The following is a 115,343-nucleotide window of genomic DNA, read 5'->3' as shown; positions in this document are numbered from 1 at the left end:
AGGGGACCGACGACCACATCTTCGCGATCGTCCCGTCGCAGCAGGAGGGCATCACCTTCCACGACGACTGGGACAACATCGGCCAGCGGCTCACCGAATCCGGCAGCGTGACGATCTCCGGGGTCCGGGTGCCGTGGGAGTCGGCGGCCGGGTACGTCGACCGCCGGTTCCGGCCGCTGGTCTACAACACCCTCAACGTCCCGGCCATCCAGCTCGTCTTCGCCAACTTCTACCTCGGCATCGCGCAGGGCGCGCTGGAGACCGCGCTCGCCTACACGCGCGAGCACACCCGCGCCTGGCCGTACGGCGGCGACGACAAGCAGGCCGCGTCGGAGGAGTGGTACATCCTCGAGGGCTACGGCGACCTGCAGGCCAAGCTGTGGGCGGCGGAGGCCCTGGTGGACAAGGCGGGCACCGCGATCTCCCGCGTGCTGCACGCCCCGCGCGAAGAGCTGACGCCCGAAGCGCGCGGCGAGGTGGCGGTGCTCATCGCCGCCGCGAAACAGCGGGCGGTGGACACCGGCCTGGAGATCGGGACGAAGATCTTCGAGCTGACCGGGGCCCGGGCGAGCGCGTCGAAGTACGGCCTGGACCGGTTCTGGCGCAACCTGCGGACGCACTCGCTGCACGACCCGCTGCCCTACAAGCGCCGCGAGGTGGGGGCGTACGCCCTGCTCGGCGAGTACCCGACGCCGACCTGGTACACCTGAGGTCACGCCGGGACGAGCCGGCCGGACACCGCGCCGGCCTCGAGCGCCCGGAGGGCGAGCGTGGCCGGCAGCACGTCGTGGACAACGGCGTCCACCTCGCCGCGGCCCACGGCGGCCAGCAGTCCGGCGGCCACCGTGCCGGCGCTGAACGTGGCGAACGACAGCGACTTCGGCGATTGTGGTGAACCGCCGGCCGGGCGGCGGTTCACCGATCAACGGGTGGCGAGCCGCTCCGGCGTGAGCACGGCTTCGGCGACCGCCAGCAGGGTGGCTACCGGATCGTCGCCGAGGGGGTGGACGCCGACCTGGTCGGCGCCCGCGTCGAGGTGGGCGCCCAGACCCGTGGCGACGGCGGCCGCGGTGCCGTGCGCGACGAGCGCGTCGATCAGGCGGTCACTGCCGGCGTCGGCGAGGTCCTCGGCGGTGTAGCCCAGCCGCCGGAGGTTGCGCGCGTAGTTCGTCACGCCCAGCGCGGTTCCGGGTGGCGCGGACCGGGCGATCGCCCGCGCCCGCCCGGGGTCGGGTTCGACCAGGGCGAAGTGGCCCGGCAGCACCAGCTTGCCCGCGCCGAGGGCCGCCCGGGCCCGCCGGGTGTGCTCGGCGGTGGTCATGCCCGGGACGGTCCCGGCGGTGCGCTCGCCGGCCAGCCCCAGCATCCGCGGCCCGAGCGCGGCCAGCACGATCCGCCCGGCGGGCACGCCGCCCCGGGCCAGAGCGTCCAGATAGGACACCAGCGTGCGGTACGGGGACGTGTATTCCGCGTGCACTTCGCGGTGCCCGATCCCCACGCCGAGCAGGAACCGGCCGGGGTGGCGCGCCTCGATCCGCCGGTAGGAGGCGGCCACGGTGACCGCGTCGGCGGTCCACGCGTTCACCACGCTCGTCCCGACCACCAGCCGCGTGGTGGCGTCGAGCAGCTCGTCGGCGAGCTCCAGCCCGGCCGGGGGCGAGGCGTCCAGCCAGAGCGTGCCGTAGCCGGCGCGTTCGAGGGCGACGGCCCGGTCCGGGGTCACTTGGTGGTCGCGCAGGTGGGCGCCGAGCAGTCCGAGATCCATGCGGCGAGTGCACCAGTCCCGCCCCGCGGGAACCAGCCCCGAAGGGCACGGGCAGCGATACCGTGGCGGCATCGTCGCAGCAGGGGAGGCGGGCCGGTGGAACTGCGGGCGTTGCGGTACTTCGTCACGGTCGCGGAGGAGCTGCACTTCGGCCGGGCCGCCGAGCGGCTGCACATAGCCCAGCCGGCGGTCAGCAGGCAGATCGCCCGGCTGGAACGCGAACTGGGCGTCCGGCTGTTCGACCGCTCGCCGCGCCGGGTCCGGCTCACCGACGCCGGGCGGCGCGTGCTCGGCACGGCGCGGGAGGCGCTCGCCGCCGCCGACCGGGTCCGGGCCTCGGCGCGGGCGGGCGTGATGCGCATCGGGACGGGCACCGGGCAGTTCGCCGCCCGGCTGGAGCGGGGGATCGACGCACTGCGCGAGCGGGCCCCCGGCTTCGACGTCGTGCTCGTCGACCTGCCGCTGACCGCGCGCCTGAACGCCGTGCGGCAGGGTGACGCAGACCTGGCGCTGGCCAGGGGAGTGCGGGCGGCACCGGGGCTCCGGGTGCTCCCGGCCTGGTCGGAGCCGTTGTTCGCGGTCGTGTCGGCGCGGCACCCCGCCGCCGGCCGCACCGCCGTCGGCGTCGGCGAGCTGGCCGGTGACGAGCTGCGGATCCCGGCGGGCGAAGCGGCCGTCCTGCGGGAAGCCGGGATCGAGGCGCGCCCGGGGCGCCCGGCGGGACCGGCCCGGGACACCGTCGTCGAGGTCGGATCGGATCCGCGCAGCTGGACCGTGCTGCCCGCGGACCAGGTGGCTGAGATCCGCTCGGCCCGGGTGCGGGCGATCCCCCTGACGCCGCCGCTGACGATCACCGGCAGCGTCGTCGTGCCGCTCGGCCTGCCGTGTTCCTGCGCCGCCGCCCACCTCGCCGCCTTCGGGGGCTGACCCGTCGCGACTAAGTGGGACGCTGTCCCGTATGGTCAACCGGGACAGCGTCCCACTTAAGGAGCTCTTCATGTCGATCACCTACGTGCTGGTCCACGGCGCCTGGCACACCGGGCAGGCCTGGGCGCGGGTCGTGCCGCGGCTGGCGGCGAGCGGGCGGCCGGTGTTCACCCCGACGCTCACCGGCTACGGCGAGACGAAGCACCTGCTGACCCCCGAGGTCGGGCTCCGCACGCACACCGCCGACGTCGTGCGGCTGCTGGTGGAGGCGGACCTGCACGACGTCGTCCTGGTCGGGCACAGCTACGCCGGCCTGGTCATCTCCGCGGTGGCCAACGAGGTGCCGGAGCGGATCGCGCGGCTGGTGTTCCTCGACGCGATGGTGCCGGTGCACGGGGAGAACGGGTTCGACGTCATGCCGATCCCCCGCAGCATGCTCGGCACCGGCTGGCGGGTCCCGCCGCTGCCCGAGCTGCCCGCGCCCTTCGGCCTGTTCGGCGTCACTGAGCCCGGCGACATCGCGTGGCTGCGGACCATGCTGTCCGACCAGTCGGCCCGGTGCCTCGAAGAGCCGGTCGCCCTGGACAACCCGGCCGCCGCCGCGATCCCGCGCACGCACATCCACTGCACCGTGAAGCCGGACGGGTTCGACCGGCGCCCGGTGCCCCCGCGGCAGCCGAACGGCGAACCCGCGGACGTGCGGGAGCTGGCCGCCGGGCACGACTGCATGATCACCGCGCCGGACGAGCTGGCCGGGCTGCTGCTGGACGTCGGGGAGCCGGTGGGGGCCGGTAGCATGCGGTCGTGAGCGAAGCCCGGACGGCGGCAGGCAAAGCGCCGCAGCGCGCCGACGCGCGGCGCAACGCCGGGAACGTCCTCGAGGCCGCGGCCGCGGTGTTCGTGACCTCCGGCGTCGAAGCGCCGATCCGGGAGATCGCCGCCCGGGCCGGGGTGGGCACGGCGACCATCTACCGCCACTACCCGACCCGGGCCGACCTGATCCTCGCGGTGTACCGGCTGCAGGTCGAAGCCCTCGCCGAAGCCGGTCCCGCCCTGCTCGCCGGCGAGCCGGGACCGCACCGGGCGCTGGTGAAGTGGATCGACCGGTTCGTCGACTTCGTCATCACCAAGCAGGGCCTGGCGTCGGTGCTGCAGTCCGACGAACCCTGCTACGACCCGCTGCACACCTACTTCCTCGAACGCCTCGGCCCGGTGTGCACCCAGCTGCTGGACGCGGCCGCGGCGGCCGGCGAGATCGTCCCGGGCCAGGACGCCTACGAGCTGATGCGCGGGGTCGGCAGCCTCTGCGCCGGCGCCGGGACCGCCGCCCGCTACGACGCACGTCACCTGGTGAAGCTCCTGGTCAACGGCCTGCGTCGCACCTAGGTCCGGTCTCGGGCGCCCGGCCGGGCTCGATCCACTGGTGTGGTCCGAACCCGGCCGCGCCGACTCGGCGGATCTCACAACCGCTGGAGCAGGAAACGCTGGTTGGTGGCCCCGGTCACCGTCCACTGCGAAATGCGGGCGCCGTCGGCCGTCGAAGCGCTCCACACGTCCATGGCGAGGCCGCTGGCGCGGTTGACCAGGCTCACCACGCCGCCGCCCTGGTCGGTCACCTGCCACTGCTGGGTCGTCGCGCCGGTGTCCGGTTGCTGGGTGATGTCCGCCCCGGTGGCGGTGGAGGCGACCTGGAGCACCAGGCCGCTGATGCGCGACCGGATGCGGTGGTAGCCGCCGTCGGAGGGCAGGAAGTCGAACTGCTGGTTGAGCCCGCTGGTGGCCGTCCACTGGATCAGGGCCGCGCCGGCCGCGGTCGAGCCGCCGTTGATGTCGGCCGATTTGCCGCTGTGCTGCGCGACGAGCCGGTAGTTCACCCCGGGTTCCACCACCGGCGGCGGCCCGCCGAGGGCGGTGGCGCGGTAGGTGTGGCCCGCCTGGCCGATGAAACGGACCAGGTCGGCCTCGACGGACACCGGCTGCACCGGGGTGCCGCTCGTGGTGTCGAGCACTTCGTAGGTCGCGGCGAACAGCCGGCTGCGGACCTTGACCTCGCCGTCGCGGTCCGGCGTGATGGTCAGCTCCGTCGCCGCGCCGCTGCTCCAGGCCGCCCCGACCGTGTAGCCGCCGCGGCCGCGCAGGCCCGTGACGCGGCCGGACGGCCAGGCGGGCGGCAGCGCCGGCAGCACGTGCAGCTCGCCGTTGTGGCTGTGCAGCAGCAGTTCCGCGATGCCGGACGTCGCGCCGAAGTTGCCGTCGATCTGGAACGGCGGGTGCAGGTCGAACATGTTGGGCGCCAAGCGGTCCGTGCGCACCAGGAGCCGGAGCAGGTCGTGCGCCTTGGCGCCCTCCTCCATCCGGGCCCAGTAGTTGATCTTCCAGGCCAGTGACCAGCCGGTGCCGTCGTCGCCGCGCAGTTCCAGGGTCCGGCGGGCCGCGGTGAACAGCTGGGGCGTGCCGCGCTTGCTGATCTGGTTGCTCGGGTACAGCCCGTACAGGTGCGAGATGTGCCGGTGGGTCCGCTCGGTCTCCACCCAGTCGTAGAGCCATTCCTGGATGTTCCCGCGCGAGCCGACCTTCATCGGCGCCAGCCGCTGGCGCGCCGCCCTGACCTGGTCGGCGAAGGCGGCGTCCACGCCCAGCACCTGGCACGCGCCGGCGCAGCCGTCGAACAGGTCGCGCAGGATCTGCATGTCCATCGTCGGCCCCGCGCACACGGACGCGTTCGTGTGGTGGTTCAGCTCGGGCGAGTTCGACGGGTTGGTGACCAGGTAGCCCAGCGACGGTTCGGTCACCAGGGTGTCGAGGAAGAACTGGGCGGCGCCCTTCAGCAGCGGGTAGCGGGCGCGCAGGAAGGCGACGTCGCCGGTGAACCGGTAGTGGTCCCAGATCATGGTGGCGAGCCAGGCCCCGCCGGTCTGCCACATGCCGGCCTGCGCGAAGTCCACAATGGAGGATCCGCGCCACCCGTCGGTGTTGTGGTGGGTGACCCAGCCGCGGGCGCCGTACTCCACCTGCGCGGTGCGGGCCCCGGTGACCGCGAGGTCGGAGATCATGGCGAACACCGGTTCGTAGCACTCGGCCAGGTTGGTGACGTCGGCCGGCCAGTAGTTCATCGGCAGGTTGGCGTTGAGCGTGTACTTCGACTCCCACGACGGGTTCAGCTGGTCGTTCCAGATGCCCTGCAGGTTGGCCGGCTGGGTGCCCGGCCGCGACGAGGAGATCAGCAGGTAGCGGCCGAACTGGAAGAGCAGGGCCGCGAACTGCGGGTCGTTGACGCTGTTGTGCTGGGCGATCCGGACGTCGGTCGGCTGGTCGGCCGCCGAGGTCCGGCCGAGGTCGAGGGTGGTCCGCCCGAACAGCTTCTGGTAGTCGGCCACGTGCCGGCTGCGCAGGGTGTCGTAGGAGAGCGCCTGGGCGGCGGCCAGTCTCGACCGCGCGATGCCCTGGTAGTCCCCGTTCACCGTGCGGTAGTCGACGTAACTGGTGCCGACCGAGATGAACAGCGTCACGGCGTTGGCGCCGGACACCCGCAGCGTGCCGCCGGAGCTGCTGGTGGTCCCGCCTTCGGTGGTCGCGCTGACCAGGGCGAGGAACCGGACCGAACCGGCGATGCCCCGGCTGTCGCTCGAAACGCCGTCGAGCGCGATGGTGGTGCCGTTCGGGCTGGACGCCGACGCCCGCTGCGGGGTGCCCAGCGACGCCGAGAACGAGATCGAGCCGGGTGTCTCGGCCGTCAGCCGCAGGACGATCACCTGGTCCACGGCGCTGGCGAACGCTTCACGCCGGTACCGCACGTTGTTCGCGACGTAGGTGGCGACCGTCGTGGCGGTGGTCAGGTCGAGCCACCGCTGGTACGACGACGCCCCGCTCCCGCCGGCCAGCGCGAGGCTCAGGGTGCCGACGGGCTGGTACGGCTGCTGCGCGGCGGGGGAGCCGAGCATCTTCTGGTCGATCAGGGACTGCGCCTGCGTCCACTGGTTCGAGAACACCAGCTGGCGGATCTGCGCCAGCGCCGCCGCGCCCTGGGTGTTGCTGTAGTCGTGCGGGCCGCCCGCCCAGACCGTGTCCTCGTTGAGCTGCAGGCGTTCGGTGTCGGTGTTGCCGAACACCATGGCGCCCAGCCTGCCGTTGCCGATCGGCAGCGCACGCAGCCATTCGGTGCCGGCCGGCTTGTCGTACCAGAGCGCGAGGTCGTTCACCGCGCGGACGTCCGCGGGCGCGGCGGAGGCGACCCGTGCGGTCGCCGTCCACGCGAGGGGCACCAGCGCGGCCCCCAGCCGCATCGCCTGCCGTCGGGTCAGGTCGGGCATGTCGTTCTCCGATCTCAGGCGCGCTGGAGCTGGAACCGCTGGTTGGCACCGCCGGAGGCGGCGTACTGGGAGATCCGGGCCCCGTCGGCGGTCGAGGCACCCCAGACGTCCATGGCGAGGCCGCTGGCCCGGTTGACCAGACTCACCGCGCCGCCGCCCTGGTCGGTGACGCGCCACTGCTGGGCCGTCGCGCCGGTGTCCGGCTGCTGCGTGATGTCCGCGCCGGCGGCGGTGCTCGCGACCTGCAGGACCAGGCCGCTGTGCCGGGCCCGGATCCGGTAGTACCCGTCGGTGGTGGCCAGGAAGTCGAACTGCTGGTTCGCCGCGGTGTGCGGGGCCCACTGGATCAACGCGGCACCCGCCGCGGTGGACGCCCCGTTGATGTCCGCCGCCTTGCCGCTGTGCGCGGCCACGAGGGAGTAGTTCACGCCGACCTGCACCGGCGGGGCGGGCGGATCGGGGTCGCCACTGCCGAACTGGCTGAAGAACTTCCAGATCTCGGTCTTCGTCCAGCTCCGCGCGCCGCTTTCGCAGCCGGTGCAGCCGTCCACCGGGCCCTGCTGGTGACCGCCGTCGAACGGGGCCCAGACCACCGGGTAACCGGTGCGGCAGCCCGAATAGACGGTGAGGTAGTGGGTTTTGCTGCCCGCGGCGGGCTCGGGAGCGTTCTGCGGGGTGCAGCCGTTGTTCCGGACGAAGGTGTCCCGCAGGCCGCGGCCGGCGCCGATGTTGTCCGACACGCCGTGGATCCCGAGGTAGGCGATCGGCTGGGTGCCGCCGCTGCACCCGCTGATCGCGCCGGGGGCGGCGATCGCCGCGACGGCGCGGAAGACCGTCGCCCTGGCGCACGCGAGCGCGTAGCTCATCGCGCCGCCGTAGCTGAAGCCCACCGAGAACAGCTGCGTCGTGTCGACGCAGAGGTCGTTCTCGATCAGCCGGACCATGTCGTCGGTGAAGGTCACGTCTTCGCCGCCGGAATTGCCCCAGCCGTTGTTGAGGCCCTGCGGCGCCACGAAGATCGTGGAGTTGCCGGACTGGGACTGCATGCCGTAATAGGCCCAGGCGTAACCGTCGGTGCCGCCCGAGGCGACCTGCTCGGCGGTGCCGCCGAGCCAGTGGAAGCCGAAGGCCAGCCGGTGCGGAGTGCTGTTGTCGTAGGTGTCGGGGATCTTCAGGATGAAGCTGCGGCTCTTGCCGTTGCTCTGGATCGTCCGTTTACCGCTGGTGAGCGTGGGGTTCTTGCCGCACCCGGCACTCGGCGTGGCGGCCGCGGTGGTCACCGGGGCCGCGGCGGCGGCCGGGGGAGCGCCGCCGACGGCCAGCACGAGCAGCGCGGTGGTCACGAGAGTGCGGAACGGTGATCGGTGCCCGGGCATGCGAACCCTCCGGCCGACGGGAAATCCTCGAGACGGCTGCTCGAGGATATTGGCGTTGTAGCACGGATTTCGAAGGGGCGTCCAGCGCAACTGAAACTTTCAGTTCCGGCCCGCGGCTCCGGAAATGAATTTGTTGAATTTCCGCGAAACCATTCCCGGCGGGGCTGGGAGGCGGCCGGTTCGCCGGTCGCCCGTCCTCGCGGAAGTTCGCGGTCGGGAGTGGGGTGACAGAAATGCTTGTTAGCGCTAACATCGTCGCGCGTTCCCTGTCCACTGACGAACGGAGAACCCGGTGCCCTCCTCCATCAGCCGCCGGCGACTGCTGCAAGCCGCCGGAGCCACCGCCATCGCCTCCGCGGCCGGATCCGCCGTCGGCTGGGCGCCCGCCGCTTCGGCGGCCGCCGCGGCGACCGGGCCGGTCCGCCCCGACGCGGGAGTGTCCGCGTACCCCTTCGAACTCGGCCAGGTGCGCCTGACCGCGAGCCGGTGGCTGGACAACCAGAACCGGACGCAGAACTACCTGCGGTTCGTCGACGTCAACCGGCTGCTGTACGTCTTCCGGGCCAACCACCGGCTGTCCACGAACGGCGCGGCCGCCAACGGGGGCTGGGACGCGCCGAGCTTCCCGTTCCGCAGCCACATGCAAGGGCACTTCCTGACCGCGTGGGCCCAGCTGTGGGCCGTCGCCGGGGACACCACGTGCCGGGACAAGGCCACGACCATGGTGGCCGAACTCGCCAAGTGCCAGGCGAACAACGGCGCCGCCGGATTCGCCGCCGGGTACCTGTCCGGATTCCCGGAGTCCGACTTCGACAACCTCGAAGCCGGGCGGTTGTCGAACGGGAACGTGCCCTACTACTGCGTCCACAAGACCATGGCCGGCCTGCTCGACGTGTGGCGCTACCTCGACAGCACCCAGGCCCGCGACGTGCTGCTGAACCTGGCGGCGTGGGTCGACCGGCGCACCGCCCGGCTCTCCTACAGCCAGATGCAGTCGGTGCTGAACACCGAGTTCGGCGGGATGAACGCGGTGCTGACCGACCTCTACCAGTACACCGGCGACGCCCGGTGGCTGACCGTCGCGCAGCGGTTCGACCACGCCGCCGTGTTCGACCCCCTGGCCGCCAACCGGGACCAGCTCAACGGGCTGCACGCCAACACGCAGGTCCCCAAGTGGATCGGGGCCGCCCGCGAGTACAAGGCGACCGGCACCACCCGGTACCGCGACATCGCCACCAACGCGTGGAACATCACCGTCGGCGCGCACACCTACGCCATCGGCGGCAACAGCCAGGCCGAACACTTCCGCGCGCCCAACGCCATCGCCGGGTACCTCAACCAGGACACCTGCGAGAGCTGCAACACCTACAACATGCTCAAGCTGACCCGGGAACTGATCGCCCTGTACCCGGACCGCGCCGACCTGGCCGACTACTACGAGCGGGCGCTGCTCAACCAGATGATCGGCCAGCAGAACCCGGCCGACAGCCACGGGCACATCACCTACTTCAGCTCGCTCAACCCGGGCGGCCGCCGCGGCCTCGGCCCGGCCTGGGGCGGTGGCACGTGGAGCACCGACTACAACTCGTTCTGGTGCTGCCAGGGCACCGGGCTGGAAACCCAGACGAAGCTGGCGGACTCGATCTACTTCTACAGCGACACCACGCTGATCGTGAACCTGTTCCTGCCCTCGGTGCTCACCTGGACCCAGCGCGGGATCACCGTCACCCAGACGACGTCCTATCCGGCCAGTGACACCACCACGCTGACCGTGACCGGCAGCGTCAGCGGGACCTGGGCGATGCGCATCCGCATCCCGGCCTGGGCCGCCGGGGCGACCATCAGCGTCAACGGTGTCGCGCAGAACGTCACCACGACACCCGGCAGCTACGCCACCCTGTCGCGGTCCTGGGCCTCCGGCGACACGGTCACGGTCCGGCTGCCGATGAAGGTCGCGCTGAAGGCGGCCAACGACAACGCGAACGTCGCGGCGGTCACCTACGGCCCGGTGGTCCTGGCCGGCAACTACGGCAGCAGCACGCTGAGCGCCCTGCCGTCGCTGAACGCGGCCTCGGTCACCCGGACCAGCAGCAGCGCGCTCACCTTCAGCGCGACCGCGAACGGTTCCGCGGTCAGCCTCGTCCCCTTCTACGACGCCCAGGGCTTCAACTACACGGTCTACTGGAACACCAGCGGTTCCGGCGGGACGACCTACCGGCTGGTCAACGCGGGCACCGGGCTGGTGCTGGGCATCGAGAACATGTCCACCGCCGACGGCGGCCGCGCGCTCCAGTGGTCGGACAGCGGCACCGCGGACCACAACTGGGAACTGATCACCGACGGCAGCGCCGTCCGGTTCCGCAACGCCAACAGCGGCAAGGTGCTCGGTGTCCAGGACATGTCGACGGCGGACAACGCCCGCGTCCTGCAGTGGTCGGACAACGGCACCGCCGACCACCGCTGGACGTTGGTCGACCAGGGCGACGGGACGTCGAAGATCCGCAACGTCAACAGCGGGAAGCTGCTGACCATCGAGAACGGTTCCACCTCGGCCGGGGCCTACGCCTTGCAGGGCCCCGACAACGGCGCGGCGGCCAACCGGTGGCGCCTCGTGCGCAACGGCTGACCCGGACACCGGCCGGCGTCGCGGTGCGGCGCCGGCCGGTCATCAGCCGGGATCGCGGTCGGCGTAGGTGACGGTGATGTTTTTGTAGCCCAGCGACTGCAGCAATCCGGTCAGCATCGTCCGGGTGTTCCGCTCGGCGTCGGCCACCAGCGAGCTCTTCGCGGCCGCGGCCTGGATCTGCTTCTGGGCGAGCTCGTACAGCGCCTGCTGCGAGTTGGGGTTCCCGCCGAGGAACTCGTTGATCCGGGTGAAGAGGCCCTGCTGCCGGGCGTACACATGGGACTCGTGCACGTCCAGCGTCGCCGGCTCCAGTTGCGCGTGTCCCAGCCTGATCGAGGCGGACTGGCGGTCTTCGGAGACCTGGACCGCGTCCCCCTTCAGCCCCGAGAAGTCCACGTACGCGTTGTCCGTGCCGACTCCGATGAACAGGGTGTCGCTGCCCACGAGGAACTTGGGCAGGGCGGAGCTGGTGCTGATGTCGACGACCACCTGGAACGAGCCGCTGGCCGCCTCGTAGCGGGAGAGCTCCACGATCGACTGCAGCAGCACCGGGCCGGAGTGCTCTTCGGTCTGCTGGGCGAACGGGTTGCGCCATTGGGGCAACAGGTGCACCGCCGAAGCGACGAGGACCGCGGCGACGAGAACCACCACGGCCACGGCCAACGCGACGAGCCGTTTGCCCCAAGCACCCATACCGGCAGGAATACCCACGCGGTGGCGCGCTCAACCGAGCGGTGCGGTGCCGGCCCGGGCGGGCTGGTTCACTTCCGGCGCCGGCCGCCGGCCGTCGCGGGCGCGCCCCGGTGGCTCAAGATTCCTTCCACGCCGCGGAGGAACGTGGCGCAGATCGGCGCCGGGTCGGTGAGGCAGCCCGCGGCCATGGCGCCGTCGCGGAGCATGACGAAGTGCTGCGCCGCCGGCTCCGGGTCGGGTTCGCCCGTCGCGGCGAGCAGCTCCGTGACGGTGTCCAGGAACCACTGCCGGTGCGCGAGGACGGCCCGGTGCACCGGGTGGGCGGGGTCCGGGTATTCCGCGGCGGCGTTGAGGAACGCGCAGCCCCGGAACCCGGGGGAGGAGATGCCGTCGGCGATCGTCGCGGCCACCGCCCGGACGGCGTCGCCGGGCGAGCCGCCCGCCGAACCCGACCGCGCGGCCGCCACCTGGGTGCGGATGAGCTGGTCCGCTTCGGTCAGGTACGCGACCAGGAGGTCGTCCTTGCTGGGGAAGTGCCGGTAGAGCGTGGCCCGGGTGACGCCCGCGTCGGCGATGACCCGGTCGATGCCGACCGAGTGCAGGCCTTCGGTGTAGAACAGCCGGCTCGCCGAGCTCAGCAGCCGTGCTCGTGCTTCGGACACCGACGTCCACCTCCCGGATCGCTCGTGCCGAGCCTAGCAGATAGAACGGTCGGTCTTGACGGCGATGCCGGGGCGCTGCCATAGTCGCCAACGAGACAGATCGTTCTATCTACCCAGGAGAGTCCATGACCACGAACACCGCTCCGGCCGCCGGCCTCGCGGAACCCCTGCGCCGGCTCTACTTCGTCCGGTTCGCGTTCGCCCTCGTCTGGGCGGGCCTGCTCTTCGCGACGGCGTCGAGTCTCGGTCCGGTCAGCATCGCGTTGCTGGTGCTGTACCCGCTGTTCGACGTGCTCGCCGCCGTGCTCGACGCGCGTTCGGCGAAGACGGGCAGGCCGATCGCGGCGCTCTACGCGAACGTCGCGATCAGCCTGCTCGCCGCCGGCGGCCTGGCCGTCGCCGCCTCGTCCGGGATCCCCGGGGTGCTGCGGGTGTGGGGCACCTGGGCGATCGTGGCCGGCGTGGTCCAGCTCGTCGTCGGCGTCGCCCGGCGTGGCCTCGGCGGCCAGTGGCCGATGATCCTCAGTGGCGCGATCTCCGTCGTGGCCGGTACTTCGTTCCTCCTGCAGGCCACAAAGGACGGTGCGTCACTGACGGCACTGGCCGGGTACGCCACGCTGGGCGGCGTCTTCTTCCTCGTCTCCGCGCTGCGGCTGGGCCGGCAGCGTGGGGTTCAGCCGCAGTAGATCCCGTTGAGCGCCGGCTGCAGGAACGGCGGCGGGGTGCCCCCGTTGTAGGTCGCGTTGTAGCCGAGCGTGGTGGTCTCGCCCGAGCTCAGGCTGCCGTTCCACGACGCGTTGGTCACCTTGACGGTGTCGCCGGTGTCGCTCCAGGTCCCGTTCCAACCCTGGGTGACGGTCACCCCGGGGGCGGAGAACGTCAGCGTCCAGCCGCTGATGATCGCGCCGTCGTTCTCGATGACGATCTCGCCGGTGTAGCCGGTCGGCCAGCTGCTGACCACCCGGTGCGTGACCTTGCAGCCGCCGGTCGGCTGCGGGGTCGTGGTGGTGGTCGGCGTGGTCGGCGTGGTGGGGGTCGTCGGCGTCGTCGGTGTGGTCGGCGTCGTCGGGGTGGTGGTCTGGATCGGCCCGGCCGCGATGGCCAGGTCGTAGGCCCGCTGCGGCACGAACTGGCCGGCCGTGGCGATGCAGCCGTCCGCCTCGCCCGGCGGCTTGACCCACAGGAACGCGTCGATCTGGGCGTCGCCGGTCTGGTTGGTGCTCGGGGTGCCGATCGCGCGGCCGCCGGGGTCGCACCATTCGCTGCCCTGCGGGCCGTTGCCGTTGCGGCTCGTGTCGATCACGGCCTTCAGCCGCGAATCACCCAGCTGGTTGAGGATCGCCTTGTCGTAAGCGACCTCGTCGGAGGTCGAGCGGTAGTTGGAGACGTTGGTGGAGATGCCGTCGGCGCTGTTGGAGATGTCGGCGGCCCGCAGCCGCGAGGCGGCGTCGGCGGGGGAGAGCCAGGCGGAGTGCCCGATGTCGAAGTACACCTTCGCCTGCGAGGAGCCGGCCTTCAGCTTCTTGCCCGCGTACGCCATCGACGCCGTGGTCTGGCGCTGCTGGTCGCTGTTCTGGCAGTTCGTCATCTGCGGGAGCACGTCGGGTTCGAGCACGATGGCCGCGGGCCGGCCCGCCAAGCCGGCCGCCACCTGGTCGATCCAGGCCCGGTAGGCGTCGTGGGACGGCGCCCCGCCGCTGCTCGCGCCGCCGCAGTCGCGGTTGGGGATGTCGTAGACGACCATGATCGGGATCTTGCCCGCGGCGGCCGCGGCGCTGGTGTAGGCGTCCACTTCGCCGCGCACGGTGGACGTGTTCGTGGTGGTGAACCACCGCGCCTGCGGTACCGCGGCGATGCGGTCGCGGATGACCGCGGCGCGGGAGTCGCCGGGGTTCGCCGCGACCCACTTGGCCGCGTTGGTGCCGGGGTCGGCGTAGTAGGCCGAGGCGGCGGCTGCCGCGCCGGCCCACGTGGTCGTGGCCACGACGCCGGTCACGGCCACCGCGGCGAGGCCACCGGCGGCCACTGTCCTGCTGCGCATGCACATTCTCCTTCGAACGACGAGGTGGCGCCGGAACCGGCCACTGGGAGCGCTCCCAGCAATCGGTGACTGTAGCCCGGGACGGCGGCCCGGGAAAGGGGCTCCGGGTGTTCTGCCCGCTCGCCGTTCCGAAACTTACATTCGCGCGGAGGACGGGCGCGCGGCCGCGAAAGGCCCGTGAACTGCGGTGATCGTCGTCCGGTGCGACGGCGATCGCGTTGTTTCGTAAAGTGCGGCGGTAGCTTCGCGGCGGCAGTTGTTCGGTGGCCAGCGTGCTGTTAGCGTTAACGCCCAGCGTGTTCGCCGTCGACGAAGATGGGGTTCTCCCGCGCGGTTTCCCCCTTCGCTGATCGACCGATTGTTTCGCCGGCAGGCCCGAGAGTTTCGCCGGGCGCCGCCTTCGTCGGAAGTGAGGAACCATGCTCCGGAGCGCGAGAACCGCGGCCGCCGCGATCGCCGCGGCCGTCCTGGCCGTGGCGGGCGGTGTCGTCGCCGCGGCGCCGGCCCAGGCCGCCACCTCGATCACGATCAACGGCGGTTCGGGCGGCCGCACGTTCGACGGCGTCGGCGCGGTCAGCGGCGGCGGGGGCAACAGCCGCCTGCTGATCGACTACCCCGAGCCGCAGCGCGGCCAGATCCTCGACTACCTGTTCAAGCCGGGCTACGGGGCCGCCCTGCAGATCCTCAAGGTGGAGATGGGCGGCGACACCAACTCCACCAGTGGCGCGGAGCCCAGTCACGCCCACTTCCGCGGCGACCTCGACTGCAACCGCGGGTACGAGTGGTGGATCATGGAACAGGCGAAACTGCGCAACCCCGGCATCAAGCTGGTGGGCCTGCCCTGGGGTGCGCCGGGCTGGATCGGCAACGGCACGTTCTTCTCCAACGACCTCACGGACTACTACCTGTCGTGGCTGGGGTGCGCCAAGCAGCACGGGCTGACCATCGACTACCTCACGAGCGTCCAGAACGAGAAGCAGTGGAGCGCCGACTGGACCGTCACCCTCCGCAACGCGCTCAACGCCAACGGGTACAGCGCGATCAAGGTCATCTCCGGTGACTCGTGGCCGGGCGACTGGGGCCCCGCGAGCGCCATCTCGACGAACACGGCCTACCGCAACGCGACCGACGTGCTGAGCGCCCACTACACCTGCGGCTACCTCAGCGCGCAGACCTCCTGCAGTGTCCCGGCGAACGTCACGAACACCGGGAAGACGTTGTGGTCCAGCGAAAACGGCTCCCAGGACTACAACGACGGCGCCAAGCCGCTGGCCCGCGGGATCAACCGCGTCTACCTCGACGGCAAGATGACCGCCTACCTCAACTGGGACCTGATCGCCGCCGTCACGCCGAACATCCCGTGGCCGACCGTGGGGCTGATCCTCGCCAACCAGCCGTGGTCTGGCTACTACGCGGTCGGCAAGGACTCCTGGGCGCTGGCGCACACGACGCAGTTCACCGCGCCCGGCTGGAAGTACCTCGACGCCTCCAGCGGCTACCTCGGCGGCAACCGCGGCAACGGCAGCTACGTTTCGCTGAAGTCGCCGAACAACACCGACTACAGCACGATCATCGAGACGATGGACGCCACGTCGGCCCAGACGCTGAACCTCAACGTCACCGGGGGCCTGTCCGCCGGCCAGGTGCACGTGTGGGCGACCAACCTCAACTCGAACAACCCGGCCGACCACTTCGTGCACAGCACCGACATCACGCCGTCCGGCGGGGCCTACTCCCTGACCGTCCAGCCCGGCTACCTCTACTCGATCACGACCACCACCGGACAGGGCAAGGGCACGGCCACGAGCCCGCCGCAGGGTTCGCTGAACCTGCCCTACAGCGACGACTTCGAGGCGTACGCGAAGGGCAAGGAAGCCAAGTACCTGATGGACATGGAAGGCGCCTTCGAGACCTCGGCCTGCGGCGCCGGGCGCGCGGGCACCTGCGTGCGCCAGTCCGCGACGCAGAAGACGATCCCCTGGAAGAAGTTCGTCGATCCCTACGCGCTACTGGGCAACGTGGCCTGGAGCAACTACACGCTCAGCACGGACGTGCTGCTGGAGAAGTCCGGGTACGTCGAGCTGCTCGGCCGGGCCGGCTCGCAGGACACGGGCAACCAGGGCGCCCTGAACGCGTACTACTTCCGGGTGAGTGACAACGGCGCCTGGTCGATCCGGCGCAACAACACCAGCCAGCAGAACACGACCCTGCGCACCGGCACGACGACCGCGCTCGGCACCGGCAGCTGGCACAAGCTGTCGCTGGGTTTCTCCGGCAGCACCATCACCGCCTCCGTCGACGGCACCGTGGTCGGCACGGTCACCGACAGCACGTTCCCGGCCGGCCAGGTCGGCATCGGCACGAGCGTGGGGGAGACCGCGCAGTTCGACAACCTCAGCGTCGCGGGCTCGGGCGGCGGGTCGACGTCGGTGCTGCGCAACACCGGGGCCGGCCGCTGCCTCGACGTCCCGAACGTGTCCCAGACCAACGGCACCCAGGTGACGCTGTGGGACTGCAACGGCGGGAGCAACCAGCAGTGGACGCTCACGTCGGGCAAGCAGATCCAGGTGTACGGCAGCAAGTGCCTCGACGCGGAGGGAGCGGCGACCACGGCGGGCACCCGGGCGATCATCTGGGACTGCACCGGCGGCACCAACCAGCAGTGGAACGCCGCCGCCGACGGGACGATCACCGGTGTCCAATCAGGACTGTGCCTGACCCCGAACGGGACCGGCAACAGCACGCCGGTGACGTTGCAGGCCTGCACCGGCGGCACCAGCCAGAAGTGGACGCGGAGCTAGCCGCATCCCGTCCGGACGGAGGAACGGGCCGATGAACGTACGCTGGAAGAGGATGTGGCCGGCCGTGGTGATCGCCGCCGGCGCGGTGACCGGCACGGCGACGGCGTCACCGGCCGCCGCGGAAGGGCCGTGCGACATCTACGCGGCGGGCGGTACGCCGTGCGTCGCCGCGCACGCGACCACCCGGGCGCTGTACGGCACGTACAGCGGTTCGCTCTACCAAGTGCGGCGCGCTTCGGACAACACGACGCGGGACATCGGTGTCCTGAGCGCCGGCGGCGTCGCGAACGCCGCGGCGCAGGACTCGTTCTGCGCCGGCACGTCCTGCCTGATCACGGTCATCTACGACCAGTCCGGCCGCGGCAACCACCTGACCCAGGCCCCGCCGGGCGGTTTCTCCGGCCCGGCGCCCGGCGGGTACGACAACCTGGCCAACGCGGCGTCCGCGCCGACCACCGTCGGCGGCCAGAGGGCGTACGGCGTGTTCGTGGCGCCGGGTACGGGTTACCGCAACAACAACGCCACCGGCACGGCGACCGGTGACCAGCCGGAGGGCATGTACGCGATCTTCGACGGTACGCACTACAACGGCGGCTGTTGCTTCGACTACGGCAACGCCGAACGCAACAGCCGGGACAACGGCAACGGCACGATGGAAGCCATCTACTTCGGCAACATCAAGGTCTGGGGTTATGGAGCCGGGAACGGGCCGTGGATCATGGCCGACCTCGAGAACGGCCTGTTCTCCGGCGTCAACCAGCGCTACAACGCCAACGACCCGAGCATCAGCCACCGGTACCTGACGGCGATCATCAAGGGCGGCCCGAACCGGTGGGCCATCCGCGGCGGCAACGCCCAGTCCGGCGGCGTGTCGACGTTCTACGACGGCGTGCGGCCCAACGTGGCCGGCTACAACCCGATGCGCAAGGAAGGCGCCATCATCCTCGGCACCGGCGGGGACAACAGCATCGGCTCGGCCGGCACGTTCTACGAAGGCGTCATGACCTCCGGCTACCCGTCGGACGCCACGGAGAACGCGGTGCAGGCGAACATCGTCGCGGCCGGGTACGGCACCGGCGGCGGCAACACCGGCACCGGGCCGGTGCGCGCCGTCGGTGCGGGCAAGTGCCTGTCCGGCGCCGCCCAGAACACGCAGCTGCAGATCGCCGGCTGCAGCGGTCAGCCGAACCAGACCTGGACGCGCACGTCGGACGGCAGGCTGACCGCCACCTTCGGTGGGGCGACGCTGTGCCTGGACGCGTCCGGCCAGGGCACGAGCGCGGGCACGAAGGTGGTGACCTGGCCGTGCAACGGACAGGGCAACCAGCAGTGGACCGTCAACTCCAACGGCACGATCACCGGTGTCCAATCCGGACTCTGCCTGGACGTCACCGGCGCTTCCACGGCCGAGGGCGCGCCGGTCGAGCTGTGGACCTGCAACGGCGGCAGCAACCAGCAGTGGGCCGTGGGCTGACCCCCGTCCCGGAACGAATCGAGGGCTTTCGATGATCACCGGTGCTCCTCGGCGGCGTCTCCGGACCGCTGCCACCCTCCTCGCGGCGGCCGGCCTGACGGCGACCGCGCTGGTGCTCTCGCCCGGCGTCGCCGGGGCGGCGAGCACGCTCGGGGCCGCGGCCGCGCAGACCGGCCGGTACTTCGGCGCCGCCATCTCGACGAGCCACCTGGGCGAGGCGGCGTACGTGAACACGTGGACCACGGAGTTCAACGGCGTCACGCCGGAGAACGAGATGAAGTGGGACACGGTCGAGCCCAACCGCAACCAGTTCAACTTCGCGCCCGCCGACCGGATCGTCAGCCAGGCGAAGGCCCAGGGCATGAAGATCCGCGGGCACACGCTGGTGTGGTACCAGCAGCTGGCCCCCTGGGTCGGCGGGCTGGACGCGAACAACCTGCGCTCGGCGATGCTGAACCACATCAGCCAGGTGGCCGGGCACTGGAAGGGCCAGGTGATCGCCTGGGACGTGGTCAACGAGGCGTTCGAGGAGAACGGCACCCGCCGGCAGGCGACCTTCCAGCAGAAGCTCGGCGACGGCTACATCGAGGACGCGTTCCGCGCGGCCCGCACGGCCGATCCGGGCGCGAAGCTCTGCTACAACGACTACAACACCGACGGCGTCAACGCGAAGAGCACCGGGATCTACAACATGGTCCGGGACTTCAAGAGCCGGGGCGTGCCGATCGACTGCGTGGGCTTCCAGAGCCACCTGTCCGCGAGCTCGAACCTGAGCAGCTACCAGGCCAACCTCCAGCGCTTCGCCGACCTCGGGGTCGACGTCCAGATCACCGAGCTGGACGTCGGCGGCTCGGGGACCGGCCAGGCGAACGTGTACCGGCAGGTGACCCAGGCGTGCCGGGCGGTGACCCGGTGCACCGGCATCACGGTCTGGGGCGTCACGGACAAGTATTCGTGGCGGTCCGGCGACACCCCGCTGCTGTTCGACGGCAACTACGGCAAGAAGCAGGCCTACACCGCCGTCCTCGACGCGCTCGGCGGCGACGACCCGGATCCCGGCGGGGACACCGGCCCGGTGCGCGCCACGGCCTCGAACCGGTGCCTCGACGTCCCGGGCTCGGCGACCACGGCCGGCACCCAGGCGCAGATCTGGGACTGCCACAGCGGGGCGAACCAGCAGTGGACCCGCGGCAGCGCGGGCGAGCTGAGCGTCTATTCCGGCGGGACGAAACGCTGCCTGGACACCGCGGGCGGGGCCACCGCCGCCGGCACGGCGGCGGTCATCGCGAACTGCGGCGGCGGGAACAGCCAGAGGTGGACCTTCACCGGAACCGGAACCGTCACGAACGGCCAGTCGGGACTGTGCCTGGACGTGAACGGCGCGGCGACCGCCAACGGCACCAAGGTGATCATCTGGACCTGCAACGGCGGAGCCAACCAGCGGTGGGCGGTGGGTTAGGCCCGGTGCGCCGCCGCGGACGTGCCGGCGTTCGCGGCGTACCGCTCGGGTCCCGGAGTGGCCCGGTACCGGTCGTGGGAGGCGCCGGTGCCGGACGCCGATGCGCCTGGTGACCGAGTTCGCGGCCGCCGAGGGAAGGGACGCCCGGCCGGTTCCGGTACGTCGTGGACTTCCGCGTCGGCGGGCTGCTTCCCGGGTGGCCGAGGTCCGCGGGCGGGCCGGCGAGGTGAACATCCTCGTCTGCCGGCCCGACCTGCTGGTGCGGGACCTGGCCGCAAGCGTGGCCTTCGGCGCGGACGTGCCGGCGTTCGCGGCCGCCGGGGAAGAAACGCCCGGCAGGCCCGGTTCCTCGCCGAGCCGCCACCGTTCGCGCGCCCGTCGGGCACGAGATGCGCCTGCCCGGCCCGGACGCGCACCAGGGATTCAGGCGTCGAGGTCGGCCAGATCCAGCACGAACCGGTAGCGGACGTCGTTGCGGGAAAGCCGGTCCAGGACCTCGTTGACCTGGGCCGACGGGACCACCTCGACGTCCGCGGCCACGCCGTGGCGCGCGCAGAACTCGAGCATCGCCGCGGTCTCCGTCCGGCCGCCGCTGCCCGCCGAGGTCAGTTTCTTGCGGCCCACCAGCAGGTCCATCGCCTCGACCGTGAGCGAGCCGAGGTGGCCGACCTGGCTGAGGGTGCCGTCCAGGGCGACCAGCCGCAGGTACGGGCCGAGGTCGTGGGGCACCGCGATGGTGTCGAGGACGACGTCGAACCGGTCGCGGGCCGCCGCGAGCTGCTGGGGATCCGTCGACAGCAGCAGGTCACGCGCGCCGAGCCGCTTCGCGTCGGCGGCCTTGGCGGCGGACCGGCTGATGACCGTCGTCTCGGCGCCGAGGGCGACCGCCAGCTTGACCGCCAGGTGGCCCAGGCCGCCGAGCCCGGCCACCGCCACCCGGGTGCCGGGTCCGGCGCCGAGCGCGCGCAGCGGTTCCCAGACCGTGATGCCCGCGCACAGCAGCGGTGCCGCGGCCGCCGGGTCGAGCCCCTCGGGCAGCCGGTAGGCGAAGTCCTCGCGGACGACGTACTCGCGGGAGAACGCGCCCAAGGTGGGGGAGCCGTCGTGGCGGTCGGTGCCCCCGTAGGTGAGCGTGGGGAACTCGGCGCAGAAGTTCTCCTGGCCGCGGCGGCACATCGCGCACGTCCCGCAGGAGTCGACGATGTTGCCGACCGCCACCGGGTCGCCGGGCGCGAACCGCGTCACCGCGGGCCCGGTCGCGGTGACGACGCCGGTGAACTCGTGGCCCGGCACCAGGGCCGTGTCCCGCGGAGAGTGCGGCGCGTGCAGGTCGGTGTGGCAGACCCCGCAGTACTCGACGCGGACCGCGAGGTCGTCGTCGCGCAGGTCGCGGCGGTGGAGGGTGGCGCGCCGGAGGGCCGGGTCGTCCGGGCCGGCCAGCCAGCCGGAGGTGGTTCGCATCGTGGCTCCTCGAAAAACAGAACAGTCGGTTTGTTTCTCCGACGGTAGCGCGCTCGGGCGACCAAAGCAAACCGACTGTTCTGTTGTAGGCTGGTGGGCATGGCCGACAAGCTGACCTCCCGCGGAGCCGCGACGAAGCAGCGCATCGTGGACGCGGCGACCGAGGAGTTCGCCCGGTACGGCATCGCCGGCGCCCGCGTCGAACGCATCGTCGAGGCGGCCCGGACCAACCGGGCCCAGCTGTACGCCTACTTCGGCAGCAAGGACGGCCTGTTCGACGCGATCTTCCACGCTTCGTTGGAGCGGATCGTCAACGTGGTCCCGATCGACGGCACCGACCTCCCGGGCTGGGCGGTCCGGCTGTACGACGAGTACCTGCGCCGCCCGGACCTGATCCGGCTGGCCACCTGGACCCGCCTCGAGCGCCGCCCGGCCGGCCACCTGGTGGCCGACGCCGACCGGCTCGACGACACCAAGCTCCGCGCCATCGCCGACGCGCAGGCCGCGGGCCTGGTCCGGGCGGGCGACCCGTTCGACCTGATGGCGATGGTGATCGCGATGTCCATGGCGTGGTCACCGGTCAGCAACGTCTACGCCGCCACGGCCGCGGAGCCGCCCGAGGCCCACAACCGGCGGCGGGCGCTGCTGCGGGAGTGCGTGCGCGGAGCCATCGCGCCGGTGGGTGGCTGAGCAGGCGCGCCGCTGTATCGCGTCGCTCCTTGATCGCTTTCCGCGTCGGCCGCGGGGAAGGTAGATCGCTCGGCGTGCGCGGCGCCATCACCCCGGCGGGTGCCTGAGCAAGGCGGCCCGCCACCGCATCGCGGCGCTCATCGACCGCCCTCCGCCCGGCCGCGGCAAAAGAAACCGCTCGGCGTGCGCGGGGCCCTTGGCTATCGTGCACGCCATGGGGAACGCCGACGGGCCACTGGCGGGCCGGGTCGCGATCGTGACCGGCGTCAGCCGCCGGGCCGGGATCGGGTTCGCCGTCGCCGGGGAGCTCCTCGCGGCCGGTGCCTCCGTGCTCGTGCACTCGTGGTCCCCGCACGACGCGGAACAGCCGTGGGGTGCCGATCCGGCCGGTGCGGCGGGGATCGTGGACCTGCTCGGCGGCGAAGGGCCGCGGCTGCGGCACCTCGCCGCCGACTTCGCCGATCCGCGGGCACCCGGGCTGGTGGTCGCCGCCGCGGTGGCGGCGTTCGGCGCGGTCGACGTCGTGGTCGCCAACCACGCCCGCAGCTCGGGGCAGAGCCTCGCCGAAGTGACCGCCGCCGAGCTGGATCTGTGCTGGGCCGTGAACGCGCGGGCGAGCGTGCTGCTGGCCCAGGCCTTCGCCGCCGCGCACGACGACGCCCGCTCCGGCGGGCGGATCATCCTGTTCACCTCCGGGCAGCACCTGGCGCCGATGAGCCGGGAAATCCCGTACGCGGTCAGCAAGGGCGCCATCCACCAGATGACGCTCACCCTGTCCGACGCCCTGGCCGACCGCGGGATCACGGTCAACACGATCAACCCCGGCCCGGTCGACACCGGGTGGGCCGATCCGGACCTCACCGCACGCGTCGGCCGGGCCCTGCCCGCCGGGCGGTGGGGCCGCCCGGCCGACGTGGCCCGGCTGGTCCGCTGGCTGGCCTCCGGCGACAGCCAGTGGATCACCGGCCAGGTGATCGACGCCGAGGGCGGGTTCCGCCGCTGGGTCATGTGACGCCGGCGGCGGCACGTGGTGCTGATCCCGAAAATCCACGATCGCGGTCCGGGGCGGGCAAGGCCTCCGCCGTGGAGGTGATCACCACCGGAGGCCGCCGACGAGTGGGCGGTTCGCACCTCTCGTCCGGGCGGGACCGCTCCTAGAGTCACTCGCGACCAGCAGCCACCCGACCGGAAGAGGCGCCATGGACGGGCTGATGCAGCCGCGGCCGCTCACCCTCGCCCACATCCTGGAGCGTGCGGAGCGGCTCTACGCGCACAAGGAAGTCGTCACCGCCGGGGGCGAGCGGCTGACCTACGCCGAGGTGGCCGACGGGACCCGGCGGCTCGCCACCGCGCTTGACGGCCTCGGCGTCCCGGCCGGGGCGCGGGTCGCGACCTTCGCGAGCAACCACCGCCGGCACCTCGAGCTCTACCTGGCCGTACCGGTCACGAAACGGGTGCTGCACCCGATCAACATCCGGCTCCCGGCCGCGCACCTCGAGTACATCGTCGAGCACGCCGAGGACGACGTCGTGTTCGTCGATCGCGCGCTGCTGCCGCGGATCTGGCCGAGTGCCGCCCGCCTGCCGCGGGTGCGCCACTGGATCGTGCTCCCGGACGACAGCGACGAGCCGATCCCGGCGGACCCCCGCGTGCTGGCCTACGACGACCTGGTTTCCGCGGCCGCGCCCTTCACCGGCTCGTTCGAGGACACCTTCACGCTCGCGGACGAGCACCTCGCGTCCGGGCTCTGCTACACGTCCGGGACGACCGGGCCGCCCAAGGGCGTGCTCTACAGCCACCGCTCGACCGTCCTGCACTGCCTGGGCACCCTGGCCGCGGGCCTGATCGGCCTCGCCGAAAGCGACGTCGTGCTGCCGATCGTGCCGATGTTCCACGCCAACGCCTGGGGCCTGCCCTACGGCGCCATGATGACGGGCGCCTCCCTGGTCCTGCCCGGCCCGTCCGCGGACCCGGACCACCTGCTGCGGCTGATGGCGGCCGAGCGGGTCACGGTCGCCGGGGCCGTCCCCACGGTCTGGACGAGCCTGGCGCCCCGCCTGCGGGCCCACGACCTGAGCGCCACCCGGTTCCTGCTCGGCGGCGGATCGGCCGTCCCGCCGGCGCTGTCGGAGACCTACCGCGCCGCGATCGGCGTGCCCATCACGCATTCCTGGGGGATGACCGAGGTCAGCCCGGTGGGCGCGATCGGCGGCACGCGCACCCAGCACCGGGACGCCTCCGCGGCGGACCAGGTGGCGGTGCGGGCCGCCCAGGGCCAGCCGCTGCCGCTGGTGAACGTGCGGATCGTCGACGTCGAGACCGGCCGGGAACTGCCCCGCGACGGTGCCGCCGTCGGCGAGCTGCAGGTCGCCGGCCCGTGGGTCGCGGGCGGCTACTACCGGGTGGGTGCCGACGGCAGCTTCACCGCCGACGGCTGGCTGCGCACCGGCGACCTGGCCACCATCGACGCCCACGGCTACCTGCGGCTGGTGGACCGGATGAAGGACCTGATCAAGTCCGGCGGCGAGTGGATCTCCTCGGTGGAGCTCGAGGGTGCGATCACCGCGCACCCCGACGTCGTCGAAGCCGCGGTGATCGGCCGCCCGGACCCGCGGTGGATGGAACGTCCGGTCGCCTACGTCGTGCTGCGCGAAGGCAGCGAGACCACGGCGGAGGAGCTCTTGGCGCACCTCACGCCGATGGTGGCGAAGTGGTGGCTGCCCGACGAGTTCGTCTTCGTGCCCGCCCTGCCGAAGACGGGCACCGGCAAGATCTCGAAGAGCGCCCTGCGCGACTCGGTGCGGGTCGGCTGAGCCTCAGGACGTGCTCGCCCGCAGCCGGTGCAGCCGGAGCCCGAGCTGCAGCTCCAGGTCGTTCTCCTGGCGCCAGCCGGAGCCGAGGACCGTGCCGGCCCGGTCCAGGCGTTTGAGCAGGGTGTTGACGTGCAGGTGCAGCGCGCGGGCCGTCGCCGCGACGTTGGCGCGGTGGCCGTAGTACGCGCTGAGCGTGCCGACCAGGTCGGTGCCGCGCCGCCGGTCGTACTCGAGGAGGGCACCGATCGAACCGGCGAGGAACCGGTCGAGCTCGCCGGCCCGCTCGGCGTCGAACACCATGGCGTACAAGGCGTATTGCCGGGTGGTGGCGCCGCCGTCGGTGTGCCCGAGCGCGCGCAGCACCGCACCGCAGCGCCCGGCCAGGGAGTGGGCCCGTGCCCAGTCGTGGCCGGCCGCCCGTTCCGCGACGACGATGACGGGACCGCCCAGCGCCCGCCGCAGTCGCGTGTGGACGTCCGCGACGGTCGCCTCGTCGTCGGCGCCGGGGAGGATCATCGTGGCCCGGCCGAGGTGTTCGCCGGCCAGCCCGGCGCGCTCGCGGGCGATGTCGTGCAGGTGCCGCGTGAGGTCGGCCGGCGCCACCGCGGGGGAGTCCGCGACGAGCACCAGGTCCAGGCGGTCGACGTCGATGCCGCGGGCCCGGGCCCGGGCCCGCTGGGCCGGGCCGATGCCGGGACTGCCGACCATGAGCTCGGTCAGCAGCTCCCCGCTCAGCCGTTCGCCTGCCTCGGCCACGGCCTGCTCCTTGAGGATGAGCAGCCCGAGGATGTGCGTGGCGCGCTCGAGGGTCCGCAGGTCCGTGTCGTCGCCGGTGCCCGACGGCCGGCTCCACACGAGCGCGCCGAGGTAGCTGTCGCCCGCCTGGACCGCCGCCACGCTGCGGTCCGTCCCGCCGGGACCGGACGACGTCGTGCAGCGGCCGGTGCGGCGGGCGTCCTCGACGGCGGCGGCCAGCTCCGTCCCGGGTGGACTGCCGGTCCGGCCGAGGAGCGTCACGCTGCCGCCGAGCTGCTCGGCGAGGTGCGCCGCGACGTCGGCCGGGGTGCCGCCGCCCAGCACGACACCGGTCAGGGCTTCGTGGATCGCCTGCGCCCGCTCGATCTTCCGGTACGCGACCCGCAGTTCCCGCAGGGCCGTCCGGCTTTCCTCGTAGAGCCGGGCGTTGTCGAGGGCGACCGCGGCGTGATCGGCGAACGCGTTGAGCAGCGCGATCTCCTCGGCCTGGAAGGACCGTTCCGAGCGGTCCGCGGCGAACAGCGCGCCGACGGCTTCGCCGCGGATGACCAGCGGCACGCCGAGCAGCGCGACGAGCTCCTCGGTGACGACCAGGCGGTCGAAGTCCGGGTCGTGCCGGATGAGCGTCGAGGTCGCGTAGTCGCGCACCCAGTGCGGGCTCTTGGTGGCCAGCACCTTGCCGCCGAGCCCCACCGTGGCCGGGATGGTCGCCGCCAGGAACTCGGCGGAGATCGTGCCTTCCGACGCGCGGGCCGACAGCCGGCCGTCCGCGCCGACCAGCGAGAGGTAGGTGAAGTCGGTGCCGATCAGGTCGTGGGCGTGGTGGACGATCGACCGCAGCACCTCGTCGAGCTCGCCCAGGGCGGTGAGCGACTTGACGGTGGCGTACAACGACGCGAGCTCGCGCTGCCGGCGCGGTTCCGCCGCACTGGTCACGGGGGGCGCCCTCCTCGGCATCGGGTGGGCGAAAGACCCACCGCTGCGGCGGGAGGAGTGGGTGGTCCACACCTCAACCGGCAGCGTAACGGCGACTTAACATCTCCGCCATCACTTGCCGGCGCACCTCGACGAAGGCGGCACGCATGGCCATTCCGCTCACCCAACCCGAAGGGCAGTCCGGCACCGGCGTGCCCGCGACCCCGCGCCGGGCCTTCCGCAAGCTGCTGGCGGCCGGGCTGATCGGCAGTTCCATCGAGTGGTACGACTTCTTCCTCTACGGCACCGCGGCCGCGCTGGTGTTCCCCAAGGTGTTCTTCCCGCACGCCTCGGCGCTGACCGGCACCCTGCTGGCCTTCAGCACGTTCTGGGCCGGGTTCGTGGCCCGCCCGGTCGGCGGCGTGCTCGCCGGGCACCTCGGGGACAAGTACGGCCGCAAGCCGGTGGTCGTCGCCTGCCTGGCGATCATGGGCGCGGCGACGTTCCTGATCGGCTGCCTGCCCAGCGCGGCGAGCGTCGGCGCGCTCGCCCCGACGCTGCTGGTCGTCCTGCGGTTCGTCCAGGGCCTCGCGGCCGGCGGGCAGTGGGGCGGCATCGTCCTGCTGCTGACCGAATCCGCCAGTCCCAAGCGGCGCGGCTTCGCCGGCACCTTCGGCCAGACCAGCGTGCCGGTGGCGGTGATCCTGTCCAACCTCATCTTCGTGGCGGCCAGCGGCCTGATGCCGGACGCGGCCTTCCTCAGCTGGGGCTGGCGCATCCCGTTCCTGCTCAGCGTCGTGATGTTCGGCGTGGTGCTCTACATCCAGGCCAAGGTGGAGGACACCCCGGAGTTCCGGCAGCTGCGGGAGGCCGTGGCGGACCGGGAAGGCCCGGTGGTCCGGGCGCCGCTGGCCCAGGTCCTGCGCAGCAGGTGGCGGACCATCCTGCTCGGCTGCGGCCTGCTATCGGCCACCAACAGTCTGTTCTACGTCAGCATCTCCGGGCTGCTGAGCTACGGCACCGGCACGCTCAAGCTCCAGCGCGACTCGCTGCTCGCGGTAGTGCTGCTCAGTTCCGCGGCGATGCTCGCGACGATCCCGTGGTCCGGGCACCTCTCGGACAAGGTGGGCCGCCGCCCGCTGATCCTGATCGGCGGGCTGGGCGTCGCGGTCTGGGCGTTCCCGTACTTCGGGCTCGTCGGCACCGCGTCGCTGCCGCTGATCTTCGTCGCGGTGGCGGTGGGGTTCGTGTTCCAGTGCCTCACCTACGGCCCGATCGCCAGTTTCCTCGGCGAGCTCTTCGCTCCCAACGTGCGCTACTCGGGGGCGTCACTGGCCTACCAGCTTTCCGCGATCATCGTCAGCGGTGGCACCCCCTTCCTGATGACCGCGCTGATCGCGGAGGCCGGGAGCACGTGGCCGGTCGCCGTCTACATCACGGCGATGGGGCTGATCACCTTCGCCAGCGCGTGGTTCCTGCCCGAGACGAACCCACCGGAGGTCCGGGCCGATCCGCACGCCGTCCCGGGCGCGCACCTGCACCAGGCGGCCGCGCGATGAGGAAGACCGTGGTGGCGGCCACCGTGCTCCTGGCGGCGAGTGTTCCCGGGCCCGCTTTCGCGTCCCCCGCGACGCCGGAGTGCGCCGTGCTCGCCGGGCTGCGGATTCCGGCGTCGGTCATCAGCCTGCCGACGAGCGGCGGCCTGGTCACGGCTTCCGTCGTGAGCGGGGAGTCCTGCCGGGTCGACGCCGACCTGTACCCGGTCGATCCGGCCGCGCCCGCCATCAAGCTGCGCGTCGCCCTGCCCCGCGCGTGGAACCACAAGGCGCTGATGTTCGGCGGCGGCGGGTACAACGGGACCATCCCCGACGTGGCGGCGAACGTGCCCTTCGGCCCCGCCGACCGGCCGACGCCGCTGGCCCGGGGGTACGCGACCTTCGCGAGCGACTCCGGCCACCAGCAGAACCCCGCACGCCCGCCGTCCCTGGACGGCTCGTTCGGCGTCAACGACGAGGCTTTGATCAACTTCGCCGCCGGTGACGCGCTCAAGAAGACACGGGACGCGAGCCTGTTCCTCATCCGGCGCGCGTACGCGGCGACGCCCACCGAAGTCTTCTTCGCCGGCGGATCGACCGGCGGCCGCGAGGCGCTGGTCGTCGCCCAGCGGTGGCCGTCCGCGTTCGACGGCGTGATCTCCGCGTACCCCGCGTGGAACAACCTCGCCGAGATCCTGGACCTCGGGTACCTGACCCAGGTTCTGTCGCGCCCGGGTGCGTTCCCCGGGCCCGCGAAGCAGACGCTCCTCTACGACAGCGTCATCAAGGCGTGCGACGGATCGGACGGTGTCGTCGACAGGGTCGTCTCGAATTTGGGCTGCCGCTTCGATCCGCGCGTGCTGCGCTGCCCGGGCGGGGCCGACACCGGCCCGGCGTGCCTGTCGGACGCCCAGATCGGGGCGGTGACGGCCATGTCGTCGCCGTTCCGGTGGCCGTACCGGATCGCCAGCGGCGAGACCCGGTACCCCGGCTTCCCGTTCCTCTCGGGCGCGGACATGCGGACACCGTTCCTCGGCTTCGGCACCACCGCGCCGTCCGATCCGATGCCGGTGACCAGCGGCTACGGCATGCAGTACTGGGACCAGTGGGTCAAGTACTTCCTGACCCGGGACCCGGGGCAGAACGCGCTGGACATCGATCCCCGGCACCCCGGCAAGTGGCTCGCCCGGATCAGCGCGCTGTCGAAGGTCGAGGACCGCAACAACGCGGACCTGCGCCCGTTCGCCCGCGCGGGCGGCAAGCTGATCCTGCTGCACGGCGCCGCGGACGAGCTGGTCTCGCCGTACTCGACGAGCGACTACTACGAGCGGGTGCGCAGTGTGGTGGGTCCGCACGCGACCGACGGGTTCCTGCGGTACTACGTCGTGCCCGGGGCCAACCACGCCAACTTCGGGACGCCGGCGTTCGCGGCGAGCTGGGATTCGCTCACGGCGCTGGAACGGTGGGTCGCCACCGGCCGCGCGCCGGTGAACCAGGTCGTCACCGACCTGGCCCACCAGCGCACGCGGCCGCTGTGCGCCTACCCGGGCTGGCCCCGGTACCGCTCGGGTGATCCGGACAGCGCCGCGAGTTTCTCCTGCGCTCGCTGAAGTTCCGGCTCGTCGTGAGGGGCAAGGGGGGCTGACCCTCCTTGCCCCTCACGACGGCGTGCCCCTCGGTCAGCCGATGGCCACGGAGAAGATGTGCATCGCGGCCGTGCCCATGTTCGCTCCGTCGCTGATGTCCGGCAGGGTCAGGTACTGCACCGTCTTCCCCGGCTGCAGCGGGATCGGGGCGTAGTAGAGGCTCACCCGCTGGTCCAGCCGCCCGTTGCTGTTGTTGAGGTAGGGCAGCGTGGTGAGGATGTCGCCGCCGGTCGCCGCGTTCGACCACCAGTCCGCGAAACTCACCGAGTGGGACTCGGTCGTCCCGTCGGTGTAGGTGACCGTCGCCGTCCCGCTCGGGCTGCCGTAGTCGCCGGCGCCGATCAGGCCCAGCGTGGTCCCGGAGCCCGAGATCGCGATCGTCTGGCCGCCGGCCGAGCTGCCCGCGACCACGTTGTCCGGGCTGCCGGGCTGGGCGTCCGGCCAGGTGAACGTCAGCCCGTTGTGGGTGAACGTGGCCCCCGGCGTCAGGCTGGGCGTCGCCGCGGCCAGTGCCTGCGCGGAGAAGCTCGCGTTGCCGCCGTCGAAGTTGCCGGCTCCCGGAGTGGCGTCGTCGCTGATGCCCACGTTGTTGCGGGCCGCGGCCAACGACGGGTACGGCGGGTGCGGCAGCAGCACGGTGGTCGCGTCCACCGAGGCGCCCCGCCCGTTGGCGGAGGTGAAGGTGGCCTGCGCCGACACGTCGAACTTGCCGGGTTGCGCCGCGGCCGGGACACCGATCTCCCAGGTGGTGCGCACGGTCTGCCCGGCGGGCACGGTGGCGAAGGCCGACGGCGAGGTGGCCCGCACGGTCCAGCCGGCGGGCACGCCGATCGTCATGGCCACGTCCCGCAGCGGCCGGGCGCCGGCCGGGTTCGGCAGCGTCGTGGTGGCGGTGTACGTCTTGCCCGCCTCGACCCGCTCCGGAGCGCTGAGCGAGAACGGCTGCTCGACCACCACCGGCGTGGTCCCGGTGACGCCGTCGACCGTGACGCTGATCGTCGCGACGCCGGGGGCCACCATGGTCACCTTGCCGCCGCGGCTCACCTGGGCCACCCGCGGATCACTGCTGTGGTAACCGATCCGGGCCCGCGAGAGGTCGACGAACGACTGGTCGTCGTGCACCGCTTCGACGACGTGGTCGGCCGGGACGTGCTGAGCGGCCTGGGCGGTGTCGTCGGCGATCCACGGGTTCTTCGCGGTGAGGTCGAGGCTCTGCCCCGGCGCGAACACGACCTGACCCGGCTGCACGGTCACGTACTTCGTCTTCGGCGTGAGGGCTCCGGTGACGGCCACCGCGGCGGTGCCGGCGAGGTGAGCCGAGTCGGCGCCCACGCCGAACCGGTACTGGCCGGGGTACACGACTTCGCGGCGCTTCCCCTCGTCCCAGAAGGACAGCTCGCTGATCCGCACCGGGATGGCGATGTGCTGGGTCCGGCCGGGCGCCAGCACGTCGGTCTTCTTGAAGCCGGCCAGGCGGTGCCGCGGCAGTTCCACCCCCGGCACGCTGAACGCCGTGGCCGCGTACAGCTGCGCGACGGTGGCACCCGGCGTGCTGCCGGTGTTCGTGACGTCCACGTGCACCGTCACCTGCCCGTTGGCGTCGACGGCCCTCGTGTCCGCGTGGACGCGGGAGTAGGTGAACTTCGCGTACGAGAGGCCGTAGCCGAAGGGGTACGCCGGCGTGCCGGTGAAGTACTGGTACGTGCGGCCGAGCCCGCCGGTCTGCGACGGCGTCAGCCCGTAGTTCTTCATCGCGGGCAGCTGCGAGTCGTCGGCGTACCAGGTGAAGTTCAGGTGCCCGCTCGGGTTCTGCCTGCCGAACAGCACGTCGGCCAGCGCGGTGCCCTGGCTTTCGCCGTTGTACGAGCTGAACACGATGCCCGGGATGCCTTCGGCGTGGCCGAGGGAAACGGCGCCGCCCGCCTGGACGGCCAGCGCGGTCCGCGGGTTACCGACGGCCTTGACCTGGTCGATCAGCGAGTCGTAGTTGCCCGGCATGGCGATGGTGGTGCGGTCGCGGCCTTCGGTGGCCACGTTCCCGTCGGTGCCGGCGAACACCACGACCAGGCCGGCCGTCTTGATCGCGGCCAGGGTTTCCGCCGAGCAGCTCGCCGCCGTCGTCGTGCCGGTGGACGTGCCGCAGGCGTCGAAGGTGACCGTGGCGGCCGGGTTGGCCGCCTTGACCGCGGCGGTGATGCCCTGCACCGCGTTCACCTGCAGCGCGGGTTCGCCGGAGTAGCCGCCGAGGGTGACCTTGCCCGCGAGGTCGCCGACGACGACCACGCTGCCGAGCTTCGCCGGGTCGGCGGGCAGCAGCGGCGCGGCGGTGCCGGGCACCGCGTCGTTCTTCAGCAGCACCAGCGAGTTCGCGGCGACCTTGGCGGCCAGCGCCTGGTGCTCGGCGCTCTGGATCACGTCCTTGGTGATCTTCGTGTACGCGACCCGGTCGGCCGGGTCGAATTCGCCGGTTTGCATGCGCGTGGTGAAGACGTGCACCAGCGCGTTGTCGAGCACGCCTTCGGAGAGCACCCCGGCCTTGATGGCCTCCTGGATGTTGGCGACGGTGGCTTCCGAACCGGTGCAGTTGAGCTGGGTGCCCGCCCGCAGCGCGTACGCCTGGCCGCCCGCGGCACCGGAGACCTTCTGGCCGGTGGCGGTGTTGGTCCACTGCGTCGCCGCGCCGGCGGTGGTGGTGGTCCAGCCCGGCGGCGCCCAGTTGTGGCTGCCCGGGGCGTAGACGTCGCCGACCGCGCCGCAGTCGGACGTGGTGTAGCCGTCGAAACCGTACGTGCGCTGGGCGATGGCGTTCGCCGTGTACGTGTCGGCCGGCGCCGGCGTGCCGTTGATCGCGTTGTACGACGTCATCAGGCCGGCCACGTGCGCGTCCTGGATCAGGTGCCGGAACTGCCGGGTGTAGTAGTCGCGGATGTTGGTCTCGGTCGTGTCCGAGGAGTCCGCGTGCCGGTCGTTCTCGACGTCGTTGAGCGCGTAGTGCTTGGCGGTGGCCGCGACCTTGAGGTACGGCGTGGCCGGGCGGCCGGACGCGGTCTGGCCCTGGTAGCCGTTGACGAACGCGCCGGCCATCTTCGCGACCAGGTACGGGTCCTCGCCGAAGCCTTCGTCGGTGCGGCCCCAGCGCGGGTCGCGGTCGAGGTTCACCGTCGGCGCCCAGTAGGTCAGGGAGCCGTAATTGTTCTTGTCCGGGCCGATGTTGTTCTGCGCGACACCCCAGAGCGACTTGTCCAGCATGCCGCGGGCCTCGTCGGAGATCGCCGTGGTCTCCTGGTGGATCAGGTCCGGGTCCCAGGACATCGTGCTCGCGAGGTTCGTCGGGAAGCTCGTGGCGTGCACCCCGCCGGTGGCGGTGCCGTCGTCGGTGTTCGCGCCGAGCGTGTTGAGGCCGTGCTGGCCTTCGCTCCAGTACGTGTACTGCTGCACGCCGAGGCGTGGGATGGCGGGCGCGCTGTTGGTGCGCAGCTGCAGCACCTTCTCGGGCAGCGTCATGCGGGCGACGAGGTCGGCCGCCCGTTCGGCGAAACTGTAGTGGGTGTCGCGGTAGACCGGCAGGGTGCCGGGCTGGGCGGGGGCCGCCGACGCGGCCGGCACGAGCGTGGCTGCGGTGATCGTGACGGCGAGCAGGGGAGCGGCGGTGAGCCGTACCCGTCGCCGTCCAGGGGAGCGCAAGGACATCGGATCTCCGTCGCAGAAGGTCGATGGGCCGGGTGTTCCGGTGCGTGGCCGGCCGCGGGAACCGCCGGTTCGCAGGCTGGTCCGTCACCATCGTTCGCAGGGGGATCCGGTTCTGGCAAGCACGTCACCACCGGTCCGGCGTCGCCGCTGGCCGGAGCCGGGCCGAGCCTGAAACTTTCACCGGCCTCCCGGGGTGGGCTGGGGCGACGGCCACCCCGGTCACGGCCGCCGGTGGATCGTGATCGAGTGGCCGACGTCGTCGACCGGGACGCTGGTGCGGAGCAAGGCCGCCAGCCGGTCGCCGGCCTTGGCGATCGACGAGTCCGACACGACCAGCAGCCCGTGGACCTCGCTCGGCGGCACCGCCAGCGGATCGGCGGCCTCGATGCCGTAGGCGGACGGCACGCCGCTGCCCTTGTAGACCAGCCACACCCGTTCGCCCGGGTAGCGCTGCCGCAGCCGGCCGGCCAGGCGGGCGAGGTCCTGGCCCCAGTCGACGTTCGAGTCGTGCAGCTGCCGGTGGGTCCGCGCCGGGCCACCGAAGGCCTCGTTCGAGTACGGCAGGTAGTACGGGAACGTCCGCAGTGAGCTGACCGCCACCCAAGCGACCATGCCCGCCACGAAGACGGACGCCCACCGGCGGCGGACGGTGACCACCGCGGCCGCCGCGATCGCCAGGAACATCGGGACGAACAGCGCGTAGCGGACACCCAGGTCGCGGCTGCCGGTCATCGCCGCGGCGAGCAGCACCGCCGCGGGGAGCAGGACGTAGAGCGCCGCCGGACGCACGCGGGAGGCCATCGCGGCGACCCCGGCCGCCCAGAGGGCCAGCGCGCCCAGCGGGGTCTTCACCAGCAACGCGGCCGGCAGGTAGTACCACAGCGCGCCGACGTGCGGCTCGCCGAACAGGAACGTGGTCCACACCTGGTCCTCGAAGCCGAACTGGACGCGCATCCCGTCGAGGTACGGCTCGGGCAGCGGCAGCAGGCCGGCCGCCGACCGCAGGCCGCCGACGGGTGGCAGGCCCGGTGGCGGCACCCAGCGCAGCCGCGGATCGATCACCAGATAGGAAGCCCACACCACGGCGACGGCGATCAGCGCGACACCCAGGGCCGCCGCGGCGCCGGTGCCGAGGACGCGAAGCGTCCGTTGTGGACTGTCGATGCCCCTGGCCTGCCGGACGGACAGCACGACCAGCACCAGCACCACCGGCACCGCGGCCAGAGCGCTCATCTTCGTGGCCACCGCCGCCCCCAGTGCCAGTCCGGCCAGGGGCAGGTAGCGCCCGGGACGTCGCCGGGCGCGCCACAGCAGCCACGCCGACGTCACCAGGAAACCGGCCACCGGAACGTCCAAAGTGGCCAGAGACCCGTGGGCGACGAGGTCGGGGGAAAAGGCGTACAGCGCCAGTGCCACCACCCCGCCGGCCGGGCCGGTCAGGTCGCGGGCGAACGCGAAGACCACCAGCCCGAACAGCAGCGTCAGCACGATCACCGGCACCCGGGCCAGCAGCATCAGCCGTCCCGGGTCGTGGCCCGTCTCGTACAGCACGGACCGGCCCAGCGCCGCCTGGTCGCCGGCGAAACCGGGGCTGACGTGCACGTCCGCGAAGGCCAGGCCGGTCGCGACGAGCAGCTTGCCCAGCGGCGGGTGCTCGGGGTTGTAGCGCAGGCTGTGGTGCTCCAGGGAGAAGATCGCCGCCCCGACGTACACCGGCTCGTCGATGGTCGGGCTCTGCTCGGTGGCCGCCGTGAGCATCGCGATCGCCATCTCGGCGAGCAGCGCGGCCACGGCGAACGCGAGCGGCCACCGCCGCCACCGGCCGGGAGCCCGCCCGCCGGCCGGCGGCGGCACGTCCTCCCGGGCCGCCGCGGTGATCACTTCCCCAGGACGCCCGGCGGCGGCGATGGTTGTGCCCGGAGACGGCCGCGCCCGGTGCCGGTGGTTCGAAAGTCGATCGAAACTTTTTGCGCAGCGCTCCGGCGGCGTGTTGTTCTGCTGGGCAAGGGGAACTCACGAAGGAGATCACGGATGGCGGAAAGTTCGTCGGGCCTGCGGCGCAGGCGCTGGTGGCGGTCGGCGACCACTCGAGTGCTGGCGGGAGTGGCGACCGTGGCCGCGACCGCGACGGTCCTGGTGACGGCGCCCGGCGCGGACGCCGCGGCCAGCACGCTGGGTGCCGCGGCCGCGCAGTCCGGCCGGTACTTCGGCACCGCGATCGCCGGCAGCCGGCTGAGCAATTCGGCCTACACCACCATCGCGGCGCGCGAGTTCAACATGGTGACGGCCGAAAACGAGATGAAGCCGGACGCGACCGAGCCCAACCAGAACCAGTTCAACTTCTCGGCGGGCGACCAGATCTACAACTGGGCGGTCAGCCACGGCTCGAAGGTCCGCGGCCACACCCTCGCCTGGCATGCCCAGCAACCGGGCTGGATGCAGAACATGGGCGGCAGCAACCTGCGCAACGCCATGATCAACCACATCCAGAAGGTGATGGCCCACTACCAGGGCAAACTTGCCTACTGGGACGTGGTCAACGAGGCCTTCAACGAAGACGGCAGCCGCCGGTCGTCGAACCTGCAGAGCACCGGCAACGACTGGATCGAGGTCGCCTTCCGGACCGCGCGCGCGGCCGACCCGTCGACCAAGCTCTGCTACAACGACTACAACATCGACAACTGGAGCTACGGCAAGACCCAGGGTGTCTACCGCATGGTCCAGGACTTCAAGTCCCGCGGCGTGCCGATCGACTGCGTCGGCCTGCAGTCCCACTTCACCGGCGGCAGCTCGGTCCCGGGCAACTTCCAGCAGACGATCTCCAGCTTCGCGGCGCTCGGCGTCGACGTGGCGCTCACCGAGGTCGACGTCACGAACGCGAACACCTCGCAGTACTCGGCGCTGACCCAGGCGTGCATGAACGTCGCACGCTGCGTGGGCATCACCGTGTGGGGCGTGCGGGACAGCGATTCCTGGCGCTCCAGCGAAAGCCCGCTGCTGTTCGACGGCAACGGCAACAAGAAGTCCGCCTACAACTCCGTGCTGAACGCCCTCAACGCGGGCGGCACGACCACGACACCCACGACCACCCCGACGGGTTCCACGACCCCGACCACCCCGACCACCACGACCACGACCCCGGGCGGCGGTTCCTGCACGGCCACGCTTTCGGCCGGGCAGTCCTGGGGTGACCGGTACAACCTGAACGTCTCGGTCAGCGGCTCGTCCTCGTGGACGGTCACGATGAACGTGCCCAGTCCGGCGCGGATCAGTTCCACCTGGAACATCAGCGCCACCTGGCCCAGCAGCCAGGTGCTGGTCGCCACCCCGAACGGCAGTGGCAACAACTGGGGCGTCACCATCATGGCCAACGGGAACTGGAACTGGCCCAGCGTCAGCTGCAGCGCTTCCTGACCGGTGTGGGTGAACTCGTCCGCGGAGCCGGCGCTCCGCGGACGAGTCATGCGCGGCTCGGGTGGTCGTGGACGTGGTGGGTGTGGCGCTGGGGTTCCGCCGCACCCACCACGTGCTGTCACTGTGCCCCACGGGCGGGCGGGCCGGTACCGGCAATTTTGCCGGTTCCCCGGCGCCGCCTACGGCGTCAGGTAGCCCTTGGCGAACGCGGCGGCCACGGCGGCCGCCCGGTCGTTGACGCCGAGTTTCGCGTACACGTGCAGCAGGTGCGTCTTGACCGTCGCCTGGCTGATGAACAGCCGTTCCGCCGCCTCGCGGTTCGTCGAACCCTGGGCGATCAGCTCGAGGACCTCCAGCTCCCGCTGCGACAGCGGATCGGACACCGGACGGCGCACCTGCCCCATGAGCCGGCTCGCGACGGCGGGGGAGAGCACCGCCTGGCCCCGGGCGGCCGCCTCCACCGCGCGGAACATCTCTTCCTTCGTCGCTTCCTTCAGCAGGTAGCCGGTGGCGCCGGCCTCGATGGCCGCCAGGACGTCGCCGTCGGTGTCGTAGGTGGTGATCACCAGCACCCGTGACGGCACCCCGCGCTCGGCCAGTTCCCGGATGGCGGTGACGCCGTCGGTCCGCGGCATCCGCAGGTCCATCAGGATGACGTCCGGCCGGAACCGCTCGCCGGCGGCGATGGCCGCGGTGCCGTCGCCGGCTTCGCCGACCACCTCGAAGCGGGGGTCGGCGCCGAACATGCCGCGCAGCCCGTCCCGCACCACCGGGTGGTCGTCGACGATCAGCACGGAGATCACCCCGCACCTCCGGCCGGGACGGCCGGGATCGCCGGGACGGTCACCGAGATCGCCGTGCCGCCGCCGGGTTCCGATTCGACGTCCAGCCGCCCCGCCAGCCGCTGCACCCGCTGCCGCATCCCGGCGAGGCCGAAGCCGCCGTCTCCGGACCCGTCGGCGCGCCCGGCGTCCGGGTCGAACCCGACCCCGTCGTCCCGCACGTCGAGGGTCACCAGATCGGCCATGTACGACAGGGTCAGGCCGACCCGGCCCGCCCGCGCGTGCTTGGCCACGTTGGCGAGCGCTTCCTGCGCGGTCCGCAGGAGCGCCACTTCGACGTCGGTGTGCATCGGCCGGGCGTCGCCGGTGGTGGTCAGCACCGCGTCGACGGCGTTGACCTCCGACCACCGCCGGGCCACGTCGCCGATCGCGTCCGGGAGCTGGGCCCCGGCCAGCACCGTCGGCTCCACCGCCTGGACCGTGCGGCGCGCCTCGACGAGGCTTTCGCGGGTCAGTTCCGTCGCGTTCGCCAGGTGCCGCCGCAACGACGGCGGCTGGTCCGGTGTCTGCCCGGCGGCCTGGAGCTGGGCCAGGATGCCCGCCAGCCCCTGGGCGAGGGTGTCGTGGATTTCCCGCGCCATCCGCTGCCGCTCGTCCAGCACCCCGGCTTCGCGCGCCTGGATCAGCAGCCGGGCGTGCAGCGCGGCGTTCTCGGCCAGCGCGGCCTCCAGCTTGGCGTTGACCGCGTGCACCTCGGCCAGGGCTTGCCGTTGCTCGTCGTGGCGGTGGTAGCCCATCTCCACGAAGCGGAAGAGCGCGCCGGCGAGCACCGCGGACACCGAGCCCACGGCCAGCCACACCGGCCAGAGGCCGGCGGCCCCGATCTCGGCCACCCCGCCCAGGAACGCCGCGGCCGAGACCATCGCGGTGGCGGCCGCGCCCGCGTACCGCCCGCGGCCCCGGAGGTACTGGAACGCCTGCGGGTAGCCGGCGAAGGCGAAGAAGCCGTACCAGGGAGCCAGGGCGACCAGACCCGCGGCCAGCGCCGTGAACCCCGCGTAGTACCCGGCCATCAGAGCGCGCCGGCGGTGCCATCGCGGGTGGAGCGTGTGGAACCACAGCAACCAGAGCAGAGCCGCGGCGGAGAGCCCGAGGAGCGCCGGGAGCCGGTTCGGTCCCTCCCGGATGGCCTGGACCAGCGTGACGATCACGCTGACGGCCAGCAGGAGGTACGGGAGGACGGCGAAGATCGCCGTCTCCCCGGTGTCCTCGCCGCCGGGCTCCGCGCGCCGCTCGCCCCCGATGGCCACCTTCACTCCCAGCGGAAGAATCGCGCGGCCAGACCCCCGGCCACGACCAGCCACCCTAGCAGGACACCCAGGTGCGGCAGCTGCGGTGCGTGACCGGCTGTCGCGTCCTGTAGCGCCTGGACGCCGGCGCCCAGCGGAGTCAGGTCGCTGATCGTGAGCAGGACCTCGGTCATGCCGGCGCGGGGCAGCCAGAGGCCGCCGAAGAACGCGAGCGGGAAGAACACCAGGGTGCCGATCGCGCCGGCGCTCCGGCTCGACGGGGCCAGTGCGGCGACGAGCAGGCCGATCGCGAACAGGGCCGACGCCAGCAGCAGGTAGCCGGCCAGGTACCCCGGCAGCTGCCGGGGCAGGTCCACGCCGAACGCCAGCCGGCCGACGGCGAGCATGACCACCACCGTCCCGGCGGACAGAGCCGTGGCCATCAGCAGCTGCGCCCCCAGCAGGACCGCCGGCTCGACCGGGGTGGTCCGCATCCGCCGCAGCACGCCTTTCTCCCGGTAGGCGGCGAAAAGCGGGGCCAGGCCGCTCAGCGCGAACAGGGAGACCCCGATCGCGACGACGACCGGCACGTAGAGCTCGATCGGCCGGACACCGCCGAGGCCGGCGTCGGGGGCCCGCATCGCGGGGATCGAGCCGAGGACGACCAGCAGGATCGGGGCGAACGCCAGCGCGAAGAACACGACGATCGGCTCGCGGAAGAAGAGCTTCGTTTCGGTGGCGGTGAGCCGGAGCAGGGCGGACACGTCGTCTCCTCAGGATTGCGTGTGGCGGCGGGTGAGCGTGATGAAGGCGTCGTCCAGCGTGGTCCGCTCGACCCGCAGCTCGGCGAGGCTGATCCGGTGGCGGGTGAGCACGGTCGTCACGGCGAGCAGCAGGTCGCCCGTGCCGGTCACCACGATCCGGTTGCCGGCCCGCTCGACGGAGGCCACCTCGGGCAGCGCGGTCAGCAGGGCGTGGTCCACCGGCGCGGACGGCCGGAAGCGGAGCCGCTGCCGGTCGCCGGCCCGCGAGACCAGCCCGGCCGGGGTGTCGACGGCGACGACCCGGCCGGCGTCGAACAGGGCGAGCCGGTCGCAGAGCCGTTCGGCCTCCTCCATGAAGTGCGTGACCAGCAGGACCGTCACGCCCCGGTCGCGGATGCGCTCGACGAGGTCCCACACGTCGCGGCGGGCCTGCGGGTCGAGGCCCGTGGTCAGCTCGTCGAGCACGGCCACCTCGGGGTGGCCCAGCAGGGCGAGCGCGATCGACAGCCGCTGCTGCTGCCCGCCGGACAGCCGCCGGAACCGGGTGCGGAGCTTGGCTCCCAGGCCGAGGACGTCGAGCAGTTCACGCCAGTCGGCCGGCGCGCGGTAGAAGGAGCTGTAGAGCTCCATCGCCTCGCCGACCTCGAGCTTGTCGGGCAGTTCGCTGTGCTGCAGCTGGGCGCCGAGCCGGTGCCGCAGCGCCGCGCCGTCGTGCTGCGGGTCCAGGCCGCAGACGGTGATCCTTCCGCTGTCGGGGGTGCGCAACCCCTCGACGCACTCGACGGTCGTGGTCTTGCCGGCCCCGTTGGGGCCCAGGATGCCGAAGATCTCGCCCCGCTCGACGGCGAAGCCGGCCCCGTTCACCGCGGGGTGGCCGCCGTAGCGCTTGACGAGGTTCTCCACTTCGATGATGGCCATGCCGGCAAGTGTGCGGCCCGGCACGGGTGCGGCGGATCGACCGCGCGGCCATCACCGGAGCCGGGCCCGGTGGAGGCCCGGATCAACCGATCGGTCGATGCGGGCCGCGGCCGGAGGAGCACCGCCCGGCCGAAATAGCCACCGCGCGTCACGCGACGGCGAGATCCTCCGGTGGCGCCCACAACGTCACCCGGCTGAGCCCCGGTGAGCGGGGAACGTGGCATCGCCTGCTGCTGAAGGCCTCCGGGGTGCCGGCCGCCTGGTGCCGGCCGGCACCCGCCGGCCAAGGGTGGTCCCGCGGGTGGATCTTGGCTAGCGTGTGCCCAGCGAGTCTGCACGCTGGGGGGAGCAGTGCCGGGAGTTCGAGCTGCCGTGGGGTCCGTCGCCGCCGACGGCCGGGCGCGGTCGCCACCGCCGTCGGGCGCCACCGCCGTCCGCATCCAGAAACCACCACCAGGGGGAAATCCATGCGAAGATCCCGTGTTTCGTTCGTCGCCGCCGTCGTCTGCGCCGGGGCGTTCCTCGCGCCCGCGCCGGCCGGCGCCCTCGCCGGCGGGCAGCCGGTCGCCGACGGGGCCGACCGGTTCGCCGTCAAGATCACGACCGACGGCGCGGCCTGTTCCGGCGCCCTGATCGCTCCACAGTGGATCGTCGCGGCGGCGGCCTGCTTCCCCGGCGCCACCGGGCAGCCCGCCGCACCCGCCAAGCCGGTCACCGTGTTCACCGGGCAGCCGGACCTGCGCTCCCCGGCGGGGCAGGTCCTCCGGGTGTCCACTGTGGTCGCCCGCACCGACCGGGACGTGGCACTGGCGAAGCTGACCCACCCGGTCACGGACGTCACGCCGCTGCGGATCGGGACCCGGGCACCCGAAGCGGAGACCGTGCGGATCGCCGGGTGGGGCCGCACGGCCACCGAATGGGTGCCGAACCGGCTCACGACCGCGTCGTTCACCCTCGGCGCCACCACGCCGGCGACGGTCGCGGTGACGAGCCCGGCCGGCCAGGACCCCTGCCTCGGCGACGCCGGCGCACCGCTGCTGCGGCCGGACACCGCGGGCGGGCTCGAGCTCGCGGGCGTGCTGAGCCGGTCGTGGCAGCACGGCTGCCTCGCCGTCACCGAGACGCGGCAGGGCGCGGTCGCGGCCCGCACCGACGACCTCGCCGGCTGGATCGCCGACCAGGTCACGCCGCGGTCCGTCCGGTTCGTCAACCACTACTCGAAGCGCTGCCTGGCCGTCCTGGGCTCGAACAACGTCAACGACGCGACGGCGTACCAGTACGACTGCCCGTCGGCGTACGAAGACCTGTCCTGGGACATCGAACCCCAGCCTGCGGGCGGAGTCCTGCTCCGCAACCACTTCACGAAGAAGTGCCTGATCGTCCACGCCGGCGAAGACGCCAACGGGGCACCGCTGCGGCAGTACGACTGCCTGCCGCAGTTCGGTGACCAGCTCTGGGACATCGTCGGGGTCGACGGCGGCGTCCAGCTGAAGAACCGCGCGACCGGACGCTGCGCGCTCGTGTCCGCCTCGGGCAACGCCAACGGGGCGGCCGCCGTCCAGTACGACTGCCTCCCGCAGTTCTCGGACCAGGTCTGGGAAATCGCCCCGGTGCCGGACCCGGTCCAGGTCGTCAACCGCTCCTCGGGCCAGTGCCTGATCGTGCACGGCGCGAACAACGTCGACGACGCGCCGGCGGTCCAGTACGACTGCCTGCCCCAGTTCCAGGACCAGGGGTGGGAGGTCGACCCGCAGGCCGGCGGCGGGGTGCTGGTGCGCAACCACGCCACGAAGAAGTGCCTGATCGTCCACGCGGCCGACAACGCCAACGGGGCGCCACTGCGGCAGTTCGAGTGCCTGCCGCAGTTCACCGACCAGCTGTGGGACATCGTCGCGGCGGACGGGCACGTCCAGCTGAAGAACCGGGCCACCGGCCGGTGCGCGGGGACCTCGGGCCCCGGCAACGCCGTTCCCGTGGCGCAGTACGACTGCACGCCGCAGTCCGCGGACCGGGTGTGGGACCTCATCCCGTTCGCGAGCACCCGGTAACCGTCCCGGGTGGTGAGTTCGCCCTCGGCGTGGTCCGCCACGCCGAGGGCGGACTCGGTCGCCGGAAACGTCCCGGCCCGCCATGTTCCCGCATCGACCACAATGGACTCCACGGCGGGGTGTCCGATTTCGGCGGCGCGTTCCCATTTCCCGTGATATCCTCGTCGTGATCGGACCACTCGATTACCGACAATCTCCGGTTTCCGGTGCCGTTTCCCGGCCCTGAACCACTTCCGGTGTGACGCACGAGCCCGCTGTTCCACGCGAGCCTGCGCGTGGACCGACGTGAAGGGGAACGTCCATGAGTGACACAGTCATCGCCCAGGCCGCCAACATCAACCCCGGCCTCGCCGCCATCGGGTACGGACTCGGGGCGATCGGCCCCGGAATCGGCGTCGGCCTGATCTTCGCCGCGGTCATCAACGGGACCGCGCGTCAGCCGGAAGCGCGCGGAAAACTGCAGACGATCGGGTACTCGACGTTCGTGCTGAGCGAAGTGCTCGCGTTGATCGGGGTCGTCGTGTATTTCATCGCGTCCAACCGCTGAATCCCGCGCCCGCGCCCGGCGAAACAGCCGGGCGCGGGGCGGTTGAGGCCGGTCCGGCTATTTCGAGCGCATGAGAATGAAGTCGCCGTGGCCGCCGTAGCCGAGGACGTCTTCCGCGTACTGGGTTCCGTCGAACGTCGGCAGCCACCAGCGGTTGCCGATCTTGACCAGCATGGGGTGCGGGATGTTGGTGCCGTACGGGGAGTTCAACGTGCCGAGCTTGCGCAGGCTCAGGTCGTAGACCGGGTATTCGCGGGCGTCGCCGTCGCTGGCGAACAGGTACCAGCGGCCGCCCACGCGCTGCAGGATCGTGCCCTCGGTCTGGCTGACCGACACGTCGGCGCCCAGCAGCGTCAGCCGCTCGTCGTAGTCCGCGCCGCGCGGGGCCGCCGCCAGGGCCGGGTGGAACACGAACGCCGGTTGCTGGGCGGGGCTTTCGACGAAGGCGATGTGCCAGCGGCCGCCGATCTTCGTCAGGGCCGGGTCCCACGAACTGACCGTCGTCGGCAGCGGGAGCTGTTCGGTGGGCAGGACGTGCACGCCCGAGAGGACGTCGGCGTGGGTGACCGTGTGGCGCACGTGGACGCCGTTGAAGGCGAAGTCGCCCCAGGAGCTCATCAGCAGGATGAAGCGGTCGCCGTCCCGGACGATCTGGCCGGCGTGGTCGCCGAGCACGACACCGTCGCGCGCGAAGAACAGCGTCGCCACCTGCTCCAGCTTCGTCGGATCGGCCAGGTCGAGCGTCCAGACCGCCCAGTGCGCCTGCTGGAAGAACCCGAGGCCGGCGTTGGTCATGGTCAGGTAGAGCTTGCCGTGGCGGATGTAGGGCCGTCCGTCGGCGTACTGGACGACGTGCGGGTCGCGGACGCCGGCCTGGCCGAAGTACCCGGCCCGGACCCGGCCCAGCCGCGCCGGCCCGCGGCGGCCGTAGGCGTAGCCCAGCCGGCCCAGCACGGCCGGGTCGCGCAGGTCGATCCGGGCCCGGACCTGGTCGCGCTCGGTCAGCAGCGGCCGCCAGCCGGTGCCCCGGTCGGCGAGCACCGTGACCGCGTTTTCGTTGACCACCACGGCGAAGCCGAACGGCGCCCGCAGGTCCGCCGCCGCCGTCTTGACCACTGCGGTGCCGGCGGCGGTGGTGATTTCGATGCCCGCCTGACCGGAGCCGGCGTCGTAGGTGCCGAGCACCGAGACCCCGGCGCCGGCGAGCCCGGCCACGACGGGCGCGCCGTCGTCGAGCACCTGCACGGTCACCGTTCCGTACGGCGCCTTCGGCCGGATGCCGGTCCTGACGAGCGCGCCGGGCCGCGCGGGGGTGTCGAGCTGGACGAAGTTCGGGGCGATCAGGTCGAACGGCCGGAACTGCTCCGTGACGGAGAACTCCAGGTCCAGCGGGCTGGTGCCGGCCGCGTCGGCGGTGCCGCCGAACAGGCTCGCCGTCACGCCGGTCACCCCCAGCGCGGTGAGGGCACGCAGCACGTCACGTCGATCGAAGTCGGTCACCGTTGACCTCCGGGGGTGGGGAGCGGGGACCCCAGTTTGCAACGTGGCATGCAACGTGGCAACCGCCGCCGGCGCTATTCCTCGACGAGGAACTCGAGCAGCCCGCCGGCCAGCTCTTCGGCGGGGCGCGTCCACTGCCGGCGCAGGGAGCGGAACAGGGCCGCGGCGCGCGTGCCCGGCCAGTCCGCCGGCAGCAGCGCCGGCGGCAGGACCGGATCGCGGCGGATCAGCAGAAGCCATTCCGCGCCCAGCCGGATGCGGCAGGACAGCTCGTCGCCGGGCCCATCCGGCGCGCCGGCCTCGCCAGGCGCGGAAGCGGCACTTTCACGTGAAAGTGCCGCGCCCGTCTCAGCGCCAGCGGGCGTGGAGCCGGCCCAGCGGCGGAGGAACTGCTCGTAGCCGGCCGCGATCCGGGGCAGGTCCCAGGCTTCGCGCGCGATCCGCACCGGATCGGTCCACATGAACGGCTCCGCGCGGAACACCTCGGCGTGGTCGAGGAGGTCGAGTTCGGCCAGCGCCGGGGCGATGTCCGCGGCCGACGCCGACACCCACAACCCGCTGCGCAGCGGGCCGAACCCGAACCAGCCGAGCCGCGTGCGCAGGGCGTACCGGTCGGCGCGTCGCGTTTCCGGCACCGAAAACGTCAGCAGGGTCCACCGGCCGTCCCAGTGCCGGTCGACGACGTCGCCGTCGAGCTTGCGCTGCCCGTCGCGCAGCACCGCCGTGCCGTGGGCGGTCAGGCCCAGGAACGCCTGCCGGCCCCGGCGGACGGTGTGGAGCAGGTCGCGGCGGCTCATCCTGCTCAGCGTCGCCCGCGTCGCGTGTTCGCGCACGCCGAGGCGTTCGAGCGCGGCGATGACCCCGCCGGTCGACACCGCGATCCCGCGGTCCAGCACGTGGTCGCCGAACAGCGTGAGCAGCAGGGCCTCGGGCCGCACGGCCGGCGTGCCCTCGTCTTCCGGCCAGCCGGCCGCTTCGAGCATGCGCCACCTCCGGCGTCCAACCTACCTCGCCGGATTGTTCGCTTTTTCTTTGACGATCTTCAATTGATTGTCCGGCTTTTCGAGCATATCACTGAGTTCGAAAGTTTCGGTACTCCAGAATACTTGATGAATTGTTGACGGTCGTCGTCGATCTGCCTAATCTCGATCGCGAGGGGGATCGCCGACCGGAGGTCACCGATGAGTGGATTCAGAACGGCGTTCGTGACCATGGCCAGTGCCCTGCTGATGGCCCTCACCACGGCCGTGGTCCCGGCCCCGGCGTCGGCCGCTTCGCTGGTGGAAGTGACCGGCTTCGGGAACAACCCGGGCGGGATGCGCATGCACATCTACGTGCCGGACGCGCGGCCGGCCAATCCCGCGATCGTGGTCGCGATGCACGGGTGCGGCGGTTCGGGGCCCGGTTTCTATTCGGGCAGCGAATTCGCTTCGCTGGCCAACCGCTACGGGTTCCTCGTCATCTACCCGAGCGCCCAGCAGCAGGCCGGGTTCGGGAACTGCTTCGACACCTGGTCCGACGCGGCGAAGCGCCGGGGCGGCGGCAGCGACCCGGTGTCGATCGTGTCGATGGTGACCTACGCCGAGCAGCGCTACGGCGGCGACCCGAACCGCGTCTTCGCCACCGGCTCGTCGTCCGGCGGCATGATGACCAACGAGATGCTCGCGCTCTACCCGGACGTGTTCAAGGCGGGCGCGGCGTTCATGGGCGTTCCCTTCACCTGCTTCGCGAACGCCGCGGACTTCCCGCCGTGGAGCAGCAAGTGCACCGGCAACGGCGGCGCGAACCGCACGCCGCAGCAGTGGGGTGACGCGGTCCGCCAGGCCTACCCCGGCTACACCGGCCCCCGCCCGCGCGTCCAGCTGTGGCACGGCACCGCCGACACGCTCGTGCCGTATGCCCTGCTGCAGGAGGAAATCGAGCAGTGGACCAACGTCTTCGGCCTGAGCCAGACGCCGACGTCGTCGGACACCCCGCAGGCCAACTGGAACCGCCGCCGCTACGCCGACAGCGCCGGCACGGTCCGGGTGGAGGCCTACAGCATCCAGGGGGCGGGGCACAGCCTGCCCGCGTCCGGGATGGCGGCGGCCGCCATCGCGTTCTTCGGCCTGGGCGGGTAAGGAGTCTTCGCGCCGGCGAGGAGGCCGTCCTCGCCGGCGCGTTCAGGCGGTGAGGACGGCCAGCGCGGCGGCGTGCACCCCGGGCGCGGCGGCCAGGTAGCCGGTGCCGGCGAGGTCCCACGGACCGCCGTCGAGATCGGTGACGACGCCGCCGGCCTCCCGGACCAGCAGCACACCGGCGGCGTGCGAGCGGACGTTGTCGAACTGCCAGTGCAGGTCCATCCGGCCCGCGGCGATCTGGGCGAGCTGGTGGGACACCGGCACGGAGATCCGCACGTACAGCGCGGCTTCGGACATCGCGGTGAAGGAGGCCCCCATCCGCGCGAAGAGCGCGGCGTCGTGGCCGGGCTGGGCCTGGCCGGTCCCGGCCAGCGCGCCGTCCAGCGAGGTCTTGGCGGAAACGCTCAGCCGTTCGCCGTTGAGGTGCGCGCCGCCGCCCTCGGTGGCGGTGAACACCTCGCCGAGCACCGGGAAGGAGAGCACCGCCAGGACCGGGCGCCCGTCGCGGACGAGGCTCACGCCGATGTTCCACTCGGGCATCCCGTGCACGGCGTTGACGTTGCCGCCCACCGGGTCGACGAGCCACCACTCGCCCGCGGGCAGCGGCCCGGAGCCGTGTTCGTCGTCGAGCCAGCGCGCCTCCGGCCGGACGGCGGCCAGCGTCGGCCGGAGCACGTCGGCGACGGCGGAGTCGTTGTCGTGCAGGCTCTTCAGCAGCTCGGGCAGGCCGGGCTGGCGGGCTGCGGGGGAGTAGCGCGCCAGCATCCGGGCCCCGGCGGCCCGGACGGCGGCGGTGGTGGCGGTGAGCAGGTCCTGGGTCATGGTTCCTCCTGTGGTTGTCTTGCGTTCGTGCAACTCGACTTGAACTTGCTCACGGTGCTCGACGCGCTGCTCGAGGAGGGCAGCGTGATGGGCGCGGCCGAGCGGCTGCACCTGTCGTCCCCGGCGGTCAGCCGCACCCTCGGCCGGCTCCGCGCGGTGACCGGCGACGACATCCTGGTCCGCACCGGCCACACGATGGTGCCGACGCCGTACGCGCTGGCCGTCCGCGAAGACGTGCATCGGCTGGTGCGCCGGGCTCGCGAGGTCCTGCAGCCGGCCCGCGAGCTCAACCTCGGCGAGCTGGACCGCACGTTCACGATCCAGTGCCACGACGCGCTCGCGGCCTCGGTGATCCCGGTGCTGGCCGTCCGGGTCCGGGAGCGGGCCCCGGGCGTCCGGCTGCGGGTACTGGCCGAGCACTCGGCCGACACGGACGACCTGCGCCACGGCCGCGTCGACGTCGAACTCGGCGGCGCCCGGCTGACCTTGCCCGAGTTCCGCTCGGCGGTGCTCGGCCACGACCGGCTGGTCGTGGCGATGCGCCGGGGTCACCCCGCGGCCGGCGGCCTCGACCTGCGCGAGTTCGCGGCCCACCCGCACGTCCTGGTCTCCCGCCGCGGCCGCCTCACGGCCCCGATCGACGAGGTCCTGGCCGCGGAAGGCCTGAGCCGCCGGGTGATCGCCTCGGTGGCCACCCTCGCGACGGCGCTGCAGCTGGCGGTGCGCAGTGACGCCCTGGTCAGCTGCACGGCGGTGCTCGGCCGCCCGCTGCTCGACGCGTTCGGCCTGATCACCCGCCCGCTCCCGGCCGCCGCACCGGAGGCGGAGATCTGCAGCACGTGGCACCAGCGCTTCGACTCCGACCCCGCCCATGCCTGGCTCCGCGACCAGGTCCGCGCGGCTTTGGAGGAGATCACCGCCCACCACTGATTCCCGGCTCCTGAGCCCCGGCGGCTGAGCTGCCGGCCGCTGAGCTCCGGCGGCTTAGCCCCGGCGGCTTGGCCGGGGCCGCTGGCCCTTGGCCACCGAGCCCCGATGGCTCCGCCGCGGTTGCTCAGCCGTGGCCGCTGAGCCCCGGCCGCTGAGCCGGGATCGTTGAGTAGCGGCCGCGAGGCTCGATCGCTTGACCCCGGTCGCTGAGCCGAGACGCTGCCCCCCGGCCGCCGGGCCCCGGCGGCTTGGCCTCGGCGGCTTGGCCGCGGCCGCTGCCCCTTGGCCACCGAGCCCCGTCGGCTCCGCCGTGGTTGCTGAGCCGGGACTATCAATTAGCGGCCGCCAGGCTCGACCGCCTGGCGGCCGCTGAACCGGGACCGTCGAGCAGACCGCTGAGCCGCAGCCGCCTGGCGGGTCCGTGAGACGCTTGAGGCGTACCGCTCACAAAGGGCGGTCAGGCGGACAAGGGCAAAGCGATCCTGCCCGCGAACCGAGGCGTTTCGGCTTCGTCGAGCATCGCCGCGGCGACCGTTGCCCGGGTGATCGTCGCCTTGAAGTCCAGTGGGGGCCCCGCTTCCAGCCCGACCGTGCGCCACCCCGGGCTTTCGGGGCCGTCGGCGAGCAAGCCCGCGTGGAACACCGTGCCGCCCGCCGTCAGGATCGTCGCGTCGGCCTCCACCTTGTCGCCGAGCCGGTCGCCCAGCAGCTTCACGAGCGCTCCGGCCGCCTCGCCGGCCACCGAGGCCGACTCGCCCGTTCCGTACGCGCCGAGCCAGATGATGCGCGCCGGCCCGGCGGCGACCACCGCCTTGGCCCCTGCGAGCAGGACTCCCGCCCGGTCCGTGCCGAGTCCGGAAAGGACGGTCGAGCCGGCGACGGCGGCGAGGCTCGCCGGATCCTCGACGTCGCCCGCCACTGTGTGCAGACGCGGTGAATCGGGTACGGCGATCCGGCCGGGATCCCGGGCGATCGCGGTGACGGTGTGCCCGCGCCGCAAGGCTTCCCGGGTGAGTGCGAGGCCGGTCCGGCCGGATGCCGCGAGGACGGTGAGGTTCATGCCGACCACGTTAGGGACCCGGCCGATTAACATCAAATGCAAGTTCGGCAACTATCAATTTACCGCCATGCAATCGGTCGGTTCGAACCGGTGAGCGGCGCCGGCGTGTACCGGAGGTACCGGCCCGGCGCACCCAGCTCGGCGGCGGCCGCGTTCAGGCGCTCCGGCCGCAGGTCGGACCAGCGGCCGGTCTCGATCCGGGACTCCAGGGCGTGCAACGCCGCCAGCGTCTCCGACGGCTGGAACGCGCAGTGCCCGGCCGCGCCGACGTAGGCCTGGCGCAGCAACGGTTCCCGTCCCGCCGAGCGGACCCGGTGGGCGTACCAGTTCTCCTGCTCGACCGGGACCAGGTGATCCGCGGTGGTGTGGATGGCCAGCGAGGGAACGCGCAGCCGCCCTGTCGCCACCGACGTCCGGGCGAGCGTGCCGACGGCTTGAGGATCGGCCGTGACGTCCGCGTGGCGGGTCAGGTCGGCCAGGTCGGCGCCGAGGTCCAGGCCCGCCGTGCGGTACAGCGCCCGGACCTGCCGGGCCAGGGGGCTGCCGGCCAGCAGCGCGCGGTAGTCGGCGCCGCGGGTGAACGCGCTGTTCCCGCCGGCCGCCAGTTCGATCTGGTAGCGGCCGGACATGACGAACCCGAGCACGAACTGCGCCAGCGCCTGCTGCTGTTGCTGTTCCTGACCGGCGTAGTCGGCCGGTCCGGGCGGTGCGGTGCCGGTCAGCCACGGCGGCATGTTCATCAGCGCGGCCCCGAGGGCGATGCGCGCCCGGCCGGCCGCGGTGTCCTGGGCGTCGGTGACGACCTTCGTCAGCGCCGCGGCCGCCGTCGCCTCCTCGGCACTCGCGTAGCGGACGAGCTTCACCGGCTGCGCCGGGGCGAGCAGGCGGGACAACGCGTATTCGCCGTCCAGCTGGTAGTTGTCGAGATTGAGCGCGCCGGCGACCAGGCCGCACGTGGTCAGCGCGCCGTCGAGCCGCCGGTGGCCGGACTCGGCTTCCAGTGCGCTGACCAGGCCACCCATCGAGGTGCCCCACGCGATGGTGCGGCGGGGCTCGCCGATCTTCCGGACGAGCTCCTCGAGGGAGGCGAACTGGTCGCGCGGGGCGGAGGCGAGCGCCCACAGCGACGGCCCGCTGTAGGACGAGCCGACCAGCGCGTAGCCGGCCGCGAGCAGGGCCTGCCCGGTCGGTTCGTCCGGGGCGTCGCGCGCCTCCAGGGGGCCGAAGCCGTGGCTGTAGAGGATGACGGTCCCGTTCCACCCGGCCGGCACGTCCGCCACCCAGCTCGCGCCGCCGGGCAGCTGCCCGGTGTAGTGCGCGGGGGTGGCGGCCTGCGCCGTGCTTCCCGTGGTGAGGCCGAACGCGGTCAGCGTCGTGACGGCGAGGGCGGCCGCCCGGCGGAGCCACTTGCTCATCCGCGGTGTCCTTCCCGGTGGGCGGCGGCGGGGATCCCCGGCTCGGGGGCGAGGTCACGGCGGTGGGTCTCCCGCAGCGCCAGCACGCAGACGGCGGAGAGGACGCAGAAGGCGGCGATGGTCCACGACACCGGAGTGGTCGAACCGCCGCCGTTGGCGCGCTGGAGCTCGGCGAAGATCAGCGGGGCGAACCCGGCGCCGAGCCCGGCGAGCTGGTAGCCCAGCGACGCGCCGGTGTACCGGCTCTCGGTGTCGAACAGCTCGGTGTACAGCGCGGCCAGCGGGCCGTACATCATCGGGTGGATGACGCCCTGGCCGATCACGAGCGCCAGGACCAGCAGCAGCCCGCTGCCGCTGCGGACCATCGGGAATAGCAGGAACCCGAACACCGCCATGGCGGCCACGCCGCCCAGCACGACCGGGCGGCGGCCGATCCGGTCCGACAGCGCCGACCACAGCAGGATTCCCGCCACCGCGCAGGCCGAGGACAGGGTGAGCGCGTTGAGCACCTCCTGGCGCGGGTGTCCGTGCTGGACACCGTAGGCGAGCACGAAGGTGGTCAGCGTGGCCTGGACGACGAACGCGGCGAGCCCGACGCCGACACCCAGGAGCAGCACGCGCGGGTGGTCCCGCAGCACGGCCACGAGCGGCAGCCGGCGGCGGTCTTCCTTGCGGGCGGCCAGGAACGCCGGTGTCTCGTCGACGCGGGAGCGCACGAACAGGCCGATCGCGAGCAGCACGATGCTGAGCAGGAACGGGATCCGCCAGCCCCAGGCGAGGAAGTCCGCTTCGGAGGTGAACGCGGCGGTGCCGGACATGGCCAGCGTCGAGACGACCATGCCGCTCGGCGCGCCGGCGTTGGTGAAGCCGGCCCACAGCCCGCGGCGCGAGCGCGCGTGTTCGGCGGACATCAGCACCGCGCCGCCCCACTCGCCGCCGACCGCGATGCCCTGGACGACGCGGAGCAGCACCAGGCCGAGCGGGGCGATCGGGCCGATCTGGTCGTAGCCGGGCAGCAGGCCGATGAGGAAGCTCGCGGCCCCCATCAGGCTCATGGTGAGCACGAGCATCCGCTTGCGGCCCAGGCGATCGCCGAAGTGGCCGAAGATCAGCCCGCCGAGCGGGCGGGCGAGGTAGCCGGTGGTGAAGGTGCCGAAGCTGGCGACCGTGGCCAGTGCCGGATCGAGGTCGGCGAAGAAGACCTTGCCGAAGACCACCGCGCTCGCCGTGGCGTAGAGGAGGAAGTCGTAGTACTCGATGAGACTGCCGAGGTAGCTGGACGCCACCGCTCTGCGGAGCTGAGTGCTCATGGGGTTCACCCTCGTCTTCGGGGGCGGGGCACTGCGGGGGGACAGGTTCGTCCGGGGGTGGACGACGGGGGAGCGGGCCCCAACGTTAGTCAGCGGCATGACGGCCGTCAACGATCTGCACAACATCAAGTGGCGGCCGGCCGGGTTAGGCTGACGTCCGTGACGCATCCCGCCGACACCGGCTCCGGGCCCCGCCCGAAGTCCGTCATGCTCACGTTCCTGGGCATCCACCTGCTCGGCCGGGCGAGCGCCATCTACTCGGGCAGCGTGATCGACGTGTTCGGGCGCGTCGGCGTCTCGGAGGAGGCGGTCCGCTCGACGCTGACCCGCATGGCGGGCACCGGATTGCTGACCCGGCACCGGCACGGGCGGAAGGTCTACTTCGGACTCAGCGAGCGGCTCGCCGCGGTCCTCGAGGACGGCAGGCGGCGGATCTGGGAGACCGGCGCGGTCAACCGGTCGGAGGACGGTGGCTGGACCCTGGTCGGCTTCTCGCTGCCCGACACCCGCCGCGGCGACCGGCACGACCTGCGGCGCCAGCTGACCTGGGCGGGTTTCGGCCTGCTGCAGAACGGGTTGTGGGTCGCCCCCGGCGTCCGGGACGTCACGGCCATCGTCGAGCAGCTCGGCCTCGACGGGCACGTCACGGTCTTCACGGCCCACCCGGCGAAGCCGACGGAAGCGGCCGAGCTGGTCCGCAAAGCCTTCGACACGGCGACGATCGCCTCGCGCTACCACGACTTCATGGAGAAGTGGGACGACGGCGAGCCCGCGTTCCCCGACGACCTGACGCGCCGGCTGATGCTGCACTCGGACTGGCTGCACGTGGTCCGCCGCGACCCGCACCTGCCGGCGGGGCACCTGCCGGGGGATTGGCCCGCGATCGAGGCGGAGACGTTGTTCCGCAAGCTGGACGCGGACTTCCGAGACGGCGCGGACCGGCTGGCCGCCGAAACGCTCGAACTGCTGCCGACCTCCGGCTAGCACCCGGGGGCGGGCGGCGGCCGCCCGCCCCCGGGTGGTTCAGCGGGTCACCGCCGGCAGGGGTGGCCCGCCGGGTGTGCGGCGGTGCCGTGCACGTCGGCCTGCGACTCCGCGAGCACGATCTTCGTCAGCGGGGTCTCCAGCGCGACGGCCTGCTGCTTCACGACGCCGTTCGCGACGGTCTGTCCGTTCAGCTTCAGCGAACCGATGACCAGCGGGATGGTCAGCGGCGCCGAGCCCACCACGGCCGGGACGCCGTTGATCTTCAGCGAGGCGACGTTCGAGCTGCCGGTCAGCGCCGGGGCGAGCCCGCCCGGGGCCGGCTGGCAGGTCGCCGCCGCCTGGGACTGGATCACGCCCAGCTCGATGGTCAGCCCGACCGTGCTGATCACGGTCTTGTCGATCCTGGCCGTCGCCTTCGCCTGGTCACCGGCGGCCGGTGCCGCCGACTGGTTGTCCGGGGTCAGGTCGGTCGACGAGGTCAGCGCGTGGGTCTGGACCTTGATCAGGCCGGCGTTGAGCGTCGCGTCGAGGACGGTCTCGCTGTCGTCGGCGCAGGGCAGGTTCGCCGGGTTCGCCACGGCGGCGGTGAGGCCGGCGACGTTCGCGGCCGTGCCGGTGCAGGAGAAGACGCCGTCACGGTCGTCGTCGATGATCGTGCCGACCCCGGTCGGGTCGACCAGCCCGGCGCCCACCGGTGCCGACAGCGTGACGGTGAACGTCTCGTCCGGCTCGTCGACGGTGTCCGGGTCGACCAGGACGGTCACCGGCTTGCTCGTTTCGCCGGGCGCGAAGGTGACGTCACCGCTCGCCGCCTGGTAGTCGGCCGGTGCGGTCGCGCTGCCGTCGGCGGTGGCGTAGTGGACCGTCACCGGGTCCGGGCTCGCGCCGCCGAGCAGGGACACGGTGAAGGTGGCCGGCACGGGGGCGCCGCCGGAACCCTCGTCCACCGTGACGTCGTTGATGCTCAAGCCGAGCACGCGCACGGTCGTCGTCTCGACGAACCCGCGGGACACGCCGTCGACGAGGTAGTCGACCGCGCAGTGGTAGGTGCCGGGCGCGGCGTCGGCCGCGGCGGTGACGGTCTCGGTGAACGTCGCGACGTCCCCGCTGGGCACCTTGACGCTCGCCGGGTCGTTCGTGAGGGTCAGCTGCGGGTCGCAGGTGGTGACCTTCGGCGTCACCGTCACCTCGATGGACTTGATGCCCTCGAGGATGGCCTGCGAGACCTGGCTCGAGGGCACGTTGTTCAGCAGCACGCCGCCGGTGGCCGTGGCGATGGCGCTCGCCTGGCCTTCGGCGTCCAGCGCGCCGACGTTGACCGCGACCACGCGGATCTTCGCCGCCTTGAGCGCGTCGATGGTCTGGGCCAGGGTGTGCCCGCCGCTGGGATCGTGCGACGGCGCGTCGCCGAACCAGGCGATGATGCGGGTGCCGTCCGGGCGGAAGGCGACCGCGCCGGAGGCCAGTTCGTAGAGGGCGTTGAGGTCGGCTTCCGGGAAGTCGCCCCCGCCGGAGGCCGCCCACTGGTTGATCCCGGCCTGCACCGCGGCGGTGTCGCCGGTGATGCCCTGGTTGACCTTGAAGGGCACGGAATCGGTGAAGTCCTTGTACTCGGCGACGCCGAACTGCGCGGTCGGCTGCGCGGCGAGCACGTCACCGGTGATGGCGCCGGCGTTCGTGCGGACGTTGGTGATCGGGCCGGTCATGCTCCCGGTGGTGTCGGCGAGCAGGACGAGGTCGGGGTTCGGGGGGACGGCGGAGGTGGTGACGTGCTTGGTGACGGCTGTGCTCTGCCCGGCGGACAGCGTGAGGTCGACGGTGGCCGGATCGACGCCGGGCGGCGCCGCGGCCGCCACCGCGGCCGGGGCGAGCAGGGCGCTGACCGTGGTCAGCGCGACGAACAAGGATCTCCGCGACATGGACTTCCTTCCGAAGGCCGGATAACTGCGGGTTGCCTCGGGAAGACGGAAAAGCCGGGATTTCGTTAGCGCGCGGGCACAGCGTCACCCGGAGCGCCCTGTGTCAAGGAGCTCAACGGGTTACGGCGGCGGTTGCGGGCTCCGTGAACCACGGTGTGCTGCGCCGGAATACCGGGGAATGACCGCCCTCCGTCACTCTTTCCGGCGACGCTCCGGCACGCCCGGTGCCGGGTGGTCGCGGGAATCCCGGCGGTTTTCGCGGCGGGGGAAGCGAATTTCCGCCCGGATGTCGTAACGCGGGACGTGCTCAGGGGGCCGCCGGCTTCGACCGGCCGAGGTCGGCGAGCACCGCGCGCGCCGCCCGGGTGCCCGACGCCAAGGCGCCTTGGAGCGAGCTGGTGTCCCGGTGGTCGCCACACACGTACAGTCCGTCGCCCAGCCGAACGTCGAGCCGCAGCTCGTGCGGCGGCGGCATCGACGGCAGCCCGCGGGTGATCTCGTACCGGGCGACCAGCGGCCACCGCGTCGCGTCCGTGCGGTACATCCGGCCCAGCGCCCGGCGCACCTCGTCCTCCGGCAGCGCCGTCAAGGCCGACGCGCTCACCAGCGCCGCTCCCGGCGGCGCGTACGCCGGGCACACCTCGCTCACCACACTCGTGTTGACCACCGGCCCGCCGCGCGCGTCGATCACGATCACCGGTTCGCGCAACGGTGATCGCGGTGGCGCGAAGTACCACGTCGTTCCGCTGTTCCAGCGCGGCTCCGCGACGCCGGTGAGCCGGGCGGCCGTGGAGCCGTCCGTCGCGACGACCACCGCGCGGGCCGTCCAGGTCCCGCCGTCCGCCGTGCGGACGCGGCCCGGGCGGACCTCGTCGACCGGTGTGCTCAGGTGGACCGCCGACGTCGGCAGCGTGCGGGCGAGCTGCCGCGGGAGCTCGCCCATGCCGAGCGACGGCAGCGACGGGGCCGACCGCAGGAAACTGCGCCACACCAGCTGGAAGAACCGGGCCGAAGTGGTCAGCTCGCGTTCCAGGAACACCCCGGAGAGGAACGGCCGCAGCACGGTTTCCACCGCGCGCGCCGACACGCCGGCGCGGTGCAGTTCGGCCAGCGTGGTGCGGTCGTCGCGATCGATGACGGCTTGGGCCGGCCCCGCGGCGACCCGGGCGGAGAGCGTGCCGAGCGCGGCGAGGTCCTTCGCCGACAGATACCGGCGGGCGGCGATGTCGCGCAGTGCCTTGGGCGTGTCGAGGGGATTGCCCAGCAGCGAGACGCGGTCGTCGTCGGCGACCCGGACCGCGCGCCAGTACCGGCCGAGGTCGAGGGCGTCGACGTCGGCCAGGCGCCGGATCGCCGGATAGGCGGGGTTGAGGACCTGGAACCCGCGGTCGAGCCGGAAGCCGTCGACGACGTCGGTGCGCACGCGCCCGCCGACGTCGTCCGCGGCCTCCAGGACCACGCACGGCACTCCGGCCCGGTGCAGGGTGACGGCGGCGGCCAGCCCGGCGAGGCCCGCCCCGACGACGACGGCTTCGTGCATCCCGCTCACCCGCTGAAGCGCTTCGACGCGGCCAGCCGGTTGAGCAGGCCGATGCGGCCGCGGTTGGGCACCGAACGCACGGGGTGCCCGGCGAGTCCCCAGCCCGCCAGCAGCGCGTTGGCCGCGGCCCAGCCGGTGGTGGCCGCCCGTTCCATCAGCGCGACCGGCAGGTCGATCCGGACGCCGTCGCCGGCCAGGGCCAGCGCCGGGTCCGGCGTCACGACCGCCGGGCGGCGGGCGAAGTCGCCCAGCCCGAACAGCGGGCAGTCCTCGCGCCACAGGGAAATCGACGCGGTGACGCGCGCGCCGAGGGTCTCCGGGTAGATCGCGTGCAGCCGGTCGTCCACGGCCTTCACCAGCGTCTCGCGGTCGTCGGTGGTGGCCGCGTACGCGTGCAGCTCCACGACCGAGCCCCCGGTGCGGGCCGCCCACCGCCGCGCTTCGCCTTCGTAGCGGTCGAGCAGGCTGATGTTGTCCAGCGGCGGCACGCTCCCGGTGCCGAGGAACGGCGGCCGGGCGCGGTCGACGGGCCGGTTGAGCCAGAGACGGCGGACGAGGAACGGCGGTGCCGTGCGCAACCCGGCCACGGCCGCCCGCCATTCGGGCGTGCCGACGCCCGGGGACGTGGCGACGATCTCGCGCAGCCCCCGCACGTCACAGGCGAGCACGACCGAGTCGAACCGCGCCGTGTCCTCCGCCGTCGTGACCGCGAAGCCGTCGGACGTGCGCTCCAGCGACGCCACCGCCGTGCCGGTCCGGATCGTCACCCGGCGATCGGCCAGGTACCCGGCCAGGGGGTTCCACAGCGCCTGCGGGAACGGCTCGGTGGGCACGTCGAAGACCAGGCCTTCGCTGGAGCCGAGGAAGTACAGGTGGAACATGGTCGCCAGTTCCGCCGCGGACAGCTCGCGCGGATCGGCGAAGAAGCTGCGCGAGAACACCTCGAACGCCAGGTGCTTGGCCGCGTCGGGGAAGTTGATCGCGTCGAGGAAACTCGCCGCGTCGGTGCCGTCGAGCCGGTGGTAGGTCTCCGGGACGCTGACCGTCGCCAGCGGCAGGGCGCCGCGGCCGTTGATGCGCACCAGGTCCCGCGGGGTGAAGGTCGGGCTGCGCCAGGCGAACGCCAGCGCGTTCCACGGCGGCGTCCGGGGGAGACCGGCGAAGGTGTCGGTGCGGCCCTGGGCGTCCAGCAGCGGGTAGTCGGCCAGCGGGGTCAGCCGGTCGAGCCGGGGATCGGTGCGCATGAGCAGCGCGCGCAGGTTGTAGTACTGGCGGAAGAACGCGTGGAAACCGCGGCTCATGGTCACCGGGGTGCCGTCCGGCAGCCGGTCGGCCCAGCCGCCGACGCGCCCGCCCAGGTGCGCGTCCCGTTCGAACAGCGTCACCGTGACGCCCCGCTCGGCCAGCCCGGTGGCCGCGGTGAGGCCGGCGATGCCGCCGCCGACGACCGCCGCGGTCGGGCGGCGGCCCAGCAGCCCGGCGTCGGTCAGGCCGGGCGGGGCCGGCCGCGTCTCGATCCGGCGGTCGGTGCCGAGGGGGCGTGTCACGGGTGCTCCTGCGGGTTGGTGCCGAGGACGGTGTGGACGATGCCGTGCTGCCAGCCGGGCATCGTGGTGGTGCGGACGTCGGTGAAGCCGGCGTCGGCGAGCCGCGCGGCGAGCGCGGCGATCCCGTCGAATTCCAGGACGCTGCGGCGCAGGTGGCGGTAGAGGGTCGCGTCGCCGGTGGTGACCTTCCCGAGCGGGATGATCACGCCCGCGCAGACCGCGTTCCACACCCACCGGGCCCGCCGCGAATCCCGGACCGAGTACTCGTGCACCGCGATGCGGCCGCCGGGGCGCAGCAGCCCGCGCAGCCGCCGCAGCTGCCGGGTCGGCTCGGTGAGGTTGCGCAGCAGGTACGCGGCCAGGATCCCGTCGAACGGGCCCGAGATGCCGTCGAGCTCCTCGACCGGCGTGTGGACGAAGGTGACGCCGTCCGGCCACTGCTTGGCCCGTGCCTGCGCGAGCATCTCCCCGGAGGCGTCGAAGGCGGTGACCTCCGCCCCGGGCACGGCGGACACCAGCGCCGCCGTCGACGCGCCGGTGCCGCAGCCGGCGTCCAGCAGCCGCAGGCCCGTCCCGTCTCCCGGCAGCTCCAGCCGCCGCGCCGAGAGCCGGAGGTGCTCGTGGTAGCCCGGGTTGGCGCCGACCAGCCGGTCGTACCACCGCGCTTCGGTGTCGAAGGCCGACGGCACGGCACCGCGGGGGAGGCCGTCCTTCGCCATCGCGTTCATGCTCGCTCCTCCCGGGAGCCGGTTCGTTCCCACACGAGCAGCACCGCCGTCACGAGCGCGAAGCCGAAGAGGAAGTCTTCGACCGGGATGTCCCACGGGAAGCGCCAGTTCGTGATGTGCTGCGGGGCGTAGCGCACGATCGGGTCGGAAAGCTTGGTGAGCCAGCCGTCCACCGGGATCTGGAACGCGGTCACGATGACGATCGTGATCCAGTACGCGGGCCGGCGGAACAGTCCCGTGCGCAGCAGGAAGAGCTCGGCCAGCACGACCACGGCCACCGCGGCGACCGCGGGCACGGTGTAGCCCCACGGGATCACCGGCGCACCTCCTGCCGGGTGAGCCGCCGGAGCACCGCGAGGGTGAGCTGGACGATCTCGTAGGTCAGCACCCCGCAGATCGGGATCACCACGAAGAACAGGATTTCCTCCAGCGGCACGGCGAAGGGGGCGCGGATGCCGGTGACGTGCTCCGGGGCGTAGTCCCAGACCCCGGCGGCGATCGCGAGCGCGTCCCAGACGAGGAACACCAGCGCGACCGGCAGCACCGCGCGGGCCAGGCGCCGGGGCTGCCGGTAGACGCGCGCGCCCGCGATTTCCAGCGGCAGCGTGACGAGCACGCACGCGGCCAGCACGACGAGGTATTCGGCCTGGCCCACGTCAGCCCACCGCCATCGGGAGCGCGGGCGCGCGGTGGCGCCGCCGGGCCCACTGCGTCCGCGCGACCGCCCCGCACGCCACGGCCAGCCGCTGCCGGCGGGGAACCGCCGCGCGCCCGGCGAAGACGTCGTGGCCGGCGTCCTCGATGCGGCCGAGGATGCCCCCGTACAGCGTCGCCGCCGTCGCCACGCACGGGCGGGAGACCGGGTGCAGCATCGCGATGCCCGGCCGCGCCTCGGCGTAGATCGCGCGGGTGACCGCGATCTGGTCGCGGATCGCGGCCCGGACCGCCCGGTCGGCCCGGCCCGCCCGGGCGCACCACGCCAGCCGGTCGCGGTCGACGCCGTGCGCGGCCAGTTCGTCGGCGGGCAGGTAGACGCGGCCGCGCTCGAGGTCCTCGGCGACGTCGCGCAGGAAGTTGGTCAGCTGGAAGGCCTTGCCGAGCGCGGCGGCCCGCGGCTCGGCCTCCTCGCGCGGGGCGACGGTGCCGAGCACCGGCAGCACCTGCAGGCCGATCACCTCGGCCGAGCCGTGCACGTAGGTGTCGAGCTCCTCGCGGGTGGCGTAGCCGTCGACGGTGAGGTCCATCCGCATCGAGGTGAAGAACGCCTCGAAGTACGCCTTGGCCAGCGTGTAGCGGGCCGCCGTGTCGATCACCGCCGTCAGCAGCGGGTCGTCGCTCACGCCGGCGTCGAGGTCGGCGAGGAAGTGCTTTTCGACCTCCTGCAGGCGGGCGTCGAGCGTGGCGGGCGTGGCGTCGTCGTCCGGTTCGTCGACGATGTCGTCGAGCCAGCGGGCGAAGCCGTAGAGCGCGTGGATGGCCGGCCGCTGCGCCGGGGTCAGCATCCGCGTCGCGAGGAAGTACGTGCGGCCGTGGCGGGCGTTGAGCTCGCGGCACCACGTGTAGGCCGCGCGCAGCCCGGGCTCGCGGATGCCGGCGGCGTCGAGTTCGCGTCGGGTCATCGGGTCCCTCCGGTGATCCGGTCGGCAGCCAGTCTGCCGGAGATGAGCACGGTCGGCACCCCCACGCCCGGCACGGTGGCGCCGCCGGCCAGGACGACGTTGTCGGTCCCGCGGGGGAGGTTGCGCGGGCGGAACGGCCCGGTCTGCCCGAACGAGTGGGCGTAGCTGAACGGCGTCCCGGCGACCAGGCCGCGGGCCGCCCATTCGGCCGGGCCGATGACGTGGGTGAACTCCGGCTCGAAGCCGGGGAGCAGCCGGGTGCGGGCCACGTCGAGGACCTCTTCCGCGTAGGGTCCCGTGTCGGCCGCCCAGTCCGCGGGGCCGCGGTCGAGGTTGGGCACCGGGGCGAGCACGGAGTAGAGCTGGCGGCCGGGCGGGGCGAGCCCGGGGTCGGACGCGGTCGGGCGCGTGATCAGCAGCGACGGATCGCTCATCCGCCTCCCCTGGGTGATGAGCTCGTCGAAGGTCGAGCGCCACCCGTGCCCGAAGGAGATGGTGTGGTGCGCGACCTCGGGCTGCGTGGCGGGGCCACCGGCGTGCACGACGAGCGCGGACGGCGCGGCCCGCAGCGCGACCGGCCGGCGCGGGTGCCGGCCGAGCAGCCGGTAGCTCTCGGGCAGTTCGGTGGTGAGGACGACGGCGTCGCACGGGTGGCGGGCGCCGGAGGCGGTGCGGACGGCGGTGACCCGCGACCCGGCGCGTTCGAGCTCGGTCACGGCCTCGCCGTAGCCGAACTTGACGCCGGCGTCGGCGGCGACGCGGGCGAGCGCCTGCGGCAGGGCCGCGATGCCGCCCGGCGGGAAGTACACGCCGCCGACGGTGTCCATGTAGGAGATCACCGCGTACAGGGCCAGCGCGTGCATCGGCGATTCGCCCGCGTACAGCGCCTGGAAGGTGAAGACCCGCTTGAGGCGCTCGTCGCGCAGGAAGCGGCCGACCTGGCCGTCGAGCCGCCGGAAGCCGCCCAGTGCGACGAGCCGGGCCAGGTCCGGGCGGAGCATGCCGAGCGGGGAGTCGATGTTGGCGTCGATGAACCGGCCGAATTCGGCCCGGTAGAGCCGGGTCAGCCAGTCCCGCAGGCGCGTGTAGCCGGCGGCCTCGGCCGGGCCCGCGAAGTCGCGGACGGCGTCGGTCATGGCGGCCGCGTCGGTGTGCACGGGCAGCGAGCTGCCGTCGGCGAACCGGGCGACGTAGGCGGGATCGAGCCGGGTCAGGGGGAGTTCGGTGGCGAGCTCGGCCCCGACGGCGGCGAAGGTGTCGCTCAGGATCGACGGCATGGTGAGCACGGTGGGCCCGGTGTCGAGCAGGTAGCCGTGCTTGTCGACGCGTCCGGCGCGGCCACCGGGACCGGGACCGCGTTCGAGGACGGTGACCTCCCGGCCCCGCCCGGCGAGGTGCAGGGCCGCGGCGAGACCGGAGAGCCCGGCGCCCACGACGACGACGCGGTTCACGGGGCCCGGCACGGTCTTCATCGGACACGCTCCGGGGCGGCGGCGAGTGTTCCGGTGGCTGCGGTTCGGATGGGGTGGCCCTGCAGTGGTCCTGTTGCGTGTGCGGGGCGGCGAGTGGGGGCGTGTGTTCCGGTGGCTGCGGTTCGGATGGGGTGGCTCCGCAGTGGTTCTGCTGCGTGTGCGGGGCGGCGAGTGGGGGCGAGTGTTTCGGTGGCTGCGGTTCGGACCGGGCGGCTCCGCATCGGTCCCGCCGCGTGTCCCGGGCGGCAAGCGGCGGCGAGGGTCTGCCCGGCGCGTTCGCGCAGGCGTGGTCCGGCGAACCGCCGCCTGAGCCGGCCCAGGCCGGTGCGCACCGGCCGGCGGTGTGCGGCGGGGGTGAGCGCCGCGAGTGGCCCGGTGCCGCTCATCGGTCCCGCTCCGTGCAGCGGGCCGCGAGCGTGGCGAGCAGGTCGCCGGCGTGGCGCGGGACCACCGCCGGGTCGATCGCCGCCAGGGCCTTGTCGGCGCGCTCGGTGATCAGCTCGCCCATGCGCTCGCGGGCGCCGGTGGCCACGATCAGCTCCCGCCAGCGCTCGACCGCCTCGTCGTCCACCGTCTCCAGCGCGAGCAGCTCGGCGAACTCGGCCCGACGGCGCCGGTCGGCCATCGCCGCGGCCAGCACCACCACGCTCGACGCCTTGCGCTCGCGCAGGTCCTGGCCGGCCGGCTTGCCCGTGACCGCCGGGTCGCCGAACACGCCGAGCAGGTCGTCGCGCAGCTGGAACGCCTCGCCCACCAGGCCGCCGAACTCGCCCAGCCCGGCCAGGAGTTCCGGGCCGCAGCCCGCCAGCGCCGCCCCGAACTCCAGCGGCCGCCGGACGGTGTAGTTGCCGGACTTGCGGCGCAGCACGTCGAGCAGCGTGTCCCACGCGGGCAGGGCGCGCGCGTCGTTCACCAGGTCGCCGAGCTGGCCGACAGCCAGCTCGGCCCGCATCGCGTCGTAGTGCGGCCAGCCCCGCGCGAGCTGCTCCGCCGGCAGCCCGCTTTCGCGCAGCATCTGCTCCGACCACACCAGGAACAGATCGCCGAACAGGATCGCGGCGGACTCGCCGAACCGCGGGGCCGAGCCCGCCCAGCCCTGCTCCTCGTGCCACCGGGCGAACCGGACGTGCAGCGCGGTGCGGCCCCGGCGCAGCTGCGAGCCGTCCATCACGTCGTCCTGGACCAGGGCGAAGCAGTGCAGCAGTTCCAACGCGGCGGCCGCCCGGATCGCGGCGTCGGAATCCGGTTGCCCGCACCGCCACCCCACGTACGCAAAAAGCGGACGGAGGCATTTTCCGCCCGCCACGAACTCCGGAACCGCGGTTTCGGCAAGCGCTCCCTCGCTGCGCCCGGAAAAGTGCTCTTTCGCCCGCTCGCTCACGAATCCGTGTGCTTCGGCGAGGCAGCGGCGGCCCAGCGCGTCCAGCCGCTCGGCGAGCGCGTCGGTCACCGGGGTCACCCCGGTCGTCATGGTCGCGGTCATCCGGCGCCCCTCCCACTGTCGGCCCATTCGATTCGCAACCGTTTCACATGTGGTGTAGCTTGTCTACTTGAACCCGGTGAACACCGGCAACTCCGCCGAAACCGCTCGAGGTGTCGAGCGGTAGCCGAAGGTTGCGCGGCAGGATGGATCGGTGCTGCATCGGAAGTGACCTCCCTGTGGACGGGACGGCGATGCCACACGCCGCCCCGGCGGGCCCGCCGCGCCACCCCTCGGCCGCGGGCCCCGCACCCGGCGGCGCCCCGCCCACAACTGGGCGTCGCCGGGTGTTCGTCGTGCCATTGTTCCCTTTTCCGGCCGGGGTAAACATCAATTTACGGTGTGGTCGGGAAATTCAGTCCAAGGAGGACGCGGCATTCGTATCCGGTCTATTCTGCTCCGGTGATGGTTTCGCGGACCGCCGCATTCACCCGTCTCCGCCCCGCCCCGCCCGCACTGGCCGCGTGGCTCTGCGCCGCGGCGACGGTGCTCTGCCAGATCCTGTACTCGGTGACCGACCCGGGCGGCCGCACGCCGTTGACCGTGCTCACCGTGCTGTGCTTCGCGGCCGCGTCGCTCGCCGACGCGTGGTCCCGCTGCGGGGCGCGGGCGGCGGTCACGCTGGCGGCCGTCGCCGGCGGCGGCGGGCTGCTGGCCGAGGTGGCGGGCCTGCACACCGGATTTCCGTTCGGGCGCTACGAATACACCGATCTGCTCGGCTGGCCCGTCGCCGGGGTGCCGGGCATCGTCCCGCTCGCCTGGCTGATGATGGCGTGGCCGGCGCTGCTGGCCGGGCGCGCGCTGGCCGTGAAGCCGGCCGGCGTGGTCGCGGTGGCCGCGTGCGCCCTGGCGGCGTGGGACGTCTTCCTCGACCCGCAGATGGTGGACGAGGGGTACTGGATCTGGGCGTCGCCCGAGCCGTCGCTGCCGCTGGTGGACGGCATCCCGGTGACGAACTTCGCGGGCTGGCTGCTGGTCGCCGTCGTCATCCAGGCCGCGCTGCACCACTGGGTGCCCCGGCCGTCGGACCCGATCCCGGGCCCGGCCGCCGGTCCGGGACCGGCGCTGTACCTCTGGACGTGGTTTTCGTCGGTATGGGCGCACTTCGCGTTCTTCGGCCGGCCGTGGGTGGCCGTCGCCGGAGGGGTTCTCATGGGCGCGGTGGCCGTGCCGTTCGCGATCCGGCTGGGGAAGGGATTCCGATGGGCTCGCGTGTCCGCTTGATGGTGCGCGCCGCCGCCGCGCTGGCCGTCGCCGGTGCCGCGCACGCGGCGTACAACGCGCGGATCGTCCGTGCGCCGCGCGAGGGGCCGGCCCGCTGCCGCGAGGCCGTGTCGATCCTGCTGCCGCTGCGCGACGAGGCGGACCGCGTCGCTCCGGCCCTGCGGTCCCTGCTGGCGCAGCGCGGCCTCGACGACGTCGAAATCCTGGTGCTGGACGACTGTTCCACCGACGGCACGGCGGACGTGGTCCGCCGGGTCGCCGGGCCGCGGGTGACGCTGCTGACCGGCACCGAACCGCCGCCGGGGACGCTCGGGAAGCCGCACGCGTGCCACCAGCTCGCCCAGCGGGCGCGGGGCAGCGTGCTGGTGTGCGTCGACGCCGACGTCGTGCTGGCACCCGACGCCGTCGCGGCCGCGGTTTCCCTGCTGCGCGAAGCGGATCTCGACGCGGTGTCGCCGTTCCCGCGCCAGCGCGCCGAAGGGCTGGGCGCGCGGCTGGTGCAGCCGCTGCTGCAGTGGTCGTGGCTGGTCCTGCTGCCGCTGCGGCTCGCCGAGACGTCACCGAGGCCGTCGCTGGCCGCCGCGAACGGCCAGTTCTTCGTCATCGACGCGGCGATGCTGCGCAAGTGCGGCGGCTTCGCGGCGGTCGAGGGCGAAGTGCTGGACGACATCGCCTTGATGCGCGCGGTGAAGCGAGCGGGCGGCCGGGGAGTGGTCGCCGACGGCAGCCGGGTCGCGGAGTGCCGGATGTACGCGACGTGGCCCCAGCTGCGCGAGGGCTACACGAAGTCCCTGTGGTCGGCAACGGGCTCACCCCCGGCGGCGGCGGCGATCGCCGGGCTGTTCCTGTTCGTGTGGGTGATCCCGGCGGTGGCGGCACTGGGCGGTTCGCGGGCGGGCCTGGTGGGGTACGCGGCGGGCGTGGCCACCCGGGTGGTGTCGGCCCGGCGGACCGGCGGGCGGGTGTGGCCGGACAGCCTGGCCCACCCGGTGTCGGTACTGGCACTGACGTGGTTGATCGCCCGCTCGTGGTGGGCGCGCGCGAGGGGGCGGCTGGTGTGGAAGGGACGTGCGGTGGGCGGGGGAGCGAGGTGAGGACCGTCGCGGCGGTTGAGGGTGGGCTCGCGTGCGTGGCTCGGCTTCGGGCGCTTGCGGTGGAGCGCTTGCTGCCGGGCGGGGGCGCCGCGTGAGCGCCGTCGTGGTGGTCGGGGGTGGCATGGGCGGCCTGGCGTCCGCCGCCCGGCTCGCCGCCGCCGGGCACCGGGTGACCGTGCTCGAACGCTCGGCCTGCTGCGGCGGCAAGCTCGGCACCCGCACCCGGGACGGCTTCACCTTCGACACCGGTCCGTCGCTGCTCACCCTGCCCTCGGTCTACCGCGACCTCTTCGCGGCCACCGGCGCCGACCTCGACGAGCTCGTCGACATCGTGCCGGTCGATCCCGCCTGCCGGTACCGGTTCGCCGACGGCACCGAACTGGCCGTCCCCCACAAGCGCGCTTCGGTGCCGGACGCGCTCGAAGCGGCCTTCGGCGGCGGTGCCGGCGAAGAGTGGCGCCGGCTGATGCGCGACGCCGAGCGGCTCTGGGGCCTGGTCGGCGAGCCCGTGCTGCGCCGCCCGCTCAACGGCACCGGGGACCTGCTCAAGCACGCCACGGGCGTCCGCGACCTCATGGCGATCGCGCCGTGGCGCACCCTGCGGGGGATCGGCCGCCGCCGGCTGAGCGACCCGCGCGCCCGGATGCTCCTGGACCGCTACGCGACCTACACCGGCTCCGACCCGCGCCGGCTGCCCGCCGTGCTGAGCGTGGTTCCGTTCGTGGAGCAGGAGTTCGGCGCCTGGCACGTCCGGGGCGGCCTGCGCCGGCTGGGCGACGCCCTGGTGGACCGGCTCGTCGCCCTGGGCGTCGAGATCCGGACGAGCACCGAGGTCACCGCGATCGAAACCGGCCCGGCGGGCGTCCGCGGGGTCCGGTTGGCGGACGGCGAACGGCTCGCCGCCTCGACCGTCGTCGCCAACGCGGACGCGGCGCACGTCTACGACGACCTGCTCGACGACCCCCGCACCCGACGGCCGCGGCGCGCCCTGCGGCGGACGCAGCCGTCGCTGGCGGGGTTCGTGCTGCTGCTCGCCCTGCGCGGCCGGACGCCGGACCCCAGCCACCACCGCGTCCTGTTCCCGGCCCGCTACGACGCCGAATTCGACGCGATCTTCGGCCGTGCGCCCCGGCCGGTCGACGACCCGACGGTCTACATCTGCGCCCCCGACGACCCGCGGCTGCACCCACCGGGCTGCGAATCCTGGTTCGTGCTGGTGAACGCCCCCCGCCACGACCCGGCGGCCGGCGTCGACTGGAGGCTGCCGGGGCGGGCGGAGGCCTACGCGGACCGGGTGCTCGAAATCCTCGCCGCCCGCGGACTGGATGTGCGCGACCGGGTGCTGTGGCGCGAAATCCGCACCCCGGCCGACCTGGAACGCGACACGGGTGCGCCGGGCGGAGCGATCTACGGCGCCTCGTCGAACGGCCCCCGCGCGGCCCTCCTGCGCCCGGCGAACGCGACCCCGGTACCGGGGCTGTACCTGGCCGGCGGATCGGCGCACCCCGGCGGCGGGCTCCCGCTGGTGGCGATGTCGGCGGAGATCGTGGCGGACCTGGTGGGACCACCGGCGCGAGACGGACTGGGGCGATGACCGGCACGGCCAGCGGCCGCTGGGACCTGCTGTGGTCGAGCGTGGTGCCCGGGTGGTTCCGCGCTGGTGGGCCGCCCGCCTGGTGGTGGGCTGCCATCGGCCGCGCTGCTACGGGGCGGGCCGGCGGGGCTCGTCGCGCGGGTGGCTGCCGGGGGAGCGGCGGTCAACGGGCGAGCACCGGCCTCCGAGCGACCGCCGGCCACCGACCGAGCGACCGGCGCCTCACCCCGAATCCCGTCCCGCCCGCCCGTTCCTCCCCAACGCCAGCGCCACCCCCACCCCGAGATGGGCCAATCCGATGAGTGACAGCCCCGTCCCCACGACCGCGCAGGTCGTGCCCCACGGCCAGCCCGTCCACGGCGTGCCCGCCGGGGCCAGTGCCGCCCCTGTGACCGCCACCGCCGTCACCACCAGGCGGGTCGGGCGCTCCGACACCGTGATCGCGCCCGCTCCGCGCATGCCCGCCACCTGGGCTCGGGCGCGGACGTACTCGTGCAGCAGCAACGCCGCCGCCATCGCCGCGCACCACGCCGCCGGGGCGCCCAGTACCAGCAGGACCGCGACGAAACACAGCTCCGTCAACCGGTCCGAAGCCGCGTCGAGGACCGCGCCCAGGGGGCGGGCACGGCCGGTGCGCAGGGCCACCGCTCCGTCCAGGCCGTCGAACACCCCCGTCGCCACGATGGCCGCCAGTGCCGCCCACAGCGCGTCGCCGCCCAGGGCGGTCAGCCAGATCGCCGCCAGGGCGCTCAGCACGCCGCAGGCCGTCAGCACGTCGGGTGGCACGCCCAGCACCGGCCGGGCCAGCAGGTGGATCGCCCGCAGCCAGCCGACCGCGAGCGCGCTGCCCGACACGTCGTGCTCGTGCACCCGGGACCAGCCGGCCACCCCGTCGTCCTCGTGCCCGGGGGCGCCGGCGTGAGCGCCCGGGAGGTGATCCGGCGGGCGGGTGTCGTCCTGCGGGACGCCGGGCGGGAACTCCGGGGCCGGGACCTGTCCCTCTGGGCCGCCGGGGTCACCTTCTTCGCCGTGCTGGCCGTCGTCCCGCTGGCGCTCGTCGCCCTGCGGGGTGCCGCCTTCCTCGGGTCGCCGGAGTTCGTCCGCCACGGCGTTTCGCGCTGGGCCGACGCGCTGCCCGACCCCCACGGGCCGGGACCGGCGCTGAGTGCCCTGACCACGGCCGCGCTCGGCACGCCGTGGACCGCGCTGCTGGTCACCCTGCTGCCGGCCACCTTCTACGGCGAAGGCCTGCTGCGCGGCCTCGTCCAGGTCGCCGGGCAGCCCGCCGGCGCCCTCGTCGGCTGGCGGGGACGGCTGATGTTCGTGCCCGTCCTCGTCCTCAGCCCGACCCTGGCGATCGCGCCGCTGGCCACCGCCGACACGGTGGCCGGCCTCTACACGCGCGGCGGCTGGCCGACGTTCTGGGGCATCACGCTGTCGTTCCACATCGACTGGCTGATCATCGCCTCGGTGACCGCGATCGTGTTCGCCGGCAGTGCCCCGCGCGGCGTGCGCCGCGGGCCGCTGGTGGCGGGCGCGTTCGCCGTGGCCGCCGTGCTCGCGGGGTTCTTCCACGGGTTCCTCCTCTTCCTGGCCATCCCGCTGGACTGGAGCGTGCCGTTCGGCGGCCTGGTGGTGGTCGGCGCGGTCTCCGCCTTGATCCTGTGGCTCTACCTGCTCCACGTGCTGCTCCTGCTGGGGTACCGCCTGACCCTCAGTGCTGAACGCACCCAGCTGGGTGCCGGTGGAATCGATGCCGAAGCGAGCAAGACACCGACGCGTTCCCCCGCGTCCGGTCAGGTCCATTGAGTCAGACGATTACGGTCACCCTGAAGCGTTGCACAAGCGATTCGATCGGGCCATCATCGGCCGTCTCGCCGCCGGATCGAGGGCCGAATCGGCCGCCGGACCGGTTCAGCCTCGGATAAACTATGATTTGAGTCACAAAGGCCCTTTCGCGGCGTGCTTCCGGGGTGCCGGGAGTGTCGGACCGGCGTCCGATGCCGTATCCGTTGATGCGGACAGGGCCGGTCGCCGGCTGCTCCGCCGGGCGTCACCCCGCGGTGACCGCATCGGCGGACGTCCCCGGCGTGTGGGAACGTGGTGTTGATGGACGTCGACGCGGTGAGTGGTGGTCACGACGGCCCCCGGGCCGGGGGTTCGTGGACGCCCGGCAAGGTCGCCGAGCTGCTCGGCGTCTCGCCGGTGACGCTGCGGACCTGGGCCGCGCGCTACGGGGTCGGCCCGACGCTGCGCGACGACGGGCGGCACCGGCGGTACTCCGACGCCGACGTCCGCCGGCTGCAGTACATGCAGCGGCTCATCGAACGCGGTATGCGGGCCAGGGAAGCCGCCGCGGCGGCGTTCTCCGGCGCCGACGACGCGGTCCCCGAAGTCTCCGTCGACCGGCACATCGAGGAGCTCGAGCGGGCCGCGGAGAGCCTCGAATTCGCGTCGCTGGCCGCACTGCTGGACGAGACGCTGGACGCGCTCGGCGCGGCCGCGTCGTGGACCGAGGTGCTCGTCCCCGTGCTGCGCCACCTCGGTGGCCGCTGGCTGCGCGGCGACGTCTGCTTCGAGTCCGAATGGGCGCTGACCGGCGAGATCTCCCTCGCCCTGCAGCGCTACAGCGCCGGGTTCGCCAACACCCCGCCCGGGCGGGTGGTGCTGCTGGCCTGCGGGCCGGAGGAGCGGCACAGCCTGCCGATGGAGGTGCTGCGGGCCGCGATGGTGGAGGTCGGCATCCCGGCGGTCTACCTGGGCCAGATGGTGCCCGCCGAGACGACGATCGCCATCGCCGCCAAGCTCGACCCGGTCGTGGTGTTCCTGTGGTCGATGTCCGCCAACACCGTCGACGACCTGCTGGTCCAGCGGCTGCGGCGGCGCGGGTTCGACGTCGCCACCGCGGGCCCGGGCTGGGAGAACCGCACCGAACGGGACGTCCCCTGGGTCAACGACCTCGCCGCGGCGCTCGACCTGGCCACCGAACGCCTGAAGGCGTGAACCCGGGCCGGGGTGCCCCGGCAAAGCGTTGCGGAATCGCTCCAGATGCCCGAGGATGACTCGCGTGCCGGTCGCTTCGGCCGGCCGTGGCAGGCGGGAGCGTGTCCGGTGGACCTCAAGCGGCAGGTGATCGAGCGCTGGCCGGCGCGGTGGCCGGTGCAGCCGTTCCGGGAGCCGGCGTGGGCTCGTCAGGAACCCACCTACGCCGGCTGCAGCCCCGCGCTGATCGAAGCGGCGGTCAAGCGGGCGGGTGCGCGCGCGTCGGGCAACTGGTTCGTCTTCGCCGCCGCCCGGGACATCCGCGCCGACCGGCCGTTCGGGGTGCGCGTGGGCGGCCGCGAGCTGGTCGCGTGGCGCGGGCCGGGCGGCGGGCTGCTCGTCGGCCCGGGCGCGTGCCCCCACCTCGGCGCGCCGCTGGACCAGGCGCGCGTGCACTGCGGCGAGCTGGTCTGCCGCTGGCACGGTCTGCGCGTCGGCGCGGGCCGTCCCGGCTGGACGGCGTTGCCGTCCCACGACGACGGCGTCCTGGCGTGGGTCCGCCTCGACCGGATCGGCGGCGAACAGCCGACGGACCGGCCGATCGTGCCCGAACGCCCGGGCGGGACGACGGTCGACGCCGTGGCGACGCTGGCCGGGGTCTGCGAGCCCGAAGACGTCGTCGCCAACCGCCTGGACCCCTGGCACGGCGCGTGGTTCCACCCGTATTCGTTCGCGCGGTTGAGCGTGCTTTCGGCGCCGCAGGGCGTCGACGTGGCGGAGGACGAGGACAAGTTCGTCGTCGAGGTGACGTTCCGGCTGGCCGGGCGGATCGGGGTCCCGGTGGTCGCCGAGTTCACCTGCCCGGGCCCCCGGACGGTGCTGATGACCATTGTGGACGGTGAGGGCACCGGCAGCGTGGTGGAAACCCACGCCACCCCGCTCGGCCCGGGCCCCGACGGCCGCCCCCGCACGGCGGTGATCGAGGCGACGATCGCCGCGTCCGACCGGCCGGGGTTCGCCAAGGCGGCCCGCATGGCGCCGGCGTTGCGGCCGCTCATGCGCCGCGCCGCCGCCCGGTTGTGGCGGGACGATCTCGGGTACGCCGAGCGGCGTTACGCGTTGCGGGGGGACCACCGCTGATCCGACGGCGTCGCCTACCGGATCCGGTCGGTGCAGCGCAAGGCCGACAGCGACAGCGCGGCTCGCGCGCCTGTGGCCTCGATCAGGTCCTGCCACCGGTGCACGGCTTCGTCGTCGACGACCCGCAGCCGGTCGAGGGGGCCAGGGCGCGGCGCGCGGGGGTGGCTCGGCCGCGGCCGGTGCGCCCGTCGGTTCAGGTGGTCGCGCGGGCGATCAGCGAAACCGGCAGCGAGATCCGGTCGGCGGTGTCCGCCAGCAGCGCCCGGACCAGGGCCTGGCCGTGCTCGTACTTGTCGATGCGGACCGTGCTGAGCGGCGGGTCGAGGTAGGCCGACATCTCCAGGTCGTCGAAGCCCACCACCGCGCAGTCCCGTGGCACCGCGCCGCCGCGCGCGAGGACCGCCTGCACCGCCCCGATGCCCATCAGGTCGTTGAACGCGAAGATCCCGTTGACCTCGGGCCACGCCGAAAGCAGCCGGCGGGCCGCTTCCGTCCCGCCCGGGATGGTCGGCGGGCCCTGGACGATCCGGCCCGAGACGTCGCCGAAGCCCCGCGCCGCGCACGCGGCGACGAAGGCCGCTCGCCGTTCGTCGACCGCGACGCCGACCGAGCTGTCCAGCATGCCGAGGCAGGCGTCCGGCCGCCGCGCCAGCAGTGCGACGGCCGCCGTCGTGCCGGTCGCGAAGTCGTTGCTCACCGAGGCCGCCACCTCCGCCGGCAGCGCGCGGTCGGCGACCACCAGCGGGACCGAGCGCGCGTAGCCGGCGAGGACGTCGTCGGGGAGGCCGTAGAAGAAGCCGGCGACCCCGCGCGCGGACCGGGCCAGCGCGTCCTCGACGGCGTCGCGTTCCCGGTCCGGGTCGGCGTCGGTGTTGTACAGCACGACACTGCACCCGGCCGCCTCCGCCGCGTCGTACACCCCGCGGGCCACGGCCGGGTAGAACGGGTTCGCGATGTCGGAGACGATCAGCGCGATGACGTCCGACCGCTGGGTGCGCATGCCCTTCGCCAGCGCGCTCGGCCGGTAGCCCAGCCGGGTCGCCGCCGCCAGTACGCGCTCGCGGGTGCCCGGCGCGATCTCCGGCAGGTCGCGCAGGGCCCGCGAAACCGTCTGCCGTCCCACGCCGGCTTCCCGGGCCACGTCCTCGATCGTCACGCGCTTGACGCGCGGCAGCCGACCGCGTTCGGGCACGCCGTCACCTCCCTCCGCGCCTGGGACGCCGAGCCTAGGGGTCACCGCCCGAGGGCGCGGCGCCAGTGCCGGGTGACGCTCCGGCGCAGCGCCTCGGTGTCGGTGCTCTCCGGGTCGAGCAGCCGCTGCAGCGCGATCCCGCGCAGCTGGCCGACGACGGCGGTCGCGACCTCGCCGGCATCGACGCCGGCGTCGATGCTGCCGTCCGCGATGCCGGCCTCGACGTCTTCGCGCAGGTCGGCGCGGAAGGCGGCGTCGCGCTCGCGGAAGATCGGGGCCAGCTCCGGCTGGGTGGCGGCTTCTGCCCACAGCAGCAGGAAAGCCTGGTTGAAGACGCCGATCCGGCCGAGCTCGCCGAGGTAGCCGTCGATCAGCCGCAGCAGGCGGTCGAGGCCGGGCGGCAGGTCGTCCAGGCCCGGGACGAACCCGGCCTGCGTGGCCCGCGCCAGCCGTTCGACCAGCGCCTGCTTCCCGCCGAAGTGGTGGGTGACGATGCCGCGGCTGTAGCCGGCGCGTTCCCCGACGCGGGCGAGCGTCAGCGAACGGACGCCCTGCTCGACGACGAGTTCGGCGGCGGCGGTCAGGAGGGCGGCTTCGGCCTGGTCGCGGCGTTCCCGCTGGGTGCGGCGTGCGGTGGGCATGAGCGGAAGCCTAGCAAACTAACTTGCGTGTCGAACAACAAGTATGTGTAGTGTGGCGCCAGGAGGTTCCGATGATCGAAATCGAAGACCGTGCACTCGACGCCCTGCTCGCCGACGACCCCGGCGGCCCGGTCGTCATGCTCAATCTGCTGCGCTTCCGCCCGGACGGCGGCCGCGAGAGCTACCAGCGCTACGCCGAAGCCCTTCGCCGCGGGCTCAACGCCCGCTACGGCCTGCGGGTGGAGTACCTCGGCCACGGCGGCCCGGCCCTCGTCGCGGACGACGGACAGGCCTGGGACATGGTGGCGCTGGTCCGCTACCCGGACCGGCGGGCCTTCGCGGCCATGGTCCGCGACCCCGACTACCAGGCGATCAGCCACCTGCGCACCGAAGCGCTGGTGGAATCGGTGCTGCAGCCGACCACGCCGGTGGCCCGCTGAGGCCCGCGGTGTTCGTCCACGGCAACCCCGAGACGGCGGCGGTCTGGGACCTGCTGCTGGCGGAACTCGCGCCGGTGCGGTCCGACCTGGTCCGCCTGTCCCCGCCCGGCTTCGGCGCGCCCCTGCCCGCCGGGTTCGCCGCCACCCCGGCCGGCTACCGGGACTGGCTGGCCGGCGAACTGGCGGCGTTCGGCGAGCCGGTGGACCTGGTGGGCCACGACTTCGGCGGCAGGCACGTCGTCGCCGTCGTGCTGAGCCACCCGCACCTGGTCCGCAGCTGGGTCAGTGACGCGCTCGGCAGCTTCGACCCCGGCTACGAGTGGCACGAACTCGCCCGCCGCTGGCAGACACCGGGCGTCGGCGAGGCCGACGTCGCGGCGCGGTTCGGCGCCGCGGCCGAAGAGCGCACGGCGGTGCTGGTGGAACGCGGCATGGGCCGGGCGGTCGCGGCCCGCGTCGCGGCGGGGCAGAACGAGGAGATGGGCCGCGCGGTGCTCAGCCTGTACCGGTCCGCCGCCGCGGGTGCGCCCGGCCTCGGGGTGCCGCTGGACCGGGCGGCGCTCCGGCCGGGGCTGGCCATCCTGGCCACGGCCGACCACGTGGCCGGCACCGAGGAGCAACGCCGCCGGACGGCCGCCCGCGCGGGCGCCCGGGTCGCCGTCCTCGAGGGCATGGGCCACTGGTGGATGACCCACGACCCGGCCGGCGCCGCCGCGGCGCTGACCGGGTTCTGGGCGACGATCGACTGAGGATCAGCGGGCGGTGCAATCCAGCCCGGTCAGCGGCTCGGCGGCGCCGGTCACGACGGCGCCCCACGTCGTCGTGGCTCCGGCGGCCAGCGTCCCGTTGTAGGTCTGGTTGGCCGCCCGCACCTGCCGGCCCGTCTGGGCCGGCACCGCGTTCCAGGAGCTGGTCAGCTGCTGGCTGCCCGCGAAGGTGAACGCCGTGGTCCAGCCCGTCAGCGCGGCCGAGCCGGTGTTCTTCACGGTGAACTCCAGCTGGTGCCCGCCGTTCCACGAGGACGTGACCGCGGAGGTCGCCGTGCACGACGACCCGGCCGGTGTGGTCGGCGTCGTGGGTGTGGTGGGCGTCGCCGGAGTCGTGGTGGGGGTGCTGGTCCCGGTCGTGTAGGCGATGGCGGTGTAGGCGGCGGCGCACCCCGAGAGGCAGGGGTCCGGCAAGGTGAAGCGGTAGACGCGGCCGTCGTTGACGAGCGCGTCGCTCGCGTCCCGGACCCGGATCGCGTAGGCGGTGCCGGCCGTGGCGGTCGGGCCGATGACGAAGGCCTGCCCGAGATCGCTGTCGGGTTGCGCCTGCTGCCAGGTGCCGTCCGCGCCGAGGAATTCCACGCCGTGGACGCCGTTGGGCAGGTGCGACACGGCGATGGCCGTCCAGTACCGCTGCGCGCCTTGGAGGAAGCCGAGTTTCAGGTCGCCGGTGTAGTCCGGGGCGGGCACGTAGGACCACGAGACGCGCCGGTTGTTCCAGTGCGCGGGGTTCATGTCCCCGACCGGCACGCCGTTCTTCACGAACCGGTTCAGCGACGCGGTCGACAGGTCGAGGTGCCCGGGGTCGTCGCGGCACCAGGCGTTCGCGTCGCCGCAGCTGTCGGCCACGACCATGGTCAGCCGGGCACCGGCGTAGCCGTCGGTCACCCAGGACCCGTTGCGGCAGAACGGCTGGCCGGGCGCGCCGTCGTTGACGCCGGTGCAGTACTCCCCGATGGTGACCTGCACGAACCGCCCGCAGTTGCGGCCGTTGTCCCACAGGCCGATCTTCGCGGCCTGCGAAGGCGGGAGGGGCCGGGGGTAGAAGCCGTAGTCACCGGGGGTGTTGTAGACGTTGAGGGCGACGAAGTCCGGCGCGTCGAGCATGTCCTGCGGCAGGCCGCAGCCGCCGTAGGGGGCGCCGAGGGCGTCGAAGCGGGTGGCGTTGCCCGTGCTCGGCTCGGCCGGTGCGGCGCCCGACTTCCAGGGCCACAGCACGGAAACACCGACGACGAGCGCGGCGACAACGGCGAGCACACCCGGGCGCGCGGCCGACCGGCGGGAGGCGGATCCCATGGACTCTCCTTCCGCCCTCTCCTGCCGCGGCAGGGAAAGCGACCCGGCAGCATTGTCTGGAAGCGCTCCCAGAGTCCCTCGCGCCCCCGCCGGTTGTCAATCGCCGCCCCCGCCCGTCACTTCCGCTGGGAAAGGGCCGGGGCGGGTGGGGTGGTCGCGGCCACGACGGTCAGGCGCTCGAGGCTGATCCGGCCCGTGGTCAGCCGCAGGCCGATCGCGGGGGACCAGCCGGCGGCGACGACCGGGCCGGCCGGGATCGTGCGCAGCAGCTGCCACCGGTCCTGGTGTTCCAGCCAGCTCGTCAGCCCGCCGCGGTGGTCCGACACGACGGCGAACCGGTCGCCCGGCGACCACGTGACCGCGGCGCAGCACCCGCCGGTCACGTCGTCGCCGTAGTCGCGCCCGCCCGCCCGCACGTCCGCGCCGGACGTGCCGAAGTGGTGGTTGTACCAGGCCAGGGCCAGGTCGTCCGGCCCCGCGGCGCGGCCGAGCAGAACGCTGTCCTCCGGGGCGCCGCCGGCGAAGGCGCGGGGTTCGAGGATGACCGCGAAGTCGCCGGCCGGGGCGGCCACCGGCGCCACGAGCACGGCGGCGGACTGCCGGCTCGCGGACACGACCAGTGCGCCGTCCGCCTGGCTCAGCTCGGGAACCGGCTCCCCGAACCGCGCGCCGATCCGGTAGGCGTCCGGCCGGGCGCCGGTGAAGTCGTCGTCCCAGACCGGCGTGCCGAAATCGGCGGGGTCGAAGACGACCTCCGCCCGCGCCACGTCCGCGGTGCTGCGCACCGGCGTGCCGTGGTCGAGCGTGGCGACCAGCAGCCGCACCGGGGCCTGGGTGCCCACCGGCGCGTCCGGGGGAGCCGTCACCCGCCACCGCAGCGGGACGGGCCGTCCCGGGACGAGCCGCAGGTCGCCGTCCGGGCCGAGCGGCCGGGCCGTCCAGCCGCGCGGCAGCGTGAGCGCGGGCCGGACGGTCATCGCCTGGGCAGCGCGGACCCAGCCGCCGATCTCGGCCGTCTGCCCGGGCCGCAGCCGTGCCGGGTCGTCCTGGAGCCGGGCTTCCAGGCGCTCGTCCTCGGCGCGCCACGCCTGCACCGCCGTGATGCCGACGGCACCACCGTCCACTCTGGACGGCAGGACGCGGAGCCCGTCGGTGCGGACCGCCGGTTGCACGACGACGCGGTTCGGCCTGCCCTTTTCCGGCGTGCCCGGTTCCCTCGCCTGGCCGGGAAGATCGGCCCACGACCCGTCGGCGGTGCGGTACTGCAGGGCGTAGGCGTCCGGCGTGCGGACCCCGCCACCGTCGTCGTAGAAGGAGATCCGGACGTCGGAGACGTCGGTGGCCGCGCCGAGGTCGACGGCCAGCCAGTCGCCGCGGTTCGGGCTGCCGTAGCTGGTCCAGCGCGTCGACGGGACGTCGAGGGCGAAGTCCTGGCCGTCGACGGCGTTCGCCGGGCTGTCCCCGGGCCAGGTGTAGGACGCCGACGCCGCCGGGTACCCCGTGCGGCCGGGGTTCGCCAGGTCGTCGACGACCCGGGCGGCGTCGGCCGCCCGGCCCGGCCGCACCGGCACGTCGACCGCGGTCAGCCCGGCCTGCCGGTGCACGAGCTTGCCGTCCAGCCAGACGCTCAGCCCGGCGCCCTGCCGGTAGACGTGCCCGTCACGGTCCCAGGCGACGGTGAGGTTGCGGCCGTGGTAGGGGACGTTCTCGACGGCGAAATGGTCCCATGTGGACGGAACGAGCGGGGCGAGCCGCACCTGGTCGCCCTGCTGGGGCCGGATGCCGAGCAGCCCGGACAGCACCAGGTCGTCGAACGTCGAGTGGTTGTAGTCCTCGCTGTGCCCGGGGGAGTCGTACAGCCAGCGGTCTTCGTCGGGGTGGTGTGCTTCGGCGACGTAGGGCACGCCGTTTTTGCGCTGGGTGAGGGCGTACCCGCGCAGCAGCGTGTAGTAGTCCTGCGCGGAGACGTACGGCTGCGGGGGATAGTCGGTGAGCAGGTTCGCCAGCGCGGTGAGGGTCTGGCTCGTCGCGTAGGGCCAGCTCGGGCCCGACCAGCGGCAGCACCCCCGCTCGGCGTCGTGCATGAACCAGGGACTCCGCCGTTCGACCGTGGTGGGCCCGAACGGGGCCGCGAAGCCCGCCGGATCGGTCAGCTGCGCCCACGCGGCGGCGGCGCCGGCCGGGGCCATGTGGAAGTACCAGGGCACGAACCCCATCTCCTCCCGGTCCGCGATCTTGGCCCGCGCCGGGTTGCCGTCCCGCATGACGTGCTTGTAGAACCGGTCGCCGCTGTCCCACAGGAGACGGTCCTGGTTCGCTTGCAGGGAGCGGGCATCGCGTTCGTACCGGTCGGCGAGCGCCCGGTCGCCGGGCGCGCCGCGCCGGCGCAGCAGGCTCGCGATGGCCAGCGCGTCGCCGTACTGGTAGGCGTTGAGCGTCGGGCGGAAGCCGGCGCCGCCGTGGTAGGGGTCCGGGCTCTGGTAGGAGCTGGCGGTGTACTCCATGGCGTCCCACACCGGAACCTGCCAGTAGAGGCCGAGCCCCGGGTCGAACTGCGGCGACCAGGCGGCCCACTGCCGCCGCAGGTCGGGGATCCGGTCGACGGCGAAGCTCCAGCGGCCGTCGACGGCGGCCCGCGCGAGCACGGCGTCGGCGGCCCAGAACGAGTATTCGTGGGCCCAGTCGGTGGTGTTCTCGTTGAGGCCGTCGGTCGCCGGCTTGGGGCCCGCGCCGCTGCCGCGCAGCCAGTAGTCGACGTAGTCGTCGAGGTAGCGGTGGTCCCGCAGCCACCGTCCCTCGTAGAGGTGGTGCCCGGCGGCGGCGTCGATCCCGCCACCGGGGGCGGAGTAGCCGACCGGGCCGAGGAACTCCGAGACGATCCAGCCGTCGTCCGGTCCGGTGTACTTCAGGGCCTCGCGGTAGGTGCGCCAGCGGTAGTAGTAGGTGTCTTCGATCGTCCGGTCCGGCAGGTCGACGAAGGGGATGTTGGCTTCGTACCAGGCGGGATCGGTCAGGCCGGCCAGCTTCGCCGCGTGGTCCAGCAGGTGCGTCCCGGGGCCGACGCCCGGGTACACCGGCGGCGGTCCGGCCGCGGCGGCCGCCGAGGGGATCGCCGTCGCCGCCAGGACGACGATGGCGGTGGTCAGGATCGTGCACAGACGTCGAAGCGAGCGCATGCCGACGCTCCTCGTGCTCCTCGGGGACCGGGCAGAGCGACGGTAGCCGGTGGGATACAACGTTGTAAATACCGCCTTACAACGTTGTATCCGGGGTTTCCACCCCGCCGCGCTCGAGACGCCGGCCCGGCCCGGGCGATCGACGGCGCCCCCGCCGCCACGTCGACCGCGAGACCGACGACGTGGCGGCGGAGGTCGCCCGCCTGATCGCGCTGGGCGCGCAGCCCTGCCTCACGCCGTCCTCCGGGGCACTTTCACGTGAAAGTGCCCCGCCGCGGTGGGCGGCTGGAGTGCCATCCGCTGCGCGCCCGCGGCGGTGTCCTGCGCTGCGTGGTCCCCGTGCCCGGCGACCCGGAGACGAGCTCGCTCGCACCCGGCCGTGACCGGCGGTGGGGCTCAGGCGCGCCAAGCCGGGTCGCGGCCGAGGAAGCCCATGAGCCTGTCCTGCGCCGAAGCGTCGTCCGCCACCGGCACCGCCGGGCCGAACTGGCCGCTCTCGCGCAGCATCCGCTCCATCGGCCGCATCGCCGTCAACGCTCCGGCGCAGCGCTCCTCGCCGAGGTCGGGCTCGCGGCCGAGCGCCTTGGCGAGATCCCACGAGTGCAGCCAGACGTCGCCGGTGTAGAACTGGTCGATCGCCTCCGCCACCGGCCGGTCGCCGGTGTGCGGGTTGCTGAGCACCCGCCCGGCCGGGTCGTCGAGAACGGCCTGGATGTCGGCGACGTGCTGCTTCCACGCTCCGGCCGGGTCGGCGTCGACGGCCAGGGCCGGCAGTTCGATCCCCGCGCCGCGGAGGAAGCCGCGCGGCCACTCCACCAGGTGCCGGACGACGTCGAGCGCCGTCCACCCCGCGACCGGCGCCGGCCGCGCCCAGTCGCCGGCCGGAGCCGACTCCACGAGTTCGGTGAAGCGGGCGGCGTCGGCCGCGTGCTGCCGGGACGGGGTCATCGGGCGAGCAGTTCGTCGAGCTTGGCGTACCCCTCGTTGACGCCCACTTCCATGCCGCCGGCCAGCATGCCGTCCCGGGTCGCGAAGTCCGGCACGACGCTGAACACCCGCAGCCGGGTGCGGCCACCCTCGATCTCCTCCAGGGTCAGGGTTTCCAGTGCGACGTTGTCGGGCTCGCCGTCGTAGGTGAACGTCGACACGATCCGCTCGTTCGGCCGCACTTCGTGGAAGCAGCCGTGGAACGCGGCGATCTCCTCGCCGCCGCGGTCGTTGGCGAACGCCCATTCGCCGCCGGTGCGCGCGTCCCACCGCGTGATCCGCGTGGTCACCGAGTGCGGCCCGACCCACTGCGCGTACAGCTCGGGGTCGACGTGCGCGCGGAACACCTGCTCGGGCGCGGCGTCGAAGTCCCGGACGAGCCGGATGGCCGGCACCTCGTCGTCGGCCAGGATCTGGGTCTCGTGCTTCGCCATGGTCATGACGCGTCCTTCCGGGGTTGGGCTTTGTCGCCGGTCATGCGGCCCAGCAGGGCGTCGAGGCGCCGGTAGCGCTCCTCGGCCTGCTTGCGGTACCGCTCGATCCACTTGGTCATCAGGTCGAACACCTCGGCGTCCAGGTGGACCGGACGGCGCTGGGCGTCCTTGCTGCGCGTCACCAGCCCGGCCTCCTCCAGCACCTTCACGTGCTTGGAGACGGCCTGGAGGCTCATGTCGTACGGCTCGGCCAGTTCGCCCACCGTCGCGTCCGCGCCGGCCAGCCGCGCCACGAGATCGCGCCGCGTCGGGTCGGCCAGTGCCGCGAACACCCGGTTGAGCCGCTCGCTGTCTTCGTCCACCGTTGTTCCTCAACTCTTCGGTTGAATACGACGGTAGAGCGCCTCGCGGGCGTTGTCAACCTGGCGGTTGAGAAAGGGGGTGGGGCTCCGTGCGGAGCCCCACCCCCGGGTGATCAGAAGTGGTCGGCCGTGCTGATCCGGCTGCGGACCAGCGCGCCGGACGCGGTCAGCCGTCCGGTGCCGTAGTCGCTGCCCGCGCAGGTGCCCGGGAGCAGCGCGGCGCTGCTTTCGTCGGCGTCGGAGTACGTCCAGTTCGCGTAGCTGATCTGCAGCTGGTCGAGCAGGTCCAGCCAGGCCGTGGTGCTCGACTGGTCGAGGGTGCCGCCACCGGTGGCGGTCACCGTGCCGAACTCCGTGACGAACAGCGGCAGCTTCGCCGCCGCCCGGCTCACCGTCGAGCGGTAGTTGTCCTTGTGGCTGGCGGCGTAGAAGTGGAAGGTGTACATGATGTTGGCGGCGTTGACGGGGTTGTTGACGACCTCGGTTTCGTTCGAGCCGTCGGAGACGCCGAGGGACGACCAGCCGCGGGTCCCGACGATCACGACCGCGTCCGGGTCGGCGGCGCGGATCACCGGGATGACCTGCTCGGCGTAGCTCTTGATGGCGCCCCAGCTCACGCCGTTGGGTTCGTTGGCGATCTCGTAGATCACGTTCTTCCTGGCCGCGTTGCGCGCGGCCACCGCGGCGAAGAACGTCTTGGCGCGGTCGAGGTTGTAGTTCGGGTCGCCGGGGGTGAGGGTGTGGAAGTCGATGATCGCGTACATGCCGCGTTCCTCGGCCTCGCCGACGAGGCTGTTGACCCGGTCGGTGAACCAGGCCGGGTTGGTCTCGTACCCCTTTTCCTGCACGTACATCGCGATGCGGAGCAGGTCGGCGTGCCAGTCGTTCGCGAGCGCGTCGAGGGAGGCGTCGTTGTAGCAGGAGTTGAACCACTGGAGGCCGTGCGTGCTCATGCCGCGCAGCTGGATCGCCCGGTTCGCCTCGTTGCACAGGTGGGTGCCGCAGACGTGCAGCTGTCCGTTCGCGGCCAGCGGCGTGCCGCCGGGGGACGGCGTGGTGGTCGTGGTCGGTGTGCTCGTCGTGCTCGTCGTGCTCGTCGTGACCGGGGTCGTGGTGGTGGTCGTCGACCCGGTGCAGGTGACGCCGTTCAGGGTGAAGGACGCCGGTATCGGGTTGCCGCCGGTGGTGGTGCCGGTGAAGCCGAGATCGGTGGCGGCACCCGTGCCGAGGGTCCGGTTCCAGTCGGTGTTGGCGGCGGTCACGGCCGTGCCGGACTGCGACCAGGTGGCGTTCCACCCCTGGGCGACCTTCTGGCCGGCGTCGGGGAAGGTGAACTTCAGCGACCAGCCGGTGACGGCGTCGCCGAGGTTGGTGACCTTGACCCCGGCCTGGAACCCGCCCTGCCACTGGTTGGTGACGGTGTAGTCGACCCGGCAGCCCTGTGCGGCGGCCGAGGCCTGCGGCATGGTGAGCACGGCCGTGCTGCCGAGAACCGTCGCGCCGGCGGCCGCCAGCGCAGCGATGGAGCGCTTCATTGAACTCCCTTTGATCCGTGTTCGAGTGTTTCGACGGGCTGGGAGCGCTCCCAGGATGAGAACATCCGCCACCGGGCGCCGTCAAGAGCCGCGGTCGCCCCCGCCGCCCGGGCGGCGACCACACCGGGTGCCGTCCGGGGGCTTCTCGATGGCGCGTAACTCCCGGCCAGGCCGGGTGCGCCAGCCGCTCGAGGGGGAGTGTTGTCCGTCCACTGTGGTCTGGAGTCGGACTGCTCTCGAACGGGCGGATTTCACCCTCGCCGGCCGGGGTGTGACGGCGAACTTCCCCCGAGGCCGAGCCAAAATCCTCCGGCCACGACCACGAGTTCGCACTGATGGCCGGCCGTCCCGAATCCGACGGCGCGCACCGGCTCCAGGGCACCCAGCCGCCGTCCGGTGGTCAGCCACAGGTAGCCGGCCACGGCGGCGAGCTCGGCCGGGACGACCTCGGCGAGCGCGGTTTCGCCGGACCGGTCGCCGAGGAGGCAGATGCCGGGGCCGGCGGGCGCCGCGGCGAGGGTGAGCCCGGGCCACCGGTCGAGGGTGGCGGTCAGGAGCGCGTGCGCCTCGGGGCGGGACGGCCGGGGCGGGGCGATCGCGATGTCGGCCAGCGCCGGCAGGCCGTGGGCGTCGGCCAGGCGGGTGCTGAAAGCCGTCGCCCGGTGGTAGCGCCAGCCGGTGAGCGGCGGCCGCGGAACGCGGGTGGCGATGATGGTGCTCATGCCGGCACCGGGAGCGGGACGGGCGAAACGGGGACGGTGCGGGCCGGTTCCGGCAGGTCGAGCAGCCGGTACATCGTGCGGCGCAGCAGCCGCCCGGCTTGCCCGGGCCGCGAGCTGAGCAGCCCGCGGACCAGCTCGGGAATCCCGTGGCTGTCCCGCGCTTCCCGCGCGGCCGCCAGCTGCGGCGCCAGCGGCTCGCCGGGCCGGCGGCGGGGCGCGTGCCGGGCCAGTACCGCGGCCGGGCTGCCGTCCAGAAGCGGCTGGTCCGGCGTGTCCTCGAGCAGGACCGCGGCCCCGGCGGCCGCCCCGTAGCCGGTGACCGACCCGTAGTCGCCGAGCACGTGGTCGGCGGCGGCCAGCGCCGCCCGCCAGCCTTCGTCCGGCGGCACCAGGACGAGCCCGGCGCGCAGGGCGTCGGCGAGCCAGGACCGCACCTGCCAGGCGCCGTGGTGGGCCCAGACGTTCGGGTGCAGCAGCCCGGTCACCCGGAAGCGGTCGCCGGGCAGTTCGGCGAGGACCTGGTCGAACAGGCCGGGGTGGCGGCCGAACGCCGAGCGCGGTGACCACGTCGAGCTGACCACGACGACCTCCTGGCCGTCGGTGGCGCCGAGCGCCCGCCGGTAGCGGTCGCGGTACGGAAGGCTGGCCGTGAGCCGGTCGAGGGCGATGTCGCCGGTGACGACCGCGGCGGGCAGCGCCTGCGGGCACTGCCGGGCGAGCAGCGCGCGCTCGCGGTCGTGGACCAGCGCGACCGCGTCGGCCCGGAGGCGGCCTTCCCGCAGCAGCTGGTCCGGGCCCAGCCCGGTGCCGTGCCGCCGCGGGCGCGGCACGGCGGTGTCCGGCGGCCGCCAGGGCCGGTACTGGCCGAGCCCGCCGCCGTGCGGCACCAGCAGGGTGGGCGCGGCGAGGTCGTCGAGCCCCCGGGTGCTGGCGGCGAGCACGAGGTCGAACTCGCCGCGCCGCGCCTGCGGCCAGGGCAGCACGATGCCGCCGTGCGCGTGCAGGAAGTCCCGGCCCGCCTGCCAGTTGTCACCCGCTTCGGGGTCGGCGAAGACGACCTGGACGCGGTGGTCGGCTTCGAGCAGCGGCAGCAGGTCGAACAGCCGGGTGCCGGCGACCGGGTGCGGAACCAGCACCAGAACGGATTTCGTGCCGCACCGCGTGGCGTAGTGCCGGTCGGCGCGGCCGACGGGACTGCGGACCCAGGTTGCCTCGGTCATCTGTTTCTCCCTCGCTGTCCGAAAACTGTCATCAGACTGCGCGGCGAGGTGGAAAACCGGGTTTGGCCTGCTGCTCCGCATCTTGACAATGGATCGACAAAGATCGTCATTTCGGGACACTTGCCGCTGTGACCTGGTAGTTCGTGGTGGCGAATGCGAAAATGCGGTGGGCGGAGAGGGGCGGCGTGCCGGTTCGCCGCGGGGAGGGGATCTGATGGAAATCGGGTTCGGAATTCTCGGGCAAACGGCTCTGCTGCTGCACGGGAATATGGACGTGAAGCCGGTGCGCGGCCGTCCGGGCCAGGTGCTCGCGGCCTTGCTGGCCCATCCCGGCCGGCTGCTCCCGGTGGACACCGTGGTGGCCTGGGTGTGGGCGGACCACGAGAACCCGCCGCAGGACGCACTGGGAACGCTGCACCAGGCCGGCGCCCGGTTGCGGCAGGCGTTCCAGGCCGACGGCGCCGACGCCGGCGTCACCATCGGCAAGGCGGGCTGCCGGCTGGACGTCGACCGGCGGCTGATCGACCACTACCGGTTCCGGGCGATGATGGCCCGCGCGCGGCAGTTCCGCGACCAGGGGCAGCACGACCGCGCACACGTGGAGGCCTTGGCCGCGGTGGGGCTGCGCCGCGACGAGCCGCTGGCGGGCCTGCGGACCGCGCCTGCCGACGAGTGGCGGCTGCGGTGGGCGCGCAACGAGTGGGTCCCGGCCAACGCTTTCGTGGTGTCGCAACAGCTTCTGCTGGGGCAGACGGAGCTGGCGGTGGCGCGCCTGGAGGATCTCGACGCCGCCCACCCGATGGAGCTGAGCCTGGCGAAGCTGCGGATCCGCGCCCTCTTCGCCGCCGGGCGAGCGCTGGAGGCGACCGAGTACTTCCGCCGTCTCCGCCGCGAGTACCAGGAAAGCGGGGATCTGCACGCGGCCGGCGAACTGCTCGCCGTCCACGACGAGCTGCTCAAGCCCGGTGCGGCGCCGTTCCCCGCGCCGGCGCGCCCCGCACCGGCGGCCGCGGAAGACCCGCCGGAGGGCGAACCGCGGCTGCCCGCGGTCTGGCACCTGCCCCCCGACGTCGACGGCGTGGTGGGCCGCGAAGCGGTGCTGGCCGAGCTCGACGCGTTCACCGTGGACTCGGCGGGCCTGCCGCGCGCGGACGTGGTCATGCTGACCGGCGGCCCCGGCGTGGGGAAGACGACGGTGGCGCTGCGGTGGGCCCACCGGGCGGCGAGCCGCTATCCGCACGGCGTCGCGCTGCTCGACCTGCGCGGCGACGGCCAGGTCGCGGGCGCCTCCGCGGCGGACGTCGTCGAGCTCCTGCTGGAGCTGCTCGACGTGCCGGTCGACCAGATCGTGTCGCCGGTGGTGCGGGCGGCACGGCTGACCCGGCTGCTGCGGCGCCGCCGCCTGCTCGTGGTGCTGGACAACGTCGCGCGCACCGACCAGGTCGAGCCGCTGCTGCGGGTGCTGGCGGAGTGCACGGTCGTGGTGGTGACGCGGCAGCGGCTGTCGGCGTTGCTGGCGGCGCGGCCGAGCCCGGTGGTGACGGTGGCGCCGCTGTCGGCGGACGCGGCCCGGGCGTTGCTGGAGCGGCGGATCGGGCCGCGGGCCCGGCAGGATCCGGCCGGGGTGGCCGCCCTGGTGCGGCTGTGCCAGGGCAACGCGCTGGCGTTGACGTTGGTGGCGGTCCGCGCCGCGGCCCGGACCGGGATGCGGCTGGTGACGCTGGCGGAAGCGTTGCGCGAGGCGGACATGCTGCTGGACGTCGGCACCGACGGCGACTGGCCGGGACGCAGCCTGCGCTCGGCGTTCACGCTGTCGTACCAGGGGTTGCGGCCCGCCGAGCAGCGGACGTTCGCGCTGCTGGGACTGCACCCCGGCGCCGAGGTGGCGTCGGACGCGATCGCCGCGGCGGACGGGCGGCCGCTGCCGCAGGTGCGGCAGTCCCTCGCCGTGCTGGTGGCCGCGCACCTGATCGAGCAGCCGGGTGACCTCGACCGCTACCGCGTGCACAACCTGCTGCAGCTGTACGCGCAGTCGCTGGCGCGGCAGCTGGCCGACTGCGCGCAGGCGCGCCGGCGGCTGCTCGAGTTCTACCTGCTGACCGCCTACGAAGCGCACCGCACGGTGTACCCGGGGCGCCACCGGCCGGAGCTGCCGCCCACCGGCGGCGACGTCACCGCGGCGCGGTTCGCCACGCCGGCGGCGGCCCGGCAGTGGGTGCTGCGCGAACGCACGACGCTCACCGCCGCGGTCGGCCTCGCGGCGGAGGCGGGGCTGCCGGGGATCGCCTTCACCCTGCCGTCGCTGACGGCGGACGTGTTCGACCGCCACGGTCACTTCGGAGACATCATCGCCGGGTTCACGGTCGCCGCGTCTTCGGCCGCCGCGGTGGGCAACGCCTACGCGGAGGCCTCGAGCCTCAACGACCTCGGGCAGGCCCTGCTGCTGATGGGCCAGGACGCCCAGGCCGAGCCGTACCTGCGGGCGGCGCTGCGGCTGGTCGACGCCCACGGCATCGGGATCGGCCGGGTGACGGTGATGCTGAACATGGCGCGCCGCCACCTGCATGCGGGCCGCGTCGACCAGGCCGTGACGATGTCGCGCGAAACTCTCGAGGCGGCACGGGCACTGGGGGAGCCCGAGCGGTGCGCGGCGGCCCTGCACCGGCACGCGGACGCGTTGCTGGAGCAGGGCGGCCACCAGCTCGACGCGCTGGCGCTGTACCGCGAGGCCCTGGCGCTGCGGGAGCAGATCGAGGACGGCCCCGGCCGCACGCTGACCCACCTCGCCCTGGCCGACCTGCTGACCCGGATGGGCCGCCACGCGGAGGCCGGCGACCAGTGCGCCCGCGCGGCGCGCCTGATGAACGAGAGCCAGCACCTGCCGACGGCGATGAAGCTGAACACGGTGCTGGCCCGGTTGCGCCACGCGGAAGGCGACGACCGCGCGGCCCTGCGGCACGCCCACCAGGCGGTGGAGCTCGCGGACCGGTCGGGGCACGCCACGGGCCGCGGAAGGGCGCTGGACACCCTCGCGAAAATCCTCCTCGACCGCGGCAACATCGACGACGCCCGCCTGCTGTGGCAACGAGCGGCGCGCCTGTTCCGCGACCGCGAGCGGCTCGGCCAGGCCCAGCGGATCGAGGCGGCACTGGCCGAACTGGACGCGGCGGTGGTGGTCCCGCAGGCCAGGGAGGGCGACCGCGACACGGTGGCGATGCCGTCACCGCGCCTGTCCGCGGCCGGTGAGCACCTCACGGGCGTCTCCGAATCGACTTCTCGACGCGGCTCCGCGTCATAGCTCTGCGGCAGCCGCTGCTGTTCGTTGATCGGTGTTCCCGGCCGAGCGGGACGGCCCCGAATGCCGCAGACCATGATCACCCTTCGTAGCTCAGCGCATCTCAGCGCGCCACGATCGTGGGAAACGTCAACCCGATAGTATGAAAACGTTTCGCATTGCCCACGGATTCTTCATTTCGGTGGGTGTGCGGTCGCTGGATCGGTAGATCCACCCCCGATTCGAGTGATAGAAGCGCTGCGATATTGTGCTCGGCACCTTACAAAAGACGGCTGCCGATACGGCGGCCACCTCACCCCCCGAGGTGTCGAGTTGAAGCGTCTTCGGTCGCATCCGCTGGTCTTGACCGGCATGATGGTCGTCCTCGTTGTGATGACCTGTTTTCCCCTGCACTGGCGTTATTACTGAGGAGGCAGGAGGCGCCCGGATCCCCCGCCGGGCGCCTCGGCCGCTCAGAAATCGGTGAAGTCGGATCCCGTGGACGGCGACCGCGGTGGTCGTCCACGTCCGCGGAGCTCCACGCCGGCTTCGAGCAGCATGCGTTTGGTGATGTCCCGCCCGAGGCCGAAGGCCTTCCCGGTTTCGATGATCGACTTGCCACTGTAATAGGTCTCGACCATTCCGGGCGGAGCGGGCGGCGCGATCGGCTGCGGGGCCCGGAAAGTGACGCCTTGCTCCTGCAGGACGGCGCGCAAGGTCCGGTAACTGCCGTCGAAATCTTCCAGCAGGGCGCTCAAGGTCGCCCCGGCGAGGTACCGCCGCTTCAATTCGGCGGCCTCCTCGGCGGGCACGTCGGCGGGCAGCCGGTGCGCCCGCCGGTTCGGCCTGTGTTCTTTCCCGGCCTCGTTCACGAGATCACCGCCGCCCCGACCAGCTGATCCGGTATCGCCGGAGCGTGCGGAGCCGTCGTTGCCGTCCCCGGCGATCTGAGGTGTTCCTCCAGGCAAGGCGATGGACGAGGAGGCGTACACCGCCAGACGTGTTCTACCGGCTCGCTCGTACGAGCGATGTGGGGATCTGCCGTGGTCACCGCGGGTTCACCCCTCGGTTCGCGGATGTGTTCCTGGTTACGGGCGGGGGTTCGTGATGGAGTCGCTGGTGATCTTGACTGTCGCGGCGAGGGGACACCAAAGGACAAGAAGGTGACGCTTGCGCGGCGCTCACCCGCCCGCCGGCGCGGCAGCGTGGCCCCCAGCCGGTCGGCTCCGGCGGTTCGCAGCTGCAGGCCGGTTTCTGGCACAGTGGCCGCATGGGGGAACAAGACCTGGCCGCTGCCGTGGCCGCCGCGGTGCCCGCCGTCCGCGCCGTGATCCCGCCCGCGCCGGCCGCGGCGCTGGGCCGCCTCCGGCTCGAGCCGGAGCGCACCCGCTACCCGGACTTCCCCGAGTCCGAGGTGGTGCGATCACTGCGGACGCTGCCGTCGTGGGTGGTCGAACGCGTGCACGGTGCGGTGGAGCTGGCGCTGACCCGGCTCGACGTCCCGGCGCCTTCGGTGACGGCCGCGCTGGAGCCGCTGCGGGACGGGACCTTCGGCTTCCTCAGCTCGGACAGCGAAGCGGAAGCCCTGCGCGAGACGCGGTTGCTGGCCCAGCTCCGGCCCGGCCTCCTGGAGCTGGTGGCCGAGCTGACCGCCGGCGTGGTGGCGGGAGCCCGGCTCACCGCCGAAGGGGACGAAGCCGCGATCGCGGCCGAGCACGGTGCCGGTCACCTCGCGATCGCGCTGGTGATCGCGACGATCGCCGCCCGCGAAGCCGGCCACCCCGGCGTCGCGGGCATCGTCGGGACGGCGCTCGGGGTGGCGGCGGGCCTGCTCCGCGAGGCGCCGATGCCCGAAGGCTACGCGGCGGCGCTGCGGGAAAAGGAACGTGCCGAGTACCGGCTGCCGCGGTCCGGCGGCACGTCCGTGGCGGTCCGCGACCACGTCTTCGCCTTGACCGAAGGCGGGTTCCCGCCCTACGGCACCTTCGCCGAGAACGGCCTCGCGGAGGCGGCCGCCGGTGGTGTGGTCGTCCGCACCGGCACGGAGAACGGTTCGGTCCGGGTCGGTATCCGGGTGCTGGCCGAGCCGCCCGCCACGGCGGAAACCCTGGGCTGGGAAGAAGTCGTGGACCTCAGCTGGCGCGCGGAGCACGGCTCGGCCGGCGTCGGCGGGGGAGTGACCACGCCGCCGTGGCCCGGCGACTACCGCGTCCGCGTGCACGCCTACGGCCGCGACGACCCCGAGACCGAGGGCTACGACCTCTGGGTCTGGGCGGCGCCGCCGGCGCCGACGGTGGTGCACGCCCGCGCCGACCGCCTCGGCCACCGCCTGCGCGGCGAGCCGGAGCCGCCGGTCGTGGACCGGCCCGAGGTGCGCTACCGCTGGATCGGGCGGTCCCGGCTGACGGTGGCGGCGACGGTCACCATCGCCACCGGCCTCCCCGCGGAAGACGTCCTCCGCGCGTTCGGCGCCGACCCCGGCCGCCCGGAACCCTTGGCGGAGCTGCGCGAGGAGTACGGGGACCCGTGGCTGGCGGTCCTCGATCTCGACGGCGTCGTGGTGGCGATCGAGGAAAACGGCTTCACCGGCTCCGACGCGCCCGTGCTCGCCGCGGCGTCCCGGGCCGGCCGGGCGGCGAGCATGTTCTGGAACGTCAACGGGCTGACGCGCCTGTCCTTCGCCCGCGGCGGCGAGGTCGTCTCGGCGTTCGAGCCGGGGCTGGGAGAGCCGTCGGCGGACGACGACGTCGCCGCGGCGCTGGCCGGTCTCGACCTGGAGAACTACCGCGACCGCACGGAAAAGTGCCTGGTGGCGGTGGAGCGGTTCACCGGCCGGGGGCTGTACGCGGAAGACCTGGAGGACCTCGACCGGCTCGGGGTGGCGTACCGGATCAGCGACCGCGGTTGACCGCGCTGATCTCGTCCTGGAGCCGGGCCCGGACCCCGGAGCGGGCGTCCCGCGGCGCGGCCGCCGTGGCCTGGGCCGGCTCGCCCGCCGGGCCCGGCACCGGGAACACCTGGTGCTCCCCGGGCAGCGGGACGCCGGGGCAGACGGTGGCCGCGGGCCGCGCGGTGCCGAGGAAGAAGCCGTTCACCAGATCGTCCACACAGGAATTGCCGCTGACGGCGTACTGACCGTGGAAGGGCGATTCCGCCACCGAGATCATCGGGATGCCGGCCGCCCGCGCCGCCGCCTCGGCCTGTTCGTAGCCGGTCTGCGGGTCGAACTCGCCCTGGACGACGAGGATGTTCTTCGCGGCGCGCGGCGAGAGCTTCGGCAGCTCGTGCCGGGGCTGGTCGGACCAGAAACCGCACGCCTCGCTGAGGCCGTAGGCCCAGCCGAACAGCGGGTAGGCCGGCCCCTGCAGGTCGCTGAGCAGCTTGTACCAGCCGGCCGTCCGCGTCGGCTGGTCCCCGCACGCCACGGCCAGCCGGGTGCCGGGGACGTCGGCGTAGTCGGGCTCCGGCGGGTCCGCCGCCACGTCGGCGGCGGTCAGCCGGTCCGCGGAACGGCCGAAGACGGCCCGCGAGGCCCGGTCGAGGTCGTCGCGCAGCGCGGCGGGCGGCGGGGTGGTCTTGCCGTCGAGCGCCGCCGCGCCCTTCGTGAGGACCAGCGCGCCCACCAGCCACTGCCGCGTGCTGCCGTTGCCGACGAAGACCTGGTCGAAGACGTCGGGCGGGACGCCCCGGGACTTGAAGAAGGTCCGCAGCCGCTCCCACTTCGCCCGGACCTCCCCGGCGGTCTTGCCGAGCTGGTCGGGGAACCGGCGGGCCAGCCACGGCGCGTAGACGCGGTCGAACTGGCGCTGGTCGATCTTCGGGAACGCCTCGAACGCGGCCTGGAGGCGGCCTTCGAAGTTCACGCTGGAGTCGAGGACCATCTTCCCGGCGCGGTCCGGGAACAGCGACGCGTACTTCGCCCCGAGCCAGGTCCCGTAGGAAAAACCGAGGTAGTTCAGCTTCTCGTCGCCCAGCAGGGCGCGGATGAGGTCCATGTCGTGCGCGGTCTGCCAGGTGGTGATGAACGGCGCGAGCGCGTCGCTCTGGCACGCCTCGGCCAGCACCCGCGGCGTGCGCTGGTGCTGCGCGATGCTGTCCGCCGAGCGGTCGCGGGCGTCGAGGTCGTCCTCCTGGGGCAGCCGCCCCAGCGGCACCCGGCACACGTACCCGGGGTCTTCGCCGCCTTCCTGCCCGGTGCCGCGGGGGTCCATGCCGACGATGTCGTAGCGCTCGTTCACCCCGGGCTCCAGGCCGGCCAGCGCGCCCGCGAGCGACGTGCCCCGCCCGCCGGGGCCGCCCGGGTTGATCAGGATCGCGCCCTGCCGGGCGCCGGTGGCCGGCACGCGGCTGATCGCCACCTGCAGGTCGACGCTGGCCGCCGGGGCCGCCCAGTCCCGCGGGACGGTGATCCGCGCGCACTGGGCCGGCCGGGGCTGGCTCCGCTGCTTGAACGGGCAGGCGCCCCAGGCGACTTCCTGGCTCCGGTACGGCGCGAGCGGGTCGGGCGTCGTCGCGGCGGCGGGCGCCGTGGCCGCCACCAGGACCGAGACCACCACCGCCAGCCCTGCTCGGGACGTTCGCACCGCAGTCTTCCTTCCTCGCACACCGGCCGGGCGTGATCCAATCACAGCCCGTGGGACAGTGGCAGCGCAAAGTCGCGGCTCGCCGCGTGGATTCCTTCGATCCGGTGAACGCTTCGGCGCACGTCAGGTGCGGTACGGGCCGTGGTTGCCCAGATCGGGGGCCACCCGCGGGTGCGGGCCGTCCTGGCCGGGCACCGGGGTGACGCTGGTGCGCCGCGCCGGGTCCGTCGCCACCGGCTCGACGACCACCTCGGTGGCCGGCCGGAGGTAGGTCTCGGTCACCGGGCGCTCGGTCTCGCGCTCCTGGAAGTGCTCCTCGACGATCCGGTCCTGGCGGCGCCGGGAGAGGACGGCCAGCGTCAGCACGTGGGCCACGGCCATCAGCAGCAGGAAGATGCCGAGGCGGCCGACCAGCGCGGCCGTCGAACCCGACCACTGCGGGCCGACCACCGAGAGCAGGGCGAGCACGCCGAAGGAAACGAGGTGGAAGACGGTCACCACCATCCACGCCATCGACCCGGTGCCCTCACCGCCGTCCGGCCCGCTCAGGTAGCGCCGTCCGCCGCGGTAGAGGACCTGGCCGTCGGCCACCACGATGACCAGGCCGATGATCAGGAACCCGGTGAGGTCGTTGTCGGGCATGCGTCTCCTCCTCGTTTTCCGGCGGGGTACCCGGCCCGGCCGGTCCCGGGCCGCGATTCACCGCAACGAGCGAACGACCGGCTCACACGGGGAATTCTTTCCGGCCGCCGGACGTCTGAGGTGGCGTGAAGAAGATTGGCTTCCTCTCGTTCGGCCACTGGTCGGCGGGGGCGCACTCCGAGACCAGGTCGGCCGCCGACTTCCTGCACCAGTCGATCGACCTGGCGGTCGCCGCCGAGGAGCTCGGCGTGGACGGTGCCTACTTCCGCGTGCACCACTTCGCGCGGCAGGCGGCCAGCCCGTTCCCGCTGCTGGCGGCGATCGGCGCGCGGACGTCGAAGATCGAGATCGGCACTGGCGTGATCGACATGCGCTACGAGAACCCGCTGTACATGATCGAGGACGCGGGCGCCGCCGACCTCATCTCCGGCGGCCGGCTCCAGCTCGGCATCAGCCGGGGATCCCCCGAGCAGGTGATCGACGGCTGGCGGTACTTCGGCTACGCCCCCGGCGAGGGCGAGACGGACGCCGACATGGCCCGGCAGCACACCGAGGTGTTCCTCAAGCTCCTGGAGGGCGAGGGATTCGCGCAGCCGAACCCGCGGCCGATGTTCGCCAACCCGCCGGGCCTGCTGCGGCTCGAGCCGCACTCCGAAGGCCTGCGCGAGCGCATCTGGTGGGGCTCCGGCTCGAACGCGACGAGCGTCTGGGCGGCAAAGCTGGGCATGAACCTGCAGAGCTCCACGCTCAAGGACGACGAGACGGGCGAGCCGCTGCACGTCCAGCAGCGCAAGCAGATCGAGGCCTACCGCGAGGCGTGGACCGAAGCCGGTCACGAGCGCGAGCCGCGGGTTTCGGTCAGCCGCAGCATCTTCGCGCTGACGAACGACACCGACCGCGCGTACTTCGGCCGCGACCGCAGCTCGCGCGACCAGGTCGGCATGATCGACGAGAACACCCGGGCGATCTTCGGCCGCTCCTACGCCGGCGAACCCGACGAGCTCGTGCGGCAGCTCAAGGAGGACGAAGCCATCCAGGCCGCGGACACCCTGCTGCTCACCATCCCGAACCAGCTCGGCGTCGAGTACAACGCGCACGTGCTGGAGAACATCGTCACGCACGTGGCCCCGGAGCTGGGCTGGCGCTGACCGGTGGCGGTCCGGTGGCGGCCGGGCCGCACTCGGTTCAGCCGTGGCTGACCTTCAGTCCGTAGAACGCCACCCGGGCGCCCTTCGTCGTGCTGTCCGAAGAGGACTGGTTGTACGAACCGGCCTTGAAGTACTGCTTGTACGGCTTGAACGACGACGGGATGCCGTAGTGCGTCGTGGTGCCGTTGACCGTGAGGTCGATGGTGTTGCCGCCGGAGATGCCGATCGTGTACGTCCACGTCTTGCCGATCGACACGTGGCCGACGGTGTGCGCGGTCTGGCCGCCGTCGGGGGAGTTCTCCGTGCCGAGCACGATGTCCCCGCTCGCCCGGTAGTACAGCTCCAGCAGCGGTTTCGTCGATGAGCCGCCGGTGCCGAGGTGCACCTGGCCGACGCACACGTTCGACGTCACGGACACCACGCGCAGGGTCGCGCTGAGCTTGTGGGAGCCGCTCAGCGACCAGTCCGCGGCGGAACCGTCGCGGTTCATCTCGCGCAGCTCCGAGCGCGCGTAGTTCGAATTCGGCGTGGTGACGCCCTTTTCCGGCGCCCAGAAGGTCATCGCGCCGTCCCGGGTGTCGGTGTAGAAGTAGCTGTCCTGGAAGCCGTCCGGCCCCTGCAGGCGGGACGAGGAGATGGTCGTCGGCTTGCCCGGCGAGCCGACCGGCTCCTGCAGCTGCCAGATCGAGAGGTCGAAGTTGCCGCCCGGCGCCACGGACGGGTCCGCGGCCAGTGCGGGGGCCGCGGTCGCCGCGGCCAGTGCGGGGATCGCGAGGAGGACGAGCAGGGCACGCACGCGCATCGAGGGTGTCCTTTCACGGTAACTGGTCTGGACAACCCGGCGGCGTGGACCCACGGTAGGACGGCGATCACCCGTTGTCAAGATCGCCGCGAAGCCGAACGGGCCCGGCCGAGGCTCGGCCGGGCCCGTTCGGGGGTGAAACTCAGGCGAGGTCGAAGCGGTCGAGCTCCATGACCTTCGTCCACGCGGCGACGAAGTCGGCCACGAACTTCTCGCGGGCGTCGTCGCTGGCGTAGACCTCGGCCAGCGCCCGCAGCTGCGAGTTCGAACCGAAGACGAGGTCGACCGCGGTGGCGGTCCACTTCACCTCGTCGGTCGTCACGTCGCGGATCTCGTAGACGTTCTCCGCCGACTCCGACGCCTTCCACTTGGTGCCCGGCGCGAGGAGGTTGGCGAAGAAGTCGTTGGTGAGCACGCCCGGCTGGTCGGTGAGGACACCGTGCGCGGCACCGCCGTGGTTGGTGCCGAGCGAGCGCAGGCCGCCGACCAGGACCGTCATCTCGGGCGCGGACAGGCCGAGCAGGTAGGCGCGCTCGACGAGCAGCGTCTCCGGCTGCAGCTTCTCGCCGGCCCGCAGGTAGTTGCGGAAACCGTCGGCCCGCGGCTCGAGGACCTTGAACGAGTCGACGTCGGTCTGCTCCTGCGAGGCGTCGGTGCGGCCCGGGTGGAACGGCACGGTCGTCTCGACGCCCGCGTCGCGCGCGGCCTTCTCGACGGCGGCCGAACCGGCCAGCACGATGAGGTCCGCGAGCGAGATCTGCGCGCCGCCGGCCTCGTTGAACTCGCGCCGGACGCCCTCGAGGACCTCCAGGACCTTGCCGAGCTGCTCGGGCTGGTTGACCTCCCAGTTGCGCTGCGGCTCCAGGCGGATCCGGGCGCCGTTCGCGCCACCGCGCTTGTCGGTGGAGCGGAAGCTCGCGGCCGACGCCCACGCGGTCGAAACCAGCTCGGAGACCGAAAGGCCGGACTCCAGGACCTTCGCCTTGAGGGCGGCGATGTCGGCGTCGCCGACGAGGTCGCCCTCGACGGCCGGGACCGGGTCCTGCCACAGCTGCGGCTCGGCGACCCACGGGCCGAGGAAGCGGCTGACCGGGCCCATGTCGCGGTGCAGCAGCTTGTACCAGGCCTTGGCGAAGGCCAGCGCGAACTCGTCCGGGTTCTCCAGGAAGCGGCGCGAAATCGGGCCGTAGACCGGGTCGAAGCGCAGCGACAGGTCCGTCGTGAGCATCGTCGGCTTGTGCTTCTTGTTCGGGTCGTACGGGTCCGGGATGATCTCCGGCGCGTCCTTGGCGACGTACTGCTTGGCGCCGCCGGGGCTCGTGGTGAGCTCCCATTCGTAGCCGAACAGGATCTCGAAGAAGCGGTTGCTCCACTGGGTCGGCTTGTCGGTCCAGGTGACCTCGAGGCCGCTGGTGATCGTGTCCGGGCCCTTGCCGGTGCCGTGCGTGCTCAGCCAGCCGAGGCCCTGCGCCTCCAGGTCCGCGCCCTCCGGCTCCGGGCCGACGTGGTCGTCGGCGACGCCGGCGCCGTGGGTCTTGCCGAAGGTGTGGCCGCCGGCGATGAGGGCGACGGTCTCCTCGTCGTTCATCGCCATCCGGGCGAAGGTCTCGCGGATGAAGTGGGCCGCCGCCTCGAAGTCCGCGCTGCCGCGGGGACCCTCGGGGTTGACGTAGATGAGGCCCATCTCGGTCGCGCCCACCTCGGGCGCCATCTCCGAGTCGCTGACGTAGCGCTCGTCACCCAGCCAGTCGTCCTCCGGGCCCCAGATGATCTCCTCGGGCTCCCAGACGTCGACGCGGCCGAAGCCGAAGCCGAAGGTCTTGAAGCCCATCGACTCCAGGGCGACGTTGCCGGCGAGCACGAGCAGGTCGGCCCACGAGATCTTCTGGCCGTACTTCTGCTTGACCGGCCACAGCAGACGGCGGGCCTTGTCGAGGTTGGCGTTGTCGGGCCAGCTGTTGAGCGGGGCGAAGCGCTGGTTGCCGTCCCCGGCGCCACCGCGGCCGTCATGGATGCGGTAGGTGCCCGCGGCGTGCCAGCTCATCCGGATCATCAGGCCGCCGTAGTGGCCGAAGTCGGCGGGCCACCAGTCCTGCGAGGTGGTGAGCACCTCGGTGATGTCCCGCTTGAGGGCCTCGACGTCGAGCTTCGCGAATTCCTTGGCGTAGCTGAAGTTCTCGCCGAGCGGGTTGCCCTTGGCCGAGTGCGCGTGCAGCACGGACAGGTCGAGCTGGTTCGGCCACCAGTCCTTGTTGGTGCGCGGACGGCCGCCCGTCTTCGGCTTCGGGGAGTCGATCGCCGGGTTTTCGCTCTCGCTGCCGTGCGACGTCACCGAGTCGTGCGCGACCGGGCAACCGGCCGCCGCCTTCTTGTCCACGCCCTGCGCGCTGGACGGGGTGTCCTGGGTGGAGCTCATTTACTTCCTTCCGGGAGCGGCGAATCATTTCGGGGACGGGCGGCCGCGCAGTCGGGGCAGGTGCCCCAGTAGACGACCTCCGCCTGGTCGATCACGAAACCGTGGTCGTCCGAGGCGGTGAGACAGGGGGTGTGGCCGACGGCGCAGTCGACGTCGGCTATCGCCCCGCACGAACGGCACACGACGTGGTGGTGGTTGTCACCCACCCGCGCTTCGTAGCGGGCGTTCGCACCGGCCGGCTGGATGCGCCGGATCAGCCCGGTGTCGGTGAGCGCCCGCAGCACGTCGTAGATCGTCTGGTGCGAAACCGTGGGGTGCTCGGCGCGCACCAGGTCGATCACCGTCTCGGTGTCGACGTGCGGATGATCGCGCAACGCGGCGAGCACGGCCAGCCGGGGCCTGGTGACCCGCAGCGAGACCGCCCGCAGCTGTGCTTCGAAGTCCGACATCACCGGCGACCCTAGGACCTTTTCTGGAATGGGTCAAGTTTTCGTCTCCGCCGAGTGGCCCAGCCGGGGTTCACGCTGCGTCAGCGGCATGGCTAGAGTCCCGGGCATGCCGGACACGCAGTACGAAGACCTCCTCCGCCACGTCCTCGACACGGGCGCCCGCAAGGGCGACCGTACCGGCACGGGCACGAGGTCGATCTTCGGGCACCAGCTGCGGTACCGCCTGTCCGAGGGTTTTCCCCTGATCACCACGAAGAAAGTCCACTTCCGCTCGATCGCCTACGAGCTGCTGTGGTTCCTGCGCGGCGACGCGAACGTGTCGTGGCTGCGGGAGCACGGCGTGACGATCTGGGACGAGTGGGCGGACGGCGACGGTGACCTCGGCCCGGTCTACGGCGTGCAGTGGCGCTCGTGGCCGACCCCGGACGGCGGACACGTCGACCAGATCGCCGACGTCCTGCGCACGCTGCGTGAGAACCCCGACTCGCGGCGGATCATCGTCTCCGCGTGGAACGTCGCCGACATCCCGCGCATGGCGCTGCCGCCGTGCCACGCGTTCTTCCAGTTCTACGTCGCCGGCGGCGAGCTGTCCTGCCAGCTGTACCAGCGCAGCGCGGACCTGTTCCTCGGCGTGCCGTTCAACATCGCCAGCTACGCGCTGCTGACGCACATGATCGCCGCCCAGGTCGGGCTCGGGGTCGGCGACTTCGTCTGGACCGGCGGGGACTGCCACATCTACGACAACCACGTCGACCAGGTCCGCACGCAGCTGGCCCGCCCGGCGCGGCCGTTCCCCACGCTGAGCCTGAAGCCGGCCGACAGCCTGTTCGACTACACCTACGAGCACTTCTCGGTCGAGGGCTACGACCCGCACCCGGGCATCAAGGCGCCGGTGGCGGTGTGATCGGGCTGATCTGGGCCCAGTCCGCGAACGGCGTCATCGGGCGCGACGGCGCGCTGCCGTGGCACCTGCCGGAGGACCTCAAGCACTTCCGCGCGACGACCGCGGGGGCGGCGGTGCTGATGGGCCGCCGCACATGGGAGTCGCTGCCGCCGCGGTTCCGCCCGCTGCCGGGGCGCCGCAACCTGGTGCTGTCCCGGACGCCGCAGGACAGCGTCGAGACGTTCGCAGACCTGCCTTCGGCGCTCGCCGCGGAGGCGGGGGACCTGTGGGTGATCGGCGGGGCGGCGGTGTACCGGGCGGCGCTGCCGTTCGCCGACCGGATCGTGGTCACGGAGATCCGTGAGCCCTTCGAAGGGGACACGTACGCCCCCGACGTCGGGCGCCCGGCGGATGCCGTCTCGGACTGGCACGAGTCCTCGACCGGCCTCCACTACCGCTTCCTGACCTGGTCCTGAACGCCACTTTCACGTGAAAGTGCCGACGTGGGGCCGCCACTTTCACGTGAAAGTGCCCACGTGGGGCCGCCACTTTCACGTGAAAGTGGCGCGCGTCGGGTCGTTGCGCTCTTCGGGGTCGGCGCTATACGGTTGGCCAACTAGAACACGTTACAGTTCTAGTGGCCGGTCGTAGCGAGGAGCGGACATGGCGAAAAGGGCGGCGCGCGGCGACGAGGCCGATTACGTCGTCGTCGGATCGGGCAGCTCGGGCGCGGCCGTCGCGGGGCGGCTGGCCCAGGCCGGGGCCAGCGTGATCGTCCTGGAAGCCGGGAAGAGCGACAAGCAGCTCCTGGTGACGAAACCCGGGCTCGTCGGGCCGATGCACGCCGTGCCACAGCTCAAGAAGCCCCTCGACTGGGGCTTCTACGGCGTTCCGCAGAAACACGTTCTCGATCGGCGGATGCCGGTGCCGCGCGGGCGGGTCGTCGGCGGCTCCAGCTCCATCAACGGCATGGTCTACGTCCGCGGCAACCGCGCCAACTTCGACTCCTGGGCCGCCGAGGGCAACACCGGCTGGGACGCCGACAGCGTCAACGCCGCCTACAAGCGCATGGAGGACTTCGAAGACGGCGAGAACGCCTTCCGCGGCGCAGGCGGCCCCATCCGGGTCACGCGCGCGAAGAACCCGCAAGAGGGGTCGCTGCAGTTCATCGACGCCACCTCCGACGCCCTCGGCTGCAAGGTCCTCGACGACTACAACGCCGAGTCCCAGGAAGGCGTCAGCCGGATGCAGCAGAACGCCGCCGACGGCCTGCGCTACAGCGCCTCGCGCGGCTACCTCCACCACCTCGCGCCCCCGACGCTGCAGCTGCAGGACCGGGTGCTGGTCGAAAGGGTGCTCATCGAGAACGGCCGCGCGGTCGGTGTCGAAGTGCTCGACCGCGGTCGGCGGCGCACCATCCGCGCCGGCAAGGAGGTCATCCTCTCCGCCGGCGTCATCGGCTCCGCGCAGCTGCTCATGCTGTCCGGCGTCGGCCACGCCGAGCACCTGAGGGAACACGGCATCGACGTCGTCGCGGACCTGCCGGTCGGCGACAACATGCACGACCACATGTTCCACGCGCTGACGTTCCACGTGTCGACCAGCAAGAACAAGGGCACGGCACCGTACTTCGCCCGCGGGCTGGCCCGGGAGCTGCTGCGGCCCGGCACCACGTTCCTGGCGAACTCGGTCTTCGAGGCGGTCGCGTTCCTGCGGACCTCGCAGGCCGGGGCGATCCCCGACCTGCAGCTGCACCTGCTGCCGTGGGCGTACGTCTCGCCCAACCAGGACGCGCCGATCCGGCACGACGTCGACAAGCGCCCCGCGCTCACCGTCCTGACCACGCTGATCTACCCCAAGAGCCGCGGCACGCTGCGGCTCGCCTCGGCCGATCCCGCCGCGGCGCCGGTCATCGACTTCCAGTACCTGTCCGACCCCGCTGACCTCGAGCTGCTCGGCGAAGGCTCGGAGATGGTGCGCGAGATCTTCGCGTCCAAGGCGTTCAAGGGCGCGGTCAAGGAAGAGATCCACCCGGGCAAGGACCTCAAGGGCCAGGCCCTGCGCGACGCGATCCTCAACCGCGCGACGTCGGTCTACCACGGCGTCGGCACCTGCCGGATGGGCGTCGACGAGCTCGCCGTCGTCGAGCCCGACCTGCGCGTGCGGGGTGTCGAGGGCCTGCGGGTCTGCGACGCCTCGATCATGCCGTCGATCACCGGCGGCAACACCAACGCGCCCTGCATCATGATCGGGGAAATGGGCGCCCAGCTCGTCCTCGGGAGCCGGTCATGACCGTCACGCCGCTCGAACTCACCCGTCCCGCGTCCGTCACCGACGCCTTCCTGGAGCAGCTGGTCGCCCGGGTGCCCGGTTCGTCCGGCGCGACCTGGAAGCTCACCGAGGTCTACACCGGCGACGTGCTCGTCGAGCTGCCGCAGTCGACGACCGAGGACATCGAGCGCGCGTTCGCCGTCGCGCGCGAGGCCCAGCGGAAGTGGGCGGCGACGCCGGTCAAGCACCGGCTGGCGGTGTTCAAGCGGGCGCACGCGCTGTTCGTCGAGCACGCGCGGACCGTCGCCGACCTCATCCAGGTCGAGAGCGGCAAGAACCGGCGGATGGCGATCGAGGAGACCTGCGACCCGCCGATGGTGATGAGCCACTACCTGAAGCGGGCGGCCCGCTTGCTCGCGCCCACCAAGCGCGGCGGCCCGGTGCCGCTGCTGACGAACTCGACCGAGGTCCGGCTGCCCAAGGGCGTCGTCGGCATCATCGCGCCGTGGAACTTCCCGTTCGCCACCGGCGTTTCCGACGCCGTGCCGGCGCTGATGGCCGGCAACGCGGTCGTGCTCAAGCCCGACAACAAGACGGCGCTCTCGCCGCTCTACGGCGTGCGGCTGCTGGAGGAAGCGGGCCTGCCGCCGGGCCTGTTCCAGGTGGTGTGCGGGGAGGGTCCCGACGTCGGCCCGGCGCTGATCGACCGCGCCGACTACGTGATGTTCACCGGTTCGACGGCCACCGGCCGGGTGATCGGCGAGCGGGCGGGCCGCAACCTCATCGGCTGCTGCCTCGAGCTCGGCGGCAAGAACCCGATGATCGTGCTGGAGGACGCCGACATCGCGGAGGCCGTCCGGGGCGCCGTCTTCGGCGCGTTCGGCAACACGGGCCAGATCTGCATGCACATCGAGCGGATCTACCTGCCGGAGTCCCGGTACGAGGAGTTCAAGACGGCCTTCGTGGCGGCGGCTTCGGCCCTCGACGTCCGCGCCGCGTACGACTTCGGCCCGGACATGGGCTCCCTGGTCTCGGTCGACCACCTGCGCCGCGTCAAGTCCCATGTGGACGACGCGGTGGCCAAGGGCGCCACGGTGCTGTGCGGCGGCAGGCCCCGCCCCGACCTCGGCCCGGCCTTCTTCGAGCCGACGATCCTCGAAGGCGTCACCGCGGACATGCTGTGCGGCGTGACCGAGACGTTCGGCCCGGTGGTGGCGCTGCACAGGTACCGCACGGTCGACGAAGCGGTGGCGCTGGCCAACGACACCGACTACGGCCTGAACGCCTCGGTCTGGAGCACCGACGTCACCGCGGCCCGTGCGCTGGCGGCCCGGATCGAGTCCGGCAACGTCAACGTCAACGACGTCCTCGCGACCGCGTACGCGGCGAAGGGGACGCCGTCCGGCGGGGTGAAGAACTCCGGCGTCGGGGCGCGGCACGGCGACCAGGGGCTGCTCAAGTACACGGACGTGCAGAACCTGGCCGTGCTGAAGAAGCAGGTGATGGGGCCGCGGCCGGGGCAGGGGTACGAGAAGTACGTCGAAAGCATGCTCTCCGGGCTGAAGCTGATGCGGAAGCTGCGGATCCGGTAGCTCAGCCGTCGACGAGCAGGCCTCGCAACGGTCCCTGCAACCGGGCCACGCGGCGGGAAACGCCCGGCAGCATGACCAGCCGGTGGGTCCGCTGCTCACCGCGGCGTTCCCGCTCGGCCTGCTCCGCGGCCAGCGGCCGCCACAGGGTGTCCACGATGTCGGCCGGCTCCCGGTCCGCCAGCTCCGCCACCGGACGCCCGAGGTGCTCGGCCCACAGCCGCAGCCGGGTCGCGCGGACCACCTCCGGGTCGTCGGTGGCGATGTTGACCTCGGTGTCGTTGAACAGCGAGTGCTCGTTCAGGTTCGCCGAGCCCACCGTCAGCCACGAGTCGTCGACGATGCCGAGCTTCGCGTGGACGTACACCGGGGCCGCCGAGTCGCCGTCGTGGGCGCTGATCGTGGTGGCCAGCAAGCGGTGGTGGCCGTCGTCGGCGTCGAGCAGCCTGCCCAGCTGGCCGCGGGTGGTGTCGGAGCCGTTGCTCGGCTTGCGCGGCAGCAGCAGGACCACGCGGAACTCGTCGGCCGGTGGGTGGCGGAGCTTGTCGAGCAGCACTTCGGCGATCTCCGGCGACCACAGGAACTGGTTCTCCAGGTAGATCAGCCGCTGCGCCGAGCGCAGGGCGCGCAGGTAGCCGTCGAGGACGGTGAACTCGCCTTTCGGCAGGAAGCCGTAGGTGTCGTTCGGCACGGTGCGCAGCAGCTGGACGCGGCTGCCGCCCACCGGCGACGGCACCGCCGGCTGCGGCAGGTCCTCGCCGGCCACCTCGACCCACCGCCGCCGGAAGTGGTCGGCGACGTCGGCGACGACCGGGCCGTCGAGCCGCGCCATCAGGTCGTGCCACCCGATCGGCCGCGGCGGGTGGTCCGGGCTGTCGTGCCGGTCGCCTTCCAGCGCGGTCAGGTCGACCCCGCCGACGAACGCGACCGCGTCGTCGACGATCACCAGCTTCTCGTGGTGGCAGTGCATGGTCCGCTCGCGGGAGTCCAGCACGCAGCGCACGTCCGTGCCCTCGGTGAACTTCCGCCGTTCGGACCGCGCCAGCTTCCGCGACGGCTGGAACGCGGGAAAGGGCGGCCCGGCCCACAGCAGGACGCGAACCTCGACGCCGCGCCCGGCGACCTCGGCCAGCAGCTCGCGCAGGGTGGGCGAGCCGGGCTCCCGCGTCAGCCGGAAGTCCGCGCTGGCGTGCCAGTTCGCGATGTGCACGTGCGACTTCGCCCGCCGGATGGCCTCGGCGACGGCGGGCAGCGACTCCTCCCCGTCGATCAGCACCTCGACGCGGTTGCCCTCCCGGACGGGAGCCCGCCCGCCGAGCGGGTCGTCCGCACCGTCCGGTTCGAGCACGGCACCCCAGCCGAGCCGGTGCAGCCGCCGCCGGTGGTGGGCACACAGGAGGCCCTCCAGTCCGTCGCCCAGCCGCTCGTCCACCTTGTCCAAGAAGGAGTGAAAGCTGTTCACCCGTCCCATATCACTACAGATCGGCCCGGCTCGCCGTGCAGTGACGCTGCGTCAGAGGTCGAGCACCAGCCGCGGGGAGCAGGAGCGCGACACGCAGAGCATCATGACCTCGTTCTCCGCCCGCTCGTCCGCGGTCAGCACCGCGTCGCGGTGGTCCGGCTCACCGCCGAGCACTCCCGTCTCGCAAGTCCCGCACGTGCCCTCCCGGCACGACGACAGCACCGGGATCCCCGCGTCCTCGACCACCTCCAGGATCGACCGGTCCGCGGGCACCGGCAGCACCCGGCCCGAACCGGCGAGCTCCACCTCGAACGCCGTGCGCGGACCCTCGTCCGGGAGCGGGCTGAAGCGCTCGACGTGCAGGTCCTCCGGGCCGAGCGCCTCGACCGCGGCCAGCAGCGGTTCCGGGCCGCAGCAGTACACCGCCGTCCCCGGGTGTGCGCCGGCCAGGAGCGCCGGCAGGTCGAGCAGGCCGTGTTCGTCCTGGGGGCGGAACGTCACGCGGTCGCCGTGTCGGGCCAGGTCGTCGGTGAACGCCATCGACGCGCGCGTGCGGCCGCCGTACACCAGGCGCCATTCGCGGCCGGTCGCCGCGACCCGGTCGAGCATCGGCAGGATCGGCGTGATGCCGATGCCGCCCGCGATGAACAGATAGCTCTCGGCGTCCACCAGCGCGAAGTGGTTGCGCGGGCCGTCCACGACGAGACGGTCGCCGGGGCTCAGCTTGTCGTGGACGTACGCCGAGCCGCCGCGGCCGCCGGGCTCCCGCAGCACCGCCACCCGGTACGCCGCCGCCTCCGAGGGGTCGCCGCACAGCGAGTACTGCCGCACGACGTCGTCCGGCAGCCGGAGGTCGATGTGCGCTCCCGGCTCCCACGGCGGCAGCGGCTCGCCGCCGGGGGCGCGGAGGGTGAGCGTCACGACGCCGTCGGCCGCCTTTTCCTTGCGGGCCACCAGCAGTTCGAGGGTCATCAGTGTCCTTCGGGGTGGGCGAGCAGCCAGTCCCACAGCCGCACGGGGTCGTCGAACTCGCGCTCGGCGCTGCAGTGGCAGACCGCGCGGAGCCGGTCGGTGCCGAGCACCCAGTGGATCCGGTGGACGCGGTCGCCGGTCAGCATCGGCCGGTTCACGGGGTGGCCAGCCGCTGCAGCATCCGGCGGGCCGCGAGGCCGCCGGTGTCGATGTTGATCGACAGCTCCTGGTACCCGTCCGGTTCGGTGGCGATCACCCGCTCGAGCACGTCGAGGGCTTCGACGTCCTGCAGCACCACCGTGCGGTTGTTCTCCGCCAGGAACGCCGAAACGCCTTCGTCGTCGAGCGCGAAGTCCCGCGCCACCGCCCAGAAGTCGTGCGTCGAGTGCTCGGTCTCGGGCGTGATCGCGTAGACGACCTCGACGTGGAAGGCGTCCGGGTCGCTGCCGTCCGGGTTCGGCGCGGACCCGACCGGCGCGATGCGGCTGTGCAGCTTGTACAGGCACGGCGGCGTGTACTCGATGTCCTGCCAGCGGGTGATCCGGCCCTCGAGACCGGTCGACTTGGCGTAGAAGGGCGGGCACGCCGCGTCGGCCATGTGCCGCGAGACGTAGACGATGCCGGCCTCCTCGTCGACCTCGGTGGTGATCGGCGTTTCGGCGACCTCCGGGGTGCCGATGTAGCCGCCGTGCAGGTAGGTCTCGTGGGACAGGTCCAGCAGGTTGTCCACCAGCAGCGAGTAGCGCGCCTTGAGCGGTTCCCTCCCGCGGACCGTGGTGTAGTCCGGCGAGTCGAGCCAGGGCGCCCGCGGGATCGCGGCCGCGTCGGCCTTCGCCGGGTCGCCGATGAACACCCAGACGAAGGAGTCCTGCTCCACCAGCGGGTAGCGCGTCAGCCGCGCGGTCCGGGGCACCCGCGTCTGCCCGGGCACGGCCACGCACTTGCCGTCCACGCCGTAGGTGAACCCGTGGTAGCCGCAGACGACCTGGTCGTCGACCAGCCGCGAAGGCGCCTGCGACAACGGGAACCGCCGGTGCACGCACCGGTCGGCCATCGCGGTGAGGCTGCCGTCGCGGGTCCGCCAGAACAGGATGGGCTCGCCGCAGATGGTGCGGCTGAACAGCTCCCGGCCGATCTCGGAGCCGTAGGCGGCGACGTACCACTGGTCGCGGGGGATGGCGCTCATCGGGTCGTCCTTTCGTGGTGGGCCGGGTCACAGCCTGCGGGACCGGCCCGGACACCACGAAGGGCTATTTCATAAGACGGAAAGCGCGCGGGAGATCGCCCGGGCGCTGGTCATCACCAGGGGAGCGAGGGCGTGCGGTGCGACGCTGCCGTACCGCACCACGAGCGACACGGCGGCGGCGACCCGGCCGTGCGCGTCGTGGATCGGCGCGCCGACCGAGAGCGCGTCGAGCGTCACCTGCCGCTCGCTGATGGAGAACCCGTGCGTGCGCACGTCGGCCAGCATGTGCCGCAGCCGATCCGGGTCGGTCACCGTTTCGGCGGTGTACCGCTCGATCGGGCCGCCGAGCACCTCCTCCTGCACCTCGGCGGGAGCGTGGGCGAGCAGGACGAGTCCGACACCCGTCGCGGTCAGGGCGAACCGGCCGCCGACGCGGGTCAGGACCGGCACCGCCCCGGTGCCGGCGATCCGCTCGATGTACACCACCTCGGTGCCCTCGCGGACGGCGAGCTGGACGTTCTCGCGGGTGATCTGCGAGAGGTCCTCCAGGAACGGCAGGGCGAGTTCCCGCAGGCCGAGGCCCCGCGGAGCGAGCGAGCCCAGCTCCCACAGCCGCAGCCCGACGCGGTAGACGCCGTCCTCGTCGCGCTCCAGGGCGCCCCACGCGCAGAACTCGCGCAGCAGCCGGTGCGCGGTCGCGGCCGGCAGCCCGGTCCGGCGGGCCACCTCGCTCAGCCGCAGCGCCGGCCGGTCCGGCGAGAACGCCTCGAGCACCCGCAGCGCGCGGCCCAGCACCGGCCCGGTGGCGCCGGGCACGCGACCTCGGTGCGGCACGGCGACCTCCGGCGGGGACGGCTCAGAGGTCCACTATGCCGCGCGCCGCCCGGCGCGCGGCCGTGGCGTCCCGGCGTTCCTCGAATCGGGACGCCTGCGTGTCGAGCCCCTTGAGGAAGGTGGCCAGCTCCTCGCGGGCCGCCTCGCCGACCGGGCCGAGGCCGGTGAGGTCGAAGACCTTCCAGTACCGCAGCAGCGGCTGGACGACGTCGTCGTGGTGGATGCGCAGGTCGTAGATGCCGGCCTTGGCCATCAGCGCCGCCTTGCGCTGGAAGCTCGGGATCACCGCGCCCGGCATGGCGAAGTTCAGCACCTCGTCGGTGATCGCGCGCATCATCGCGTCGGGCGAGATCTCCAGCGACGCCTTGACGAGGTTGCGGTAGAAGACCATGTGCAGGTTCTCGTCCGTGGACACCCGGGCCAGCAGCTTCTCCGCCAAGGGATCCTGGGTGTAGCGGCCGGTGTTGCGGTGCGAGAGCCGGGTGGCCAGCTCCTGGAACGAGACGTACGCGCAGACGTTGAGCAGCGGCTTGTCGCCGGTGTCGTAGCCGGCCTGCATGGTCTCCATCCGCATCCGCTCGAGCTCGACGGGGTCGACGGCGCGGGTGACCAGCAGGTAGTCGCGGATGCAGATGCCGTGGCGGCCCTCTTCGGCCGTCCACCGGTGCACCCACGTGCCCCACGCGCCGTCGCGGCCGAACGCCCGCTCGATCTCGCGGTGGTAGCTGGGCAGGTTGTCCTCGGTGAGCAGGTTGACTTCGAGGGCGGTCCGCGCGATCGGGCTCACCTTCGACTGCTCCGGGTCCCACGCCTCCCCGCCCAGTTCCGCGAAGTCGCGTCCCTGGCTCCAGGGCACGTATTCGTGCGGCATCCACTCCTGGGCGGCGGCGAGGTGGCGGTTGAGGTTCTCTTCGACCGTGCCTTCCAGTTCGTGCAGCAGGCGGGTGGTTTCGGGGACCGGCATGGGCAACGTCCTTCCGTACCTACGCGACCGTAACCTACGGTGCCGTAGGACACGACAACGGACGCGGTTGCCCGGAGGTTCCCCGAAACTCAGCCGGGTACCAGCTCGAAGACGTAATCCTTGAGGATCGGGCCGAAAAAGCTGTGCGAGGTGACCCGCACCACGGCCTGGCCCGGAACGCCGCGAGCCTGCGAGAGGACTTCGCACCGGGCGGCGGGATCGGCGGGAACGACCTTCGTGATCTTCGGCGAAGCACCGGCCGCCACCGGGACGGTGAACGACGGCGCGCCGGCGTCGAAGCCGCCGATAGTCCGGCCGCCGACCACGATGGCGATGGCCAGGGGACCGTTCGTGGGCACGGCCCGGCCGTTGAACTCCTGCCAATAGCGCACGCAGGTGTCGCGCCAGGCGCCCGCGTCGGCCTCGTGCGCCGCCAGCTTGGCCTTGACCTCGGCGAAGCGGCGGGCGTCGACGTGGGGTTCGAGCGCGTCCCAGGCCCGGCGCATCCACGAGACGTAGTGGACGCCCGTCTGGTAGCGGTACACCAGTTCGTCCCAGAAGATCCGCCCGCTGCGCAGCTTCCGGTCCCATGGCACGTGGTGGAACCACATCAGCAGGTTCTCGGGCACGGTCTCGATGTCGCCGTACCGGGCCGCGAGCACCGGGAAGTACTGCGCGGTGAAGCCGCTGCCGGTGGGGGAGCGGTCGTAGCCCAGCCCGGCGCTGTCGGCCTTGTTGTAGTACACCGGGCTCCAGTCGTCCCGTGCCAGCCGCTCGGCGGGGTTGGGGCCGTAGTGGTCGCTGGACCGGAACTGGTGCGCGACGCCGAGCGGGGTCTGGTAGCTCACCAGCGCTTCCCGCGAGCCCATCATCATCGCCACGATCGTCCGGACGGCGAAGTCGCGGTTGCTCCAGGTCAGCCGGACCCAGTCCTCGGCGATGCCGCGCGCGTCCAGGGTCCAGTCCCACGCCAGCCGGCCGAAGGCGTACAGGTTCGCCTGCGCGAAGTGGTGCCCGGTCAGGTTGCCGGCGTTGCCGAAGTTGGCCACGCCGACGATGGCGCTGTCCGGGTGGCCTTGGGCCGTGCCGTCGACCACGTGCCCCACCAGCCGCTTGGCCAGCAGCCGGCCGTCCGCGCCGGTGGCGTACGTGTCGGATTTCAGCACCTCTTCCCAGAGCGGGCCGAGGTAGCACAGCATCGTGTTCTGCCCGGTGTACTCCTGGGTGACCTGCAGTTCGATGGCCTGGTTGGTGTGTTCCATCCGGCCGAACAGCGGGTTGGCGGGTTCCCGCGCCTGGTAGTCGAGCGGGCCGTTCTTGGTCTGCAGGAACACGTTGCCGGCGAACCGGCCGATCGTGCCGTCGGGCTGGGGCTCGTCGTCGATGGGACCGAACTCCAGGTAGGCGCGCTTCAGCCGGTCCGCGTCCACGTCGGCGTTGTAGACGAAGGTGCGCCAGAAGATCCGCATCCCGAGGGGTGCCACCGCCGCCGCCATGCCGTTGGCGCCGTCCCCGTGGTCGTAGCCCAGGTCCTGCGGACCCGGCTGGCCCTCGGAGTTCGCCTTGACGGTGAAGCCCATGAAGTCGGGGATCGCCGCCTGCAGCATCCGGGCGCGGCGGGTCCACCAGTCCCGGAACTTGGCGCTGTAGGGATCCAGTTCCTCCCGGGTGAGGGTGTCGGGCGCGAACCGGGCGTCCGTCGGGGCCGCGTAGTTGATGGACACGGCCAGCCGGATGCCGTACGGGCGCAGCGCGTCCGCCAGCGCGGCTTCCTGCTCGATGGCGGCCGGGGTCAGGTAGAAGCTGTTGGCGTTGACGTTGTTGATCGTGATGCCGTTGATGCCGACCGACGCCATCGCCCGCGCCGCGACCAGGTACCGGTCGAGGATCACCGGCAGGTTCAGCGCGGCGGACGCGCCGGTGGCGGTGAAGTCGAAGATCGCCCCGTTCTCCCCGTCCAGCCCGCCGGTGCCCGTCGCGTTGTTCCCGGCGTAGAGGCGTTCGGTCTCCCAGTAGTTCAGGTACCGGTGGTTGATCCTCGGGACCGACGAGAGGTCGAGGCCGGCCAGGGGGTGCTGGGCTTGCAGGCGCCGCAGGAAGGCGAAGGTCCCGTACAGCGCGGCGAGGTCGGTGTTGCCGGCGATGACGATCGACCGGTGCCCGCCCCGCGACAGCGAGCGGACGAGGTAGCCGTCGGGCCCGAGCGGCGCCAGGTCCCGCGCGGGCACGAGCCGGCGCACCAGGGGCGAGCTGTCCGGGGTGCCCACGACCACCGCGCGGTCGGGAAACCCGCCCCGCACCGGCACGGGCCGCCCCAGCAGCCCGCCGAGGCCGCGGACGAGTTCGTCGCGCGCCGCCTCCAGGGTGCTTTCCACCAGGTGCTCGGCCGAGCCCGGGGCCATGCCCAGGTTCGCCGTGTGGCGGTGGACCTTCGTCCGGCCGGCGTTCTCCACGACGATCGCGCCGAGCGCGGCCCGGTACCGGGCCAGCAGCCCGGGATCGGCGACCGGTTCGTAGCGCAGCCACAGGTCCGAGCCGTCGTAGTCGCCCGGGAAGGCGCTCGAGGGACTCGCGTGCGCTGGAGCGGCACTGAACATCGAAGTGGCCACGACAGCTCCGCTGCCGATCAGGAAGGAACGCCGGCGCAGCCGGCTCTGCTCGTTCTCGTCGCTGAGAGACACCGTGCCCCCATCGTGTTCACGAGTATTTAGTTCGTTTCTCGCACTATTGCGGGCGGGGTGCGCACTGTCAAGAATTGGCGATGTACCAGGAAATTCCCGAAAGTTTCGACGGCCGCCCGGCGTGTCGGGGACTCGTGCTCCGGCGCCGGTGATCGGCCGTGTCAGACTTCGCGGCGATGCTCACCCCAGCCGATCTCGCCGACCTGCTCGACTGCGAGCACCGCAGCATCCTCACCCAGGCGCTGGCCGACGGCCTGCCGGGTGCGCCGCGGCCCGCACCGGCCGAACCGGGCCCGCGTCGCGGGCACGCCACGGCGATGCTCACCCGGTTCCGCGCCGACGGTCGCGAGGTCGCCGAGATCGACGTCGAGGACACCGCCCTCGCCGCGAAGGCGACGGAGGAGGCCCTGCGGTCCGGGGTCCCGGTGATCCACCGGGCCGTCCTCGCCGACGGCGAGTTCTCGGCGCAGGCGGACTTCCTGGTCCAGGACGGCGAAGGCCGCTACGAGGTTCACGACGCCACGCCGGTCCGCCAGGCGACGCCCGCCGCGGTGGTCCGGCTGACGGCGTGCGCCGACGCCGTGCGCCGCGCCGGCGGGCCCGCTGGGCCGCACCTGCACCTGCGGCTGACCGACGGCGGCACCCGGACGCTGCGCGTCGAAGACTTCCGGCCGCTGGTGGACCGGTTGCGGGCCCGGCTGACGGGCCGGCCGCCGCGGCTGCCGGTCCCGCTGTGGGCCGACGAACGCCCGGCCTGCGCCGGGTGCGGCTTCGCGCAGCACTGCGCGTCGGCCCGCGAGGCCGACCGGGACCTCTCGCTGGTGGCCGGGATGCGCGGCGACCAGCGCCGCAAGCTGGTCGCCGCCGGGCTCGGCTCGATCGACGCGCTCGCCGCGGCCGGGCCGGACGACCGGCCGCCGGACCTGTCCGCGACGGCCTTCGCGACCCTGCGCGCCCAGGCCGCGCTGCAGGTGCGGCAGGACGCCACCGGCGAGATCGCCTACGAGATCGTCGACCCCGGCGAGCTGGCCGCGCTGCCGGCCCCGGCCCCGGGTGACGTGTTCGTCGACTTGGCGGGCGATCCGCACGCCCTCGCCGGCGAAGGCCTGGAGTACCTCTTCGGCGCGTTCGGCGACCGGCGGTTCACGCCGTTCTGGGCGCACAGCCGGGCCCAGGAGCGGCGGGCGTTCGAGGAGTTCGTCGACTTCGCCGCGGCGCGCGTCGCCGAGCACCCCGGCTCGCACGTGTACCACTACGCGCCCTACGAGGTCACCGCGATCAAGCGGCTGGCGGCGGTGCACGGCACCCGCGAGGAGACCGTCGACCACCTGCTGCGCAGCGGCGCGGTCGTGGACCTGCACGCGGTCGTGCGCAAGGCGCTGCGGGTGTCGCAGCGGTCGTACTCGATCCGGCACCTCGAGCCGCTCTACCAGCCCGGCGCCCGCGCGAAGACCGCCGTGTCGGACGTCGAGGCGTACGAGGAGTACCTGGCCCTCGCGCAGTCCGGCGAGCCGGAACGCGCCGACGAGGTCCTGCGCCGCATCGGCGAGAACACCGAGGACGACTGCGTCTCCGCGCAGCGGCTGTTCGAGTTCCTGCACCGGGTCCGCGCCGAGGCGGGCATCGAGGCGCCGGAGCCGGCGGAGGAGTCCGCCGAAGACGCGCTGCTGCGCGCGGCCGAGGAGGACGTCGCCGCCGAGCGGCGCGCCGAACGGGCCGCGCAGCTGGCCGCGCTGGTCGACCCGCTGCTCGAAGGGCTGCCGGACGACCCGGGCCACTTCACCGCCGACGAGCGGGCCCGCGCGCTGCTGGCGGCGTCCGTCGGCTACCACCGCCGCGAGACGAACCCGGCGTGGTGGGAGTACTTCCGCCAGCTGGCCGCTCCGCTCGGCGACCTCGAGGTCGACACCGCCTGTGCCGTGCCGGTCTCGCTGGAGGCGGGGGAGTGGGTGCCGCCGTCCGGGCGGGCGCGCACCGCGAAGCGGACGCTGCAGCTGGCGTGCGACCCCGACCGGCCGCACCCGTTCGCCCCCGGCGACGACGTGCGGCTGCGCTACGGCGACACCGCCCGCGACGCGAAGGTCGTCGCCGCGTCGGCGGTGGAGCTGACTCTCGAAGAGAGCTGCCCGCCGGACGCGACCACGAACGACCGGCCGAGCGCGGTGCTGCCGGGCAGCCCGGTGCGCCCGTCGCCCAAGGACGAAGCGGTCGCCGACCTCGCGCGCCTGGTCGTCGACGCGCTCCCGGAGCTGCCGCGGCACCCCGGCGTCGACCTGCTCCGGCGGACCCCGCCGCGGCTGCGGGGCGGCGCGGCGCTGCCGGAGCCGGGGGAGGACCTGGTCGCCACGGTGATCGAGGCGGTCGAGGCGCTCGACGGGTCGGCACTGGCCGTGCAGGGCCCGCCGGGCGCGGGCAAGACCTACCTCGCCGGACGGCTGATCGCCCGGCTCGTGCGGGCGGGACGGACCGTCGCGGTCACCTCGACCAGCCACAAGGCGGTGGAGAACGTGCTGAGCGCGGCCAAGAAGAGCGCGCCGGAGCTGCCGTGCGCCAAGCGGGCGAAGAAGACCCCGGACCCGGCCGCGCCGTGGGACCAGCCGAAGAGCAATCCGGCGCTGGTGAAGTGGCGCGAAGAACACGACGCCGGGCACCTGGTCGGCGGCACGGCGTGGACGTTCGCCAACGCCGCGGTCCGCGAGGAGCCCTTCGACTTGCTGATCATCGACGAGGCCGGCCAATTCGCGCTGGCCGACGCGCTCGCGGTGTCGATGTGCGCTCGCAACGTCCTGTTGCTCGGTGATCCGCAGCAGCTGCCCCAGGTGGTGCAGGGCACGCACCCGGCGGGCGCCGAGGCCTCGGCACTGGGCCACCTGATCGGCGACGCCGACATCATGCCGTCGTCGCTGGGGTACTTCCTGGACGAGACCCGGCGCATGCACCCGGCCGTGTGCGAGCCGGTGTCGGACCTGTCCTACGCCGGACGGCTGCACGCCCACCCCTCCGCCGCCGACCGCGTGCTGGACGGCATCGCCGCGGGGTTGTACCTGACCGAGGTCGACCACCGGGGCAACACGACCCGCTCGGTGGAGGAGGCCGCGGAAGTGGTGCGGATCGTGTCCGAAGTGCACGGTCGCCTGTGGACGGACCACGGCCCGGCGCGGCCGCTGGGCGACCACGACATCCTCGTGGTGGCGCCGTACAACCTGCAGGCGCGCACGGTGACCCGGGCCCTGGAGGAAGCGGGCTTCCCCGGGGTGCGGGTGGGCACGGTCGACCGGTTCCAGGGCCAGGAGGCCCCGGTGGTGGTCACGACGATGACGTCGTCGTCGGCGGTCGACCTGCCGCGCGGCCTCGACTTCCTGCTGTCGCGCAACCGGCTTAACGTGGCGCTGTCGCGGGCGCAGGCGCTGGCGGTCCTGGTGTGTTCACCCCGGCTGGTCGAGGCGGACATCCGGACGGTGGACCAGCTGCGCCTGGTCGCGGGCATGATCGGCCTGATGACCGCGGCGCGGCCGTGGCCGGCCGCTCAGCCGGGCGGCTCGATCTCGCCGGCGTCTTCGTCGACGTCCTGAGAGCCGGGCTGCTTCCGGTCGGCTTCGGGGATCTCGACGTCGAGGTCGAGCTCCGGGGTGCCGGGCGGGGCGGGCGCGTCGGGGGTGAGGGGGCGGTTCTCGGATTCGCTCATCGGAGCCGGTTACCCCGGCGGCCGGTGATCAAGCCTGCGGTCCGGCGTTCCTGGACGAGTCGTTCAAGACGGTCCTGGACGAGTCATTCGAGATGCGGTGAAGGTCCCGGCCGCCCGGTCAGGCCGGGTTGCGGGGTGCGGTCGGGTCCTCGCCCGCGAGCTCGCCCGGCGCCAGGTCGTCCAGGGGCTGCCAGCGGAACACCCCCGCGCCCTGGGCGTAGGCCAGGTGCCCGCCCAGCGCGCCGCCGGCGCTGGTCGCCGCCAGGCCCAGCGCCGCGAGGAGCCGCCCGCTGCCGCCGCGACGGCGGGCCAGGTAGGACGCGCCGAACAGGGCCGTCGCCGCGGCGTTGGCCGCCGCGTGGACCAGGCCGACCCGGCGCTGGCGCACGTCCAGGCCCGTGTAGTCGGCCAGGCCGAGCACGATCGCCGCCGGGGCGGTCAGCAGGCCGGTCGCGATCAGGCGGCGGGCCGTGTCGCGGCCGTCCGGGAGCAGGTCGAACGCCGCCGAGCACAGCCAGGCGCCGATGGGGACCGTCACCGCCAGCGGGTGCAGCGGGTGGCCCAGCCCGTGGCCGCGCAGCTGCCGCGTAACGCGGCGTCCGGCGACACCCTCCAGCGCCCGCTTGAGCCCGGTGGCCGGGCCGTCGAGCGCTTCGGCGTCTTCGGCCTTCCGCAGGACTCGGTGCGCCCAGGCGGGCTTCGACCGGGCGTGACCATCGCGCATCGGATCCATACCGCTGCGGCTACCCGCGCCGCGCGCCGGTCAACCCTCGGCGCGGTGGCGGCGCGAGACCGCCGCGGTGAGCAGGTCGCCCGGCCGGGGCAGCGTGCCGACCAGCCGGGTG

93 protein-coding genes (2 of these 93 only partly in view) are annotated in these 115,343 nt (G+C 72.9%); 36 read left to right on the top strand and 57 right to left on the bottom strand.

Going from position 1 to position 115,343, the window contains the following annotated elements; genetic code table 11:
* Positions 1-710, top strand: the 3' portion of a protein-coding gene (locus tag DV20_RS36670; RefSeq protein ID WP_043787954.1) for an acyl-CoA dehydrogenase family protein. It extends 466 nt beyond the left edge of the window; 710 of the gene's 1,176 nt are visible here — the last part of the coding sequence; the start codon falls outside the window, past its left edge; it ends in the stop codon at positions 708-710.
* A 2-nt stretch (positions 711-712) separates the two neighbouring features.
* On the opposite strand, the gene DV20_RS36665 is transcribed toward DV20_RS36670, so the two are convergent.
* Positions 713-919 carry a hypothetical protein gene (locus tag DV20_RS36665; RefSeq protein ID WP_043787953.1) on the bottom strand — a complete coding sequence of 69 codons (207 nt, stop codon included), beginning with the start codon at positions 917-919 and terminating at the stop codon, positions 713-715.
* Between the two features lie 3 nt (positions 920-922).
* Positions 923-1,765: a TIGR03620 family F420-dependent LLM class oxidoreductase gene (locus tag DV20_RS36660; protein ID WP_043787952.1), complete on the bottom strand. Its 843-nt coding sequence runs from the start codon at positions 1,763-1,765 to the stop codon at positions 923-925.
* Between the two features lie 96 nt (positions 1,766-1,861).
* Here DV20_RS36660 and DV20_RS36655 point away from each other — a divergent pair, with 96 nt between their 5' ends.
* From DV20_RS36655 to DV20_RS36645, 3 genes are all read left to right on the top strand, one after another.
* Positions 1,862-2,692 carry a LysR family transcriptional regulator gene (locus DV20_RS36655; RefSeq protein WP_043787951.1) on the top strand — a complete coding sequence of 277 codons (831 nt, stop codon included), beginning with the start codon at positions 1,862-1,864 and terminating at the stop codon, positions 2,690-2,692.
* 70 nt (positions 2,693-2,762) lie between these two features.
* A complete protein-coding gene (locus DV20_RS36650; protein WP_043787950.1) occupies positions 2,763-3,500 on the top strand; it encodes an alpha/beta hydrolase in 738 nt (245 codons plus the stop codon).
* The gene (locus DV20_RS36645; RefSeq protein WP_043787949.1) at positions 3,497-4,078 is read left to right on the top strand and encodes a TetR/AcrR family transcriptional regulator; all 582 of its coding nucleotides are present in this window, start codon (positions 3,497-3,499) and stop codon (positions 4,076-4,078) included. The genes DV20_RS36650 and DV20_RS36645 overlap by 4 nt, the downstream gene beginning before the upstream one ends.
* A 74-nt stretch (positions 4,079-4,152) precedes the next feature.
* Here DV20_RS36645 and DV20_RS36640 read toward each other — a convergent pair whose 3' ends face one another.
* Both DV20_RS36640 and DV20_RS36635 read right to left on the bottom strand, forming a co-directional pair.
* The gene (locus DV20_RS36640; protein ID WP_043787948.1) at positions 4,153-7,002 is read right to left on the bottom strand and encodes a glycosyl hydrolase family 95 catalytic domain-containing protein; all 2,850 of its coding nucleotides are present in this window, start codon (positions 7,000-7,002) and stop codon (positions 4,153-4,155) included.
* A gap of 14 nt (positions 7,003-7,016) precedes the next feature.
* The gene (locus DV20_RS36635; RefSeq protein WP_043787946.1) at positions 7,017-8,378 is read right to left on the bottom strand and encodes an RICIN domain-containing protein; all 1,362 of its coding nucleotides are present in this window, start codon (positions 8,376-8,378) and stop codon (positions 7,017-7,019) included.
* Positions 8,379-8,670: 292 nt separating this feature from the next.
* On the opposite strand from DV20_RS36635, the gene DV20_RS36630 reads away from it, so the two are divergent.
* On the top strand, positions 8,671-11,004 hold the full coding sequence (locus tag DV20_RS36630; RefSeq protein WP_043787945.1) for a beta-L-arabinofuranosidase domain-containing protein: 2,334 nt from the start codon (positions 8,671-8,673) through the stop codon (positions 11,002-11,004).
* Between the two features lie 42 nt (positions 11,005-11,046).
* Here the strand turns inward: DV20_RS36630 and DV20_RS36625 are convergent, their stop codons facing one another.
* Entirely contained in the window at positions 11,047-11,697 is a 651-nt protein-coding gene (locus DV20_RS36625; protein WP_200876570.1) for a DUF4230 domain-containing protein, read from the bottom strand.
* A gap of 68 nt (positions 11,698-11,765) precedes the next feature.
* Entirely contained in the window at positions 11,766-12,359 is a 594-nt protein-coding gene (locus DV20_RS36620; protein WP_043787944.1) for a TetR/AcrR family transcriptional regulator, read from the bottom strand.
* Between the two features lie 125 nt (positions 12,360-12,484).
* On the opposite strand from DV20_RS36620, the gene DV20_RS36615 reads away from it, so the two are divergent.
* Positions 12,485-13,045, top strand: a complete 561-nt coding sequence (locus tag DV20_RS36615; RefSeq protein WP_043787943.1) for a membrane protein — start codon at positions 12,485-12,487, stop codon at positions 13,043-13,045.
* Here DV20_RS36615 and DV20_RS36610 read toward each other — a convergent pair.
* Positions 13,033-14,385 carry a glycoside hydrolase family 6 protein gene (locus DV20_RS36610; protein WP_043787942.1) on the bottom strand — a complete coding sequence of 451 codons (1,353 nt, stop codon included), beginning with the start codon at positions 14,383-14,385 and terminating at the stop codon, positions 13,033-13,035. The genes DV20_RS36615 and DV20_RS36610 overlap by 13 nt on opposite strands.
* Positions 14,386-14,819: 434 nt before the next feature.
* Here DV20_RS36610 and DV20_RS36605 point away from each other — a divergent pair, with 434 nt between their 5' ends.
* Genes DV20_RS36605 through DV20_RS36595 form a run of 3 tightly spaced genes read left to right on the top strand, consistent with a single transcriptional unit; the run spans position 14,820 to position 20,134 of the window.
* A complete protein-coding gene (locus tag DV20_RS36605) occupies positions 14,820-17,201 on the top strand; it encodes a ricin-type beta-trefoil lectin domain protein (RefSeq protein WP_043787941.1) in 2,382 nt (793 codons plus the stop codon).
* Positions 17,202-17,232: 31 nt separating this feature from the next.
* Positions 17,233-18,675, top strand: coding sequence for an arabinofuranosidase catalytic domain-containing protein (locus tag DV20_RS36600; RefSeq protein WP_407638372.1), 1,443 nt, complete (start codon positions 17,233-17,235; stop codon positions 18,673-18,675).
* Between the two features lie 31 nt (positions 18,676-18,706).
* Entirely contained in the window at positions 18,707-20,134 is a 1,428-nt protein-coding gene (locus DV20_RS36595; protein WP_043787939.1) for an endo-1,4-beta-xylanase, read from the top strand.
* A gap of 423 nt (positions 20,135-20,557) precedes the next feature.
* Here the strand turns inward: DV20_RS36595 and DV20_RS36590 are convergent, their stop codons facing one another.
* A complete protein-coding gene (locus DV20_RS36590) occupies positions 20,558-21,595 on the bottom strand; it encodes an NAD(P)-dependent alcohol dehydrogenase (RefSeq protein ID WP_043787938.1) in 1,038 nt (345 codons plus the stop codon).
* Between the two features lie 99 nt (positions 21,596-21,694).
* On the opposite strand from DV20_RS36590, the gene DV20_RS36585 reads away from it, so the two are divergent.
* The 3 genes from DV20_RS36585 (at position 21,695) to DV20_RS36575 (ending at position 25,098) form a co-directional block, all read left to right on the top strand.
* The gene (locus DV20_RS36585; protein ID WP_043787936.1) at positions 21,695-22,285 is read left to right on the top strand and encodes a TetR family transcriptional regulator; all 591 of its coding nucleotides are present in this window, start codon (positions 21,695-21,697) and stop codon (positions 22,283-22,285) included.
* A gap of 214 nt (positions 22,286-22,499) precedes the next feature.
* Positions 22,500-23,297, top strand: a complete 798-nt coding sequence (locus DV20_RS36580) for an SDR family oxidoreductase (protein WP_043787935.1) — start codon at positions 22,500-22,502, stop codon at positions 23,295-23,297.
* A 187-nt stretch (positions 23,298-23,484) separates the two neighbouring features.
* Positions 23,485-25,098 (top strand): long-chain fatty acid--CoA ligase, encoded by a 1,614-nt coding sequence (locus DV20_RS36575; RefSeq protein ID WP_043787934.1) that lies wholly within the window; start codon positions 23,485-23,487, stop codon positions 25,096-25,098.
* 3 nt (positions 25,099-25,101) lie between these two features.
* Here DV20_RS36575 and DV20_RS36570 read toward each other — a convergent pair whose 3' ends face one another.
* On the bottom strand, positions 25,102-26,790 hold the full coding sequence (locus tag DV20_RS36570) for a helix-turn-helix domain-containing protein (RefSeq protein WP_043787933.1): 1,689 nt from the start codon (positions 26,788-26,790) through the stop codon (positions 25,102-25,104).
* 146 nt (positions 26,791-26,936) lie between these two features.
* Here DV20_RS36570 and DV20_RS36565 point away from each other — a divergent pair, with 146 nt between their 5' ends.
* Complete coding sequence (locus tag DV20_RS36565; RefSeq protein WP_043787932.1) at positions 26,937-28,328, top strand: MFS transporter; 1,392 nt, start codon at positions 26,937-26,939, stop codon at positions 28,326-28,328.
* A complete protein-coding gene (locus DV20_RS36560) occupies positions 28,325-29,914 on the top strand; it encodes a tannase/feruloyl esterase family alpha/beta hydrolase (RefSeq protein ID WP_043787931.1) in 1,590 nt (529 codons plus the stop codon). The genes DV20_RS36565 and DV20_RS36560 overlap by 4 nt, the downstream gene beginning before the upstream one ends.
* Positions 29,915-29,983: 69 nt before the next feature.
* Here DV20_RS36560 and DV20_RS36555 read toward each other — a convergent pair whose 3' ends face one another.
* Positions 29,984-33,640, bottom strand: a complete 3,657-nt coding sequence (locus DV20_RS36555; protein WP_043787930.1) for a glycoside hydrolase family 3 C-terminal domain-containing protein — start codon at positions 33,638-33,640, stop codon at positions 29,984-29,986.
* A gap of 219 nt (positions 33,641-33,859) precedes the next feature.
* Positions 33,860-35,521, bottom strand: coding sequence for an ArnT family glycosyltransferase (locus DV20_RS36550; RefSeq protein ID WP_235191099.1), 1,662 nt, complete (start codon positions 35,519-35,521; stop codon positions 33,860-33,862).
* Positions 35,522-35,671: 150 nt separating this feature from the next.
* On the opposite strand from DV20_RS36550, the gene DV20_RS36545 reads away from it, so the two are divergent.
* Positions 35,672-37,054: an endo-1,4-beta-xylanase gene (locus DV20_RS36545; protein ID WP_043787928.1), complete on the top strand. Its 1,383-nt coding sequence runs from the start codon at positions 35,672-35,674 to the stop codon at positions 37,052-37,054.
* Positions 37,055-37,233: 179 nt separating this feature from the next.
* On the opposite strand, the gene DV20_RS36540 is transcribed toward DV20_RS36545, so the two are convergent.
* The 4 genes from DV20_RS36540 to DV20_RS43320 are packed head-to-tail and all read right to left on the bottom strand — an operon-like array spanning position 37,234 to position 40,807.
* On the bottom strand, positions 37,234-37,857 hold the full coding sequence (locus DV20_RS36540; protein WP_043787927.1) for a response regulator: 624 nt from the start codon (positions 37,855-37,857) through the stop codon (positions 37,234-37,236).
* The gene (locus DV20_RS36535) at positions 37,854-39,146 is read right to left on the bottom strand and encodes a sensor histidine kinase (protein WP_043787990.1); all 1,293 of its coding nucleotides are present in this window, start codon (positions 39,144-39,146) and stop codon (positions 37,854-37,856) included. The genes DV20_RS36540 and DV20_RS36535 overlap by 4 nt, the downstream gene beginning before the upstream one ends.
* Positions 39,147-39,148: 2 nt before the next feature.
* Positions 39,149-39,889 (bottom strand): ABC transporter permease, encoded by a 741-nt coding sequence (locus tag DV20_RS36530; RefSeq protein WP_043787925.1) that lies wholly within the window; start codon positions 39,887-39,889, stop codon positions 39,149-39,151.
* 9 nt (positions 39,890-39,898) lie between these two features.
* Positions 39,899-40,807, bottom strand: a complete 909-nt coding sequence (locus DV20_RS43320; protein ID WP_051736284.1) for an ABC transporter ATP-binding protein — start codon at positions 40,805-40,807, stop codon at positions 39,899-39,901.
* 467 nt (positions 40,808-41,274) lie between these two features.
* Here DV20_RS43320 and DV20_RS43315 point away from each other — a divergent pair, with 467 nt between their 5' ends.
* On the top strand, positions 41,275-42,855 hold the full coding sequence (locus tag DV20_RS43315; RefSeq protein ID WP_051736278.1) for an RICIN domain-containing protein: 1,581 nt from the start codon (positions 41,275-41,277) through the stop codon (positions 42,853-42,855).
* Positions 42,856-43,156: 301 nt separating this feature from the next.
* Complete coding sequence (locus DV20_RS36515) at positions 43,157-43,402, top strand: ATP synthase subunit c family protein (RefSeq protein WP_043787924.1); 246 nt, start codon at positions 43,157-43,159, stop codon at positions 43,400-43,402.
* A 57-nt stretch (positions 43,403-43,459) separates the two neighbouring features.
* On the opposite strand, the gene DV20_RS36510 is transcribed toward DV20_RS36515, so the two are convergent.
* Together DV20_RS36510 and DV20_RS36505 are read right to left on the bottom strand one after the other, a co-directional pair.
* Entirely contained in the window at positions 43,460-44,902 is a 1,443-nt protein-coding gene (locus tag DV20_RS36510) for a type VII secretion protein EccB (RefSeq protein ID WP_043787923.1), read from the bottom strand.
* Between the two features lie 74 nt (positions 44,903-44,976).
* A complete protein-coding gene (locus DV20_RS36505; RefSeq protein WP_084093844.1) occupies positions 44,977-45,885 on the bottom strand; it encodes a PaaX family transcriptional regulator in 909 nt (302 codons plus the stop codon).
* Positions 45,886-46,083: 198 nt separating this feature from the next.
* Here DV20_RS36505 and DV20_RS36500 point away from each other — a divergent pair, with 198 nt between their 5' ends.
* Complete coding sequence (locus DV20_RS36500) at positions 46,084-47,022, top strand: extracellular catalytic domain type 1 short-chain-length polyhydroxyalkanoate depolymerase (RefSeq protein WP_235191098.1); 939 nt, start codon at positions 46,084-46,086, stop codon at positions 47,020-47,022.
* Between the two features lie 42 nt (positions 47,023-47,064).
* Here the strand turns inward: DV20_RS36500 and DV20_RS36495 are convergent, their stop codons facing one another.
* Positions 47,065-47,844, bottom strand: coding sequence for an inositol monophosphatase family protein (locus DV20_RS36495; RefSeq protein ID WP_043787920.1), 780 nt, complete (start codon positions 47,842-47,844; stop codon positions 47,065-47,067).
* A 27-nt stretch (positions 47,845-47,871) separates the two neighbouring features.
* Between DV20_RS36495 and DV20_RS36490 the strand changes: the two genes are divergently transcribed.
* Positions 47,872-48,774 (top strand): LysR family transcriptional regulator, encoded by a 903-nt coding sequence (locus DV20_RS36490; protein WP_043787919.1) that lies wholly within the window; start codon positions 47,872-47,874, stop codon positions 48,772-48,774.
* A gap of 457 nt (positions 48,775-49,231) precedes the next feature.
* Here DV20_RS36490 and DV20_RS36485 read toward each other — a convergent pair whose 3' ends face one another.
* Genes DV20_RS36485 through DV20_RS36475 form a run of 3 tightly spaced genes read right to left on the bottom strand, consistent with a single transcriptional unit; the run spans position 49,232 to position 52,559 of the window.
* On the bottom strand, positions 49,232-49,885 hold the full coding sequence (locus tag DV20_RS36485; RefSeq protein WP_235191097.1) for an NAD(P)-dependent oxidoreductase: 654 nt from the start codon (positions 49,883-49,885) through the stop codon (positions 49,232-49,234).
* An 8-nt stretch (positions 49,886-49,893) separates the two neighbouring features.
* The gene (locus tag DV20_RS36480; RefSeq protein WP_043787917.1) at positions 49,894-51,249 is read right to left on the bottom strand and encodes an alpha/beta hydrolase; all 1,356 of its coding nucleotides are present in this window, start codon (positions 51,247-51,249) and stop codon (positions 49,894-49,896) included.
* Complete coding sequence (locus DV20_RS36475) at positions 51,246-52,559, bottom strand: MFS transporter (RefSeq protein WP_043787916.1); 1,314 nt, start codon at positions 52,557-52,559, stop codon at positions 51,246-51,248. The genes DV20_RS36480 and DV20_RS36475 overlap by 4 nt, the downstream gene beginning before the upstream one ends.
* 159 nt (positions 52,560-52,718) lie before the next feature.
* Between DV20_RS36475 and DV20_RS36470 the strand changes: the two genes are divergently transcribed.
* Complete coding sequence (locus DV20_RS36470) at positions 52,719-53,543, top strand: PaaX family transcriptional regulator (RefSeq protein ID WP_043787915.1); 825 nt, start codon at positions 52,719-52,721, stop codon at positions 53,541-53,543.
* Positions 53,544-53,590: 47 nt separating this feature from the next.
* On the opposite strand, the gene DV20_RS36465 is transcribed toward DV20_RS36470, so the two are convergent.
* The 9 genes from DV20_RS36465 to DV20_RS36425 all read right to left on the bottom strand — a co-directional run bounded on the left by DV20_RS36465 (position 53,591) and on the right by DV20_RS36425 (position 63,854).
* The gene (locus DV20_RS36465) at positions 53,591-55,465 is read right to left on the bottom strand and encodes a Calx-beta domain-containing protein (protein WP_043787914.1); all 1,875 of its coding nucleotides are present in this window, start codon (positions 55,463-55,465) and stop codon (positions 53,591-53,593) included.
* 307 nt (positions 55,466-55,772) lie between these two features.
* Entirely contained in the window at positions 55,773-57,005 is a 1,233-nt protein-coding gene (locus DV20_RS36460; RefSeq protein ID WP_407638371.1) for an NAD(P)/FAD-dependent oxidoreductase, read from the bottom strand.
* Positions 57,006-57,010: 5 nt separating this feature from the next.
* Complete coding sequence (locus DV20_RS36455) at positions 57,011-58,552, bottom strand: NAD(P)/FAD-dependent oxidoreductase (protein ID WP_043787911.1); 1,542 nt, start codon at positions 58,550-58,552, stop codon at positions 57,011-57,013.
* Positions 58,549-59,280, bottom strand: coding sequence for a class I SAM-dependent methyltransferase (locus DV20_RS36450; protein ID WP_043787910.1), 732 nt, complete (start codon positions 59,278-59,280; stop codon positions 58,549-58,551). Before DV20_RS36450 ends, DV20_RS36455 begins: the two co-directional genes overlap by 4 nt.
* Entirely contained in the window at positions 59,277-59,597 is a 321-nt protein-coding gene (locus tag DV20_RS36445) for a lycopene cyclase domain-containing protein (RefSeq protein WP_043787909.1), read from the bottom strand. The genes DV20_RS36450 and DV20_RS36445 overlap by 4 nt, the downstream gene beginning before the upstream one ends.
* Positions 59,594-59,935 carry a lycopene cyclase domain-containing protein gene (locus DV20_RS36440; protein ID WP_043787908.1) on the bottom strand — a complete coding sequence of 114 codons (342 nt, stop codon included), beginning with the start codon at positions 59,933-59,935 and terminating at the stop codon, positions 59,594-59,596. The genes DV20_RS36445 and DV20_RS36440 overlap by 4 nt, the downstream gene beginning before the upstream one ends.
* Position 59,936: 1 nt before the next feature.
* Positions 59,937-60,899 carry a phytoene/squalene synthase family protein gene (locus DV20_RS36435; RefSeq protein ID WP_043787907.1) on the bottom strand — a complete coding sequence of 321 codons (963 nt, stop codon included), beginning with the start codon at positions 60,897-60,899 and terminating at the stop codon, positions 59,937-59,939.
* Positions 60,896-62,371, bottom strand: coding sequence for a phytoene desaturase family protein (gene crtI / locus DV20_RS36430; RefSeq protein ID WP_043787906.1), 1,476 nt, complete (start codon positions 62,369-62,371; stop codon positions 60,896-60,898). Before crtI ends, DV20_RS36435 begins: the two co-directional genes overlap by 4 nt.
* 382 nt (positions 62,372-62,753) lie before the next feature.
* Positions 62,754-63,854 carry a polyprenyl synthetase family protein gene (locus DV20_RS36425; RefSeq protein ID WP_043787905.1) on the bottom strand — a complete coding sequence of 367 codons (1,101 nt, stop codon included), beginning with the start codon at positions 63,852-63,854 and terminating at the stop codon, positions 62,754-62,756.
* 402 nt (positions 63,855-64,256) lie between these two features.
* Here DV20_RS36425 and DV20_RS36420 point away from each other — a divergent pair, with 402 nt between their 5' ends.
* The 3 genes from DV20_RS36420 to DV20_RS36410 all read left to right on the top strand — a co-directional run bounded on the left by DV20_RS36420 (position 64,257) and on the right by DV20_RS36410 (position 67,763).
* On the top strand, positions 64,257-65,075 hold the full coding sequence (locus DV20_RS36420; RefSeq protein WP_043787986.1) for a carotenoid biosynthesis protein: 819 nt from the start codon (positions 64,257-64,259) through the stop codon (positions 65,073-65,075).
* Positions 65,054-66,169: a glycosyltransferase gene (locus tag DV20_RS47095; protein WP_043787904.1), complete on the top strand. Its 1,116-nt coding sequence runs from the start codon at positions 65,054-65,056 to the stop codon at positions 66,167-66,169. The genes DV20_RS36420 and DV20_RS47095 overlap by 22 nt, the downstream gene beginning before the upstream one ends.
* A 91-nt stretch (positions 66,170-66,260) precedes the next feature.
* Complete coding sequence (locus tag DV20_RS36410; protein ID WP_043787903.1) at positions 66,261-67,763, top strand: phytoene desaturase family protein; 1,503 nt, start codon at positions 66,261-66,263, stop codon at positions 67,761-67,763.
* A 222-nt stretch (positions 67,764-67,985) separates the two neighbouring features.
* On the opposite strand, the gene DV20_RS36405 is transcribed toward DV20_RS36410, so the two are convergent.
* Positions 67,986-68,651, bottom strand: a complete 666-nt coding sequence (locus DV20_RS36405) for a CDP-alcohol phosphatidyltransferase family protein (protein WP_235191096.1) — start codon at positions 68,649-68,651, stop codon at positions 67,986-67,988.
* 30 nt (positions 68,652-68,681) lie between these two features.
* On the opposite strand from DV20_RS36405, the gene DV20_RS36400 reads away from it, so the two are divergent.
* From DV20_RS36400 to DV20_RS36390, 3 genes are all read left to right on the top strand, one after another.
* Complete coding sequence (locus tag DV20_RS36400) at positions 68,682-69,572, top strand: YhjD/YihY/BrkB family envelope integrity protein (protein WP_235191095.1); 891 nt, start codon at positions 68,682-68,684, stop codon at positions 69,570-69,572.
* Between the two features lie 300 nt (positions 69,573-69,872).
* Positions 69,873-70,766, top strand: coding sequence for a MerR family transcriptional regulator (locus tag DV20_RS36395; protein ID WP_043787900.1), 894 nt, complete (start codon positions 69,873-69,875; stop codon positions 70,764-70,766).
* Between the two features lie 108 nt (positions 70,767-70,874).
* Complete coding sequence (locus DV20_RS36390; RefSeq protein WP_200876569.1) at positions 70,875-71,885, top strand: DUF5914 domain-containing protein; 1,011 nt, start codon at positions 70,875-70,877, stop codon at positions 71,883-71,885.
* A gap of 193 nt (positions 71,886-72,078) precedes the next feature.
* Here the strand turns inward: DV20_RS36390 and DV20_RS36385 are convergent, their stop codons facing one another.
* Positions 72,079-73,077 (bottom strand): LacI family DNA-binding transcriptional regulator, encoded by a 999-nt coding sequence (locus tag DV20_RS36385; protein WP_043787898.1) that lies wholly within the window; start codon positions 73,075-73,077, stop codon positions 72,079-72,081.
* A 41-nt stretch (positions 73,078-73,118) separates the two neighbouring features.
* Positions 73,119-73,718: a TetR/AcrR family transcriptional regulator gene (locus tag DV20_RS36380; RefSeq protein ID WP_043787897.1), complete on the bottom strand. Its 600-nt coding sequence runs from the start codon at positions 73,716-73,718 to the stop codon at positions 73,119-73,121.
* Between the two features lie 71 nt (positions 73,719-73,789).
* Between DV20_RS36380 and DV20_RS36375 the strand changes: the two genes are divergently transcribed.
* Together DV20_RS36375 and DV20_RS36370 are read left to right on the top strand one after the other, a co-directional pair.
* Entirely contained in the window at positions 73,790-74,158 is a 369-nt protein-coding gene (locus tag DV20_RS36375; protein WP_043787895.1) for a DUF1330 domain-containing protein, read from the top strand.
* An 8-nt stretch (positions 74,159-74,166) separates the two neighbouring features.
* Complete coding sequence (locus tag DV20_RS36370) at positions 74,167-74,907, top strand: alpha/beta fold hydrolase (protein ID WP_235191094.1); 741 nt, start codon at positions 74,167-74,169, stop codon at positions 74,905-74,907.
* Positions 74,908-74,910: 3 nt separating this feature from the next.
* Here the strand turns inward: DV20_RS36370 and DV20_RS36365 are convergent, their stop codons facing one another.
* The 8 genes from DV20_RS36365 to DV20_RS36325 all read right to left on the bottom strand — a co-directional run bounded on the left by DV20_RS36365 (position 74,911) and on the right by DV20_RS36325 (position 84,657).
* The gene (locus tag DV20_RS36365; protein ID WP_043787894.1) at positions 74,911-76,221 is read right to left on the bottom strand and encodes a cellulose binding domain-containing protein; all 1,311 of its coding nucleotides are present in this window, start codon (positions 76,219-76,221) and stop codon (positions 74,911-74,913) included.
* 116 nt (positions 76,222-76,337) lie between these two features.
* Positions 76,338-79,397, bottom strand: coding sequence for an MGH1-like glycoside hydrolase domain-containing protein (locus tag DV20_RS36360; RefSeq protein WP_051736277.1), 3,060 nt, complete (start codon positions 79,395-79,397; stop codon positions 76,338-76,340).
* A gap of 396 nt (positions 79,398-79,793) precedes the next feature.
* Positions 79,794-80,345: a maleylpyruvate isomerase family mycothiol-dependent enzyme gene (locus DV20_RS36350; RefSeq protein ID WP_043787892.1), complete on the bottom strand. Its 552-nt coding sequence runs from the start codon at positions 80,343-80,345 to the stop codon at positions 79,794-79,796.
* The gene (locus DV20_RS36345) at positions 80,342-80,824 is read right to left on the bottom strand and encodes an SRPBCC family protein (RefSeq protein WP_043787891.1); all 483 of its coding nucleotides are present in this window, start codon (positions 80,822-80,824) and stop codon (positions 80,342-80,344) included. Before DV20_RS36345 ends, DV20_RS36350 begins: the two co-directional genes overlap by 4 nt.
* Positions 80,821-81,180, bottom strand: a complete 360-nt coding sequence (locus DV20_RS36340; RefSeq protein ID WP_043787890.1) for an ArsR/SmtB family transcription factor — start codon at positions 81,178-81,180, stop codon at positions 80,821-80,823. Before DV20_RS36340 ends, DV20_RS36345 begins: the two co-directional genes overlap by 4 nt.
* A gap of 113 nt (positions 81,181-81,293) precedes the next feature.
* Complete coding sequence (locus DV20_RS36335) at positions 81,294-82,715, bottom strand: cellulase family glycosylhydrolase (protein ID WP_043787889.1); 1,422 nt, start codon at positions 82,713-82,715, stop codon at positions 81,294-81,296.
* 251 nt (positions 82,716-82,966) lie between these two features.
* Positions 82,967-83,437 carry a hypothetical protein gene (locus DV20_RS36330; RefSeq protein WP_043787888.1) on the bottom strand — a complete coding sequence of 157 codons (471 nt, stop codon included), beginning with the start codon at positions 83,435-83,437 and terminating at the stop codon, positions 82,967-82,969.
* Positions 83,434-84,657 (bottom strand): hypothetical protein, encoded by a 1,224-nt coding sequence (locus tag DV20_RS36325; protein ID WP_043787887.1) that lies wholly within the window; start codon positions 84,655-84,657, stop codon positions 83,434-83,436. The genes DV20_RS36330 and DV20_RS36325 overlap by 4 nt, the downstream gene beginning before the upstream one ends.
* A gap of 214 nt (positions 84,658-84,871) precedes the next feature.
* On the opposite strand from DV20_RS36325, the gene DV20_RS36320 reads away from it, so the two are divergent.
* Positions 84,872-87,955 (top strand): AfsR/SARP family transcriptional regulator, encoded by a 3,084-nt coding sequence (locus DV20_RS36320; RefSeq protein ID WP_160169775.1) that lies wholly within the window; start codon positions 84,872-84,874, stop codon positions 87,953-87,955.
* Between the two features lie 449 nt (positions 87,956-88,404).
* Here the strand turns inward: DV20_RS36320 and DV20_RS43310 are convergent, their stop codons facing one another.
* Positions 88,405-88,803, bottom strand: a complete 399-nt coding sequence (locus tag DV20_RS43310; protein WP_051736275.1) for a helix-turn-helix domain-containing protein — start codon at positions 88,801-88,803, stop codon at positions 88,405-88,407.
* A 398-nt stretch (positions 88,804-89,201) separates the two neighbouring features.
* On the opposite strand from DV20_RS43310, the gene DV20_RS36310 reads away from it, so the two are divergent.
* A complete protein-coding gene (locus tag DV20_RS36310; RefSeq protein ID WP_043787886.1) occupies positions 89,202-90,839 on the top strand; it encodes a DUF6461 domain-containing protein in 1,638 nt (545 codons plus the stop codon).
* Here DV20_RS36310 and DV20_RS36305 read toward each other — a convergent pair.
* Positions 90,823-92,487 (bottom strand): alpha/beta fold hydrolase, encoded by a 1,665-nt coding sequence (locus DV20_RS36305; RefSeq protein WP_043787885.1) that lies wholly within the window; start codon positions 92,485-92,487, stop codon positions 90,823-90,825. The genes DV20_RS36310 and DV20_RS36305 overlap by 17 nt on opposite strands.
* 150 nt (positions 92,488-92,637) lie before the next feature.
* A complete protein-coding gene (locus DV20_RS36300) occupies positions 92,638-93,156 on the bottom strand; it encodes a hypothetical protein (RefSeq protein ID WP_043787884.1) in 519 nt (172 codons plus the stop codon).
* 125 nt (positions 93,157-93,281) lie between these two features.
* Between DV20_RS36300 and DV20_RS36295 the strand changes: the two genes are divergently transcribed.
* A complete protein-coding gene (locus DV20_RS36295; protein ID WP_043787882.1) occupies positions 93,282-94,304 on the top strand; it encodes an LLM class flavin-dependent oxidoreductase in 1,023 nt (340 codons plus the stop codon).
* Positions 94,305-94,341: 37 nt separating this feature from the next.
* Here the strand turns inward: DV20_RS36295 and DV20_RS36290 are convergent, their stop codons facing one another.
* The 3 genes from DV20_RS36290 to DV20_RS36280 form a co-directional block, all read right to left on the bottom strand.
* The gene (locus tag DV20_RS36290; RefSeq protein WP_043787881.1) at positions 94,342-95,106 is read right to left on the bottom strand and encodes a polysaccharide lyase family 7 protein; all 765 of its coding nucleotides are present in this window, start codon (positions 95,104-95,106) and stop codon (positions 94,342-94,344) included.
* A gap of 142 nt (positions 95,107-95,248) precedes the next feature.
* Entirely contained in the window at positions 95,249-97,522 is a 2,274-nt protein-coding gene (gene katG, locus DV20_RS36285; protein WP_043787880.1) for a catalase/peroxidase HPI, read from the bottom strand.
* Positions 97,519-97,971: a Fur family transcriptional regulator gene (locus tag DV20_RS36280; protein WP_043787879.1), complete on the bottom strand. Its 453-nt coding sequence runs from the start codon at positions 97,969-97,971 to the stop codon at positions 97,519-97,521. The genes katG and DV20_RS36280 overlap by 4 nt, the downstream gene beginning before the upstream one ends.
* Before the next feature lie 106 nt (positions 97,972-98,077).
* Between DV20_RS36280 and DV20_RS36275 the strand changes: the two genes are divergently transcribed.
* From DV20_RS36275 to DV20_RS36260, 4 genes are all read left to right on the top strand, one after another.
* On the top strand, positions 98,078-98,875 hold the full coding sequence (locus tag DV20_RS36275; RefSeq protein WP_043787878.1) for a thymidylate synthase: 798 nt from the start codon (positions 98,078-98,080) through the stop codon (positions 98,873-98,875).
* Positions 98,872-99,330: a dihydrofolate reductase gene (locus DV20_RS36270; RefSeq protein WP_043787877.1), complete on the top strand. Its 459-nt coding sequence runs from the start codon at positions 98,872-98,874 to the stop codon at positions 99,328-99,330. Before DV20_RS36275 ends, DV20_RS36270 begins: the two co-directional genes overlap by 4 nt.
* 187 nt (positions 99,331-99,517) lie before the next feature.
* Entirely contained in the window at positions 99,518-101,146 is a 1,629-nt protein-coding gene (locus DV20_RS36265; protein WP_043787875.1) for a GMC family oxidoreductase, read from the top strand.
* A complete protein-coding gene (locus tag DV20_RS36260) occupies positions 101,143-102,717 on the top strand; it encodes a succinic semialdehyde dehydrogenase (protein ID WP_043787873.1) in 1,575 nt (524 codons plus the stop codon). The genes DV20_RS36265 and DV20_RS36260 overlap by 4 nt, the downstream gene beginning before the upstream one ends.
* A gap of 1 nt (position 102,718) precedes the next feature.
* On the opposite strand, the gene DV20_RS36255 is transcribed toward DV20_RS36260, so the two are convergent.
* The 7 genes from DV20_RS36255 to DV20_RS36225 form a co-directional block, all read right to left on the bottom strand.
* A complete protein-coding gene (locus DV20_RS36255; protein ID WP_235191092.1) occupies positions 102,719-104,185 on the bottom strand; it encodes a phospholipase D-like domain-containing protein in 1,467 nt (488 codons plus the stop codon).
* A gap of 42 nt (positions 104,186-104,227) precedes the next feature.
* Complete coding sequence (locus DV20_RS36250; protein WP_043787871.1) at positions 104,228-105,148, bottom strand: PDR/VanB family oxidoreductase; 921 nt, start codon at positions 105,146-105,148, stop codon at positions 104,228-104,230.
* Complete coding sequence (locus DV20_RS36245; RefSeq protein WP_084093839.1) at positions 105,148-105,306, bottom strand: hypothetical protein; 159 nt, start codon at positions 105,304-105,306, stop codon at positions 105,148-105,150. The genes DV20_RS36250 and DV20_RS36245 overlap by 1 nt, the downstream gene beginning before the upstream one ends.
* The gene (locus tag DV20_RS36240; RefSeq protein ID WP_043787866.1) at positions 105,303-106,334 is read right to left on the bottom strand and encodes an aromatic ring-hydroxylating dioxygenase subunit alpha; all 1,032 of its coding nucleotides are present in this window, start codon (positions 106,332-106,334) and stop codon (positions 105,303-105,305) included. Before DV20_RS36240 ends, DV20_RS36245 begins: the two co-directional genes overlap by 4 nt.
* Before the next feature lie 69 nt (positions 106,335-106,403).
* A complete protein-coding gene (locus tag DV20_RS36235) occupies positions 106,404-107,168 on the bottom strand; it encodes an IclR family transcriptional regulator (protein ID WP_084093838.1) in 765 nt (254 codons plus the stop codon).
* Positions 107,169-107,190: 22 nt separating this feature from the next.
* Complete coding sequence (locus DV20_RS36230; RefSeq protein WP_043787865.1) at positions 107,191-108,132, bottom strand: acyl-ACP desaturase; 942 nt, start codon at positions 108,130-108,132, stop codon at positions 107,191-107,193.
* A gap of 89 nt (positions 108,133-108,221) precedes the next feature.
* On the bottom strand, positions 108,222-110,813 hold the full coding sequence (locus tag DV20_RS36225; protein WP_043787863.1) for an alpha-glucuronidase family glycosyl hydrolase: 2,592 nt from the start codon (positions 110,811-110,813) through the stop codon (positions 108,222-108,224).
* Between the two features lie 176 nt (positions 110,814-110,989).
* Between DV20_RS36225 and DV20_RS36220 the strand changes: the two genes are divergently transcribed.
* The gene (locus tag DV20_RS36220) at positions 110,990-114,385 is read left to right on the top strand and encodes a TM0106 family RecB-like putative nuclease (protein WP_043787978.1); all 3,396 of its coding nucleotides are present in this window, start codon (positions 110,990-110,992) and stop codon (positions 114,383-114,385) included.
* Here DV20_RS36220 and DV20_RS45685 read toward each other — a convergent pair.
* From DV20_RS45685 to DV20_RS36210, 3 genes are all read right to left on the bottom strand, one after another.
* Complete coding sequence (locus DV20_RS45685; RefSeq protein WP_160169774.1) at positions 114,340-114,498, bottom strand: hypothetical protein; 159 nt, start codon at positions 114,496-114,498, stop codon at positions 114,340-114,342. The genes DV20_RS36220 and DV20_RS45685 overlap by 46 nt on opposite strands.
* 118 nt (positions 114,499-114,616) lie before the next feature.
* Positions 114,617-115,231 (bottom strand): DUF2231 domain-containing protein, encoded by a 615-nt coding sequence (locus DV20_RS36215; protein ID WP_051736274.1) that lies wholly within the window; start codon positions 115,229-115,231, stop codon positions 114,617-114,619.
* A gap of 30 nt (positions 115,232-115,261) precedes the next feature.
* A protein-coding gene (locus DV20_RS36210) for an SDR family oxidoreductase (RefSeq protein ID WP_043787862.1) crosses the window boundary here: on the bottom strand, positions 115,262-115,343 show its 3' end. Its footprint extends 911 nt past the window's final position; only the last 82 of its 993 coding nucleotides appear in the window; its start codon lies beyond the right edge, outside the window — the gene reads right to left on this strand; its stop codon occupies positions 115,262-115,264.

This window comes from Amycolatopsis rifamycinica (assembly GCF_000695625.1).
Lineage (GTDB): Bacteria > Actinomycetota > Actinomycetes > Mycobacteriales > Pseudonocardiaceae > Amycolatopsis > Amycolatopsis rifamycinica.
The sequence above is the reverse complement of the archived record's forward strand: the minus strand, read 5'-3'. Positions and strand labels throughout refer to the sequence as shown.

Bases quoted from the DNA above. Each gene is read 5' to 3' on its own strand.
- DV20_RS36660 (WP_043787952.1), bottom strand. From the start codon at position 1,765: ATGGATCTCGGACTGCTCGGCGCCCACCTGCGCGACCACCAAGTGACC.
- DV20_RS36650 (WP_043787950.1), top strand. From the start codon at position 2,763: ATGTCGATCACCTACGTGCTGGTCCACGGCGCCTGGCACACCGGGCAG.
- DV20_RS36640 (WP_043787948.1), bottom strand. From the start codon at position 7,002: ATGCCCGACCTGACCCGACGGCAGGCGATGCGGCTGGGGGCCGCGCTG.
- DV20_RS36635 (WP_043787946.1), bottom strand. From the start codon at position 8,378: ATGCCCGGGCACCGATCACCGTTCCGCACTCTCGTGACCACCGCGCTG.
- DV20_RS36625 (WP_200876570.1), bottom strand. From the start codon at position 11,697: ATGGGTGCTTGGGGCAAACGGCTCGTCGCGTTGGCCGTGGCCGTGGTG.
- DV20_RS36615 (WP_043787943.1), top strand. From the start codon at position 12,485: ATGACCACGAACACCGCTCCGGCCGCCGGCCTCGCGGAACCCCTGCGC.
- DV20_RS36605 (WP_043787941.1), top strand. From the start codon at position 14,820: ATGCTCCGGAGCGCGAGAACCGCGGCCGCCGCGATCGCCGCGGCCGTC.
- DV20_RS36600 (WP_407638372.1), top strand. From the start codon at position 17,233: ATGAACGTACGCTGGAAGAGGATGTGGCCGGCCGTGGTGATCGCCGCC.
- DV20_RS36595 (WP_043787939.1), top strand. From the start codon at position 18,707: ATGATCACCGGTGCTCCTCGGCGGCGTCTCCGGACCGCTGCCACCCTC.
- DV20_RS36590 (WP_043787938.1), bottom strand. From the start codon at position 21,595: ATGCGAACCACCTCCGGCTGGCTGGCCGGCCCGGACGACCCGGCCCTC.
- DV20_RS36585 (WP_043787936.1), top strand. From the start codon at position 21,695: ATGGCCGACAAGCTGACCTCCCGCGGAGCCGCGACGAAGCAGCGCATC.
- DV20_RS36580 (WP_043787935.1), top strand. From the start codon at position 22,500: ATGGGGAACGCCGACGGGCCACTGGCGGGCCGGGTCGCGATCGTGACC.
- DV20_RS36575 (WP_043787934.1), top strand. From the start codon at position 23,485: ATGGACGGGCTGATGCAGCCGCGGCCGCTCACCCTCGCCCACATCCTG.
- DV20_RS36565 (WP_043787932.1), top strand. From the start codon at position 26,937: ATGGCCATTCCGCTCACCCAACCCGAAGGGCAGTCCGGCACCGGCGTG.
- DV20_RS36560 (WP_043787931.1), top strand. From the start codon at position 28,325: ATGAGGAAGACCGTGGTGGCGGCCACCGTGCTCCTGGCGGCGAGTGTT.
- DV20_RS36555 (WP_043787930.1), bottom strand. From the start codon at position 33,640: ATGTCCTTGCGCTCCCCTGGACGGCGACGGGTACGGCTCACCGCCGCT.
- DV20_RS36545 (WP_043787928.1), top strand. From the start codon at position 35,672: ATGGCGGAAAGTTCGTCGGGCCTGCGGCGCAGGCGCTGGTGGCGGTCG.
- DV20_RS43320 (WP_051736284.1), bottom strand. From the start codon at position 40,807: ATGGCCATCATCGAAGTGGAGAACCTCGTCAAGCGCTACGGCGGCCAC.
- DV20_RS43315 (WP_051736278.1), top strand. From the start codon at position 41,275: ATGCGAAGATCCCGTGTTTCGTTCGTCGCCGCCGTCGTCTGCGCCGGG.
- DV20_RS36515 (WP_043787924.1), top strand. From the start codon at position 43,157: ATGAGTGACACAGTCATCGCCCAGGCCGCCAACATCAACCCCGGCCTC.
- DV20_RS36505 (WP_084093844.1), bottom strand. From the start codon at position 45,885: ATGCTCGAAGCGGCCGGCTGGCCGGAAGACGAGGGCACGCCGGCCGTG.
- DV20_RS36500 (WP_235191098.1), top strand. From the start codon at position 46,084: ATGAGTGGATTCAGAACGGCGTTCGTGACCATGGCCAGTGCCCTGCTG.
- DV20_RS36495 (WP_043787920.1), bottom strand. From the start codon at position 47,844: ATGACCCAGGACCTGCTCACCGCCACCACCGCCGCCGTCCGGGCCGCC.
- DV20_RS36480 (WP_043787917.1), bottom strand. From the start codon at position 51,249: ATGAGCAAGTGGCTCCGCCGGGCGGCCGCCCTCGCCGTCACGACGCTG.
- DV20_RS36475 (WP_043787916.1), bottom strand. From the start codon at position 52,559: ATGAGCACTCAGCTCCGCAGAGCGGTGGCGTCCAGCTACCTCGGCAGT.
- DV20_RS36465 (WP_043787914.1), bottom strand. From the start codon at position 55,465: ATGTCGCGGAGATCCTTGTTCGTCGCGCTGACCACGGTCAGCGCCCTG.
- DV20_RS36460 (WP_407638371.1), bottom strand. From the start codon at position 57,005: ATGCACGAAGCCGTCGTCGTCGGGGCGGGCCTCGCCGGGCTGGCCGCC.
- DV20_RS36450 (WP_043787910.1), bottom strand. From the start codon at position 59,280: ATGAACGCGATGGCGAAGGACGGCCTCCCCCGCGGTGCCGTGCCGTCG.
- DV20_RS36435 (WP_043787907.1), bottom strand. From the start codon at position 60,899: ATGACCCGACGCGAACTCGACGCCGCCGGCATCCGCGAGCCCGGGCTG.
- crtI (WP_043787906.1), bottom strand. From the start codon at position 62,371: ATGAAGACCGTGCCGGGCCCCGTGAACCGCGTCGTCGTCGTGGGCGCC.
- DV20_RS36425 (WP_043787905.1), bottom strand. From the start codon at position 63,854: ATGACCGCGACCATGACGACCGGGGTGACCCCGGTGACCGACGCGCTC.
- DV20_RS36420 (WP_043787986.1), top strand. From the start codon at position 64,257: ATGGTTTCGCGGACCGCCGCATTCACCCGTCTCCGCCCCGCCCCGCCC.
- DV20_RS47095 (WP_043787904.1), top strand. From the start codon at position 65,054: ATGGGCTCGCGTGTCCGCTTGATGGTGCGCGCCGCCGCCGCGCTGGCC.
- DV20_RS36395 (WP_043787900.1), top strand. From the start codon at position 69,873: ATGGACGTCGACGCGGTGAGTGGTGGTCACGACGGCCCCCGGGCCGGG.
- DV20_RS36380 (WP_043787897.1), bottom strand. From the start codon at position 73,718: ATGCCCACCGCACGCCGCACCCAGCGGGAACGCCGCGACCAGGCCGAA.
- DV20_RS36375 (WP_043787895.1), top strand. From the start codon at position 73,790: ATGATCGAAATCGAAGACCGTGCACTCGACGCCCTGCTCGCCGACGAC.
- DV20_RS36365 (WP_043787894.1), bottom strand. From the start codon at position 76,221: ATGGGATCCGCCTCCCGCCGGTCGGCCGCGCGCCCGGGTGTGCTCGCC.
- DV20_RS36360 (WP_051736277.1), bottom strand. From the start codon at position 79,397: ATGCGCTCGCTTCGACGTCTGTGCACGATCCTGACCACCGCCATCGTC.
- DV20_RS36350 (WP_043787892.1), bottom strand. From the start codon at position 80,345: ATGACCCCGTCCCGGCAGCACGCGGCCGACGCCGCCCGCTTCACCGAA.
- DV20_RS36345 (WP_043787891.1), bottom strand. From the start codon at position 80,824: ATGACCATGGCGAAGCACGAGACCCAGATCCTGGCCGACGACGAGGTG.
- DV20_RS36335 (WP_043787889.1), bottom strand. From the start codon at position 82,715: ATGAAGCGCTCCATCGCTGCGCTGGCGGCCGCCGGCGCGACGGTTCTC.
- DV20_RS36330 (WP_043787888.1), bottom strand. From the start codon at position 83,437: ATGAGCACCATCATCGCCACCCGCGTTCCGCGGCCGCCGCTCACCGGC.
- DV20_RS36325 (WP_043787887.1), bottom strand. From the start codon at position 84,657: ATGACCGAGGCAACCTGGGTCCGCAGTCCCGTCGGCCGCGCCGACCGG.
- DV20_RS36320 (WP_160169775.1), top strand. From the start codon at position 84,872: ATGGAAATCGGGTTCGGAATTCTCGGGCAAACGGCTCTGCTGCTGCAC.
- DV20_RS36310 (WP_043787886.1), top strand. From the start codon at position 89,202: ATGGGGGAACAAGACCTGGCCGCTGCCGTGGCCGCCGCGGTGCCCGCC.
- DV20_RS36300 (WP_043787884.1), bottom strand. From the start codon at position 93,156: ATGCCCGACAACGACCTCACCGGGTTCCTGATCATCGGCCTGGTCATC.
- DV20_RS36290 (WP_043787881.1), bottom strand. From the start codon at position 95,106: ATGCGCGTGCGTGCCCTGCTCGTCCTCCTCGCGATCCCCGCACTGGCC.
- katG (WP_043787880.1), bottom strand. From the start codon at position 97,522: ATGAGCTCCACCCAGGACACCCCGTCCAGCGCGCAGGGCGTGGACAAG.
- DV20_RS36280 (WP_043787879.1), bottom strand. From the start codon at position 97,971: ATGTCGGACTTCGAAGCACAGCTGCGGGCGGTCTCGCTGCGGGTCACC.
- DV20_RS36275 (WP_043787878.1), top strand. From the start codon at position 98,078: ATGCCGGACACGCAGTACGAAGACCTCCTCCGCCACGTCCTCGACACG.
- DV20_RS36265 (WP_043787875.1), top strand. From the start codon at position 99,518: ATGGCGAAAAGGGCGGCGCGCGGCGACGAGGCCGATTACGTCGTCGTC.
- DV20_RS36260 (WP_043787873.1), top strand. From the start codon at position 101,143: ATGACCGTCACGCCGCTCGAACTCACCCGTCCCGCGTCCGTCACCGAC.
- DV20_RS36255 (WP_235191092.1), bottom strand. From the start codon at position 104,185: ATGGGACGGGTGAACAGCTTTCACTCCTTCTTGGACAAGGTGGACGAG.
- DV20_RS36250 (WP_043787871.1), bottom strand. From the start codon at position 105,148: ATGACCCTCGAACTGCTGGTGGCCCGCAAGGAAAAGGCGGCCGACGGC.
- DV20_RS36240 (WP_043787866.1), bottom strand. From the start codon at position 106,334: ATGAGCGCCATCCCCCGCGACCAGTGGTACGTCGCCGCCTACGGCTCC.
- DV20_RS36230 (WP_043787865.1), bottom strand. From the start codon at position 108,132: ATGCCGGTCCCCGAAACCACCCGCCTGCTGCACGAACTGGAAGGCACG.
- DV20_RS36220 (WP_043787978.1), top strand. From the start codon at position 110,990: ATGCTCACCCCAGCCGATCTCGCCGACCTGCTCGACTGCGAGCACCGC.
- DV20_RS45685 (WP_160169774.1), bottom strand. From the start codon at position 114,498: ATGAGCGAATCCGAGAACCGCCCCCTCACCCCCGACGCGCCCGCCCCG.
- DV20_RS36215 (WP_051736274.1), bottom strand. From the start codon at position 115,231: ATGGATCCGATGCGCGATGGTCACGCCCGGTCGAAGCCCGCCTGGGCG.